Origin of the sequence: Psychrobacter sanguinis, from assembly GCF_020736705.1 — a bacterium.
Taxonomy (GTDB): Bacteria; Pseudomonadota; Gammaproteobacteria; order Pseudomonadales; family Moraxellaceae; genus Psychrobacter; species Psychrobacter sanguinis.
Genome location: NZ_CP085990.1, coordinates 2,191,515 through 2,306,857, shown reverse-complemented (window position 1 = coordinate 2,306,857; position 115,343 = coordinate 2,191,515). Strand labels below are relative to the sequence as shown.

87 protein-coding genes, 4 tRNA genes and 1 pseudogene (2 of these 92 cut by a window edge) are annotated in these 115,343 nt (G+C 41.4%); 54 read left to right on the top strand and 38 right to left on the bottom strand.

Going from position 1 to position 115,343, the window contains the following annotated elements:
• A protein-coding gene (locus LK453_RS09680) for a surface lipoprotein assembly modifier (RefSeq protein ID WP_007395117.1) crosses the window boundary here: on the bottom strand, positions 1-620 show its 5' end (the start). It extends 880 nt beyond the left edge of the window; 620 of the gene's 1,500 nt are visible here — the first part of the coding sequence; its start codon is at positions 618-620; its stop codon lies off the left edge, out of view.
• Between the two features lie 105 nt (positions 621-725).
• Positions 726-2,141 (bottom strand): transferrin-binding protein-like solute binding protein, encoded by a 1,416-nt coding sequence (locus tag LK453_RS09675; protein WP_201542177.1) that lies wholly within the window; start codon positions 2,139-2,141, stop codon positions 726-728.
• 759 nt (positions 2,142-2,900) lie between these two features.
• Between LK453_RS09675 and LK453_RS09670 the strand changes: the two genes are divergently transcribed.
• The 3 genes from LK453_RS09670 to LK453_RS09660 all read left to right on the top strand — a co-directional run bounded on the left by LK453_RS09670 (position 2,901) and on the right by LK453_RS09660 (position 8,465).
• Entirely contained in the window at positions 2,901-4,094 is a 1,194-nt protein-coding gene (locus LK453_RS09670) for a sugar transporter (RefSeq protein WP_007395119.1), read from the top strand.
• Positions 4,095-4,347: 253 nt separating this feature from the next.
• A complete protein-coding gene (locus tag LK453_RS09665; protein WP_081461514.1) occupies positions 4,348-6,618 on the top strand; it encodes a TonB-dependent receptor in 2,271 nt (756 codons plus the stop codon).
• A gap of 182 nt (positions 6,619-6,800) precedes the next feature.
• Positions 6,801-8,465: a multidrug ABC transporter permease/ATP-binding protein gene (locus LK453_RS09660; protein WP_044298331.1), complete on the top strand. Its 1,665-nt coding sequence runs from the start codon at positions 6,801-6,803 to the stop codon at positions 8,463-8,465.
• 157 nt (positions 8,466-8,622) lie between these two features.
• On the opposite strand, the gene LK453_RS09655 is transcribed toward LK453_RS09660, so the two are convergent.
• From LK453_RS09655 to LK453_RS09640, 4 genes are all read right to left on the bottom strand, one after another.
• The gene (locus tag LK453_RS09655) at positions 8,623-10,866 is read right to left on the bottom strand and encodes a TonB-dependent receptor (protein ID WP_007395122.1); all 2,244 of its coding nucleotides are present in this window, start codon (positions 10,864-10,866) and stop codon (positions 8,623-8,625) included.
• Between the two features lie 249 nt (positions 10,867-11,115).
• Positions 11,116-13,155: a Fe(3+)-hydroxamate ABC transporter permease FhuB gene (gene fhuB, locus LK453_RS09650; protein ID WP_007395124.1), complete on the bottom strand. Its 2,040-nt coding sequence runs from the start codon at positions 13,153-13,155 to the stop codon at positions 11,116-11,118.
• Complete coding sequence (locus tag LK453_RS09645) at positions 13,152-14,165, bottom strand: ABC transporter substrate-binding protein (protein WP_201538186.1); 1,014 nt, start codon at positions 14,163-14,165, stop codon at positions 13,152-13,154. Before LK453_RS09645 ends, fhuB begins: the two co-directional genes overlap by 4 nt.
• 40 nt (positions 14,166-14,205) lie before the next feature.
• Complete coding sequence (locus LK453_RS09640) at positions 14,206-14,970, bottom strand: ABC transporter ATP-binding protein (protein ID WP_201538184.1); 765 nt, start codon at positions 14,968-14,970, stop codon at positions 14,206-14,208.
• Positions 14,971-15,124: 154 nt separating this feature from the next.
• Here LK453_RS09640 and LK453_RS09635 point away from each other — a divergent pair, with 154 nt between their 5' ends.
• The gene (locus tag LK453_RS09635; RefSeq protein ID WP_201538182.1) at positions 15,125-16,366 is read left to right on the top strand and encodes an SIP domain-containing protein; all 1,242 of its coding nucleotides are present in this window, start codon (positions 15,125-15,127) and stop codon (positions 16,364-16,366) included.
• 210 nt (positions 16,367-16,576) lie between these two features.
• On the opposite strand, the gene LK453_RS09630 is transcribed toward LK453_RS09635, so the two are convergent.
• The 4 genes from LK453_RS09630 to LK453_RS09615 all read right to left on the bottom strand — a co-directional run bounded on the left by LK453_RS09630 (position 16,577) and on the right by LK453_RS09615 (position 20,434).
• Positions 16,577-17,908, bottom strand: coding sequence for a PepSY-associated TM helix domain-containing protein (locus LK453_RS09630; RefSeq protein ID WP_201538180.1), 1,332 nt, complete (start codon positions 17,906-17,908; stop codon positions 16,577-16,579).
• 200 nt (positions 17,909-18,108) lie between these two features.
• Positions 18,109-18,510, bottom strand: coding sequence for an ExbD/TolR family protein (locus LK453_RS09625; RefSeq protein ID WP_007395129.1), 402 nt, complete (start codon positions 18,508-18,510; stop codon positions 18,109-18,111).
• A 38-nt stretch (positions 18,511-18,548) separates the two neighbouring features.
• The gene (locus LK453_RS09620) at positions 18,549-19,202 is read right to left on the bottom strand and encodes a MotA/TolQ/ExbB proton channel family protein (RefSeq protein ID WP_201538179.1); all 654 of its coding nucleotides are present in this window, start codon (positions 19,200-19,202) and stop codon (positions 18,549-18,551) included.
• Between the two features lie 113 nt (positions 19,203-19,315).
• Complete coding sequence (locus tag LK453_RS09615; RefSeq protein WP_201542019.1) at positions 19,316-20,434, bottom strand: TonB family protein; 1,119 nt, start codon at positions 20,432-20,434, stop codon at positions 19,316-19,318.
• A 596-nt stretch (positions 20,435-21,030) separates the two neighbouring features.
• Here LK453_RS09615 and LK453_RS09610 point away from each other — a divergent pair.
• Positions 21,031-21,621 (top strand): YceI family protein, encoded by a 591-nt coding sequence (locus tag LK453_RS09610; RefSeq protein WP_007395132.1) that lies wholly within the window; start codon positions 21,031-21,033, stop codon positions 21,619-21,621.
• Between the two features lie 57 nt (positions 21,622-21,678).
• On the opposite strand, the pseudogene LK453_RS09605 reads toward LK453_RS09610, so the two are convergent.
• Positions 21,679-22,035: pseudogene (locus tag LK453_RS09605) on the bottom strand (DUF924 family protein); the annotation flags it as partial.
• A gap of 34 nt (positions 22,036-22,069) precedes the next feature.
• Between LK453_RS09605 and LK453_RS09600 the strand changes: the two are divergent.
• Together LK453_RS09600 and LK453_RS09595 are read left to right on the top strand one after the other, a co-directional pair.
• The gene (locus LK453_RS09600) at positions 22,070-22,381 is read left to right on the top strand and encodes an IS630 transposase-related protein (RefSeq protein WP_201538173.1); all 312 of its coding nucleotides are present in this window, start codon (positions 22,070-22,072) and stop codon (positions 22,379-22,381) included.
• A complete protein-coding gene (locus LK453_RS09595) occupies positions 22,344-22,907 on the top strand; it encodes an IS630 family transposase (protein ID WP_007396008.1) in 564 nt (187 codons plus the stop codon). Before LK453_RS09600 ends, LK453_RS09595 begins: the two co-directional genes overlap by 38 nt.
• Before the next feature lie 9 nt (positions 22,908-22,916).
• Here LK453_RS09595 and LK453_RS09590 read toward each other — a convergent pair whose 3' ends face one another.
• On the bottom strand, positions 22,917-23,105 hold the full coding sequence (locus tag LK453_RS09590) for a DUF924 family protein (protein WP_227674497.1): 189 nt from the start codon (positions 23,103-23,105) through the stop codon (positions 22,917-22,919).
• A 300-nt stretch (positions 23,106-23,405) separates the two neighbouring features.
• On the opposite strand from LK453_RS09590, the gene copM reads away from it, so the two are divergent.
• Positions 23,406-24,224 (top strand): CopM family metallochaperone, encoded by an 819-nt coding sequence (gene copM, locus LK453_RS09585; RefSeq protein WP_201538630.1) that lies wholly within the window; start codon positions 23,406-23,408, stop codon positions 24,222-24,224.
• Between the two features lie 309 nt (positions 24,225-24,533).
• On the opposite strand, the gene LK453_RS09580 is transcribed toward copM, so the two are convergent.
• Positions 24,534-25,061: an IS630 family transposase gene (locus LK453_RS09580; protein ID WP_227945203.1), complete on the bottom strand. Its 528-nt coding sequence runs from the start codon at positions 25,059-25,061 to the stop codon at positions 24,534-24,536.
• Positions 25,062-25,087: 26 nt separating this feature from the next.
• Positions 25,088-25,591 (bottom strand): winged helix-turn-helix domain-containing protein, encoded by a 504-nt coding sequence (locus LK453_RS09575; protein ID WP_201534378.1) that lies wholly within the window; start codon positions 25,589-25,591, stop codon positions 25,088-25,090.
• A gap of 125 nt (positions 25,592-25,716) precedes the next feature.
• Here LK453_RS09575 and LK453_RS09570 point away from each other — a divergent pair, with 125 nt between their 5' ends.
• On the top strand, positions 25,717-26,808 hold the full coding sequence (locus LK453_RS09570) for a YkvI family membrane protein (protein WP_201534381.1): 1,092 nt from the start codon (positions 25,717-25,719) through the stop codon (positions 26,806-26,808).
• A 95-nt stretch (positions 26,809-26,903) separates the two neighbouring features.
• Here LK453_RS09570 and LK453_RS09565 read toward each other — a convergent pair whose 3' ends face one another.
• A complete protein-coding gene (locus LK453_RS09565) occupies positions 26,904-28,937 on the bottom strand; it encodes a TonB-dependent receptor domain-containing protein (RefSeq protein WP_201534384.1) in 2,034 nt (677 codons plus the stop codon).
• Between the two features lie 523 nt (positions 28,938-29,460).
• Between LK453_RS09565 and LK453_RS09560 the strand changes: the two genes are divergently transcribed.
• The 6 genes from LK453_RS09560 (at position 29,461) to LK453_RS09535 (ending at position 38,262) form a co-directional block, all read left to right on the top strand.
• Positions 29,461-31,740: a nitric-oxide reductase large subunit gene (locus LK453_RS09560; protein WP_201534388.1), complete on the top strand. Its 2,280-nt coding sequence runs from the start codon at positions 29,461-29,463 to the stop codon at positions 31,738-31,740.
• A gap of 538 nt (positions 31,741-32,278) precedes the next feature.
• Positions 32,279-33,907: an ABC transporter substrate-binding protein gene (locus LK453_RS09555; RefSeq protein WP_201534391.1), complete on the top strand. Its 1,629-nt coding sequence runs from the start codon at positions 32,279-32,281 to the stop codon at positions 33,905-33,907.
• Positions 33,908-34,116: 209 nt separating this feature from the next.
• On the top strand, positions 34,117-35,133 hold the full coding sequence (locus LK453_RS09550; RefSeq protein WP_007395139.1) for an ABC transporter permease: 1,017 nt from the start codon (positions 34,117-34,119) through the stop codon (positions 35,131-35,133).
• A 92-nt stretch (positions 35,134-35,225) separates the two neighbouring features.
• Complete coding sequence (locus tag LK453_RS09545; protein ID WP_201534394.1) at positions 35,226-36,137, top strand: ABC transporter permease; 912 nt, start codon at positions 35,226-35,228, stop codon at positions 36,135-36,137.
• Entirely contained in the window at positions 36,137-37,237 is a 1,101-nt protein-coding gene (locus LK453_RS09540; protein WP_227674398.1) for an ABC transporter ATP-binding protein, read from the top strand. Before LK453_RS09545 ends, LK453_RS09540 begins: the two co-directional genes overlap by 1 nt.
• Entirely contained in the window at positions 37,234-38,262 is a 1,029-nt protein-coding gene (locus tag LK453_RS09535) for a peptide ABC transporter ATP-binding protein (protein ID WP_320157801.1), read from the top strand. Before LK453_RS09540 ends, LK453_RS09535 begins: the two co-directional genes overlap by 4 nt.
• A gap of 156 nt (positions 38,263-38,418) precedes the next feature.
• On the opposite strand, the gene LK453_RS09530 is transcribed toward LK453_RS09535, so the two are convergent.
• The 3 genes from LK453_RS09530 to serS all read right to left on the bottom strand — a co-directional run bounded on the left by LK453_RS09530 (position 38,419) and on the right by serS (position 43,502).
• Positions 38,419-39,609, bottom strand: coding sequence for an acyl-CoA dehydrogenase (locus LK453_RS09530; protein ID WP_201541758.1), 1,191 nt, complete (start codon positions 39,607-39,609; stop codon positions 38,419-38,421).
• 438 nt (positions 39,610-40,047) lie between these two features.
• On the bottom strand, positions 40,048-42,048 hold the full coding sequence (tkt, locus tag LK453_RS09525; protein WP_201534400.1) for a transketolase: 2,001 nt from the start codon (positions 42,046-42,048) through the stop codon (positions 40,048-40,050).
• Positions 42,049-42,203: 155 nt separating this feature from the next.
• A complete protein-coding gene (serS, locus tag LK453_RS09520) occupies positions 42,204-43,502 on the bottom strand; it encodes a serine--tRNA ligase (protein ID WP_201534404.1) in 1,299 nt (432 codons plus the stop codon).
• A 507-nt stretch (positions 43,503-44,009) separates the two neighbouring features.
• Between serS and LK453_RS09515 the strand changes: the two genes are divergently transcribed.
• Both LK453_RS09515 and LK453_RS09510 read left to right on the top strand, forming a co-directional pair.
• Positions 44,010-44,663: a YcxB family protein gene (locus LK453_RS09515; RefSeq protein WP_007395150.1), complete on the top strand. Its 654-nt coding sequence runs from the start codon at positions 44,010-44,012 to the stop codon at positions 44,661-44,663.
• 344 nt (positions 44,664-45,007) lie between these two features.
• Complete coding sequence (locus LK453_RS09510; RefSeq protein WP_007395151.1) at positions 45,008-45,478, top strand: Dps family protein; 471 nt, start codon at positions 45,008-45,010, stop codon at positions 45,476-45,478.
• 144 nt (positions 45,479-45,622) lie between these two features.
• Here LK453_RS09510 and LK453_RS09505 read toward each other — a convergent pair whose 3' ends face one another.
• A complete protein-coding gene (locus tag LK453_RS09505) occupies positions 45,623-47,080 on the bottom strand; it encodes an SLC13 family permease (RefSeq protein WP_201528463.1) in 1,458 nt (485 codons plus the stop codon).
• Positions 47,081-47,467: 387 nt separating this feature from the next.
• Between LK453_RS09505 and LK453_RS09500 the strand changes: the two genes are divergently transcribed.
• From LK453_RS09500 to LK453_RS09485, 4 genes are all read left to right on the top strand, one after another.
• On the top strand, positions 47,468-48,112 hold the full coding sequence (locus LK453_RS09500) for an AzlC family ABC transporter permease (protein WP_007395153.1): 645 nt from the start codon (positions 47,468-47,470) through the stop codon (positions 48,110-48,112).
• Complete coding sequence (locus tag LK453_RS09495; protein WP_007395154.1) at positions 48,102-48,461, top strand: AzlD domain-containing protein; 360 nt, start codon at positions 48,102-48,104, stop codon at positions 48,459-48,461. Before LK453_RS09500 ends, LK453_RS09495 begins: the two co-directional genes overlap by 11 nt.
• Before the next feature lie 282 nt (positions 48,462-48,743).
• Positions 48,744-50,162: an aspartate ammonia-lyase gene (locus LK453_RS09490; RefSeq protein ID WP_227674397.1), complete on the top strand. Its 1,419-nt coding sequence runs from the start codon at positions 48,744-48,746 to the stop codon at positions 50,160-50,162.
• 133 nt (positions 50,163-50,295) lie between these two features.
• A complete protein-coding gene (locus LK453_RS09485) occupies positions 50,296-50,682 on the top strand; it encodes a hypothetical protein (protein ID WP_007395156.1) in 387 nt (128 codons plus the stop codon).
• A gap of 260 nt (positions 50,683-50,942) precedes the next feature.
• Here the strand turns inward: LK453_RS09485 and cobA are convergent, their stop codons facing one another.
• From cobA to LK453_RS09460, 5 genes are all read right to left on the bottom strand, one after another.
• A complete protein-coding gene (cobA, locus tag LK453_RS09480; protein ID WP_201541756.1) occupies positions 50,943-51,863 on the bottom strand; it encodes a uroporphyrinogen-III C-methyltransferase in 921 nt (306 codons plus the stop codon).
• A 152-nt stretch (positions 51,864-52,015) separates the two neighbouring features.
• Complete coding sequence (locus tag LK453_RS09475; protein ID WP_007395159.1) at positions 52,016-55,258, bottom strand: molybdopterin-dependent oxidoreductase; 3,243 nt, start codon at positions 55,256-55,258, stop codon at positions 52,016-52,018.
• A 70-nt stretch (positions 55,259-55,328) separates the two neighbouring features.
• A complete protein-coding gene (locus LK453_RS09470) occupies positions 55,329-56,849 on the bottom strand; it encodes an NAD(P)/FAD-dependent oxidoreductase (RefSeq protein ID WP_007395160.1) in 1,521 nt (506 codons plus the stop codon).
• A 95-nt stretch (positions 56,850-56,944) separates the two neighbouring features.
• Positions 56,945-59,143 (bottom strand): bifunctional protein-serine/threonine kinase/phosphatase, encoded by a 2,199-nt coding sequence (locus tag LK453_RS09465; RefSeq protein ID WP_007395161.1) that lies wholly within the window; start codon positions 59,141-59,143, stop codon positions 56,945-56,947.
• 185 nt (positions 59,144-59,328) lie between these two features.
• Positions 59,329-60,831: a NarK family nitrate/nitrite MFS transporter gene (locus LK453_RS09460; RefSeq protein WP_201528451.1), complete on the bottom strand. Its 1,503-nt coding sequence runs from the start codon at positions 60,829-60,831 to the stop codon at positions 59,329-59,331.
• A 623-nt stretch (positions 60,832-61,454) separates the two neighbouring features.
• On the opposite strand from LK453_RS09460, the gene nirB reads away from it, so the two are divergent.
• From nirB to LK453_RS09445, 3 genes are all read left to right on the top strand, one after another.
• Positions 61,455-64,091: a nitrite reductase large subunit NirB gene (gene nirB / locus LK453_RS09455; protein ID WP_201534411.1), complete on the top strand. Its 2,637-nt coding sequence runs from the start codon at positions 61,455-61,457 to the stop codon at positions 64,089-64,091.
• Between the two features lie 46 nt (positions 64,092-64,137).
• A complete protein-coding gene (gene nirD / locus LK453_RS09450) occupies positions 64,138-64,515 on the top strand; it encodes a nitrite reductase small subunit NirD (protein ID WP_007395166.1) in 378 nt (125 codons plus the stop codon).
• A gap of 349 nt (positions 64,516-64,864) precedes the next feature.
• Entirely contained in the window at positions 64,865-65,281 is a 417-nt protein-coding gene (locus LK453_RS09445; protein WP_044298336.1) for a hypothetical protein, read from the top strand.
• Between the two features lie 282 nt (positions 65,282-65,563).
• Here the strand turns inward: LK453_RS09445 and uvrB are convergent, their stop codons facing one another.
• The 4 genes from uvrB to LK453_RS09425 form a co-directional block, all read right to left on the bottom strand.
• Positions 65,564-67,681 carry an excinuclease ABC subunit UvrB gene (gene uvrB / locus LK453_RS09440; RefSeq protein WP_007395168.1) on the bottom strand — a complete coding sequence of 706 codons (2,118 nt, stop codon included), beginning with the start codon at positions 67,679-67,681 and terminating at the stop codon, positions 65,564-65,566.
• Between the two features lie 198 nt (positions 67,682-67,879).
• Complete coding sequence (locus LK453_RS09435; protein ID WP_007395169.1) at positions 67,880-68,599, bottom strand: DUF2059 domain-containing protein; 720 nt, start codon at positions 68,597-68,599, stop codon at positions 67,880-67,882.
• A gap of 132 nt (positions 68,600-68,731) precedes the next feature.
• Complete coding sequence (locus LK453_RS09430) at positions 68,732-69,370, bottom strand: DUF2059 domain-containing protein (RefSeq protein WP_144295739.1); 639 nt, start codon at positions 69,368-69,370, stop codon at positions 68,732-68,734.
• A 178-nt stretch (positions 69,371-69,548) separates the two neighbouring features.
• A complete protein-coding gene (locus LK453_RS09425) occupies positions 69,549-70,115 on the bottom strand; it encodes an acyl-CoA thioesterase (protein ID WP_201528441.1) in 567 nt (188 codons plus the stop codon).
• 312 nt (positions 70,116-70,427) lie between these two features.
• On the opposite strand from LK453_RS09425, the gene LK453_RS09420 reads away from it, so the two are divergent.
• The 5 genes from LK453_RS09420 to LK453_RS09400 all read left to right on the top strand — a co-directional run bounded on the left by LK453_RS09420 (position 70,428) and on the right by LK453_RS09400 (position 72,255).
• A tRNA-Asn gene (locus tag LK453_RS09420) sits at positions 70,428-70,503 on the top strand.
• A gap of 477 nt (positions 70,504-70,980) precedes the next feature.
• A tRNA-Asn gene (locus LK453_RS09415) sits at positions 70,981-71,056 on the top strand.
• 226 nt (positions 71,057-71,282) lie between these two features.
• A complete protein-coding gene (locus LK453_RS09410) occupies positions 71,283-71,618 on the top strand; it encodes a hypothetical protein (RefSeq protein WP_044298436.1) in 336 nt (111 codons plus the stop codon).
• A gap of 302 nt (positions 71,619-71,920) precedes the next feature.
• Positions 71,921-72,011, top strand: a tRNA-Ser gene (locus LK453_RS09405).
• A 153-nt stretch (positions 72,012-72,164) separates the two neighbouring features.
• Positions 72,165-72,255, top strand: a tRNA-Ser gene (locus LK453_RS09400).
• A 128-nt stretch (positions 72,256-72,383) separates the two neighbouring features.
• On the opposite strand, the gene LK453_RS09395 is transcribed toward LK453_RS09400, so the two are convergent.
• The 3 genes from LK453_RS09395 to LK453_RS09385 all read right to left on the bottom strand — a co-directional run bounded on the left by LK453_RS09395 (position 72,384) and on the right by LK453_RS09385 (position 76,716).
• Positions 72,384-73,490: a type I glyceraldehyde-3-phosphate dehydrogenase gene (locus tag LK453_RS09395; protein ID WP_007395173.1), complete on the bottom strand. Its 1,107-nt coding sequence runs from the start codon at positions 73,488-73,490 to the stop codon at positions 72,384-72,386.
• Between the two features lie 115 nt (positions 73,491-73,605).
• Positions 73,606-75,621, bottom strand: coding sequence for an AAA family ATPase (locus LK453_RS09390; RefSeq protein ID WP_007395174.1), 2,016 nt, complete (start codon positions 75,619-75,621; stop codon positions 73,606-73,608).
• 429 nt (positions 75,622-76,050) lie between these two features.
• A complete protein-coding gene (locus LK453_RS09385) occupies positions 76,051-76,716 on the bottom strand; it encodes a hypothetical protein (RefSeq protein ID WP_007395176.1) in 666 nt (221 codons plus the stop codon).
• 231 nt (positions 76,717-76,947) lie between these two features.
• Between LK453_RS09385 and LK453_RS09380 the strand changes: the two genes are divergently transcribed.
• Both LK453_RS09380 and LK453_RS09375 read left to right on the top strand, forming a co-directional pair.
• On the top strand, positions 76,948-77,451 hold the full coding sequence (locus LK453_RS09380; protein WP_201534378.1) for a winged helix-turn-helix domain-containing protein: 504 nt from the start codon (positions 76,948-76,950) through the stop codon (positions 77,449-77,451).
• A complete protein-coding gene (locus LK453_RS09375; protein WP_201534484.1) occupies positions 77,448-78,005 on the top strand; it encodes an IS630 family transposase in 558 nt (185 codons plus the stop codon). Before LK453_RS09380 ends, LK453_RS09375 begins: the two co-directional genes overlap by 4 nt.
• A 158-nt stretch (positions 78,006-78,163) precedes the next feature.
• Here LK453_RS09375 and LK453_RS09370 read toward each other — a convergent pair whose 3' ends face one another.
• The 3 genes from LK453_RS09370 to LK453_RS09360 all read right to left on the bottom strand — a co-directional run bounded on the left by LK453_RS09370 (position 78,164) and on the right by LK453_RS09360 (position 83,912).
• On the bottom strand, positions 78,164-78,856 hold the full coding sequence (locus tag LK453_RS09370) for a hypothetical protein (RefSeq protein ID WP_007395177.1): 693 nt from the start codon (positions 78,854-78,856) through the stop codon (positions 78,164-78,166).
• Between the two features lie 67 nt (positions 78,857-78,923).
• On the bottom strand, positions 78,924-82,139 hold the full coding sequence (gene putA, locus LK453_RS09365; protein WP_007395178.1) for a bifunctional proline dehydrogenase/L-glutamate gamma-semialdehyde dehydrogenase PutA: 3,216 nt from the start codon (positions 82,137-82,139) through the stop codon (positions 78,924-78,926).
• Positions 82,140-82,616: 477 nt separating this feature from the next.
• On the bottom strand, positions 82,617-83,912 hold the full coding sequence (locus LK453_RS09360) for an NCS2 family permease (protein WP_007395179.1): 1,296 nt from the start codon (positions 83,910-83,912) through the stop codon (positions 82,617-82,619).
• Between the two features lie 675 nt (positions 83,913-84,587).
• Between LK453_RS09360 and tolQ the strand changes: the two genes are divergently transcribed.
• The 5 genes from tolQ (at position 84,588) to LK453_RS09335 (ending at position 89,062) form a co-directional block, all read left to right on the top strand.
• Positions 84,588-85,319 (top strand): protein TolQ, encoded by a 732-nt coding sequence (gene tolQ / locus LK453_RS09355; RefSeq protein WP_044298437.1) that lies wholly within the window; start codon positions 84,588-84,590, stop codon positions 85,317-85,319.
• Positions 85,320-85,331: 12 nt separating this feature from the next.
• Positions 85,332-85,784 (top strand): protein TolR, encoded by a 453-nt coding sequence (tolR, locus tag LK453_RS09350; protein ID WP_007395181.1) that lies wholly within the window; start codon positions 85,332-85,334, stop codon positions 85,782-85,784.
• 215 nt (positions 85,785-85,999) lie between these two features.
• Positions 86,000-86,902 (top strand): cell envelope integrity protein TolA, encoded by a 903-nt coding sequence (locus tag LK453_RS09345; RefSeq protein ID WP_007395182.1) that lies wholly within the window; start codon positions 86,000-86,002, stop codon positions 86,900-86,902.
• Between the two features lie 274 nt (positions 86,903-87,176).
• Complete coding sequence (locus LK453_RS09340; protein ID WP_007395183.1) at positions 87,177-88,508, top strand: PD40 domain-containing protein; 1,332 nt, start codon at positions 87,177-87,179, stop codon at positions 88,506-88,508.
• A 362-nt stretch (positions 88,509-88,870) separates the two neighbouring features.
• A complete protein-coding gene (locus LK453_RS09335) occupies positions 88,871-89,062 on the top strand; it encodes a hypothetical protein (protein ID WP_007395184.1) in 192 nt (63 codons plus the stop codon).
• Positions 89,063-89,166: 104 nt separating this feature from the next.
• On the opposite strand, the gene LK453_RS09330 is transcribed toward LK453_RS09335, so the two are convergent.
• From LK453_RS09330 to LK453_RS09320, 3 genes are all read right to left on the bottom strand, one after another.
• Entirely contained in the window at positions 89,167-89,784 is a 618-nt protein-coding gene (locus LK453_RS09330; RefSeq protein ID WP_007395185.1) for a flavodoxin family protein, read from the bottom strand.
• A 98-nt stretch (positions 89,785-89,882) separates the two neighbouring features.
• Positions 89,883-90,893, bottom strand: coding sequence for a polyphenol oxidase family protein (locus LK453_RS09325; RefSeq protein WP_007395186.1), 1,011 nt, complete (start codon positions 90,891-90,893; stop codon positions 89,883-89,885).
• Positions 90,894-91,019: 126 nt separating this feature from the next.
• A complete protein-coding gene (locus tag LK453_RS09320; RefSeq protein ID WP_379652731.1) occupies positions 91,020-92,189 on the bottom strand; it encodes an RluA family pseudouridine synthase in 1,170 nt (389 codons plus the stop codon).
• Between the two features lie 479 nt (positions 92,190-92,668).
• Between LK453_RS09320 and LK453_RS09315 the strand changes: the two genes are divergently transcribed.
• The 14 genes from LK453_RS09315 (at position 92,669) to tnpC (ending at position 110,433) form a co-directional block, all read left to right on the top strand.
• Entirely contained in the window at positions 92,669-93,832 is a 1,164-nt protein-coding gene (locus LK453_RS09315; protein WP_007395188.1) for an outer membrane protein assembly factor BamD, read from the top strand.
• Positions 93,833-94,170: 338 nt separating this feature from the next.
• Positions 94,171-96,429, top strand: coding sequence for a DNA primase (gene dnaG / locus LK453_RS09310; protein WP_201534425.1), 2,259 nt, complete (start codon positions 94,171-94,173; stop codon positions 96,427-96,429).
• Positions 96,430-96,796: 367 nt separating this feature from the next.
• Positions 96,797-98,671 carry an RNA polymerase sigma factor RpoD gene (rpoD, locus tag LK453_RS09305; protein WP_007395190.1) on the top strand — a complete coding sequence of 625 codons (1,875 nt, stop codon included), beginning with the start codon at positions 96,797-96,799 and terminating at the stop codon, positions 98,669-98,671.
• A gap of 143 nt (positions 98,672-98,814) precedes the next feature.
• The gene (locus LK453_RS09300) at positions 98,815-99,162 is read left to right on the top strand and encodes a YbeD family protein (protein ID WP_044298338.1); all 348 of its coding nucleotides are present in this window, start codon (positions 98,815-98,817) and stop codon (positions 99,160-99,162) included.
• 522 nt (positions 99,163-99,684) lie between these two features.
• Positions 99,685-101,961, top strand: coding sequence for a class 1a ribonucleoside-diphosphate reductase subunit alpha (nrdA, locus tag LK453_RS09295; protein ID WP_007395192.1), 2,277 nt, complete (start codon positions 99,685-99,687; stop codon positions 101,959-101,961).
• A 141-nt stretch (positions 101,962-102,102) separates the two neighbouring features.
• Positions 102,103-103,041: a nucleotidyltransferase domain-containing protein gene (locus LK453_RS09290; RefSeq protein WP_007395193.1), complete on the top strand. Its 939-nt coding sequence runs from the start codon at positions 102,103-102,105 to the stop codon at positions 103,039-103,041.
• Between the two features lie 2 nt (positions 103,042-103,043).
• Positions 103,044-104,705: a ThiF family adenylyltransferase gene (locus tag LK453_RS09285; RefSeq protein ID WP_007395194.1), complete on the top strand. Its 1,662-nt coding sequence runs from the start codon at positions 103,044-103,046 to the stop codon at positions 104,703-104,705.
• On the top strand, positions 104,702-105,166 hold the full coding sequence (locus tag LK453_RS09280) for a Mov34/MPN/PAD-1 family protein (protein ID WP_201534428.1): 465 nt from the start codon (positions 104,702-104,704) through the stop codon (positions 105,164-105,166). Before LK453_RS09285 ends, LK453_RS09280 begins: the two co-directional genes overlap by 4 nt.
• Entirely contained in the window at positions 105,159-105,962 is an 804-nt protein-coding gene (locus LK453_RS09275; protein ID WP_007395196.1) for a DUF6602 domain-containing protein, read from the top strand. Before LK453_RS09280 ends, LK453_RS09275 begins: the two co-directional genes overlap by 8 nt.
• 160 nt (positions 105,963-106,122) lie before the next feature.
• On the top strand, positions 106,123-107,256 hold the full coding sequence (nrdB, locus tag LK453_RS09270) for a class Ia ribonucleoside-diphosphate reductase subunit beta (RefSeq protein WP_007395197.1): 1,134 nt from the start codon (positions 106,123-106,125) through the stop codon (positions 107,254-107,256).
• 175 nt (positions 107,257-107,431) lie between these two features.
• Positions 107,432-107,689 carry a class I ribonucleotide reductase maintenance protein YfaE gene (gene yfaE, locus LK453_RS09265; protein WP_007395198.1) on the top strand — a complete coding sequence of 86 codons (258 nt, stop codon included), beginning with the start codon at positions 107,432-107,434 and terminating at the stop codon, positions 107,687-107,689.
• 207 nt (positions 107,690-107,896) lie between these two features.
• Positions 107,897-108,292: an IS66-like element accessory protein TnpA gene (gene tnpA / locus LK453_RS09260; protein WP_227945149.1), complete on the top strand. Its 396-nt coding sequence runs from the start codon at positions 107,897-107,899 to the stop codon at positions 108,290-108,292.
• Complete coding sequence (gene tnpB, locus LK453_RS09255) at positions 108,289-108,633, top strand: IS66 family insertion sequence element accessory protein TnpB (protein ID WP_193031469.1); 345 nt, start codon at positions 108,289-108,291, stop codon at positions 108,631-108,633. The genes tnpA and tnpB overlap by 4 nt, the downstream gene beginning before the upstream one ends.
• A gap of 42 nt (positions 108,634-108,675) precedes the next feature.
• Positions 108,676-110,433: an IS66 family transposase gene (gene tnpC, locus LK453_RS09250; protein WP_227953990.1), complete on the top strand. Its 1,758-nt coding sequence runs from the start codon at positions 108,676-108,678 to the stop codon at positions 110,431-110,433.
• A 27-nt stretch (positions 110,434-110,460) separates the two neighbouring features.
• Here the strand turns inward: tnpC and LK453_RS09245 are convergent, their stop codons facing one another.
• Positions 110,461-111,783: a S1C family serine protease gene (locus tag LK453_RS09245; RefSeq protein WP_007395200.1), complete on the bottom strand. Its 1,323-nt coding sequence runs from the start codon at positions 111,781-111,783 to the stop codon at positions 110,461-110,463.
• Between the two features lie 399 nt (positions 111,784-112,182).
• Between LK453_RS09245 and LK453_RS09240 the strand changes: the two genes are divergently transcribed.
• The 4 genes from LK453_RS09240 to LK453_RS09225 form a co-directional block, all read left to right on the top strand.
• On the top strand, positions 112,183-112,944 hold the full coding sequence (locus tag LK453_RS09240; protein WP_044298339.1) for a Nif3-like dinuclear metal center hexameric protein: 762 nt from the start codon (positions 112,183-112,185) through the stop codon (positions 112,942-112,944).
• A 1,221-nt stretch (positions 112,945-114,165) separates the two neighbouring features.
• Positions 114,166-114,450 (top strand): hypothetical protein, encoded by a 285-nt coding sequence (locus LK453_RS09235; RefSeq protein ID WP_227674492.1) that lies wholly within the window; start codon positions 114,166-114,168, stop codon positions 114,448-114,450.
• Positions 114,451-114,488: 38 nt separating this feature from the next.
• Positions 114,489-114,992 (top strand): winged helix-turn-helix domain-containing protein, encoded by a 504-nt coding sequence (locus LK453_RS09230; protein WP_201534378.1) that lies wholly within the window; start codon positions 114,489-114,491, stop codon positions 114,990-114,992.
• Positions 114,989-115,343: the 5' portion of an IS630 family transposase gene (locus LK453_RS09225; RefSeq protein WP_201534484.1), read on the top strand. Its footprint extends 203 nt past the window's final position; the window shows 355 of its 558 coding nt (coding positions 1-355); its start codon is at positions 114,989-114,991; its stop codon lies off the right edge, out of view. The genes LK453_RS09230 and LK453_RS09225 overlap by 4 nt, the downstream gene beginning before the upstream one ends.

Here is a 115,343-nt window from a genome sequence, read left to right as displayed (position 1 = left end):
TCCCAGCTGTCCTGATCATTAATAGCTTCTAAATATTTATTTATAACCGCTATGTCTTCTTCAGATTCTGTACCACTACGCAGCTTTTCAAATTCCAATTTAGCCGCTTCAAACTGTTGGTTATAAAATAGCGCCATTGCCATTTGAAATCTTAATATAGCAACATTTGGAAGTTGAGAATTAAGGGTTCGATATAGAGCAACTGCTTTATCAAAATCTCCATTTTGGGTAGCTATAATAGCGTTGCCCCAGTCAATTACAGACGGATCGTAATTAGGTACCTGCTGATATATAGGCAAAAGTTCTTTAAGAGTTTCTGCATTCCCTTGAACCAATAGTAAACTTAGAAGTTCTTCGAACTCTTCAGGGTTTTGCTTAAGATAATCTTTACTTTCTTCCTTAGACAATTTAGGGCTTTTACTTTCAGAAGGTAGATTAGTCGCTAATTTTATATTTTCGATTGGTTCAATTACTTTATCAATATTTTGATAAGATTCGAGTGAATGATCTTGTGGTGCAATAGAATCCGTAGGCACTTCATTTGCGAAGCTCACTGTTGATATTGAACTTAATATTAGCAGCATAAAACCATATATTTTTTTATATTGAGAATGAATCATTATCTCTCCAGTGTGAAATATGTTTACCAACTATACAAAAGGCCACCCTAGGGTGGCCAAATGTCAAATATAAAAAGGTCTTATTCTATAAGTAAATACTATATGTTATTCAACAGCATTGATTGGTGGAATGAACACAGGGCCAGTAGCAGGTTTATCAATTTGCTTAGCTCCGAAAACACCACCCCACTCCGCTTTACCATACTTATCACTAATTGAGTTGAATGAACCACCCATTTCTTTAGCGTTATGACCGTAGAAACTACCTTTAAATGATGCAGTATTAGCCTCATCATAAGTTAGATTGGCATTACCTTTAATAGTATTACCGATAACGTCACCGCCAAATGCAACTAAACTTACACTTTTAACTTCAGTTTTGTCAGTATCCATATTCCATACATTGTAAATCGAACCGTCTACAGTTTTGTTATCAGCATCATAAGTCGCATTTACAAAGTTACCTATTGCTTCAGCATTTGCGCCAAAAGCAACTGAGTTAGATTGACCATTGGCATCTTCACCGGTATAGCTATTATCGATACCGTACATTAAGGCATGTCCAGCGTACTCGAAGGTACCTGATTTAGGCATAGCAGCAATGGCAGTTTGACTTAAGCCACGGTAGAAGTAGATATCCGTTTGAGTGGTATTGCCATTAAAGTTCTTATTGGCGAAATCTGCTTGGATATAGCTGCGACCAGCGATGGTATCTGCTGTTACGCCTTCTAAATTACCCGTAACTCGACCATATTGAACATGATTAAGTTTAATAGGGGTAACTTTAAACTGACTATTAGTACCTAAATCTACAGTGTTTGTATCATTGTAAATATATCTTGAACTGTTGTTTAAGGTGTTGTTTTTATTAGAAAGTTTACCGTAAACTCTTGCATCATTATCAGTGTCTGTAGAAGCAACAAATGCCGTTCCAGTCTGAGTGAACTTAGAGTTTTTAGAATCTACTTTAGACTCTTGACCTGTTGATACAAATTTATCGTCTATATCTTTAGTAACCATTATAAATGGAGAAAGTGTTCCACTAGCATGACTTGCATCATTATTAGTTTGGATAGAGTCTAGAGCATTTACATCTGGGGTAGCTTTTGGTTTTTCACCCAAGATATATTTAACGTTGTTAGCATTGCCTTCAGCATCAGTAACAGAAACATCGTCATACTGAGCAACAACAATGTTGGTCATTTTTTTGTTTTGCAGTGTCTCAGCGCCTAATACTGTAGAGTTACCATTATCAGTGCCTTTTACATTTGTATCTGGTGATTTATCAAAATCAGAACTACTGCCACGGATATAATTTTGACCCACTACAGATGATTTTTTAGAAATATCAAATGCTTCAGCTGCATCACCTGCATTATCCGTAGGATCAGTAGGGTCTGTTTCATCTACAGGATCAGTTACAGGATCAGAATAATTACTATTATCGTCACCTCCACAAGCAGTTAGACCTGTAGTAGCCATTGCTGCAGCTAATGCTAATGTTAAATACTTAAATTTCATATCCATATTCCCTTGGTTCACGCAACGAGTAAGATTTTTCAAATTTACTTTATTTAGTTTTTATTTATAAACAAAAATATATTTTATTATTAATTATAATTTTTACTAACTAACATATAAATATAAGTTATGAGTATTAATAATAAAAGGCTAAATAAAGAGACAATTCCCTATTATTAATCACATAAAAAATTCAACAAGTAACAATTTGACAGTAAATTGAGTACATTCGTATAAAAGTAATACAAAACTAATGTTGAATATTTACATATTTAAACAATTAATTTCCTAGAAACTGAATGAAGTATAATTTAATTTAATAATATTTAAAAGTTATTTTTAATAAAAAGTTATCAATAGTATATTTAACTATTAAATTTATCTAAATAACGACATTTGTTTATTTTTATTATGAACAATCGTTCTAAAAATTAAGTAATGTTACAATTTGATTAAAATAAATTAAATATTTATGAAGATTTTTATCGTTTTTTATTACTATAGTTTGGTAATTACAGATTTACTTGGCATTTAATCCCTACCAAACACTTGTTAGTTACCTCTATTAGATACTCGTATCCTGTCTGTGTGAAAAGATATGAAAGAAAAAGTTTATACCCTCTGAAAAACAGTAGCAAAAAGCCTCTTTAACTTAGCGGCTGAACTTGTTATCTTGTCTGTTCTCTCACCCCCTCATAAATTTTCTATTTTTCTCATAGGCTGATTATCACTAATTAGCCCCTTTTTGTATTTGATTTTATGACACATATTCCTCAAGCAGAGACTCTCTCTCGCCGAACACAATATATTCAAGTTCTTCTAATGGGTATTAGTGCCTTTGTAATGAACACCACCGAATTTGTACCGGTGGCTTTATTAAGTGATATTGCCCAAGATTTCTCCATTACCACCGCTGAAACCGGTTGGATGCTTACCTTATATGCTTGGATTGTAGCTGCCATGTCATTGCCTCTAATGCTACTCATCAGTAAACTGGAGCGTAAAAAGCTATTGCTGGGCATATTTGCCGTCTTTATTGTTAGTCATATCTTGTCAGTTGTTGCCTGGAGTTTTAATGTTTTACTGATCAGCCGCGTGGGTATTGCTTTTTCTCATGCGATATTTTGGTCAATTACCGCTGCCATTGCTATTCGTGTAGCCCCTGAAGGCAAGAAAGCATTTGCCTTAAGTGTGGTAGCCACTGGCACCTCATTGGCCATGGTACTTGGCGTTCCTTTAGGCCGAATCATCGGTCAATGGTATGGTTGGCGCACTACCTTTGGCGGTATTGGCTTTATTGCGTTGGTGGTGTTTATATTGCAAGCAAGACTATTACCTACATTACCCAGTATGTTTAAAGGGTCTTTTAGAAAAGTCCCTGAACTACTGAAAAACCCAATGTTAGTCTGCTTGTATTTACTGATTTTCACGGTATTCACTGCACACTATACGGCCTATTCGTATATCGAGCCGTTCATGCGTGAAATCGGCTCTATCAGTGAAAACTTCGCCACGTTTATATTGTTACTATTTGGCGGAGCGGGCATCATAGGCAGTGTTATCTTTAGCCGCTGGGGTGACAGACACAGCACTCTACTAATGTTTGTCTCTATTATCATCATGCTGTTATCTATGCTGAGTTTACTATTGGCAGTTAATTCGGTTTGGGCACTTAGTCTAAATGCAACGCTATGGGGAACAGCTTTAATGCTGCTTATTATTTCGATGCAGGCTAAAGTACTAATGGTAGACCAACATGCTCAAGACATGCTGATGTCTATGTTCTCCGGCATTATTAACTTAGGCATAGGTACCGGTGCCCTATTCGGCGGTTATGCCGTGACTCACATTTCTTTGTCCAGTATTGGTTATGTGGGAGCGGTGATAAGTTTGGTAGCACTATTGCTTATCTTATTTATGATTAAACGATTCCCTGCTCTGCGGCGTTCTTAACCTGTCCCAGTGAGTCCTCACCTCTTTTACTTCAGTTGAATAATGAGTCTATGGTTGGGTTGGTTTTACCCTCATTATTCAACTGATTTGCCTATTGCTAAACTGTAAATCACACAATCTTAGATCGTCATCTCTCCCTCCCTAATAAAAAGGCGATATTCATAAAAGTTTTAGTCTGTCTGTGTTAAAATTTATTGTAATGAAAATCATTATCATTATAATAATCAATTTCATCAACAGACTGGAATTTGTCATGCAACTGTCTCCTTTATTTTCTGCACTCCTGCACATTCATCAGGCTCATAGAACGGGTTCATTAAAATATCTAGGCATTTTTTCAGCATCAGCAGTAATGCTCGGGAGTAGCCCATTAGTGTGGGCGGCATCTGATATGACTGCGGACTCAAAAGAAGTGCCCGTGGCTGTATTTGATACTATCGTGGTTAATAGTAGTGCAGATGCTTCAGCACAAGGTTTGCCTATAGCCTATGAAGGTGGACAAGTTGCCACTGGTAGCCGTGTTGGTTTGCTTGGCAACCAAGACATTATGGACACCCCTTTTTCAACCACTGCCTATACCAATGAATTTATCAAAAACCAACAAGCTCATAGCGTTGGCGACTTACTCAAGAAAGATCCGACGGTTCGTGTGGCGAGAGGCTTTGGTAATTTTCAAGAAGCTTATTTAATCCGAGGTCTTGTGACCAATTCTGATGACACAATGTTTAATGGACTGTATGGTATGTTACCGCGCCAATACATTGCCACAGAGTTATTTGAGCGTGTAGAGCTTCAACGCGGTGCTTCTGCCATGCTAAATGGCGCTGCCCCCAGTGGTGGAAATGCTGGCGGTACCATTAACTTACTACCAAAACGTGCCGGCAATGAGCCATTGCGCCAGTTAACTTTAGGCTACGGCGCAGGTAATCAAGGGCGAGTGGGCATTGATATCAGCGACCGCTTTGGGGAAGATGATGCTAGTGGAGTTCGCTTTAATGCTGCTTACCAAGACGGTGACAGTGCAGTTGATAATGAGTCTGCCAAATTAGGATTGGCCGCACTTGGTCTAGATTACCGAGGCGACAGATATCGTGTTTCTGCTGACTTAGGTTGGCAAGACAATAAGCTAAATGAGACACGCCCCAATGTTACTTTAAGTGGGGTAACTGCTGTTCCTGAAGCACCCAAAGGCGATACAAACTGGGCCCAGCCTTGGAGTTACTCTAACGAAAAAGATCTGTTTGGTACTATGCGCGCTGAATACGACTTTCAAGATAACTTAACGGGTTACGCCGCTTACGGCGCGCGAAAAGGTGAGGAAGAGAATTCTTTAGCCAATCTTACGGTAACCAATGCCGACGGCACAGGCAGTACTTATCGCTTTGACAACACCCGCGAAGATAAGGTTCAAAGCGCGCAGCTCGGCTTACGTGGCAAACTGCAACTCGGCAACACTCAGCATAACTGGACCTTAGCTGGGGATCTTTATGATCAAGAAGAAAAAGGTGCTTATACTTTTGACTCTGCCAATCAATTGGCCACCAACTTATATCGACCGACCGCTTATAAAAATAATAACTGGTCTAAGGGTGCCTTTTCCGGTGGCAATCTCAATGATCCAAAGCGTACTGCTGAGACTCAGCTAACCAGCGTGGCGCTAGCAGATACCGTCAGTTTAATGGATGATAAATTGAAGGCCACTTTGGGCGTGCGCCATCAGAATATTGAAACCCATAGCTATGATTACAACACCCAAGCCCAAACCTCTGAATATGACCAAAGTGAATGGACGCCGAGCATCGGTATAGTGTACCAACCCAACAAAGATTGGTCGTTATACGGCAACTATATTGAAAGCTTAGGTAAGGGTGAAACTGCCCCTGCTACCTCATTGGATAAAGCGGTCACCAATGCGGGTGAAACCTTAGCCCCTTACGTGACTAAGCAATCTGAAATCGGCCTAAAATACGACAACGGTACAGTAGGCAGTAGCCTAGCACTGTATCGCACTACTCAGCCTCGCGCTTATGTTAATGATGCCAATACCTTTGTGGAAGCCGGTGAAAATCGCCATCAAGGCGTTGAGCTAACTGTCTTTGGTAGCCCCGCTGAGAATATGCGACTTAATGCGGGGGTTAGCTACTTAGACGCCAAACAAACCGATACTGGTTTACAGGATTTAGATGGCAAGCGCGTGATTGGTATTCCTAAACTACAAAGTAATTTAAACGTAGAGTATGACGTTGCGGCTGTCTCTGGCTTAACCTTAACCGGTGATGTGATTCATACCGGCAGTCGCTACGCAGATGCAGCCAATACCTTAAAAGTTGATGGCTATACTACCTTAGATCTGGGTGCCCGCTATCGTACTCAATTAGGTAAGCAAGAGGTGACTTTAAAAGGCATGGTAACCAACGTCACAGGTGAAGACTACTGGCAATCAGTGGGTGGCTATCCTGGCCAAGGCTATCTTAATGCTGGTGAGCCAACTGCGCTAAAAGTATCAGCCACTTTTGACTTCTAGTACAAATAAGCGAATTGATACTGAATTAACGAATTTATTTGTCTATTTGCTTATTAATTAGTCAGTCAAGCAAATCATTAAATACCCAACAAAGGGATTAGGCGTGACCTACTCCCTTTTATTGATTAATGGCCTGTTTTTTAACCCCCACCGCTTACCCATAAGTTACTTATCGAGTTGCTATGTCGTCCATCTCTTCACCTTCCTTGTATGCCCTTATCTGGACCCAATATCGCTTAGGTTTCATTAAGGTCATTGCTTTAAATTTACTCAATGCGGCGGTGAGTGTCGGTATCATTGCCTATATCAATCACACGTTTTTGAGCAGTCAGGTTTTTGAGGCGTTATCTTGGCTAAGCTTCGCGCAATTTGCAGGTTTAGTATTGCTACTACTTGCTACTTCTTTTACCTCCCAATATGCACTGACCTATTTGGGTCATCAATTTGTTTATCAGCTTAGAACTCAGTTAGTTAAGCAAATTTTAGACACCCCAGTGGCTCAGGTAGATCATTTGGGAAGTGCGCCTCTAATGGCCAGTCTGTCAACGGACATTCAAGCTTTAACCACCGCCTTTGTCAGAATGCCGGAGTTGGTGCAAGGCATTATTTTATCGTTAGCAGTGTCCTTGTATCTAGGCAGTCTATCTTGGCCATTGCTACTGATTATTATGCTGTGGATTGTTACGACCATTTGGATAAGCACTTTATTGGTCAAACATGTCTATCAAAATCTAACCCATATCCGCGATATTAACGATGCGCTTTATCAAGATTATCAAGCTGTTATTGAAGGCCGTAAAGAGCTGGCGCTTAATCAGCATCGTGCTAAGAATTTATACATCCAAGACCTGATTCGCCATGCCACCGCTTACAAGAAAACCATTATTAAGGCGGATACTTATCATCTGTCTGCTGTGAATTGGTCAAATATTATGATGTTTGCTGCCATTGGGGTTATTTTTGCAGTGGCGAGTTATCTAGGGCTATCACTTGGTATTGCAACTACCTTTGCCTTAACCTTATTGTTTATGCAGTCGCCTATTTTGCATGCTGTGGGTGCGTATCCCACTTTACAAACTGCGCAAGTGGCGCTCGATAAAATCCAATCTTTACAGTTGGCAGATTATGAACCTCAGTTTGTAACAGCCAACACGGACAATAACTGGCAAAGTATTGAACTGCGTAACCTCGATTATCAGTACTCAAGCCAAGATATGATTTTAAAACAAGTGAATTTAACCTTGAACAAAGGCGATGTGATGTTTTTAATAGGCGCAAATGGCAGTGGCAAATCAACGCTAGCCAAAGTGCTTACTGGTATTTTTACCCCCACAAGGGGGCAACTGAGCATCGATGGACGTCCTATTACTGACACCAACCGAGCTGAGTATCGTCAGCTTTTCTCGGCTATTTTCAGTGATCAATATATTTTTAAACAGCTAATTGGTCCTGAAGGTAATCCCCCAGATATGAGTCTGGTTCACCATTGGCAACACCGCCTACAGCTACAAAACAAAGTCAGTATTGAAGGCAGTAAATTATCTACAGACAAGCTTTCGCAAGGTCAACGCAAGCGCTTAGCAATGCTGACCACAGTGGTAGAAGATAAGGATATTTTATTGTTAGATGAATGGGCAGCCGATCAAGACCCCGCCTTTCGCCGAACCTTTTATCAAAGTTTAATCCCTGAACTAAAGGCCTTAGGCAAAACCTTATTTATCATTAGTCATGATGACAGTTACTTTGAGCATGCTGACCGACTGCTACTTATGAAACAAGGCAAACTTATAGAGCTTAACCCTGAACAAAGAAAGCAAGCCAGCGCTGATGCCATATCGATGTTATAGAAATAGGTTATAAAAATGCGCCATAAAAACAAGTTATACCAATAGATCATAAAGAAAAATGTTAAAAAAGGTCAAAATGCCCATAGCAACAAGAGCACTTTAACCTTTTTAAGAGCATAACTATAACTGTCTAACTTTTATCGTTGAGTCAGGCAACTTAGTAATCAATAGTATAGCTGATACCGTAGTTAGTACCCGCTGCTGGCAAACGATTTCCGTCTGAATAGGTGGTCTGATGATAAACCGAAAGATAATCTTTATTCAATAAGTTGTAAACACCATAGTCTAGACGGCCTTTGCCCAATTGCACCTGACCCAATAAATCGACAGTCGCATAGCCAGTCACTGGTTGAGCATTAGACTTCGGATCAATGGCAGTTTGTTCTTTATAAGCTTTATCCGTCCCATCAATGGCCAAAGCTTGTAGACGCAGATTGCTACCCCCATCGAAGTTATACTGGACATAAGCGGTGCCTTTAAGCGGGGTAATGCGAGTGGCGTCGAGCTCTACCCAGTCACCCTCGTTCTTGAACTGACCTCTGGTATAAGAGGCTGTGCCCCCAATTTGCCAGTCTTTGCTTAGATTGTGAGATAGTGAAGCTTCGGCACCATAGACACGCTCATCAGTATCTGTTACCTCTACGGTGTAGTCTTTAGTGAATTGGATGGTCTTATCTGATTCATTATAAAATCCGGTAAGCTTAGCTTGGGTATCGCCGTAATTACCTTGCCAGCCTAATTCATAGTTATCAATAGTAATCGGCTGAACATTGTCTGCATTGACCACATAGCCCTTTTTGACATCACGCAATGCTCGTTGGACATCAGCTGTGGTAAATCCTTGCGAATAGTTAGCAAAGATAAGGTCTTTTGGGGTTATTTGATAACTGGTACCTAGGTTAAACAAAGTTTTATTATGATCTGCTTCGCCGGCAGCAACCACGCCTGCTTGATAGGTTGGTTCGTTTTCTGCTTTTACTTGCTCATACATAGGAATAAAAGCATCAGTTTCAGCTTCTAACTCTTGATAACGAACCCCTGCGCTACCATGCCATTTATCGCTTAGATCAACATCCGTATTTATAAAGACACCTAGCTTATCAGTGGTGGTCTTAGGGCCAGCGTTATAACCGATTCCGTTCGGTTTATAAACAAGGCCATTACTGGCATAAACTGTCATAAAATCTTGACCGTAATAAGTTTGTTCACTTTTTTCACGTTCAAAATCTACGCCATAACTAAACAAAGTATCTCGGCCACCAACCTCAGTGTCGGTTTGCATTACCGCTCGCACTCCAGAGACATCAATATCCGCTTCAGACTGTGCGACTAAATTGTAACCGGCGACTTGTTTGCCTGAAGGATAATAGCGCCCTTCTTCGTTTCTATAATAGCCGGTAATACTTAAGTTTGAACCCATTAAATCACTGTTATTATAATTTAGGTTCACTGTGGTCTTTTCGGTCCTAGGCTGGTCATCCAACTTAACCCCTTTAATGGCTTTAAGCGAAGGTTTTGCACCAAACAGAACCGATAATCCTGGACCATAGTCAAAGCCATAATCGGTATCTTGTTCATCTTCATAATACGTGGCTGCCAAATTAATGCTTTGGGTGTCAGTCAAGTAGGCACCCAAGTTGGCGTTAATACTTATAGAATCTGTGTCTTGCTGATCGGTCTGGAACACGTCTGGGCTAACTCGATTGCCATGACTGTCAAACTTACCGCCCTTAGATTCCCAGTCGACATCTAAACGACCATAGGCTTTCTCGCTACTATAGCCAATGCTCTGACCGACATGGTAACCAAAAGAATCGGATTCAAAATCACGATTACTATTTACCCCTAATCTAGTTTGGCCGGTTAACCCTTCCTCTGAGTAAGACTTAGTGACAATATTGATCAATCCCCCTGCCGCTCCAGCCCCATAAATACTGGTAGACCCTGACAAAACTTCAATCCGCTCTATCTGTGAAGGGTCAATACTATTTAACTCTCTTGATAAGCTACGCGAACCGCTTAATGGCACCCCATTAATCAAATACTGAACTGGGCGCCCACGCATAGTCGTCCCATAATTACTGGTAGAGCCACTGCCAGTACCCAAACTAGGGACAAGCTGTGCCAATATATCAGACGTCATACGACTACCAGTGACTTGCTGCTCAATATCCTGTTGATAAATAACTTGAGTCACAGCTGGCATTTCACTGATTTTTTGAGCTAAAGCGGTACCCGTCTTAGATTGACTGGGTACCGTAATCTTATCAAATACCGCTATGGGCGGTGTTTCTTTTACATATAAAGAAGCCGAAGCAGCGGTTGCTGTTTCGGCGGCATAGAGTTGTTGACCAATACATAAGGTTAATACAGATAGTGCAAGTTTGTTAGGGCTGCTCATAAGAGTTCGCTCAATAATTATAGATTTAGGTAAATTTTTATCAGAACGTCTAAAAGACAATTCAATCGGTACTGATACTGATACTGATACTGATACTGATACTGATACTGATACTGAAATTATTGTTCTTTGTATCGGCTCTTATTGTAAATGATAATCAATATCATTTAAATGTTTTTATTATTTTAATATTAGTTTTTTCTTTACTAACAATTTTTATGCTTATTATTACTCATCAAATAGTGACTATTAACGATGTGCGGCAGGAATACGTCGGATTAGCCATAAGAAATAGCCACCACCAATCAGCGCTGCCACTGTGCCAGCAGGTAACTCATAAGGAAATATCACATAACGGCCAATCCAATCTGCCACTACCATTACCCCAGCCCCCATAAGGGCCGCCATCGGTAATTGACGTTCAAGTTTGACTGCACCGATTGAAGTCGCCAAGTGAGGTACCATTAGTCCCACAAAGCTTAGAGGTCCGACCGCCAAAGTGCTTGCGGTACTCAAGGCCGCTACCAGTACCAATATGGCTAAAGTCACCCAATTAACTGCCACCCCCAAGTTACGCGCTACCGAAGGAGCTAAGCCCATAACCCGCAGTGGCTTAATCATCACTAAGCTTAATGTGTATAACAGTGCTGCGATAGCCATCAGATACCAAACGGTGGCAGGCTCGGTACTATACGTCGTACCTGATAACCAGCTCAGCATTGCTTGTAAACTTGGATCACCAGAGAGTTTCACTAAGTGCATCACCCCATCCATCATGGCCGCAATACCAATACCCACCAATAGCAGATAACCAGAACTGACCCGCCTTGCCAGCCAAATAATCAGTATTAATACTGCACTCGCACCCAATAGTCCGGTGAGCAGTAAGCTACCTGCCCCGGCTGCTATGCCCAAACTTGGCAAGAATAAAAATCCCAGTACTACTCCAAGGGCAGCGCCCGAACTCACCCCCAGAACTTCAGGACTGGCCATAGGGTTGCGAGTTAAAGTCTGTAATAATACCCCGGCAGTGGCGAGCATCACCCCTGTGGCCGCTGCACTTAAACTACGCGGTAATCGATATTGAGCGGTCAATGCCCATTCAGTACTTAATCCCCATCCGTCAATATCCTGTACCAATAAATTTGCCATAGCGGTAAGTAAGGCCAACCCTAGACCCCAATACCAAAAGTTAACTTGGCTTGGTGTTCTTACTATCATTGGCGTGACGACTTCAATACTTTGGCGTCGTCTTTGCAAAATCAGCCAAATAATCAAGGGGGCACCAAGAATACCTGTCATCGTCCCAGCCGGAATAATCATTCCTAATACCGGCTCAAGCAATAAAACAATATTGCTGGTCAACCACAATATAAGAGCACCAAAACCAAAAGCGGCAACCAATCTTTTACCAATATGATGAATGCCTAAGGCGTTGACCAAGCTGGCTGCTCCCAAACCAATAAAGCCGATAAGACCCACTTCACTGACCACCAAAGCAGTGACTACCGCAGCTATCAATACCACAATTGCTCGAATAACATTAATGGGCACACCCAATCTTTTGGCCTGAGCATCATCAAGGCTCATCAAGGTAAGAGGCTTTAGTAAAAACAAGCTAATGAGGCCCAAGATTGCGGTAGCCACCGCCAGCGTTATGGAGGCAGACCAACTACTTTGGGTCAAAAATCCAGCAGCCCATGACATCATGCCCACGCTACGCTCGGTAAAGAACAACACCAATACAGCAGCGACAGCAGACAATAAAATATTGACCACCAACCCAGCCAGTATCAAGATAAGCGGGTTAAATCGACTTGGCGTAGCCAGCAAAAATACCAAACTCATGCTCAGCAAAGCTCCGACAAACGCCACAAAAAACCCGCCATGAATGGCCAAACTGGGCACAAACAACGTCACTAACAATATGGCCAATTGTGCCCCAACCCCGACACCTAACGTGGTATCAGAGGCCAAAGGATTTTTGACCAATTGTTGCAATAGTATACTGACTACCCCGAGCAGACCGCCCGCCGTTAATGCCACACTGCTGGTGGCCAATAACTTTAATTGTATGGCCATATCAACAATGTCTAATTGCTGGCTGGGTGTCAGCAGCTTACGCCATGGTAATGACCACTGTTGCTCAATTAAGCTGTGACTGCTCCAGCCGCATAGCAATAAAAGCAACCCACTAACGACTAGCCAAGTTATTAAAGTGGACTTGTCTGCTTTTATTTGAGTAGTCAGACTTGATTCAGATGAATTAGAATAAGAGGTCGTTTTCATTGAGCTACTCCACCGCTTAAATTAACGTCAGCTAGGTTGTTGGCTAAGGTGACTAAAGAGGCCATGCCCCCATAAATCCAAACCGGAGGTAGCTCGCCATAACAGCGGGTGTTGCCATAATCCAAACGTTGCCAAATTAAACTTTTTTCAATCTCTGAACGGGTTATCGAGCTAAGCGGATTTATCACTAACAAACAAACGTCCTTATCAAGACGAGCCAAGTCTGCCATAGTAATCTGCACAAACCCCCATCCATTACCCTCTGCCTTGGAAACAAGTTTTTTACCCATTTGGCCAAGTGCGGGCTGAAATAGACTGTTACTGGCATACATTCGTAGATTATTGGCATCAATAAATTGTACTACGGCAAATTCCTTAGCCTGCGGATAGCGTTGGTTAAATTTCTTCCTAGCTTGAGCAATTTCAGCTTTACTGTTGTTGATATAGGCCTCAGCCATCTGTGGATGGTTTATGATTTTGCCCAATTGACGTGTGGGTTCACTGTAGTCCGACCAGTTGGCAATTTTATCTTTAGCAATAAATGATACCGATTCGGCCGGCACGTTATTTCCATAAATGCTACGCGCATGTTGATAGAAAGCGTTATCAACCACCATATCTACCGGTAACTGAGCAACCAATTCCGTATTGGGCTGATAGCGGATGCCAAGATCTACCACCGTATTGGGTAATTTAGGTTCGCCTACCCATTGATCCCAGACTCTAATATCACCGGTCGCTAATGGAGGATAGCCCATGGCGACAAGAGTGGCGGCATTACCCCAATCCGGTGATACCACCTTTAAGCTAGATTGTTTTGAGGCGTCTACTAATGATTGAGAGTCGATTTGCTCAAGTTTGGTTTGATCGGTATTGTTTTGTTGCACTTGGGATTGATCACAAGCGCTTAAACTTAATGTCATCAATAGCAACATTAAAATTACTAACTGATGATTGGCCATAGCGTTAGCGTTGAGAATAGACAGGTTATTCTTCGAATTAAGAGACATAAAAGCAGATCTTATAAGTGGTCAAAATAGGAGAGAACGATCAAACGATTGCCACCGGTAGCCCTGTATCTGGGTGTGCCAGCAGTTTCATATTGACATTGAAGATGTTGCTTAACACAGGAGGCTGCATGGTAGTCATGACATTACCACTGTGACAAATCTGCCCTTTTTTTAAGGCTATGATGTGGTCTGCATATTGAGCGGCTAGGTTAATATCGTGAATAATCATGACCACCCCTAAGCCCTGCTCATCGACCAAACGCCGAATTAACTGGATGATTTCCAGTTGATAATGCATGTCTAATGCTGCTAACGGCTCATCAAGCAGCAGATACTCTGTGTCTTGAGCTAAGCACATGGCTAGCCAAGCCCTTGCTCGCTCTCCCCCTGATAAGGTAGCAGTAATACGATCAGCGAAAGGCTCTACTTGGGTCAACTGCAAAGCTTGCTGAACTTTTTGTTTATCAAAATCTGTGGGCTTTTGTAGCCATTTTTGATGTGGATAACGCCCCAACATCACCAGCTCACGTACCGTAAAACCTGCTGCATCTGGCAGTTGCTGCGGCAAATAAGCCATTTTTTGTGCCAGCTGCTTGTGACCAAAAGTTCCGATATTTCGATTGTCTAAACTAATACTGCCCTCTGTAATTGTCATCTCACCTGCCAGTGATTTGATCAGCGTGGATTTTCCTGATCCATTGTGACCGACTAATGCTACTAACTGGTTGGGTGCTATCTCACAGCTCACTTTGTCTAGCAGAAGATTACCTTGACGTTCGATGCTAATTTGATTCGCACACAACATATCGTACTCACTTTTAATTAAATTTAGACAGTTAACTAGATTAGGACAGCACTGATTGTTTAAGCCATCGTAAATTTTATAGCAGCAGCTGAATTCTACTAGCAAATACTAATGAAAACAATTATCATTAACAATTATTTTCTGCAATTTATTAATGACTTGGGAACAAGGTATGACCAATCCTGTATTACAACAAGTTGAGCCTTACCGCTTTGATTCACAATTTACTGTTCTGAACAGTGAGCACAAGCACCGCATAATTGAGCATATGAATGAAGAGCATTTTGAAGATTTGATGGGGTTTATCAAAGCCTTTTCCCTGCTTAGTAACGTATGTAGCAAGCATCATGATATAAAATTATTAGATATTTATAGCGAAGGGATTAGCTTACAAGTTTCCGAACTAGCTCCGCCTACTACTCAAAGCGAATCGCAGAACGCCACTTACTTTATGAGGTTTCCTACCCCTTTATCGGATATCGAAGATCTGCAATATCAGTACATTTTATTAAAGCAGCAAGCCGACAAAAAACTTCATAAAAAGAGCATTAAACTGACAGAGCAATTGTTCCATGTTGAGCAAGGCTTTGCGGTCACTGAGAATATGTATCGCTTGGTACTGACGTTGCCTCAAGATAATGCAGTCTCTAGTCAGTCTCTTCCTGTTACAGAACCTGGTTATGCTTATTTATTTGATATAGAGCACAATTACCCTTTTAGCATCGACAATGGTAATGGCAATGTCAGCAGTAATAGTGATGACGGCGGTAATAGTCATGGCAATGACCAATCAGGTTCCACCACTATCAATTCCAAACGACTGCATCGTTACTACACATTGCGTAAAGCCATACTTGACCCGCAAACCGGACAGAACCAAGCTTGGATTGATGTTTTTTTGCACGGAGAAACCTTAGGAGCACAATGGTTGGCTGCTGCTAACTCGCAAAAGACAGTTAAGACTATGCGAGAAGTACCTGAAAAAGTAACGCATTTAAACCAAGGCCAAGCGTTATTGATAGCGGATGAAACTTCGATACCCACGGTTGTCAGACTACTTGAGCTTTGGCAAAACCCCGTACCGCCTTTGATTATTTATATTACCCAACAGGCGTCTGATCAAGAGTATTTACAACATAGAGAGGTCAATGAATTAATAGACGATAGGCTAGAAATATTGCCTTTAGTTATTGGCGATATGGATCAAGGTCAACCTCTAGCTCAGCTTATTGACAGTACAATAGAGGACTATCTGGCACAGCATCCAATTGTTATTGAAAAGGTTTGGGGCGCTATAGAGGTCAACACTAGCAAAGCTTTGAAGGCTTTACTGAAACAAAGATTGAAATTAGATCGTACCGATATGGTTATTAAAGGCTATTGGCGTAAGGAATAGTTTGTCACTCTTAACTTTCTATATATTATTCTTTATAGATAGGCTCATAAAAGTGAATAAAGCTACGGTTATATTGACATAACCGTAGCTTTTAAATTTTGGCAGCTTTTAATTGTCAGTGTTGATAGTTAATTAAAAAGGCAATTGAGGACATAGATTAAAACAGATAGTTAAAGCGGTTAATCAAAAGAATATCGAAACTTACGATACTCAAAGTGGACGCTTATTTGTGTCTTGAATACTTCTGAGTGCATTACGCTGACGTACTTTCCTGCCTCGCCACCATAGATAAACACCTGTGAAAGATAGCGTCGACACTGCCATACCAATTATCGACAGAAATACTTGATAAAGAGTATGTACTAAGCCTATACCTATATGCCCCATATGCAGACTCATCAGCCATTCATTTATCTTATTGCTGATGAGACTTTGATGACCGAAATGGGTTCTCTCCACTTTTCCGGTTATGGCATCTATCGTCACTGAAGAGGCCCCAACTTTGGTTCCTATATCTTTATTGGTCTTAAAGCGCATTTGCCATTGTTTATCTTCCTCTATCCAGCGTAAACCAAGTGCTTGTTCGACCTTTAACCCTTGGTCAGCACTTACTTTATCGGCCTGAGCCAAAAGATAATCGATACTCTGTGCTTTGGTTATTTTGATTGGCGTTGTTTCATTATTCGATTTCCTGGAACTATTTATAGTTGGCTGATTGTCTTGTCCAGGTTTCGATTGATTTTTATTGTCTTGTTCAAAAGGTTGCAGACCCACTACCGTCTGCATCACAGGTTGATAAACTGAGTTTAAGTTAAAGCCCACACTCGACCAAGCAATCACAAATAGTATCATCCAGAGCCAAAGCCCAAACGCTTGATGTACATCATAATTTAGCTTAAAAAAGTTAGTCTTTCGGCGTATCTTCCATGCCGGTAGCCAGCGTTTCAACAATGATGCTCTTTTCACGCTGCTTTTATTGCCGTTATTGCCTTTTTTAGTTTTAATAATACGTGGTAGGGTTAAATAAAACCCAATGAAACAATTCAAGGTCCATACCAAGGCGACAACGCCTAGTATTAGCTTGCCTGTTTGTCCTAGTAACAGCTCTCGGTGCAACCAAAATACTTTCCACATGGTATTGTTCCAAGCCCATGCTTCTTTATCACGGATGCCAATAATTTCTGCAGTATAAGGGTTAACATAAACTTCTTGAAAGAGCGCGATATTTTTATCATCTGGCTGCTGTTTTCTGACCCTATCCACCTCGAATACTACTGATTTATTGGGTTGTAATGTCACAGGCATACTAGAAAATTTATACTTTGGATAGGTTTTAATCACTTTATCATGCAAGGTGGAGATAGGTAGTTGCGGCCGATTTTCTATCTCTACATAGACTAACTTATGATTGAACCAATCATCTAATTCTTCATGAAACGCCAGTAAGGCTCCCGTAATACCGGCTATAAATAAGAATACAGCCATCGTTAACCCGCTATAGCGATGAATCCAAAAACAAACTTGACGTATTTTTACTGACATAAATTATTCAATCTTCAGTTAACTATAGTTATAGGCAGACAAACGAGGGACAAGGCAACCGTGTTTCAGTAATACTCTAGTAGTCTTAGCGAGAATATTGAGATATCGCCATAAAATAACCCTACTAAACTTTGATCTAGTAGGGTTAAATAATCGTCGCTCTATTTAAGGCGACTTTTTTTATTGATTAACGTCTCTATTCACTCACTAATGAAAGCAATCTTAGTCATCTCGGCCTGACTCGCCAATGCCAACACTTGAGCCACGGTTTCATAACGGGCATCCTTATCTGCGCGTAAATGAATAGAAGGCTCAGTCTGCTGTTTCGACTGCTCAGCCAATCGGCTTGATAATTGCTGCAGGGTTATTGGTTCATCGTCCCAATATATACCGGCATCTTTATCGATACTAATTTGAATCACTTTCGGTGGGGTTTGCTGCACTGTGGCACTGGTTTGCGGCAAATCTAGTGGTACTGAAGGATTCATAACGGTCGCCGTAACCAAAAATATAATCATCAATACCAACATGATATCAATTAAAGGAATGAGATTAATCTCATTCATGGCTTGCATATCATCATCGCCTAATTGAAAAGCCATGTCACACTCCTATCTGGGGATGTCTTTACCGACTGTCTTTAATGATTGGCGGTAGAAGGGTTTAAACTTTTGGTATAAGCGTTATCTTTTGAAATTTTAGCCTGTGTGATCGACGTTGACATTAAATCTGTTTCTTGAGATTTCGCTGTTGCAGCCAATAATCCATAGGCAGTATCGTTGGCAATGAATAAGGTTTTGCGATTGATACGCACTGCAATGTTATAGAAAATAACCGCAGGAATGGCCACCGCCAAACCCAATCCCGTCATGATTAACGCCTCTCCCACAGGACCTGCGACTTGACTCAACCCTGCCTGACCTGACTCTCCAATACTATGTAACGCATGAAAAATACCCCATACTGTCCCAAACAGACCTATAAAAGGGGCAATGGCGGCAGTAGTGCCTAATATCGCTAACCCTTTTTCACTTTCAAACCGATAGCGACCAATCTCTTTTAACAATACCTGTTCTACCACCGTCTTACGTTCAGCGCTTTGCAAAGATGCGATATTTTTTGACTCAGCGCCTACCGCTTGTTCTAAGCCAGAAGCAACTTTGTCCTTGAGCTGACTGCTTTGATAAAGACGCAGTAGCCCTGTAATCCAAGAGGCAATAGACAATGCCAAAAGGCTAAAAAACAAAAATTTGGTAACAACATCGGTATATTGCCAGTAGGCTGCAAAATCCATGTTAAATCCTTACTAATATTTGGGGGTTATCTCTCTTTAACGAATGACTCTAAATAAAATAGGCTCATCCCAATTTGCTAGGTTCTAATTTGCTACTTTCTAAAAACTTGTCTTTATTTTTTGACGTATTCAACAGGCAGAATAATCTTACCAACGACGGGCAGATTATCTTCTGTAAAAGGATGCAGCTTACTTCTTTTTACTTCTGTAACGGTGGCATTATCCACAATTTGATTGCCTGAAGATTTCGTCACTGTAACCTTAGTGACATTGCCTTGTTTATCCACTATCACTTCTAAAGTAAGACTAAATATCTCGCCTAACCGAGCTCTTCTGTCTACCTGCTGCGGCAATATAAGTTTTGGCTTTCGCTTCCAGCGGGCTTGACTCTCTGAGAAGCTCTTTGGTGTGTTATTGGCAGCCGCTTTTTCTTGTGCCGCTTTTTCTTGTGCCGCTTTTTCTTGTGCCGCTTTTTCTTGTGCCGCTTTTTCTTGTGCCGCTTTCTCTTGTGCTGCTTTCTCTTGTGCTGCTTTCTCTTGTGCTGCTTTCTCTTGTGCTGCTTTCTCTTGTGCTGCTTTCTCTTGAGCGGCTTTTTCTTGAGCGGCTTTTTCTTGAGCGGCTTTTTCTTGAGCGGCTTTTTCTCGGACCATCTGTTCAATCAAACGCTGATGTTCATTGCTATCGATAATTGGTGTCAAATCTTTTGTAGTAAGAGTTTCTGGCTCAACGACTGGCTCAACTTTTGATTCAGGAACAGGTTTTGTCTGAGACTCGATATCCTTGATGAGCTGCGGTTCTGGATCAGGTTTATTGGGCGGTTGAGGTTTATCCAATGGCTCAGGCTCAGCGTGTGACTCGGATTTAGTTTGAGGTTTAGGGTCTTCAGATTTTGGCTTAGGGGGTGGTTCAGGTTTGGGCTCATTTTGAGGTTTAGTTTGTGGCTTAGTCTCACTGTTTGTTGGTTGCTCAGAAGCTAGCACTGGCTGTGGTACCGGAGTAGGTTGTTCTACTTCTTTTGGCAGCTCAGCTTTTGGTATAGGTTCAGGCGTTTCTTCTAATGATAATAACTGTATTTCCACCGGCTTTATTTCTTCTGGTTTTTCTACTATTTGCTCTGGCATTTGCATATGAGTTAATGCCGCTGCAATACCTATATGCAAGGCCAATACGGCAATAACAGTAGCAGTATTCACTTTAATAAGGCTAGATTTGTCGCTGGTTCTTTTTGTCATATAAATAAAGCCAGGTTTATGGGAGGAACACAGTTATCTAATAGAGAGTGAATTAATAGGTCACTTAATAAACAATTACTTAATAGGTCAACTCACAAATAGCCCTTTAGCAGACTTACACCATTGTAAAGCTTGAATTTATCCGCTTCATTGGTACCTATTTTCAAGCGCAAATATTACAATAAAAGCCTCTTAATGTAAATAAGAATTATTATTATTTACATTCCTGATTGAGGTTTATCGTTTTCAGAGTCTTAGTAAGAATGATAAGTTGTTGCAATACAAAATATTTCAAACATCTGGGTACTGTATCTAATATACTAAGTCTATGAAAGAAACTAATGTTATAATATAACATAACTTTTATTATGTGTTGATTTTATTTTGTATTGCATTTTGCTTGCACTACCTTCCAACTGGCACTTTTCTTACATTTTGGCTACTTTTTATGTTGCCATACTATGCAAGAAGGAATTTACTTTATGCCGGGACTACAAGATAGACATGATAGAATAAGCACCTAGGAATCATTTAAGTATTTATTATTGTTTAATATTTTGAACTCAGTATGGTTACTGATTATTGGAATTTTCATCATGTTTACCCCCGCTACCACCCGTTTTATTAAGACCTTAAGTACCTCTGCCCTTTTGTGCCTACCCCTTATGGCTACCGCTGCTGCCCCTCCTCAGAAATGGCAGTTAAATCCGTCAAAGACTAAAGTCAACTTTGAGGTTTCTTACCTAAAAAATGCCATTATTAAGGGTAAGTTCAAGAAAATGGAGGGGGTTATCAATTATGATGAAACCAAACCTCAAAATACTGAGATACGCTTTACCGTCTATACTGATAGTATTGATACTGACCTTAAGCCCCGTGACTACTTTATTCGTAGAAAAGAGCTGTTAAATACCCGACAGTACCCTACCCTAAAATTTGTCTCTACCAAGGTTAAACTAATTAATCCACGAGAAGGCTTTGTTACCGGAAATTTCACCGCATTAGGGCAAACCAAACCCATGACTGTTAAAGTAACTTTAACCGATGCCAATGCTCAGAGTACTGCCTTAAATTTTAAAGCCACTGGAGTAATCAACCGCCATGACTATGGGGTAACAGCATTCCCTGGCATATTTGGTACTACCATCCCCATTACCATTTCAGGTGAGCTTATTCCGGCAAAATGACACTGTTGAAAGTCAAACTACTCTAAATCCGTACCAATCAGTCTGAATCAGTCAGAATTAAAACGAAGAGTTTGGCTGAGTTAAAAACTCTAACTCCTCAGCAGTAGACTGTCGACCTAAAATCTCATTACGATGAGGATAACGGCCGAAGCGATCAATAATAACTTTATGACGGATTTCGAAGCCATAAACTTCTTCGTTAGTATATTGCTTAAACAGTTGTTCTGCTTGCTCATGGATGAGCTTTGACTCGCTATGCATATAAGGCATTAATAACAATTGACGTGCCTCCACACTGTCTAGCTGTTGCAATACCCCTGCTGCTACTGCCTCTTGAGCCAATACCAAAGCCATTTTATCTTGCGCAAAAGCCTTCGCAGTATCGCGATAGATATTCCTCGAAAACTGGTCTATAGTCATAGCCCCATAAATAAGATACACTGATAAGATGGCATATTCAAAAGACTACAGACAAATGATATTAGACAAGCTTGACGAAGGTTACAGTTATCGAGAGCTTGCCGAAGAATATCAAATCAGTACAACGACAATTCAGCGTTGGAAAAAGAACATTGAGCGTAAAGCTTACGTCTATACTGTTTACAAGGTGGATAGCGATAGTCTTAAAGCAGATGTTGAGCTTTATCCAGATGCTTATCAAATAGAACGAGCAAGACGTCTTAACTGTAGCCAAAGAAGCATCAGTCGTGCACTGAAGCGACTTGGTATTACTCAAAAAAAAGACACTGCATCATCCTAAATCAGATGAAGAAAAACGTCAGTTATTCGCTGAGCAGTTAGCCTGGTATGAAAAAGATAACCGTCCTGTCGTTTACTTAGATGAAAGTGGCTTCAAGGCACATGATTACAGACCTTACGGCTATGCCAAAAAAGGTGAGAAGTGCTTTGGCGAGCATAACTGGCAACTAAAAAACCAAACCAATGCTATAGGTGCTATTTACAATAATCAGTTATTCGCAGTAGGTCTTTACGACTGTAGTGTTAATAGTGATGTATTCCATAGCTGGGCTCAGCAACTGTTATTACCACAACTTCCCCTTAATAGTGTGATCGTTATGGATAATGCAACTTTCCATAAGGGCCTTGATATTCAAAAAACCATTGAAGATTCAGGACACACTATTCTATGGTTACCGCCTTATAGTCCTGACTTAAACCCTATTGAGCAAACTTGGGCTTGGGTTAAGAAAAAGCGTCAAGATTGGGGAATAGATTGTATCGATACGTTATTCTTCTATTTTCTTTGGCTGTGTGACTGTTTTTAAGGGCTATGACTATAGTACAATAATCTCTGCCAGACGACCTTCGGGTTGCTGTCGCCAAGCAAACAACTCTGCTCTTGTAGCACGCTCTAAAGTAGTCTTAAAACGCTGTGTGAGTAACTCATCGAATGCTTTATCTTTTTCAAAAAATTTCTGAGTTCCTACTTCTTGAAAACAAAAATCTATAATCTGCTGATACATATTTCACCTTATGTCATTTATTATTTATCATTAGCTTAATGGCGACTATTAATAGCCGTGTTAGTAGTTAGTAGTTAATAGTTAATAGTCATATTAACAAGAAGCACTCATTGCTCGCAAAAACTCACTTACAGTCCGCTCCTGGTAGCTGTATAAAAAGGAAGATTTCCACCCAAATTCATTAGGTTATCTGTATTATAAGGTGTGATTATGATTGAATATTATTTGATGACCTTAACCGAATTAGCGTGCTTTAATCTACTTAATATAAAATAAATCATCTTTGAATTTGGAGATATCATGAACAACCCTAATTTAGATAACCGTACCGCCCTCGGCACAACCAAAACTATCGCCACTAAACTGTCAAAAACCAAACAACTTGGCCTAGTGGGTCTTTGCTCTTCCATACTGGCATTAGCGGCCTGCCAGCCCGCCTCTAACGAGAGTACTAAAGAATCTGATACTCAGGTTAATACCGAAACCCCAAAGGACGGCCATAACAATACAGATCATGATGATAGCCACAATGTTCATAATACTAATGATGAACACAATAATCATGACATGACTATGCCCGTTGCCAGTACAGACTTCGGTAAAGAATATATAGGCAGTATGGATGACATGCATGAAGATATGACCGAGGGCAGCCAAGCCAACGATGCAGATGTGGCATTTGCCAAGGGTATGATCCCTCATCATGAAGGAGCAGTAGATATGGCCGAAATCCAACTTAAGTATGGTAAAGATCAAACCATGCGCAAGCTGGCAGAAGATATCATTGCTGCCCAAGGATCTGAGATTAAACAAATGGAGAACTGGCTAGAGACCCATCCCGATACTGAGGAGCAAGATTATACCAAAGGCATGCATAAAGCTTATGCTGATAGTATGAAATCGATGCATGAGGACATGATGCAAGGCATCCTAAGTGAAGATGCCGACATGGCGTTTGCCAAAGGCATGTTACCTCACCACCAAGGTGCTGTGGCCATGGCTGAGGTGCAAATTAAGTACGGGAAAGACAAGCAAATGAGAAAACTAGCTCAGGACATCATTGATGCCCAAAAGTCTGAAATTGATATGATGCAGAAATGGATTCAGCAGCACTCTTAACTTATAACGATCTCAAATTATAAATGAGGGGCTACGTTTTGACTGCTTAGCTAAATAAACTGAGGTCTGATTAATATCAGGCCTCTTTTTTTATTTTCTTGAGTTCATAGATTCATATCCGGCCTAGCTATATGTCCTCCCCTTATAGCCCTCCTTACTTTATAACTGCCCTTTATATCTACTCTTTATACCCGCTCTAATTGCTACTGTTTAAGCTGACACCTTGTATTCTTATAACTTACTGTTAATATACCCCGCAAAATTAATTATCAGTTAACTAGAACAAAGCAACTAGTTTTAATACCAATTCTAAAAAATAACACTCAAGTCGCACCACTCCCGCTGAGTGATAGACCTAATTAAGTTAGTCTGATTACACAATGCATTCCAAGCGTCACATGCCGCATCGACAATCGCATCATAACTCTCAAAACAGCGATTAGATAACCAATGCTGTTTAAGGTACTGCCATACCTGTTCAGCAGGGTTAAGCTCAGGTGAGTAGGGAGGCAATTTAAGCATGGTCACATTGTCTTGATCCAAACTTGGTTGGTGCCATAGCGCCCCATCCATAACCACCACGGCATGCCGACCTTCGGGAACAGCTTTACTGATTTCCTCCATATGCAATGCCATAGCTTGCTTATTCACATAAGGTAGAACAAGTCCAACACTCTCACCTGTCGCCGGATTAAAGGCACCAAATAGATAAGTTGATTCAAACTGCTGCTGCCTGACTACTCGAGGTCTTTGTCCTTTATAGTGCCAAACCCTTGTGATAGAGCCTTGTTGGCCAATACGTGTTTCATCCTGAAACCATATATCAACTTGCTTGATATCAACACCATCAGGTAGAACTTGCTTTATCTGCTCAAGGAAGTTTTTTTATATGCCTCCATGACTTTAGGATCTGCCTTAGGATGCCGACTACGCGCAGATACCCAGCTCATACCAATACGTTTCATGAGAGGATAGATCGCTTTAGGGGTATAGTTGGCGTTAAATTGCTCCTTGGCGATTTGTGCGATGTCTTTTGCCGTGAGCCTACCACCACCTCTTTGCTGCTGAGCTTCTACTATCGCTTGTTTGAATGGTTCTATGTCTTTTTCTGCTAAAAGACTCTTTCTGCCTCTGCCAGCTGCGTCATAGACACTAGTGATACCATGCAACCAGTATTTCCTTCTTATGGTATAGACGCTTCTAGGGTTATAGCCAAAGTTCTCTGCTACGGTCGCTATAGGATGACCTTGACTCAGTTGATGCAGCATGAGTAGTCTGATTCGTGCTCTGGCATTGCCTTCTGTTTTAGATAATTGCAGAAAATCGTGGTCTGTGAGTTTATGATTTCTAGGGGTTTTTTTCGGCATGTGATTCTATTATGTTGTTGAGTTGGTTATATTGTACCTTATTTTTTGGAATTGGTATAAATTTCAATTCGAAAATTCAATTCAACTGCTGTACAGCAGATAGTTTTAATAGGGATGTAAAAAATATGAGTAGCTCGATTTTAAAGGCCATTAGTTATGCTGGTGTCTATGTAGGCGCTGTGATTGGTGCCGGCTATGCCAGTGGGCAGGAAGTGCTGCAGTTTTTTGCCGGCTATGGTCTGGTAGGTATTATTGGCGCTATCCTTACAACAATAATGTTTATTTGGTATGGCTCAGTATTTATGGAGCTTGGCAATAGACTTCAGACTTGCAGTCATCGGGATGTATTGAATTATTTGTGTGGTAATAAATTAGGCTTTGTAGGCGACTATGTTCTGCTGTTTTTCATGTTCGGCTGTGTCAGTATTATGTTTTCAGGCGGCGGTGCTGCGATTCATGAATACTGGGGGTTACCCGTCATCGTAGGTAAGCTAATCATTGCTGCTATGACACTGGCGACCGTTATTTTTGGATTCTCCTCTTCCGTACGGGCTTTAGGTATTGTCTCTCCTATTATCATTTTTAGTGTTATTGGCATCTCGGTCATCACACTGTCTTCTCATTTCGACCAATTGTCCACAGTCGACAATAGCCTTCAAAACCTAACCCCTACTTTAGCTACTCCGCTATGGTGGACTTCAGCCGTGGTTTATGTGTCTTATAACGTTAGTCTCGCCACCTCTACATTGACGGCGATGGGCGGCAAAGAATCTAGTTTAAAGACGCTCAGACAAGCGGGGATATTGGGTGGTTTCTCATTGGGACTATGCTTATTGTTTATCACGGTGGCCTTATTGTCTGATCTGAGCAATGTCATTGAGTATCAGATTCCTTTCTTGCAGATTGCCACCAATATCAGCCCAACGATTGGTATCCTATTTAGTGTCGTCTTAGTTATTGCTATATTTACTACTGCAGTGACCAACTTATACGGCTGTGTTATTCGTTTTTACGACTCACACAAACACCCGGCTAGGTTTCGTACTTTAACCATTAGCTTGGTGGCTTTATCTTTATTGGCCTCTTTATTCCCATTCAGTACGCTAATTAATGTATTGTATCCTGCCTTAGGATTACTGGGTATGGTCATCATGGTTTGTGCCTTGTATAAGACGCTAACAGGCCAAGTGTTTTTAAAAGACGGTGCCACGCTATAATAGATGATTAAAAACAGCCAGAGCTACAACATAAAAATCCCGCTATCTTAAAGATAGCGGGATTTTTATGTTGTAGCTAAGTGCTGATCCGTTAATTAGAACTGGTAGGTTAAAGAGGCCTTGATGTTACGACCTGGTTCAAAGTCAGTTGTCGCATCGCTTTCACTTAGGCGTGAAGCGTGATTGGCATAGGTCTCATCAAATATATTATAGACACCAAGTGTGGCTTTTATATCCTGAAACTGACGAGGCGCATAACTCATATAGACATCATGTACATCATAGCTTGGCTTACTAATACCGTTGTTATCTGTGATTGAAGCCACATAGGTACTGCGCCAACCTAGACCTAGCTCTTTAGTGGGATCATAATTTAAATTGAACATGTAACGGTCGCCTGAGTCTGCAGTGCCGCCACTGACAGAAGGAATGCTATTACCTGTTTTATCACCTTCACTACGAGCTCGAGAATAACTCAGCTCCATACCAAAATTATTGGCTGTATAGTTGGCTGCCAACTCTACCCCTTTGATTTCATAGTCTTCATCAGAATTGACAGAACCCTGACAATTGCCGCCTAGACTGCCTGTATCACAGTTTAGACCCACACGTCCATTGCCTGAACGCACAAACTGTAGATAGTTTTCGATATTGGTTTTAAAGTACTTGGCACTTAACTGCAGCGCATTATTGTCTAAAGTTAGGCCACGCAATATGGTGCTGATACCTACCTCTGAGTTGTCACCTTCTTCTGGCTTCAGACCTCTATTTACAAAAGTATTCTCGCCATCTGAGTTAAAGATGGTCTGGCTTAAATCTGGACCATTAAACAGTTGAGTGTAGCTGGCAAATACTTGTGTGTTTGGGGCGATTTCATAGCTGGCTGCTAATGCACCTACTACATTATTATAAGTCTTGCCATCTGATACAAATTTAGGTGACTCATAACGATCATAACGAACACCAGGCGTTAAGGTAAGTTTGTCCAAGCGCCATTGGTCTTCTAGATATACAGAAGTATTTTTGGCCTCATCACTGCTTGCCTTAGTAAAGTCTCGGCTCATTGCTGATTCTTTTTTATAATGCTCCACACCAGCGATTAAATTGTGGTTGCCAACACTGCTCTCAATCATACTAATATTTTCAATTTTAGCACCAGTCGTTTTTACTTCAGCATCAAACTCATAACCAGCTTTATCATCTGAATCACGTAAAATTCGGGTCTTAGTTTGATAAGCATTGGCAGAAACGTCAATGAGTGGATTGGCAGGATTAAAACCATAATCTACATTGTAAGTGTCGCGTTTAACTTGCTGCGGGATAGGGTCTTCAGGTCTTGAAGGAAAATCTGGGCGAAATGGAAAGATACCTTTCTTTTCAGTACGACTAAAGCTAGCACCAATATGATGATCATCAGCGACAGTAGCGCCCGCTTTTAATAAAATATTCTCTCCTTTACTGTCCTCAAATAGTTCACGGCCCTCACCATCTTCACCAGATTCCACATCCCGCTTACCATAGTAAGCCAATAAGTCAATATTGTCTGTCGGTGCAGCAAATATCGTCGCTGACGTTAATACTTCATCGTTATTACTGGCATAACCTGCATGCAGCTTGGCACCGATTTTTTGACCTGGTTTTAGTAAATCAGTGGCATCTACTGTTTTAAAGGCTACTGCACCGCCTAAGGCATCATTACCTAAGGTTACTGAGTTATTACCCACAGCCACCTCGGTTTGCTTTAACAGGTCTGGATCAATGGTTACATCACCCATGTGGTAAAACAAAGACCCTTCTTGACGCGCCCCATCAATGGATACTTTTAGATTGGTATCATCTAGGCCACGCACACGAATACGTTGGTTAACAGAAGAGGTACCGCCGACGCTTACACCAGGCACAACTTCTAAAAAGTCACTTAAATGGTTGGCTTGTTGAGCAGGCGTATATTCATCAGTATACACTTCGTCTTGTTGCACTCTTCCACGTACTGAGCCATCGGAGGTGACGGTTATCTTTTGCATCGTCATAGTAGGAACATCAGTTGCCGCATTAGCAATTTGAGTACAAAGTACCGTGGCTATAGCGATGGATAAAGGAGATAAAGGGTTGCAATGAGGTATACGCATAATGTCTACTCTTGTTTTGGACTAAATTTCACAAAAATATTTAAGGGATTTCATATTAACGATAAAGTTAATAATAATGATTATCATTTATAAATAACGATGCGAATGTTACTGCAAAATTACAGATATTACAATATCCTTTTTCTAATATTTTTCTCAGAAAGACAATCGATGCTTAACTACCATTTACTTACTATTCAGTAACTTTTCAGAAAAATAATAATTATATCTATTATTCTTTCTATCCCTTTGATAGCTTGATTTATCCTAGTTAATCATTTAAATCTAAAAAACAATTATTAACATTCATTTTAAATGGATGTTATAATCCGCTCAAATGCTTAATTTATGGTTCTGTGGCACTCTACTCTGTCTAATTGGAACAGGCGTAGTGATATAAAGTGAGACAAGCCAATTGATTAATTTCTAGAGAATACTAGGGTATTAAAAGCTTTTAATGCTTAATTTTAACTTTAAACATTCATTAAAAATGAATCTTATAATTTATTTCTAGGAGCATGATATGGGTGAATACAAGAAATACTGGTGGGGCTTAATCGCTATCCTTATTGTCACATTCTCGCTATTAGGTTGGGGCGGTGTCGAAATTTATCGGACAGCGCCACCCATCCCTGACCAATTTGTTGACGATAACGGTCAGGTTATTTTGACGAAAGAAGATATCTTAGCGGGGCAATCTGCTTGGCAGCGCACTGGCGGTCAGCAGTTAGGTTCTGTATTAGGTCATGGGGCTTATCAAGCACCAGATTGGACAGCAGATTGGCTACATAGAGAGCTGGTGGCTTGGCTCAATATTAAGTCTAATGAGCTCTATGGTGTAGATTATGAGGCAGCCAGCGAAGATCAAAAAGCGGTCTTAGAAGCGCAGGTCAAAAGAGAGTATCGCGGTAGTGCTGTTGATGAAAACAATACGGTAGTCTTATCACAGACTCGTATTGCGGCAATAAATAAGATTACACCCTATTATATGAGTGTCTATGGGGATGATCCAGAGTTTCAGAAGACTCGTGAAAACTTTGCGATGAAAAATAATACCATTACTAGCGAAGAATCGAGACAGCGTTTAACCAACTTCTTCTTCTGGACCACTTGGATAGCGTCAGCAGAACGCCCTGGTACAAATGCAACCTATACCAATAACTGGCCGCACGAACCTCTTATTGATAATAAGCCTACTACTGAAAATATTATGTGGTCCGTTGCCAGTGTGGTGTTTTTAATAGCCGGCGTGGGCCTGCTTATCTGGGGCTGGGCATTCCTACGCAGAGAAGATAATATGGATCCTAAACTGGTCACGCCAGAAGCGGATCCTCTTACTAAAATTGCGTTAACCCCTTCTCAAAAAGCGTTGGCAAAATATGGTTTTTTAGTTGTTGCGCTATTTATTTTCCAAGTCTTAATCGGTGGCTTCGTCGCGCACTATACAGTAGAGGGACAAAATTTCTATGGTATACCCGTCGCGGACTACCTCCCCTACTCTTTAGTACGCACTTGGCATATCCAATCTGCTCTCTTCTGGATCGCTACGGCCTTCTTAATGGCTGGATTATTCCTGACCCCAATCATCAATGGCGGTAAAGATCCTAAATTTCAAAAGCTCGGTGTTGATGTCCTTTGGGTCGCCTTGATCATAGTTTGTGTCGGTTCTTTTATCAGTCAATATCTTGCCATTGCTGAAATCCTGCCAGCCAAATACAACTTCTGGTTTGGTCATCAAGGTTATGAATTTATCGACTTAGGCCGTTTCTGGCAAATTCTAAAATGGGTAGGTATTTTAATCTGGCTAGTATTAATGTCACGAGGCGTTATGCCTGCCTTTAAAAAGGAAGGCGATAAAAATTTACTGGCCATATTCTTCGCCTCGGTAGTTTGCGTGGGTTTATTCTATGGCTCAGGTTTATTCTATGGTGAGCACACTCACTTAACTATTATGGAATACTGGCGCTGGTGGGTAGTTCACTTATGGGTTGAAGGCTTCTTTGAGGTGTTCGCCACGGTATCGCTTGCCTTTATATTTTATAACCTAGGTCTCGTCAGCAAAAAAATTGCTACTGCCACATCTATTGCTTCCGCAGCGTTATTCCTACTAGGTGGAGTCCCAGGAACTTTCCATCATTTATATTTCTCTGGCACCACCACGCCAGTGATGGCCATTGGGGCCTCCTTTAGCGCACTAGAAGTTGTGCCGCTAATCGTACTAGGCTATGAAGGTTATGAGCACTGGTCTATGCAGCACCAATCCCCTTGGATGCAAAAGCTTAAATGGCCAATTATGTGCTTCGTCGCTGTGTCTTTCTGGAATATGTTAGGTGCGGGTGTCTTCGGATTTATGATTAACCCACCGGTCTCATTATTCTACTTACAAGGTCTAAATACCACTGCAGTTCATTCACATGCCGCACTGTTTGGGGTATACGGTTTCTTGGCACTGGGGTTCGTATTACTGGTCATGCGTTATATCCGTCCCGACTATGTGTTCAGCGATAAGTTGATGAAAACAGGCTTCTGGATGCTGAACCTAGGCCTAGTATTAATGATTGCTACCAGTTTGCTACCTATCGGTATTTTCCAAGCTCACGCTTCAATCACTGAGGGTCTATGGTATGCGCGCAGTGAAGGCTTCTTACAACAAGACTTACTGGTGACCCTAAGATGGGTTCGTTTCCTCGGTGATATGGTATTTATTACCGGTGCCGTTTGTGTGGCTTGGCAAGTGGTTAAACTCACCTTTGCTAAAACGTCTCATTCTAACTACAGACCACACAGTTCGGTAAATAAATAGTTCGGTAAATAAATAGTTCATCAAATAAATAACTACCGTTCTAGTGGTCTAATTTCAACTATGTTAAAAAAAACTCTGCCCATTGGCAGAGTTTTTTTGTTGTCCTAAACCTTCTTAAAGATATTGTTGATATAACTATTCAATGTAAAACGACTTAAAAATTACAATTAAGTTAATATTTCATGAAATTTACTGACTTGATACCTTGCGTAACATCCTATTAACATAGTATATTCTTAAACATCGATGATAAATAGGTCGCCTTTACCCAATTATTAGTTATAGGTCGATTTAAGTACCCTATAAATGACCTTATTTAAATCGTTTTGAAATTTACGGATGTTAGGTAATAGAAAATTCAGTAGCCAGTTAGTGGTCTTAAGTACTGGGTTTTACTGATTTTTTTACTCATAATTTTACTATTTGCCTGAACTAGACGGATTTAATTGGCACAACAAACTCTACCTGTATAGCTAGTGTTGTTTGGCTTGATTTAATGTCCGAGAAATCAGGTCAACTAGCGACACAGGAAGTTTTTATGAAATACCCTATTTTTAAATTAAGTTTATTGGCAGCCGCTACTATTGGTATCTCCGCTTGTGGTGGTGGGGAAAAAGCCACTACAGCAGGTGGCGCTGAAGGTGCCAAAACTCTCATCTACTGTTCAGAAGGTAGCCCTGCAGGCTTTGACCCTGCACAATATACAGCGGGTACCGATTTTGACGCCAGCGCCTATCCTATCTATAACGGATTAGTCGAATTCAAACGTGGTGAAACAGAGATTCAGCCAGCTCTAGCTGAAAAATGGGACATCAGTGAAGATGGTAAAACTTATACCCTACATCTACGTAAAGGGGTCAAATTTGGTAAAACTGACTTCTTCACGCCTACCCGTGACTTCAATGCAGACGACGTGGTATTCACTCTAAAACGTCTGACTGATCCTAACTTCGAATTCAACAAGGCTTACCCTGCAGAATTTCCGTATTCAGTAGATATGGGTCTACCGGATAATATTGCCAATATTGAAAAAGTAGACGACTATACGGTTAAAGTTACTCTAAAAGAAGTCAATGCGCCTTTCTTACAAAACCTAGCAATGCCATTTGCTTACATCGACTCAGCAGAATATGCTCAGTCTTTACTAGATGCGGGCAAAGCGGCTGACCTTAATACCAAACCTGTTGGTACTGGTCCTTTCGTCTTTACTTCATATCAAAAAGACTCACAAATTCGTTATACCAAAAATCCAGATTACTGGAATAAAGACGATATTCATATTGATAACTTAGTATTCGTTATCACCAAAGACTCTGCGGTACGTGCCCAAAAAGTACAAGCTGGCGAATGTCATGTTTCAGCTTATGCTAACCCTTCGGAAGTAGAATCTGCCAAAGCTTCTGGCAAAGCCAACGTCCTAGAAGAGCCAGGCTTCAACGTGGGTTATATTGCATATAACACCGAGAGACCTGAACTAAAAGACGTCAAAGTCCGCGCTGCCTTAGATATGGCGATCAACAAAGACGCCTTAATTGATGCAGTGTATCAAGGCGCTGGGGTAAAAACGGCTAACCCAATGCCACCTACTCAGTGGGGCTTCAATGATCAGTTAAAAGACGCACCTTATGATGTTGAAAAAGCCAAAGCCTTAATGGCTGAAGCAGGTGTTAAAGGCTTTGACATTGATCTATGGTATATGCCTGTTCAACGTCCTTATAACCCTAACGCTAAGTTGATGGCTGAAATGCTACAAGCGGACTGGGCCAAGATTGGGGTTAAAGCCAATCTAAAAACCTTTGAATGGGGCGAGTATCTAAAACGCGCCAACAAAGGCGAGCATGACATCATTCTAGCCGGTTGGACAGGCGACAATGGTGACCCTGATAACTGGTTAGGCGTTTTATTGTCTTGTGATGCAGTCAATGGCAACAACTACGCCCGTTGGTGTAACAAAGACTTTGATAAGCTCATCATGGATGCCCGCTCAAACACCAATCAAGAGCAGCGCATTGCTAACTACAAACAAGCTCAGGTTATTTTCAAGCAAGAATTGCCTTGGACCACAGTGGCCAACTCAGTTGTGACCGTGTTGACCACACCTAATGTGAAAGATTACAAAATCAGCCCATTAGGCTCTATACGCTTTGATGGTGTGGATATCGAATAATCGGTTATTTTCATACCAGTAAAGAACCTAACTCTATAATTTAGGTAAGATGGCTGGTTCAGAAACCTTTCTGTTCCAGCCTTTTTGATTTTGATGATAGCCAACTCTGAAATCGTGTCTCAAATGCCCTATTTGATACCTCAGACTCAGCCATCTCCTTTCACCCTAGTGTTATAGCAAACTCTTTCTTTTAAAAATCGAGCGCGCCCATGCTATTGTATATTCTACGTCGAATTCTCATTCTCATTCCTGTTTATATTGGCTTGACCCTATCGACCTTTACCCTAATCCGACTCGTCCCTGGCGACGCGGTGGAGATCATGATGGGTGAACGTATGGTCGATCCTGCCATGCACGCGCAAGCTCTTGCTCGTCTTGGGCTAGACAAGCCGTTACCCATTCAGTACTGGGATTATATTACTGGCATCATGCAAGGGGACTTTGGCGCTTCTTTTAGAACCCGGACCCCTGTTCTGCAAGACTTTTTTGCCCACTTCGTACCTACCTTAGAATTGGCAGTATGTGCCATTACCATCGCCAGTATTATTGGTGTGAGTTTAGGCATTATAGCGGCCCTACGCCGTGGAAGCTGGGTGGACTATACCTTGATGTCAGGCGCTCTAGCAGGCTACTCAATGCCTATATACTTATTAGGTCCTATCTTAACTGGTATTTTTGCTCACTATTTAGGGCTGTTACCGGTGTCTGGTGTTATATCTGTGGCTCAGTTTTTGGACGTTAAGCCTTTGTATGGTTCTTGGCTGCTAGGCTCATTAACCTCAGGAGTGCCTGGGGCTTTTTGGAACGTGGTAAAACACTTTATTCTGCCCTCTATCGCTTTATCTACCATTCCTCTAGCGATGATTGCACGTATGACACGTTCCGCCATGCTTGAAGTGCTTGATGAAGATTATGTACGTACGGCTCGCGCCAAAGGATTGTCACCAAAGCGCGTAATTTTGATTCATGTGATGCGTAACGCATTAATTACTGTCGTGACGGTAGTGGGTCTGCAAATGGCAACTTTACTGGCCGGCGCCATTATTACCGAAACCATCTTTAGTTGGCCGGGTGTGGGTAACTGGCTTCTCGACGGATTTTTCACACGTGATTACCCTATTGTTCAAAATGGGATTTTATTGGTAGCGACTGCGCTGATATTGGTCAGTTTATTGGTCGATATCTTATACGGGTTAATTAACCCCCGTATCAGGCATACCTCTTAGGTGGGTTTAAATTTAACCCTATTCATAACTTGTGCCTATACGGCCATAAAATCCATTTAAAACGACAGTATTAGCAAAAATAGGAAAATTTGATGAAGCCTACCGTACTTCCCGAAGATATGGACCTTGCAGCAGCACCGCCTTCGTCATGGCGACTGTTTGTGTCTACGTTTTGCCGTAACCGAGGCGCTGTTCTTGGACTTTTAGTCTTGGTTCTAATGGTTATTATCGCTCTCTTAGCCCCTAGCATCGCACCGCATGATCCTTATGAGCTGTTTACCGGAAAAGAACAACTACCGCCTGCCTTTATAAGCGGCGGCGATTCGATGTTCTTATTGGGTACCGATGATGCAGGCCGTGATACTTTGTCCCGTGTCATGTATGGGGCACGCTACTCTTTATTTATTGGCCTAAGTGCCACTACTTTAGCAATGATTGCCGGTATTAGCTTAGGTCTTAGTGCTGCTTTTTGGCCCAAAGTTTGGGGCAAAGCGGTAATGTTGGTCAATGATATTCTGATGTCATATCCAAGCCTATTATTGGCGATTATTATTGCCGCTATCTTAGGCCCTAATATGACCAACACTATTATTACCATTGCCCTAGTCTGTACCCCGCCTTTCATTCGATTAACCCGAGCCACGGCTATGGTTGAGCTACAGCGTGAGTACTTTACTGCCTCAAAAGTGATGGGAGCCAGTGTACTACGCTTATTGTTTATCACTATCCTACCTAACTGTATGGCCCCGCTTATTGTGCAAGCAACCATGATTTTCTCATCGGCTATTTTAGAAGCAGGTGCCATTGGTTTCTTAGGCTTTGGTGTCCAGCCACCTGATGCAGAATGGGGTGCCATGCTAGGTACAGCTCGTCAGTACATTCAAAGTAATGTTTGGTTGGCAATTTGGCCGGGTCTGGCTATTTTCTTAGCCGCTTTATCTATCAACTTAACAGGTGATGGGCTACGTGATGCCCTTGATCCTAAATTAAAGCAGGTGAGCTAATGACAACTTTAAACCCTACCCCTGCCGCCACAAACTCTACAACTATTAGACCCCGTCAAGGTACTGAATTGAGCTCAAGTTCACCACTACTTTTGGACATTGAAAATCTATCAGTGACTTTTGGCAAGGGAGCCCGTGCGTTTCGAGCAGTCGATGATGTTTCCCTTCAGCTAAAACAAGGTGAGGTTTTAGCAGTCGTTGGCGAATCAGGTTCTGGCAAGTCGGTCACCATGATGGCACTAATGGGCTTATTACCTTCAAGCGCCACAGTCGGTGCCACTAGAATGCAATTTGATGGCAAAGACATGCTGACTTTATCAGAGCGTGAGCGTCGTAAAATCATTGGTAAAGATATCTCAATGATTTTTCAAAATGCCATGTCCTGCTTAAACCCAAGCTTTACGGTTGAATTCCAATTGGCAGAAGTTTTAAAGACCCATTTAGGGCTCAAAGGTGCGGCGGCTCGCCAGCGTATCTTAGAGCTACTGGAGCTGGTTGAGATTCCGGATGCCAAAAACAGACTGTCAGTCTATCCGCATCAATTATCAGGGGGCATGAGCCAGCGGGTGATGATAGCCATGGCATTGGCCTGTGAGCCAAAGCTATTAATCGCTGATGAGCCCACCACCGCTCTTGACGTGACGGTACAAGCCCAAATCATGGACTTGTTAAGCCGACTACAACGTGAAAAACAAATGGCTATGGTGTTGATTACCCATGATCTAGGTCTAGTCGCTCAAAATGCGCGTGATGTGGCAGTGATGTATGCCGGTCAAATGGTAGAGACCAATACCGTTCCTGAGATATTTGAACATCCGTCTCACCCTTATACTGAAGCCCTATTACAAGCGATTCCAGAGTTGGCTATCGGTCAAGAACGCTTGAACAGTTTACCTGGCGTAGTGCCCAGTCAATACGACCGTCCTAAAGGGTGTCTGCTATCACCCCGCTGCCCTTATAAACAACCTGAATGTGAAGTGCCGCCCCCCATATTACCGACCCCGAATGGTCGGGTGCGCTGTATACGGACAGACTTTCCTGCCCACACATCGACGACAATGCCACATTCTCACTCGGAACAAACGGGGAGCTCACTATGACCAACAGCCTAACTTCGATGCCTGACACTGAGACAACTCATGCTCAGACTGCACCCGCTTCTAAAGTGGTCTTAAAAGCAGATAACCTGCATAAGCATTACCCAGTCTCTCAAGGGCTAGGCAAACCAAAGGCTTATGTTAAAGCGCTAAATGGTATCTCTTTTGAATTACAAGCGGGCAAAACTTTAGCAGTAGTAGGTGAATCTGGCTGTGGTAAATCTACCTTAGCCCGACAACTGACCTTGATTGAACAGCCTACCAAAGGCGAGCTATATATCAACGGTGAAGGCACACCCCACTATAGCCGCCGTGCATTAAAAGAGTTGCGTACCGAAATTCAAATGGTTTTCCAAAACCCTTATGGTAGCTTAAACCCGCGTCATACCATTGGCTATCAGTTAACTGAGCCATTAGATATTCATACGAAACTGTCTACTGCGGAGAAGAAAGACCGTGTCCATGAAATGATGCGTTTGGTAGGTTTACGTCCTGAGCATTCAGGTCGCTATCCGCATATGTTTTCAGGGGGTCAGCGTCAACGTATTGCGCTGGCTCGGGCAATGATGTTGAATCCTAAAATCGTTGTGGCCGATGAGCCTACCTCAGCCTTAGATGTGTCGATTCAAGCTCAGGTGCTTAACTTGTTCATGGATCTACAAGATGAGTATCATACCGCTTATGTATTTATCTCGCATGATTTGTCCGTGGTACGCCATGTGGCAGATGACTTAATGGTGATGTACTTGGGTCAAGTGGTTGAGCATGGTCCTAAAGAGACCATCTATAATAACCCACAACATCCTTATACCATTGCTCTATTATCTGCCGCTCCTAGTATTGGTGAGCAGAAAAAAGAGCTTAAATTACATGGTGAGCTACCCAGTCCGCTAAACCCTCCTTCCGGTTGTGCCCTACATAAGCGCTGTCCTTATGCGACAGCCGAATGTAGTCAAGTAGAGCCAGAGCTTCGAGAATGGCAAGGTCGACTGGTCTCCTGCATCCGTTTGGAAGAGATTTACGCTTAATAATTTATGCTTAATATTGGTTTATTGGTATCAATCGAACATAAAAAACTCTGCCCATTGGCAGAGTTTTTAGTTATTTAACATGCGTAAATTACTTATGAGAAAAAAACTGGAGATAAATCTTGCCTCTTATCCCTATTTGAATGACGAACTAAATTATGAGAAGGCTTGAATGCCTGTAATAGCACGACCTAAGATAAGGGCATGCACATCATGCGTGCCTTCATAAGTATTTACTGCCTCAAGATTCATTACGTGGCGAATCACATGAAATTCATCACTAACTCCATTACCACCGTGCATATCACGTGCCACACGAGCGATGTTTAAGGCCTTACCACAGTTGTTACGCTTAATTATGGAAATCATTTCCGGCGCCGCATTGTGCTCATCCATCAAGCGGCCAACACGCAGCGCCGCTTGTAATCCTAAAGCAATCTCAGTTTGCATATCGGCAAGCTTTAGCTGTACTAGCTGAGTAGCTGCCAACGGACGGTTAAACTGTTTGCGATCTAAAGTATATTGACGAGCTGCTTTCCAACAAAACTCTGCTGCGCCCATAGAACCCCAAGCAATACCATAACGCGCTTTATTTAAGCAACCAAACGGACCTTTTAAGCCACGGATATCGGGAAAAGCGTTTTCTTCAGGGACAAACACATCGTCCATTACGATTTCACCGGTGATAGAAGCTCGCAGTGAGAACTTACCTTCAATCTTCGGTGCCGATAAGCCTTTCATGCCTTTTTCTAATACAAAGCCGCGAATTTCACCTTCATCGTCTTTGGCCCACACCACGAATACATCAGCGATTGGACTATTGGTAATCCACATTTTGCTACCTTTAAGCTGGTAGCCCCCGTCTACTTTTTTAGCACGAGTTTTCATTGAGCCAGGATCTGAGCCTGCGTCTGGGTCAGTTAAGCCAAAGCAGCCCACATATTCTCCTGAAGCTAACTTTGGCAGATATTTTTCTTTTTGTGCTTCTGTGCCGTAAGCCCAAATCGGATGCATGACCAAACTTGATTGCACGCTCATTGCCGAGCGATAACCTGAGTCTACCGATTCTATTTCTCTAGCAACTACGCCATAAGCCACATGGGACAAACCGGCACACCCGTAACCTTCAATAGTCATGCCTAAAAGACCTAACTCTCCCATTTTTCGCATAATATTTCGGTCGAATACTTCATGACGGTTGGCTTGTACAATACCAGGCATTAATTCTGTCTGACAAAAATCATGGGCTGATTTTTGTACTATTTGCTCCTCTTCAGTCAATTGATCACGTAGTAAAAAGGGATCTGACCAATCAAATGAAGGTTTATGAGTTCGGTTATTTGACATAACGTATTCCTTGTCTGTGTCTTAAAAATGAGTTAAATGTAGAACATTATCTATAAGAGCGAGAATAAAAAAGTCAGTTTATAACTATAAAAGACATTCTAAGCTAAACATACTGTAAGCATACTTGTTTGGCTAGATATTATCTAAAAGATATACAGTAATCAGATTTTGCTAATATTTATTTATTCAACTATTATATTCTATAATGCTGAACGGAAACGAACCATCTGTTTTAGACAGGGCCAATTTAGACAGTGCTAAGGTTGACTCTAGTAATCTGACTATCCCCTTTTACAAAGAAGGATTTAAAGAGATTCTATTAACTTTAAAAGTCTAAAATTAAAAAAAGAGCGGTCAGATAATTCTGACCGCTCTTTTTCAACTATTAAGAGTGATGGGTATCGTAAACTTCACCCAACCTACGGAATAGTCTAAGACCTATGAAACTAGGCTTTTCACCGCATCGACCACGGCTTCATCAGTAATACCAAACTCTTTAAATAGAACTTCAGCAGGCGCTGACTCACCATAAGTGGTCATACCAATGACTTTACCGTCTAGGCCGACGAACTTGTACCAGTAATCAACATGGGCTGCTTCTACAGCAACGCGAGCACGAATGCTTGATGGTAATACTGCCTCACGGTAATCGCTATCTTGAGCGGTAAATACTTCTGCACATGGCATAGAGACCACACGAACGCCCACACCTTGCTCGCTTAAGGTGTTATAAGCGTTCATCGCTAAGCTAACTTCTGAACCAGTTGCGATGATAATCGCTTGTAATTCAGACTGCTCTTTTGCCAACACATAACCCCCTTTAGCAATATTTGCCACTTGCTCGCTGTCACGCTGTTGATGAGGTAAGTTTTGACGGCTAAAGATTAGCGCTGAAGGATTATTTTTGGCTTTTAAAGCTTCTGCCCAAGCAGTGGCCGACTCTGTGGTGTCACAAGGACGCCAAGTATGTAAGTTTGGCGTGGTGCGTAAGCTGGTTAATTGCTCTACAGGTTGGTGAGTCGGACCATCTTCACCTAGGCCAATTGAGTCATGCGTATAAACATGAATAACGCGCTGTTTCATTAATGCGCCCATACGTACCGCATTACGGGCATATTCCATAAACATCAAGAAAGTAGCCACGTAAGGGATAAAGCCACCGTGTAACGCAATACCGTTAGCAATGGCCGTCATACCAAATTCACGAACACCGTAGTAAATATAGTTACCATCAGCGTCTTTCTCAATACCTTTGGCATCTTTAAACAGGGTTAAGTTTGATCCTGCTAAGTCTGCTGAGCCGCCCATAAGCTCTGGTAATAATGGCTGGAAAGTATTGATGGCATTGAAGCTGGCTTTACGGCTAGCTACGTTTTCACCCTGCTCTTGACACTGCTGGATATAAGCCTGCGCTTGCTCATCAAAGTCAGCAGGTAGTTCACCTTCTAGACGGCGTAATAGTTCTGCGGCAAGTTCTGGATAAGCTTTTTTGTAAGCTTCGAAATCTGCATTCCAGTTTTTCTCTAGCACATCACCCTTAGCTTTGGCATCCCAACCTTCGTAGATTTCATCATCTAAGTCAAATGGGGCATGGGTCCAAGCCAATTCACTACGGGTTAAAGTGATTTCGTCATCGCCTAATGGCGCACCATGGCTTGACGCTTTACCTTGTTTGTTAGGGCTACCCACACCAATGATAGTCTTACATATAATCAAGCTTGGTTTGCTGGTTTCTGCAATGGCTTCTTCGGTCGCTTTAGTGATGGCATCGGTATCATGGCCATCTACTTTAATCACTTGCCAACCATAGCTCTCAAAACGTTTTTGAGTATCGTCAGTGAACCAACCTTCTACTTCACCATCAATAGAAATACCGTTGTCATCATAGAAGAATACTAATTTACCTAGACCTAATGTACCGGCTAATGAGGCTACTTCATGGCTGATACCTTCCATCAAACAGCCATCGCCTAAGAAAGCATAAGTGTGGTGATCGATGATGTTATGGCCTTCACGGTTAAACTGAGCTGCCAAAGTTTTTTCAGCAATAGCAAAGCCCACAGCGTTAGCAATACCTTGACCCAAAGGACCAGTCGTTGTTTCAACCCCTGGGGTATAGCCTAATTCTGGGTGACCTGGCGTTTTTGAATGCAATTGACGGAAGTTCTTTAAGTCGTCAATGCTAACATCATAGCCTGTTAGGTGTAATAATGAATAGATTAGCATTGAGCCATGGCCGTTAGACAAGACAAAACGGTCACGGTTATGCCAGTTCGGATTTGCTGGGTTATGTTTTAAAAATTTACGCCACAATACTTCAGCAATATCAGCCATCCCCATTGGTGCGCCTGGGTGCCCTGAATTGGCCTTTTGTACCGCATCAAAAGAAAGCACACGAATGGCGTTAGCTAGTTTGCGTTCAGATATAGGTGTTGACATAAAAAATCCTAGGTTTTGGTGGTCTATTAAAACTAAATAATTTTTAGTAAACATTAGCAGGACAAGTCATCGATAATTCGAGATTTGTTCCGCTAAAATCAAGGGTGAACAAGGTAACTGTTAGTATTAAAAATAAGATTAAAAAAAGCTAATCCTTAAAATAAATTTGAAGCGGTAATGGTTTCAGCACCGCCCATAAATGGACGCAACACTTCAGGAATGGTGATACTGCCATCAGCATTTTGATGGTTTTCCATAATGGCCAATAAAGTACGGCCAACGGCTAAGCCAGAACCATTTAAGGTGTGCGCCAATTCTGTCTTTTTACCGTCTTTGACACGAGTACCCATACGGCGCGCTTGGAAGTCACCACAGTTTGAGCAGCTTGAAATCTCACGGTAGGTATCCTGACTTGGCAACCATACTTCAATATCGTAAGTACGTAGCGCACTAAAGCCCATATCGCCAGTACACAGTTTTACCACACGGTATGGCAGCTCTAACTGCTGTAAAATATACTCTGCTTGAGCAGTCATTTGTTCAAGTAACTCATCTGACTGCGCTGCTGTCGCAATGTTCACCATTTCAACTTTTTCAAATTGATGCTGGCGAATTAAGCCGCGCGTATCACGGCCGTGCGAGCCTGCCTCACTTCTAAAGCAAGGTGTGTGTGCGGTAAATTTAAGCGGTAATTTACTGGCTTCCAAACGCTCACCGCGTACCAAGTTGGTCATAGGCACTTCGGCAGTTGGGATTAAATAAAACCCCATACCATCGTTATTAGTGTGGTTGGTTAACTTGAACAAATCTTCTTCAAATTTAGGCAACTGACCCGTACCCTTTAAGCTATCAGAGTTCACAATATAAGGCACATAGCACTCGGTATAGCCATATTTAACGGTGTGAGTGTTTAACATGAATTGGATTAAAGCTCTGTGCAATTGAGCCAATTGACCCGTTAAAACATTAAAACGGCTGCCGGTTAACTTAGCAGCAGCAGCAAAGTCTAATTGACCTAAGCCTTCACCCACATCGGTATGGTCTTTGATTTCAAAATCGAATTGTTTTGGTGTGCCCCATTTACGGACTTCAACGTTGTCTTCTTCTGACTCGCCTTCTGGCACATCATCGGCTGGGATATTTGGGATTTGCAATGCTGCTTCATTGATTTTATCTTGTAGCGCTTTTAAGTCTTCTTCCGCTTTTTTGATATCACCACTGACTGCTTGCATCTCAGCAAGTAACTCACTGGCATCTTCGCCATTTTTCTTAAGCACACCCACTTGCTTCGCGCCAGCATTACGTTTGGCTTGTAAATCTTCAGTGATGACCTGTAGCGATTTGCGCTGTGATTCCATTTGCTGCCAAAAATCCATATCTAGCTCATAACCACGTTTGGCAAGCTTAGCTTTTAATTCCGTTAAATCTTGGCGTAATAACTTAGGATCAATCATGCGACACCTTTTATTGGGAGTGTAAGAACTTTTTTTAGAAAACTAATTTTTAAAACCTGGACAGAAACTTGAACATAACCACAATGGGGTAATAGCTTTAAGCACTACTTATGTTTGTTTTTAATCATCAAGCTAGGCAATGACAATCGTTAAAATAGCACTCGAAGTAAACCCTAAAATAATGTTGCCTATGATACCAAGACCGAGCATTTTTGACCACGGCAAAACGTCGATATGACCTGAAATTCGTTATAAAAGTATACAATTTTATAATTAGTCATAGCCAAACCGCTGTTTTCTACTCATAGATGCTGCCCTGCTGACTAAGGTCACTTTTTATTTTTATCGGACACGAAGCACATTTAAGCGTTTACTTCGGGGTTTAAAGTTCCAATTGCCCCCAGTTTTCGGTAAGATAGCACTGTCTCAATGACATCGTGCTATTACCCCCAACATGTCATTCTCATTTTATTTTTTGCCCAATTAACATCTTATCCGAGTAATTATATGGCTCTTTACCCTTACACCCTCCAACCTGTTGATATTAATTTGACTGAAGAAGAGTTTCATCAAGCACAATTTGAGTTATTTGAACAAACTAACCCCTCTTTCGGCTTAAAGAATATTAAAGTCAAAGAATGGATTATTATGGCCATTGTCGTAGCAGTTTCTATTGCTGGTCTTGTCTATGTCACAGGATACTCGACTTTTATATTTTACTTGATGCTTGTTTTGGTAGTGGTGTATTTATTGGTACGTACCATAGGCATGAAATGGTATGTCAAAAGAGAGTTTGAAAAACAAATGGCTGAGCAAGAAATGCCAGAGGAAATGAAGCAGTTAAAGCTTGGTGTACAGAAACACGGCTTAATCATGGCGATGCCCTCACCAAATGCTGGACTACAGGCCAATAAAGCCATGCGTGGCATGCAAATGCGTGGTGCAGCGACTCAGCAAGCAGTGATTCCTTGGACAGCGGTTAAAAGCTGGGAAGAAACCGATGACTACATCTTTATGCTGTTTGAGATGCAAGGTCAACAAGGCAGTCAAATTATCCCTAAACGTTTGAAAGCGCAAAAATTCCCTATTGATACGGTACGTACTCACTTACAAGAAGTTGTGCCTATTAGAGGTCTTCAACCTCAAGCCATTGGTCAATAAAAAGATAGCTGCTATTTAAGCAAAGCCTAGATGACACTTTATACAAAACGACCCATTACTTATACAAAATGACCCACTTCGGGTCATTTTTTTGTCACTGATTATCTGTAGAATGCAGTTTCTAACTTAAAATTATTGTTAAATTTAATGGTTTTAGTCCTGACGTTAAGTTTGATAATGAATCCAGTTAATAAACCTTATCATTTGTAAAACCTATTATAACTATTGAAACGTTATATTTAACTTATTATAAAAGCTTTGTTATTATAATAATCGTCAAGGGCAAAGGGGATAAGCCCAATTCATACCCCATATTAAAATACTAAATAAAAAGGATAATTATTATGAGTACCAATCAAATTGGTTTAGAAAAAAAAGACATGACCGCTGTAATCGAAAAATTAAATGGTCTACTTTCAAGCTATCACATTTTTTATATTAACGTGCGTGGCTATCATTGGAACGTGAAAGGTGAACATTTCTTCTCGCTACACCCTAAATTTGAAGAGTTGTACACCAGCCTACAACTTCAAATCGATGAAATTGCAGAACGTGTACTAACCCTGGGTGGCACACCACTTCATGCTTATAGCGACTTTGCTCAACATAGTTCTATTAAAGAAGACAAAGGCGTATTCAATGGTAACGAGTGTGTACGCGGTGTGGTTGCAGGCTTGCAAGAGCTTATCGAAGAGCAGCGTAATGTTTCTGCTACCGCAGCAGAAGCGGAAGACCAAGGCACTGCAGACCTAGTAGATGGCTATGTTCAAGAACAAGAAAAACTGGTTTGGATGTACAACGCTTTCTTAGGCTAATTATTTAGACACCTTGTTTAGATAACTTATTAGACAACTTGTATATAGAATCATCCATTTAACTTAGCCATAAAAAATCCCCCGTATATTACGGGGGATTTTTTTGTGTAACTCTTTCGCTTAGAACTTATAAAGTTATGAAGTTTACAGTAGGAAGAAATAAGCCCAACAAGCGACCACTAGTGACGATACGATATTTAATACCATACCCACTCGGACCATTTCAGACTGTTTGATCAGACCCGTACCAAATACGATGGCATTTGGTGGTGTGGCCACAGGCAACATGAAGGCACAAGAGGCGCCGATACCAATAATCATCACCAATACTTCAGTAGGTAGACCCATTTGCTCTGCAATCGCCACAAAAACAGGCACTAGTAACGCTGCTGAAGCAGTGTTTGACGCAAACTCTGTCAAGAAAATAATGAAAGCAGCAACCGCTAACATGACTAAGAATAAAGGCGTTGTCATCAGTGCGTTGGCCACAGTTTCGCCCATCACTAAAGAAGCACCAGAAGACTTCAATATGTTAGACAAAGCGATACCACCACCGAATAACATGAGCACGCCCCAGTCAGTGTTGTCTGAAACTTGTTTCCAAGATACCAAGCCAAAACTCACCACAGCCACTGCAGCACATAGCGCGATAATAGAATCAATATCAGCAATGTCTAGCATCTCACCCAGTTTATTACCAAATATCCAGCACAATGCCGTTGTTATAAATACGACGATGGTAATAATTCTTGGTGTGGTCCAAGGAATTTCAGGTTGATTCACGCTGCTGATACGCACATTTAAATTAGGTTTTAATACCAGATACATCGCACCTAATAATAAAGGCGTTAGTACAAATGTCAGGGGCAAACCAAACTTCATCCAATCCACAAATGAGATGTCTAATGCTTTGGCAGCAATAGCATTTGGCGGAGAACCAACAATGGTTCCTAGCCCGCCCAAACTTGCAGAATAGGCGATACCCAGCAGTACAAACACAAAGGTGCCACGGTCTTTTTGACGATCTACCTGTGACAACATACCAATCGCTAAGGGCAACATCATGGCCGCTGTTGCGGTATTCGATATCCACATAGAGAGCATTGCTGTGGCAAAGAATATCAGCACCACGGCGTTGCCTAATTTTCCACCAGACAAAGAGATTAATTTTAAAGCAATCTTTTCATCTAGCTTCTGCACATGTAAAGCAGCTGCTAACGCAAATCCCCCAAAGAACAGGTAGATAGTTGGGTTTGCAAAACTCGATAAGGCCGACTTGGTATCAAATTCTGGAATACCGATTGCCACGCCGACAATGACCACCAGAATGGCAGTAATGGTGACATGCAATGCTTCAGTTAACCATAGCATCCCGATGAACACCAACATCGCCAAGCCCTTATTGACATCGGTTTCAAAAGGTAGAACATTAAAAAGTATCAAACTAATGACAGCCGCAATAGCGGTAATAATCAGACCTTTTCCTGTTCCTTTAGGAAAAGTATCGGTAAATAGGTACTCATTACCATCATGGGGTAGATGGCTGTCTAAATTGTCATTAGCACCCGGTGGCGGGGTCGGTTTCATATTAGACTGTGACATACAATGTCCTTATAAAAATTACTCATAACACGTGTGAGAAATACTATTAGATAACCTCTAAAAAATAAGAGGTTATTAGCTTTTGTGTCAAATAGACCGTAAATATTTACTATAATAATTAATTATTGTAATTTTGATAGATTAAAAAGTCACTAAACATTTCTAAAAAGTTACTATTATGAGTTATGGTATGTGACTCAAACCATAGGTGATATCAAAATCGACTAAAACTTAAGCGTGGCTCGATAATAAAATTTAAGATTAATGCCAAGCATAAAACGATAAATATAAGGAGGTCCTTTGACTACGGATTCAAGACACCAGGCGCTGCATAAGCAGAATAGCCATCACTGGGCCGAAGGGTTCAAAAGAAGCCTCCCAGTCGCCATGGGATATTTACCTGCTGGCATTGCTTTCGGTGTGCTTGCTCAAGTAGCCGGTATTCCGGTGTGGGCGACAATTATGCTGAGTGTCGTGCTTTATGCTGGCGCTGCTCAATATGCGTGTCTGCCGATGCTCAGCGCAGGCTTACCTATTGGCAATATTGCCACCAATATTGCCGCGATTAATCTACGTCATGTGTTTTATGCCATGCCTTTGTTGCAGTCTTTGCCTCACAACAAGTTGGCCAAAACCTATTGTCTATTTGCTCTTACCGATGAAACTTTTTCAGTAATGACCAGCTTGCCACAGCAATCGCGACAAGCATTGATGCTGCCCATAAGCTTGTTTAATCAAATGTGGTGGGTAGTAGCGGGTGCTATTGGGGTGCTAATCGGCAGTACACTAAGTGATTTGATCCCGCATTTAGACTTTGCACTGGTCTGTCTATTTGCCATATTAGCGTATGAGCAATTTCAAAGTATCAAACGTTATTTTCCAATCGTTATTGCCATCGTATCACTGGCTATCGCCTCATTATTTACCGATAACTGGCTATTATTAATGGCGATTACCATTTGTATGATTTTGATTTTAGGTCGTGGATTTTGGATAGAACGCACTGTGACAGGAGTCAATAATGACCAGTAGTTATCTTATTTTGGCAACTTTGGCGATGGCTGGTGTCACTTTCATTACTCGTGCCCTTCCCGCTTTAATCCCTAGAAAGCTGCTCGACACCCCTTGGCTACATAGACTGAATGAAAGTCTGCCTCTATCCGTCATGGTATTACTAATTTTAACCAGTCTCTCCTATAAGGACGTGTCAGCCTCGACCGGCTTTAATAGTCCTGAGTTGCATTTATTACTGGCTCAAATTGGGGCGCTGATTTCGGTGTTGCTTATTTACCATCTCAGTCGCCAGTTATTAATCAGTATGATTGTGGGTATTGCCGCCCTTAATGCGCTACTTTGGCTATTTAATGGAACATTGGGCTAATCATTTTATTTATTAGGTTCATAAACTCAAAGACTCTGAAGGTTAGTGGCTTGGAAAATTAGTGGCTTGGAAAGTCAGTGACTTAGAAAATCTGTGGCTTAGAAACACAATTGAACCTATCAAACTAAAATTTTAGTTTGTAAAACCCCTTAAATTATTAGTCATCCATAACCTTTGTTTCTATAAACGCTCAAAAGTATTTTATCGACTCAATTTTTAGAATATCTATGCTATGGTATGAGTCTTATTACCAGTTACCTTGATAATAGGAAAAAAATAAGCATGAACTCCTCTACTAGAAATGAACATGATTTACTTGGTGAACGTGATATTCCTTCAGATGCCTACTATGGTATTCAGACTTTACGTGCCTATGAAAACTTTAATATTAGTAAAGTACGCTTGCATCAATTCTCTCCCTTCATTAGAGCATTTGCTACAGTTAAAAAAGCAGCAGCCATTACCAACCATAAAGTTGGCGTTCTAGATGAAGCCAAAAAAGAGGCGATTGTCGCCGCTTGTGATGACTTAATCGCAGATAAGCTACATGACCAATTTATTATTGATATGTTCCAAGGCGGTGCAGGCACGTCGACCAACATGAACGTCAATGAGGTTATTGCCAACCGTGCTTTGGAAATTATGGGGCATGAAAAAGGCGAATATCACTACCTACACCCTAACAACCATGTGAACTTGTCTCAGTCTACCAATGACTCTTATCCTACGGCACTGAAACTTGCCTTAGACTTCTATTGTGAGCGTCTATTGAGCAAAATGGACCTGTTGATTGAAAGTTTCTTAAATAAAAAAGAAGAGTTGGGCCATAGATTAAAAATGGGACGCACCCATTTGCAAGATGCGGTACCTATGACTGCAGGCCAAGAGTTCAATGCTTTTGCCACCATGATTAAGGCGGAGAAGAAACGTATTGAACAGGTACGTGAGCTGCTTTATGAAATTAATATGGGTGCCACCGCTATTGGTACGGGTATTAATGCGCCGACTAACTACCCTCAAACTTGTGCTGAAGTATTAAGAGAGCTCACCGGTAAGCCTTACTATACCTCTGACGATTTGGTTCAAGCCACCCAAGACACTAGTGCCTATGTTGCGTTATCGGGTAATTTGCGTCTGTTAGCCACTCGATTATCAAAAATCGCCAACGATATCCGTTTGCAGTCTTCAGGCCCTCGTGCTGGTCTGGGTCAATACCGCATTCCTCAAATGCAGCCTGGTAGCTCGATTATGCCAGGTAAAGTGAACCCCGTTATCCCAGAAGTGGTGAACCAAGCTTGTTTCCATATTATGGGCATTGACCATACGATCGCTACGGCTTCTGAAGCCGGTCAGCTGCAGCTCAACGTATTTGAACCAGTAATGGCTTTCAACTTATTCACCGGCCTTGTGATGTTAAGTAATATTTGTGAGACGTTTGCCACTCGCTGTATTGATGGTATTGAAATGAATGAAGACTATTGTCGTCAGCAGGTGTTAAGTAATATTGGTCTGGTAACCGCACTAAACCCTCACTTGGGCTATGAAGTATCTACCCGTATTGCCAAAAAAGCACAAGAAACCGGCGGTAGTATTTACAATATCGTTTTAGAAGAGAAGCTGTTGGATCAGGAGACTTTAGATCAGATCATTTCTCCTGAAAACATGGTATATCCATTGCTAAAACAAAATGCTGAAGGTTAGTTATTTGCTGTTAATAATTCAATACTAACTATAAGGTGGGAGAGTTAAAATTAGAGGGTAGACAAACTTCATATTGATAATTTTTCATTTTTTAAGTAGCCTACTTTTTTTAACTCCCCTCAAGGAACGATTCATGAAAAAATTATTAGCAGTTTCAGCCATGATGGCATCTATAGCATTAACCGGCTGTGCCGCTACTGGCACTACTGCTGATGCAAGCAATACTGTGGGTACTGCCACCAACGTAGGTATGAATATCTTCAGAACAGCGGTAGATGCACAGTGCCGTAGTGAGCTTGAAAAGCAAAATGCGTGGCGTATTGCACGAGTGGCCATGAACTCTGAGCAAGAAGAAGTGGCAAAAACTAAGATTTGCGGCTGTGTCAGTGAGCAAGCACCTCAGCAAATCACTGTGGTAGATATGACCAATGCTGCATTAGACCCTCAATACCGTGCACAGTTGGTTACTAAGGTTGTGGCAAAATCTCTGCAGACTTGCTACGCTAGTTTTACCAAATAGAGTCCAAACTTGTTAGCGTTAATAGCGTATGACTGCATAGCGTAAAAGCCAGTGGCGTACGGATTAGTTAGTCGCTCATCAATTAGGTCTACTTCGTTTATATGAATTAGCCTTAGATTTAGACCAATAAAAAAGAGGGGGAATACTCCCCCTCTTTTTTTATGCGCATAACCTTTTAAGTTATCACTAAATAGTTCATTAGACAACTCATTCAATAGGCCACCAAATAGCTTGTTAAACAAGCAATCACTAAGCCGCCCTTAAGCAATCAGCTCTGCCTCTTTTTGCTGTTGCGTAAATCTATGCTGAACCTCTATATTCGCTAAATTATAATCAGAGAGCTGCTGATGCAAATTAACCACATCACCCATAATTAATAAAGCGGGTGTCGGTAACTTTGCCAGTAATTGCTTAGCTGCAATGTCATCAAGTGTGCCAATCAAAACCTGTTGTGTCGGCAGACTGGCATGGCTTACCACCGCAAAAGGAGTATCTCCCGATCGACCTGCTCGTATTAACCCATCAGTTAACCCCGCTAAGCGATTCAATCCCATATACAACACTACTGTTTGCGTCGGGTCCAACATTTCACTGAAGTCTTCATTGGGACAATTGGTCTTTTTGAAGGCAGTTACGAACTTGACCGATTGAGCACAGTGACGATGTGTTAATGGAATTGAGCTACTACTGGCCGCGGTAATACCTGGAATAGACTCAAAATATACACCGTTTTCTACGACAGTTTGTAATTCTTCCCCGCCTCTACCAAAAATAAAAGGATCTCCGCCTTTTAGACGCACCACGCATTTCCCGGCTTGAGCATGGGTCACCAACAGTTGATTAATCTGCTCTTGTGGTAGCGCATGATTATCACAGCGTTTGCCGACAAAAATTTTGGTTGCTTGTTGAGAGCACATATCTAAGATATCTTCGGAAACCAAGCTGTCATAAAGTACGACATCCGCCTGTTGCATTATCCGATAAGCTTTTAGGGTAAGCAGCTCAGGATCACCAGACCCGGCGCCCACCAGATACACCACCCCTTTTTTGGCTTGTTTTACCTTATCTTCCGCTTTAATTATGGGTAATTCATTGCCATAGTCATAAGGTGTTAAAGGTAGCTTTGAGCGACCCTTTATTACCTGTGCAGAATTTAGGGTCGAAATATCAAAATGGGTCATGCTTGGTGTGCTCCTGGCATCATGTATTTTAGCAACCGGCTAATTTAACTGTTGTTTCACTCAGTTCTAAACCGTGCTGATAACCAAGACGTTGCAAATGACATGCCAGCGTTACTCTTTATCTTCAAATCAAACTAGGATAATCCTACCATTTAAGCCAGCTCTACTGTTTTATCGGAACGACATTGTTTAATAAGCTCATTGATTTGACCCACACAAGAGCCACAATTAGTGCCTGCCTGACATAATTTACCAACGCTAATGGCATCATCACATTCCTCAGAGGTAATGGCATTAATAATGGTATTTTCACCCACACCCATACAAGCACAAACTAACGGGCCTGGGTCAACATAGCCACTAGCGGGTTTACCGGCCAGTAGCCATTTCACAGAAGGTACGTCACTTAAATCAGCAAAGCAGCTATTCAGCCAATGTATACTAGGCAACTGTTCCGATTGCGGTGCAATGTACACTGCCAGCATTAGCTGTTCTTCTAGTTGAGCAGAAGACGACGCCAATTCTATGGCAGCAGGTTGACGAACGACATAGCGTAATTGCTGAGCGGCTTCATAAATCATAATGCTAGTGTCAAGCTCAGCCCACTCATCATCTAATCTATCAGGGCTATGAGACTTATCTAGCTTATCTAGGTTATCCAATTTATCTGAGCTATATAAGTTTTCTGAATTAGAACGCTGATGTGTGCTCACAACCGACGCGACAAACTGCTGCCAAAATTCGGCGGTCAACCAAGCGTCGCTCATCTGCTCAGTACCAGTGGCTAAATTAATTAAGATACTGTCTTGCTGACGACTGATACTCCATATTAAATTAGGCACCGATACTGCTGCCTGTGATTGATCAGACGTCAATTCAGTAAGTTGACGCAACTGCACCAAGGCAGGAGCTAGCCATTCAGGATGCACCAAAATACGGCCAACTGATTTTATAGGCAATGGCTGAACTACTATGACCGAATTTTTTAATTCAGGTTGTGCCGATAGGGGATCAACTTTAGTGGGAATAAGCGTCCCCACTCGTGCCAAGCTGGCAAAGGCATCACTCCAATGCATCGGCATAAAGCTATCGCCTAGACGCATGTCTTCGCTAACCTCTACTTGAGCCACTACCGTTGAGCACTCTGTTACTTGCGTGGTGTCCGCTTTAATCGAAACAAAATCATTATTATCAACCCCCAAAGCCTCTGCATCTTGAGGATGTAAAGTCAAAGTCGGTACAGTCTGTTGTTGATTCAACTTTGGTGCTAAAGCAGTCCGCGTCATGGTATGCCATTGGTCACGCAGTCTACCGGTAATTAAGCGTAGCTTTAAACCGTCATCAACATTCTGGGTTAAACCCAGGCCTAGGGTGTTTTTTTTAGTTTGTTTTTCAGCCTTAGACTTTGTTTTATTATTATCGTTGATAGGGGAAAATCTATTAACAGCACTAGCCTGTTGTGGCGGGGTAATGGCAACTAGCTTAGGCTTGGCATGCTTAAAATCAGGGTCAATGATATTAATATGCTGCCCACCCCATTGCAGAGGACTCATAGAGTCGTAAGGTTGATTGTGTTTTTCTAGTTCAGCCATTAAATCTAACTGTCTTGGATATTTGATGTTTTCATGACTGGTTAATGCGGCATGCTCTAAGAAAATTTCACTAGGTTCAGTATAATCAAACCCTTTAAATCCCATACGTTTTGCCACTTGTGAGAAAATCCACCAATCTGGCTTTGAGTCGCCTACGCCTGATACAAGACAACGCTGACGAGATATTCGACGTTCAGAATTGGTTACTGTGCCTGATTTCTCACTCCAAGATTGCGCCGGCAAGACAATATCAGCACAGCGTAAGGTATCACTGTCTTTAGAGCATTCAGAGACGATTACCAAATCACAGGCCGCTAAGGCTTGGCGAAACTTATTTGCCTCAGGTAGGCTCACTACAGGATTGGTAGCCACAATCCAAATCGCTTTTACTTTTCCATCAAGGATGGCATCCGCTACATCGCAAGCCTTAACCCCTACCTTAGGCGCTATGGGTTGGGGTGATTGCCAAAACTTACCCACTGACTGACGATGCTCTTTAATATCTAACTGTAAATGGCCAGCCAGTAGATTTGCCAATGCCCCTACTTCACGCCCGCCCATAGCATTCGGTTGACCCGTCAATGAAAAAGGACCTGCACCTTTTTTACCAACGCGGCCTGTCAGCAGATGGCTATTGATAATAGCATTCACTTTATCAGTGCCACTACTAGACTGATTCACTCCCATGCTAAACGCTGTTACTGTTTTGTCATTGGCGGCGACCAACTTGTAAAACTGCTCAATCTTTTCAGCATCTAGCTGGGTGGCTTTAGCAACCGACTCTATGTCCCATAAATTAGCAGCAGTCACTGCCTGCTCTACGCCATCACACTGTGAGGCATATTCAGAATCGGTGCAGCCATTTTCTTCTAAGTATTTAAGCAAACCATTATATAAGTGAGTATCAGTACCAGGCGCAATGGGCAAATGCAAATCGGCAAATTCGCAAGAATCAGTCCGTCTCGGATCAATAACGATTAATTTTTTATTAGGGTTTTCTTGTTTGGCTTGCAAAAATCGACCAAACAAAATGGGATGGCACCACGCCATATTAGAGCCGACTAGCACCAATAAGTCACAGGCTTCAAAATCGGTATAACTACCCGGTACTAAATCGGCACCAAAAGCTCTTTTATGACCGGCAACCGCCGACGACATACACAGGCGAGAATTTGAATCAATATTATTACTGCCGATAAAGCCTTTCATCAGCTTATTGGCCACATAGTAATCTTCAGTCAGTAGCTGACCAGACACATAGAACATCACACTTTCTGGCCCATGTTTTGCGATAGTATCACTTAAGCGACTGGCCACATCGTCCAAAACAGTATCCCAATCTGAGCTTTGCTGATTAAGACTATTAGCCGATGACTTAGGCTCGATTGATCGAGCCGCTTGAGTTGACTGCACCAACTGCATGCTAGCTTTTTTGTTTTGATAATAAGGTTGAGTTAACCGGCGCTCAGTCCCTAAAGTCTCGGCCAGATTACTGCCCTTAGAACACAGCTTACCAAAATTGGCAGGATGCTCTGGATCACCTTTTACACTCACCTGTCCTGTCATGTTATCTATAGTTGCCAATACGCCACAGCCCACACCGCAATAAGGACAAGTGGTGCGTACCGTCCGTTTCGACTCAAACTCTGAGTGAGAGTCGGAAGTATCGCTAGGCAAAGTTAAAGTAGCTATACTGTCTGGGATATTCGGGCTATTAAAACTTGCTTTGGCTTTAGGCTGGCTGGTTTGGCTATTTTTGATAATATTCTCGCTATTTTGTAGTGATATCTGCTGGTAGAACACTTATAAAACTGAAACTTAGGTACGCTATACATTGTATTTATTGCCTGCATTAAAAGGCATCTTGTTCTGGTTAAGCCACTTCATCATCACTTGGTTGATTGTCGGCTTTAATCACCGACTTAGGCTTCTCATTAAGCGCTGTCGCAGAATTGGTCACTGGATCAACGGCTATACTTTCCTTATCTTCAGCTTGTTGATCCAATAATGATTGGCAATAAGCAGCCCCAAAGATCAAAGCGTCTTTAAATTCAGAAACATCAATTTGTTCATTAATCAGCTGACTATAGAAGTTACCATCACTGGTCTCTCCATACAGTACAGCCCCTATCAACCGATTATCTTTTAGGTAAAGACAATGGTATTGATCGCTATTCACCTGACGATAAATAATTTGTTCAATAGACGCTAATTCTGACTCATCAAACTCAATTTTTCCTGATGAAAAGACGGCAATGCCAGATACTTTAAGTTTTAATGATAAAGGGGTGCTAACAAAAGGTGGCCACTTTGATTTTGATGCTTGCTGAGTCAATACGGCGACGAGAGTACCAACATGCTGATTGACTGAGGACACCATGCCGAAAAGTTCCTCATTAATTTCTATACACTCGCCTATGGCATAGACATTTTGACAATTGCTGTGCATATATTCGTCTACCACAATACCTCGATTAACTTCTATACCACTATCTTCAGCTAGTTGGGTGTTGGGTATAATGCCCACAGCCATAACGATAAAATCAGCAGGTAACGTTCTGCCATCTTTAAGGCTTAGTCCTGTCACTTCATTGCTAGCATTCACTTCAATACCCGTGGTCATCGCCGAAACTTCCAAACCCACTTCTCTACGAGCAAGCTCTTGTTGCAGCATTAATGCCGCAGGCAAGTCCAACTGGCGATTGAGTACAAAATTATCAACATGTATCACGGTCATGTTCGCCCCTTGTGATGACAACGCACAAGCCGCTTCTAAACCCAGTACACCGCCCCCAATTACCAATCCCGTTTTACCCTGCTTAGCATAGTCAGTAAGTACAGTCACATCGGCGACATCTCGAAAAACGTGTACTCCTTTGGCCTCATGATTTGTAAAAGGAATGACTCGGGCAGTTGACCCTGTTGCGATAACCAGCTTGCCATAGTCGATCCTCTGCCCATTATCTAAGGTCAGCGTTTGATTATCAGTATCTATACGCTCGACTTCTACACCTGCTAATACAGTTATACCCAAGCGTTCATAGTCACTCTTGTCATATAAATAAGTCTCCTCAAACGAGGTCTCGCCTGCTAAGACCGGTGATAACATAATTCGGTTATAGCCCACTTCAGACTCTTTACTAATCAAAGTAATCTTAGGACTTTCGGCAGTAGTCTGTTGTTGCCACGTAGTGGCTAACTGAATCGCCAAACGACTGCCTGCCATCCCTGCCCCCACAATGACTACCTCATTTGACAAGTCGCTTAAGTTTGATAAGTCGCTTAGTGATTGACTTAATGAATCGCTTAACGAACTGTCTAATGATAGGCCATTAAATTGATCTGCTAGAGATTGCGACTGCGCGATGGTGCGGGCGTTGACTGGAGCTGGCATGAGAGACCTTAGCCACTGAGGCGGCGATTGAAATAGTCATCACCAATTATTTTTCTCAACCTACTTAGTTATCGGGCTCAAACGCGCTCCATAAACTAGCTGGTGGGTAGAAACTTAATCAGTAATAAAACAATAATTACACTCTGTACCAAGCAAATGCCGTGCCATACCAATAAAGGATTTCTTTTGATCAGCGGTTCTGGGTCGGATAAAGAAGCACTATGATCTGGATTAAAATCTTGTAAAAATTCTCCAATCGCTTGATGACGAACGTTGGTATTACGATGAAGAGCACGCAGTAAGGCTTGCTGACTGGTGGCTGGGACTTGTTTTTGATTCAGTAAACGCGAGGGTACGACCAAAGCATCAGAGGCAGACATGAGCATTTGTGAGGTAAATGGCCGGCTACCTGTGAGTAACTCAAAGCCTATGACTGCAATCGAAAATAAATCAGAGTGCACTCCTTTAGGTGCATCTGTGTAGTATTCTGGTGCAGCGTAATGCAGATCGCCAACTGGTGGCCGAGTATTGTCTTTTAGGATAGAGGATGCCACTGACCCAAAATCAATCAGCTTTACTGCCCCTGATTTGGTTAATAATAAGTTCTCTGGCTTAATATCCTGATGCAATAGATAATTGCGGTGCATTACCCGCACTGCCATCCCAATTTTGGTCAATAAATCATGGGTTTGCCACACATCGCAAGGACCATTTCGATCCATAAAGGCGCGCAGACTCTCGCCTTCTATATATTCGGTAAGGTGGTACAAATAGGTTGAGCTGGCAGGTACGGGGTAATAGCGTAATAAACCTGACTCACCCAATGCAGAGCCCCCCATTGACTCAGTAGGGTCGATTTGATTATAAGCGGGCTCACCTGCCCGCCTGTGTCTTGATAGACTTAATCCAATTTTGCGTTCTTTCAAAAAGCTACGCAGATACTCTCCATCCTCGACCGTTCTTAGGCTGGGAGACTTTAGGACATACTCTTGTCCTGCACTGTCTTCTACCAAATATACTTCACTACGGGCCGTCCGAGCAATAATAGCTTTTACTTCAAAGCCATCAATACTGTCATTGACCTGTAGCCCTGTGGGCAGCTTATATTGTACTGGTACATTACTGTCATTATCGTCCTCGGAGAACAGGCTGCTGTCCTGACTTGGCTCATCAACACTCATTGAGCTATCTATGTTCTTTAAGCTGGATGTGCCTTTATCTTTATCTTTATCTTTTCGAGTATTCTTTAGCTTAATGCTTGAGGAAAGACCCATACCGAGCATAATAATAGTTAGATTATCATTACTGCCCTCTTGATAGGCATGGCGACAGAATTGCTCACTCAAATCCCATTTTTTAAGAAGGTTCCAATTGGGAGTATTTTCTAATTGGGTAGCAGCTGCACTAAACTCAAACTGCATGTCAACAGGATTAAGATGTTCATAAACGCCATCGGTCATTAGGGCTAAATATTCGTTTTGGTGCAGGGTAAACACTGTTTGCTGTAAATCAACGCTGGTATCTGCCCCTAGAGCTGCCGATAATGCCCCTTTATCTTGCCCATGATGGATACGATGGTCTTCACTGAGCACCGTAGTTCTATCTACGCTCAAACGGTAGATGCGCGAATCACCAGTATGAAACAGATAAACCCTATCACCAATGCACAGCACACCAGATAGCGTTGACAATAAAGGGGCAACCCGCTCATAAGACTGCGAAAAGTACATTGCGTCATTCGCTTTAATGACTGCTGACTTGATAATGCCTGCCACACTTTCATCATCAAAAATGACTTTAAAACTTTGCTCATTAAATTGTCGTGTTTCTACCACAGCTTGATGTTGTAAACGAATCAAGCCCTTAATAACATGCTCGGCCACAGTCTCAACCGCCAATTTACTCGCCTGTTTGGGAAACTGGCAGGCACTGACCCCATCTGCCAAAACAGCAAGTACCGGCAACTGCTCTGGTCTAAGCTTAATTTTGGGGCTATGGGCTTGATTGTCCTGTTGAATATGGTCTAATTTGTCCTGTTCAATCTGTTCTAAATAGCTTAATAAACAGGTGGTAATCAATAAACTGTCTTGATTTTCAGACTTACGTCCTGCCATGGTATAAAAATCAAACCACCAACCTGTTGATTGTTGGTGTTTTTGATTTGGTTTAATAGACTTAATGGGCTCATTAGTTTTGCGTTCGGGGTTATTAACAGTCGTTTTAGAGACAGGTAAAGCGGTACTAGTAGCAGTTTTTTTATTCGGTTCATTCGATAAGAGCTCTATAGTGGGCACTTTTATTCCTTATTAAAATTTGGCAATATCGCTCCGTCATCCATAACTTTTTTATTGCTTAAAAATTTCAGCTAAAAAGCAGTTAAGGTATAAAGCTTACTGTAAACTTTATACCTTAAAATGTAGCGCTCAATAAGCTTGGATAAGTGATCTATCCAGACTTAGCCAGCTGAATAGTCTTTAAATTAAGTCACACTAATTTCAGCAAAGCTACCATCTGGCATCTCTTCTACGATGACACCTGAAGGTTCTTTTAATAAAAATAAAGCTAAGAAACCAATCACTGCAGTAGCGGCAATAACCATAAAGAACACTTGATAAGACACTAAGCTTAAAACCGTTAAATAGACCACAGAGCCTACGTTGCCATAAGCACCGGTCATGCCAGCGAACTGACCTGTCATACTGCGTTTAATCAAAGGAATAACCGCAAATACTGCGCCCTCACCTGCTTGCACGAAGAATGAACAAAACATAGTAATAAGCAACGCCAAAGCGATCGGCCAAGTCGAGTCAACCATTCCCATTAAGAAGTAACCAATGGCCAGACCGGCTGTCAAAATAAGTAGCGTGCTTTTACGACCAAAACGATCACTTAACCAACCGCCACCTGGACGAGACATTAAATTCATAAAGGCATACGAAGATGCTAATAGACCCGCAGCAACCACGGATACTTCAAAAGTTTCTAGATAAAAAAGCGGTAACATTGACACCACGGCCAACTCAGAACCAAAGGTAGCAAAATATAAAATGTTTAACACGCCGACTTGTTTGAAATCATAACGCTGTGCTTCTGGTACTTCTGTGGTGAATACTTCTTTGTTAAATCGATAGCTACTCACAAACTCATAAACATACAGTAGCGCTAAGCCAATGTAGATAAAGTTTACCGCTGTCTGACTCAATAAACTAACACCAGTGGGTGACAGCTTCCAAGCCAGTAGCGCCAAGGCTAAATACATAGGAAGTTTGAACACCATCATTAACCAGAAATCACCTTTAGAGGTTACCCCCATCGCACCAGACTTCTTAGGTTTAAAATAAGTTGAGCCCTTAGGTGTGTCGCGTACGAATTTGTAAAATAAAATACTGTATAGACCCATAACGACGCCTGAAGTGGCACAAGCATAGCGCCAGCCTTCATCCCCACCAAACCAAGCCGCAAAGCCAATCGCCAGTGTCGGTAATAGCATTGCTGCTGCTGCTGAACCGAAGTTACCCCAACCGCCATAGATGCCTTCTGCAGCACCTAATTCGCTGGCAGGAAACCAGTCACTGATTAAACGAATACCTACCACGAAGCCTGCCCCAACGAAGCCTAAAATGAAACGTGATAAGGCAAGGGTTGTATAGTCTTGGGCAAACGCGAACGTAAAACAGGGAATTACTCCGAGCGCTAAAATACAGGTATAGACGATCCGTGGTCCAAACTTATCGGTTAGCATCCCGATAATAACGCGAGCAGGAATGGTTAAAGCCACGTTTAAGATAAGTAAGGTTTTAACTTGTTGCTTGGTTAAATCCAGAGTTTCTCCAATAGCGGAAAGAAAAGGGGCATGGTTAAACCAAACGAAAAAGGTAAGGAAAAAGGCCATCCACCCTAAATGTAGGATTTTATTTTTACCAGCAAAAGATAAGACATTGAGCTTATCTTTTGTGGGTGGTACGGGGGTTGCAGACGACATACTTGCTTCCTTTTATGAAATAAATTGTCTGTGTCTCCAAATAAAAACAGACTTATTTACATTAAATTAGACCTTAAAATATAAGAAAAATAAAATATAACTTAATGTTTACTTAATAAGGTTGTTGCAAGCTACGTGCCATGTATTTGTTATTTAGATAAATTTTATAGTTAGCTATTTATTTTATCGTTAACTCTTTAAAGAAGATTTAATGCTTTGCTCTGAAATAGCCCTTATATGACAATTTAATTTTATTAAGCACCAAATTAACGCCTTTCATAAAAAAACATCCAACTCCCTATCAAGCTATTGCTTCCTTTTATAAGAGAACATTTAGGGTGTTTAATGATGTCCAATACAAAAAATATGAACATTTACCACGAATGCTTATTAGCTATATAAGCTCATTGGCTGCCTTTCCCCATAGGGTTGGGTTAATTATTTCTGTGTTGTTGTTCGATCAAACCTATCCTTTTTACTTATTGTTTTAAAAAGAATCCTTTAAAAACAATATGTGATGCTTGGCATGATTATTGAATGTATTACGGTAGGCACTAAGTAGTCGGCTTTTTTAAAGGGTCCTTCCCTAGCCTGCTACCTGACACCCATCTAAAGGAATAATCATGAGTAAGGCAGATATGAATAAAACAAACAGCAAAGATAAAGCCAATTTAATAGTGGTTGGTAATGGCATGGTTGGTCATCATTTTGTAGAGAAAGCAATTGAACTTGGCTTAAATAAAAAATATGACATTCATGTCTTTGCTGAAGAAGACCGCCCCGCTTATGACCGTGTTTATTTATCGAGCTACTTTGAGCACAAAGATGCTAGCAAACTAAACTTGGTGGACATGGCTCACTATGATGCCACAGGCATTAAGCTTCATCTTAATAAACGAATCGTTGACATTAACAGTGACACACACAGCATCACTGTGGAAGGCGGAGAAAGTATTTCCTACGAGAAACTAGTATTGGCCACTGGCTCTTATCCTTTCGTCCCACCTATTGAAGGTGGCAATCACTCACATTGTCACGTGTACCGCACTATCGCCGACTTAGATGACATTCTTACCACGGCAAACAAACCCAACGTTAAAAAGGGCGTGGTTGTCGGCGGTGGTCTATTGGGGTTAGAAGCCGCCAAAGCTTTGGTTACTTTAGGTCTTGAAACTTATGTGGTCGAATTTGCACCTCAGCTTATGGGAGTCCAACTAGACCCAGCTGGCGGTGAGATTCTAAAGAAAAAAATCGAAGCGTTGGGCGTAACCGTACTGACTGGTAAAAACACTCAAGAAATTATTCATAATCGTAGCGTTTCCTTAAACCATGACATCCATCAAAAAGATGTCCAAGATGAGGTACATCTCGATAAAGGCACCTTCTTAACTATGAAGTTCACTGATGATACGGAGCTTAATACAGACCTTATTTTGTTTAGTGCCGGCATCCGTCCGCAAGATGCCATAATGAAAAACAACCCTGAGTGCGGTGTTACCTTGGGCGGCCGCGGTGGTATTTTAATCAATGATTTTTGCCAGACCAATAATGAAGATATTTACGCCATCGGTGAGTGTGCGGTTTGGGACAATAAAATCTTTGGCCTAGTAGCGCCTGGATACACCATGGCCAGTATCTGTGCCGCTCAAATAGCGGGTGATACTGAGCAAACTTTTACCGGTGCTGATATGAGCACCAAGCTTAAACTTATGGATGTCGATGTCGGTAGTATCGGTGATGCTCACGGCAAAACTGAAGGTAGTTTAAGTTATGTCTATCAGAATCCTAACGAAGGAATTTATAAAAAGCTGGTCACCAATAGCGATAATAAAAAGCTATTGGGCGCTGTCATGGTCGGTGATACCGAAGACTACAATAATTTATTGCAGTTGTTTTTAAATGATATTGACTTGCCTGCTCATCCCGAAAGCCTAATATTACCTAATGTTGAAAAGCCCTCTATGAGCGTTGATAACCTTCCCGATACAGCCACCATCTGTTCTTGCTTTAATGTTACCAAAGGCGCTATTTGTGGCGCGGTCAATGAGGGTGCTTACTCAATTGCTGATGTTAAAAGCGGTACTAAGGCCGGTACCGGCTGTGGGGGCTGTGCCCCAATGGTAAAAGATGTCTTGGCGCATCAGCTTACCGAGCTAGGTTTTGAGGTCAATAATGATCTGTGTGAGCATTTTGCTTATTCTCGTCAAGAGCTTTATAGCTTAGTAAGAGTACAAGGTATTAAAACCTTTGATGAACTATTAACTGAGCACGGTAGCGGCCGTGGCTGTGAGATATGCAAGCCTGCTGTGGCCTCTATCTTATCGTCATGTTGGAACGATTATGTCCTAAAGACAGAGCTTGCTCCACTGCAAGAGACCAACGATTATTACTTAGGCAATATCCAGAAAGATGGTACCTACTCAGTTGTGCCCCGTGTGGCTGGTGGTGAGATTACCGCTGATAAACTTATTGTATTGGGTCAGGTCGCCAAAGATTTTAATCTTTATACCAAAATAACTGGTGGACAGCGTGTGGACTTATTTGGGGCACGATTAGAACAGTTGCCCGATATTTGGGAGCGTTTAGTCGAGGCAGGTTTCGAAACCGGTCATGCGTATGGTAAATCTCTACGCACCGTAAAATCTTGTGTGGGTAATAACTGGTGCCGCTATGGCGTAGAAGACAGCATGGGGCTTGCCATCAGGCTTGAGGACCGTTATAAGGGCGTGCGTTCACCGCATAAGATTAAGATGGGGGTTTCAGGTTGTACTCGTGAATGTGCTGAAGCTCAATCCAAAGATTTCGGTATTATAGCCACTGAAAATGGTTGGAACCTTTATGTGGCTGGCAACGGCGGCATGGTGCCTCGTCATGGCGAGCTTTTTGCCACAGATCTCGATACCGATACCTTAATTCAGTACATTGACCGTATTACCATGTTCTATATCAAGACTGCCGATAAATTACAGCGCACCTCAAAGTGGCGTGAAAGCTTAGAGGGTGGCTTAGATTATCTAAAACAGGTCATTATCGACGACAGCTTAGGTATTGTCGAAGAATTAGAAGAGCAAATGCAGTTATTGGTTGATAATTATGTTTGCGAGTGGAAAGCCACCATTACTGACAAAGAGAAGCTAAAACGTTTCCGTCATTTTGTTAACAGTGAATTGGCTGATGACAACGTAGTATTTGTGACTGAGCGTGAGCAAATTCGTCCTGCTACTGAAACCGAAAAACAGGTGTTAGAAACGATAGTTTAGCGTTACCTAACTCCTATTTCATAATCACTGACACAAGGAAAGTCTTATGACCACTCAATTAATTTGTAAACTTAATGATATCATCCCAGAAGGGGGCGTTTGTGCCCTGATAGAGGGCAAACAAGTGGCTGTTTTTCGTACCAAAGATGACCAACTCTTCGCCATTGATAACTTTGATCCTTTTAGTAACGCCAATGTATTATCGCGTGGTCTAATTGGGGGCACCCATATCAAGACTGAATTGCAAGATGGTAGCGTTAAGGAGCAAGAAGTTATCTATATTGCCTCCCCTATTTACAAGCAGCGATTTGACCTAGCCACGGGGCAATGCTTAGATGATGACACGGTTAAACTGGATTGCTATGACGTGAGCTTAGAAGGCGATAAAGTTATAGTCAGCCTGAAAGATGCAATAGCAGCTTAAGCCATTTATTAAAGTAATTAAAATAGAAAGGATAAGGGTCTTAGACTCTTATTCTTTTTTTAGTAGCGAACTTCCTCTTGAAAAAACTTCAATATATTACATTGAGTATTATTCTTAGCTAGGTCTTAAGTAACATAGAACGAGCAGATTAACGACTTTGCCAGTTAACAATTTGATTAATCAGCAATTTAAAGGATTAATCTAAGTCATGGTCATGGCCAAAACCTTAACATATTAAAATATTAATTTAAATTTATTTAATATACTGTTAAAAAATTACTATCTCTTAATATAAAGGACTGTAATATGAGCATGCCTTCCCTTAATACTCCTCTTTTATTTAGTACAGTTGCCTTTATTAACTGCCATAACCGCTCTGTTTTTTGTGGCAAGCGGCTGCTCTACTAACTCTAACAACAAATCTGATAAACCGATTACCCCAAACTCGGCACAATCTAGTGATCTATCTGTGACGACAGATAGCACAATCGCTACTCGGCCTGTCGGTGATGTTCCTGAAGATTGGACCGACACACCTGCCAATCAAATCCCACCTGATTTAAGTTCCGAACCTTCGATAGGCGATACATATTGCGCTCAAGACAATGAGTATATTTACGGCAATGCTACCGGCTGTCTTTTTTCAGTAGAATCTTTTAATAACGGTAAAACTCAGATGCTTAAATGCGAAAACTATAAGACTTATTTAAACGGTAAAGTGATTATTGGGCTAAAAATGGGAAATTTAGAGCTGAAATGTCGATAAAAGTATAGGTGTATATTGATGCTAAGAATATAAGCTTGTATTTCTGCTTAGGCTATTTTAGGTAATATTACGGGTTGGATTATTATGTCTGATTTGAGCTCTTCATCTCTCAACATCTGATTCGTAAACAGTTAATTCAAATGCTTATAATTCAAATTATAGATAGACTGAATACAGGTTTCATATCATATTAGATTAGACACAAAGAAAGTAGACATAAAAAAAGGCGAGTCAATTAATGACTCACCTTTATCATTACTATAAAAACCTACTGAAACTGAATTACTGCACAATATAAGCGCGAAGCTCAAGCACTTTATCACGTACTTTGGCCGCATCTTCAAATTTAAGCTCACGTGAGAATTGCTTCATCTGCTTCTCAAGACGATTAATTTCTTTCGCCAATAAATCAGGACTGCGTAAAATCTCAATATCCACATCGGGTAATCCACTACTGCTTGGAATCGCCTGATTGTCATTTAAATCTTCTTCTACCTCACCGGTATCAATCTTATCAGTGATACTACGGGTAGCCGATTTAGGCATAATACCATGCTCAAGGTTAAAGGCAATTTGCTTCTCACGACGACGGTCAGTTTCTTCAATCGCTTTTTCCATACTAGGCGTAATTTTATCGGCATATAAAATAGCCTTACCATTTAAGTTACGCGCAGCACGACCAATGGTCTGAATCAGTGAACGCTCAGAGCGCAAGAAGCCTTCTTTATCAGCATCAAATATAGCTACTAAAGACACTTCGGGCATATCTAAACCCTCACGTAGCAAGTTAATACCGACTAACACATCGTGCACACCCGTACGCAGCTCATGAATAATCTGCATTCGCTCTACGGTATCAATGTCTGAATGCAGATAAGCCACTTTGACATCATATTCTTTCAGATAGTCGGTCAAATCTTCAGACATACGCTTGGTTAAGGTGGTAATCAATACCCGCTCATTAACTTCACGACGCTTAGTAATCTCCGATAACACATCATCAACCTGAGTTAATACCGGACGAATTTCAATCTCAGGGTCAATCAAACCGGTTGGACGTACTACCTGCTCGACGATTTGCTCACTGTGCTCTAGCTCATACTGTGCTGGTGTTGCAGAGACGAAAATCGTAGTAGGTTTGATTTTCTCCCACTCTTCAAACTTCATAGGACGGTTGTCCATCGCACTTGGTAGACGAAAACCATAGTTGACTAAGTTCTCTTTACGCGAGCGGTCGCCTTTGTACATTGCCCCAATTTGAGGCACAGTCACATGAGACTCATCAATAAACAGCAAAGCGTCAGGGGGAATATAATCAAATAAAGTAGGCGGCGCTTCTCCTGCAGGACGACCTGATAAATGCTGCGAGTAGTTCTCGATACCATTACAGTAACCAAGCTGTTGAATCATCTCTAGGTCATATTGGGTACGTTCTTTAATACGCTGAGCTTCGATTAACTTATCATTTGCACGGAAGTATTCCAGTCTTTCATCCAACTCTGCACGAATGGTCTTACTAGCCGCTTCAAGTTTCTCACGCGGTGTTACATAGTGCGATTTAGGATAGATAGTAATGCGCGGAACGCTACGTACCGTCTTACCAGTTAGTGGGTCAAACCAGCTGATCTTTTCAACTTCATCATCAAACATACTGATACGCACGGCCAATTGTTCTGATTCGGCAGGATATATGTCCAATAGCTCGCCACGCAGACGATATGTACCACGCTCAAAATCCAGCTCATTGCGAGTATATTGTAAGGCCACCAATCGCTTAATTAAGGCATTACGATCCACGACATCACCGACCACAATGTGCAATAGCATCTTCAGGTAACTTTCTGGGTCACCTAAGCCATAGATTGACGATACCGAGGAGATAATAATCGCGTCACGGCGCTCAAGTAAAGCACGGGTGGCTGACAGACGCATTTGGTCAATGTGATCGTTAATGGCACTGTCTTTTTCAATGAAGGTATCACTGGCAGCGACATACGCTTCAGGCTGATAGTAATCATAATAACTGACGAAATACTCAACCGCGTTATTAGGAAAGAAAGATTTAAATTCCCCGTACAGCTGAGCCGCTAATGTCTTGTTGTGCGCCATAATTATCGTTGGACGCTGGGTCTCACTGATGACTTTGGCCATGGTATAAGTCTTACCAGAACCTGTTACCCCAAGTAACAACTGGGCATCCATACCTGCTTCAATCCCTTTCACCAACTTCTCGATGGCTTGAGGTTGATCGCCTGCAGGCTCAAAGTCTGTGACCATTTCAAACGCACGGCTAGATATTTGAGTACCAGAGGCATTAACGCCTGTGATTTCAGCTTCATCTTGCAATTGAGTGGCTAATTGATTTAATTGACGGGAAGATCTTGGTTCAGGCATTCGCATAATAGGTATCTTTTCTTATGGTTGTTTATAGCTCTTATAATGGGGCTAAACCCCAGAATTTAAAGGGCGATTTACCACTGTAAATCAATAATTTACTGCTGCAACCCGTTAAAAAGAGAGGCAACCTTTCGGCTCCTCTCCTTGCGGTAGACTTAAGTTTTCAAAACTAAAATATTTATAATTTAACTGCTTTAAAACCTAAAAAACACCTTTTATCAGCTGTTTAATTTGTGGCATTAACCCTTCAAGCTGCTCAGTAGTCTGTTTCATTTCTGCTTCATCAGGCAAGGAAGCTTTTAGGAATTCAGAAGTAACTTTAGGATTTTTCTCAAGAATACTTTGACCTATCTGCGTGTCATAAAAACCAATCAGCGCGTTAACTTCTTGCTGATTATAATGCGCTTTGGCCGCTGCCAAATAAGCTTGAGTCAACTCTTCTTTATTGGCTGTACCCTGCACGCCCCCAGCTAGGATTTTTGTATATTGCGCCAACACGCTTTGCATATTTTTTGCCAATTCACGCTGACGCTTATTTAACTTAGCCTCATTTACTCTAGATTTATTCCCTTGCTCCTCTAGAATATCACTCACGGCTTGCTGGCCATTTATAATGGCATCTATTTGCTCATCCACATGCATCACTTGCATAAGCTTAAGTACTGATGCATCCGTAGGTATTTGTTGGTTAACCACTATACCGTTTTGAGTAGTGCCGTTTTGAGTAGTACTGTTTTGAGTAGAGATAGAATTTTGAGCCGCTGTAGTCGTGGCTATAGCAGAACCGTTACTGCCTGCACCACTACTGATAATAAGCTCTGCCTGTGCAGGCATTACCCATGCAGCAGATATAGACGTTATCGCGACGATCGTCAATAATGGTTTAAATGCAGATTTTAAAAGCGGGTGAGAGATTGACATAAATATTGACCTAAATGATTTTTATTGCAAGATTTTAGCCGCATTTTATGGGGACACTGCTCATTTTACTACTGACGGAGAGTTACAATATCTTGCTACTCAAATATTAAAGCTGTTGCAAACTATTAGAGCCTATTTAAAAATAGCCTTTAAGTCTTTTTCCAACTGCGGGGTTAGCTTCTCACGGCTAGCATTGGCTATCTCCATAATCTCAGGCGTCAGAACTTTCATATATTCTTGCATCAGTTTAGGCTGCTTATCGAGTATGCTTTGACCCACCTCTGTACTATAGAAAGCTATTTGAGCATCCACTTCCGCTTGAGTGTAGTGATTTTTTGCCACAGTAATAAAATGCTTTTGTGCCACCTCTACTATTGCTTTATTGGTCTCTAAAAGCATCTGCTGAGAATAACGGGTCAGTACTCGCGTCATCTCTTGTCTTTGCTTTGCAGTCATCTGCTCTACGTCTTTTTGCTTAAGCGTAGACTCGATAATAGACGCCATCATATCGCTTTGTGTACCGGATACGGATTGCATCATATCGGACATACGAGTGATTTCAAGCAGCTTAATTAATGAGGCATCTGAAGGTGCTTGCTGCTTATTTACAATGCTTTTAGCACTGACAGAGTCGACAGGACGGATAGTGATAGTAGAGCTACTATTTTTGACCTCTGCATGGGCAGGTAATTGCCAAGCGATCAAACTGATAGCCGACACCGCCAACAGTTTTTGGCAGGTAGCAACTATATTTCTTGTGCTGCTTTTCATAAAACCTCTTTTAAACTTGTAAAATTTGGCTATTTGGCCTTTCAATAAGACATAAGTTAATAAGGCATAAGTTTGCCTGTCTATAATTCAAATCTACAGCCTATACCGTAACCTGCTACTTAATTCTCATATATCCGACGTTTAAACGCTCTTAATATTTAAACGCTGTTAGATACGCTTAAATGTTGACATCATCACTGGGTTTAAAACCCCCTTTCATGTTACCGGGTAGTTTTTTATCTAAACTACAACTCGGACGATTCGCATTTTGTTTACGTAATCTTTTACGTTCTACAGCCGCATCATAACGACATTGTTGTAATTCACTTTTAATTTCAAGCTCAGGTACGGGTGTTGGCTTACCAGCCTCATCGACTGCTACCATTGTAAAAAAGCAGCTGTTGGTATGTCTGACGGTTCGCTCTTGAATATTTTCGGCTTCAACACGGATACCCACCTCCATTGAAGTTCTACCGACATAGTTAATAGTAGCGGCGAATGTCACCAACTCACCCACATAAATAGGCTCTAAAAACATTACTTGATCAACAGATAAGGTCACTACATAACCACCGCTATAACGACTGGCACACGCATAAGCAACTTGGTCAAGCATCTTTAGCAAATCGCCCCCATGAACATTCCCAATAAAATTGGCCATATCAGGAGTCATTAGTACTGACATATATAGTTCATGTCTAACAGGTGCCTTAACCGCTGTGGACGACGTATTAATTTGTGACATAGTTTTCCTCAATAAACAGAATAATTAATAATTTTGCAGATTAATCTTTGTTAGAATTAATATTTTTGTGATTAGTAATAAAGATAAATCAACGATAGATATAATATTAGAAATATAAGCACTCAAATAAACATTGAGGCAATATCTATCCACCATTCTATAGGCAAAAACCACACCAAACTGTAGAAAAACATAAAAATTCGTAAAATTTTGATTTTTTTTCAAAAAAGGCTTGACGTCACAGAATTATTTGATAGAATACGCCCCACTTAACGCAAACAGCTTAAGCAATAAGCGCGTTAACCCAGCTATTCCCTAATAGCTCAGTTGGTAGAGCATCGGACTGTTAATCCGTGTGTCCCTGGTTCGAGCCCAGGTTAGGGAGCCAAATTCTAGCATGAACATCTGATTGATTGTCACATGCTAACATTGCTATTAAGCAATACTTTTATGGCATATGCCAAAGTCCTTATCTTAAATGATAGGGACTTTTTTTTGTTTATTAATTACTGCTAGACTTTATTTAATTCTAAGTTTTGATTATTTTTAGGTTCCACTTACCTTTCGATTTTATACTTCGACTTGGTTTTATTAATTAAATAAAAATTGATCTTATAGAATTCATCTAAGGTTTTAGATTTATCTATTGGTCTTTTGATCTTGCATAAATGGCTATTAAATTTAAAACTTACTCCTAAAATTAGCCAAAAAGTGTCTATATAACCCCAAAAAGCTTAAAAAAACCAAAATTTTGAAAGTTTTAAACTTTTTTATGATTTTAGGGTTGACACCTACCCTTAGCTTGGCTAGAATACGCATCACTTAGTTAGGACCCCTTCTTAAACAAAGGCGTCAAACAAGTTATTCCCTAATAGCTCAGTTGGTAGAGCATCGGACTGTTAATCCGTGTGTCCCTGGTTCGAGCCCAGGTTAGGGAGCCAAATTCTAAAAGGTTTTAAGTCTTATAGTTCAACCATTAAAACCTTATAAAAAGTCCTAGTCATTGATTAGGACTTTTTTTTATGCCCTCATTCTCAAAGACTTATTATTTAGTCCTGAGAACTCAATACTGACAACCCAGTGACCCGCTCTAGTTAAGCCCCACATTTTGTGTTAGTTTATAATTTCCTTATATTCATTCCAACTTATAAAAGAAATGACATGGCTATGATTCCTCCTCACATTCGTAATAAATTTTCTGATCATCCTCAAAAAATCACCCGTCCTATTAGTATTAGACTATCAGAAGAAGTGATTGGTTTGTTAAAAGAGACTGCCGAAGAGCATGGCTTTAAACGCATTCAGGGTTTAATCCGCTTATATATTCGTCAGGGTTTAGACCGCGATCATGATGGCTATACATTAGCTGACGATGAATTGTTTATTGAGAAACTGCGTGCCAATGGTGTCAGCCCTGCCATCATTGAAAAGGCCATTATTGATACTCATAGTAGTTTCGCAACTAAAGGCTTATTAGAAGAACAGCTTGAGCCTAAGAAATAGTTAAACTTTGTCTTATTAATCTGGGTATAACCCTTGCTTCAATCTCATAACTGTTTTGAGCTTGTCTACTCTACCCATACTTGTTTGATCCTAGTTGTTTAATCATACTTGTTTGATTATCGCTGCCTGTTTCGTCAATCAAGAGAATGGCTCTTGCTATGGTTATAGTTGATCTCAAATTTATCGACATAAGTCAGCAATCCTATAATCTGTTATGACATTGAATCAAAACCTATTTTTTTGAAAAAAATTAAAAATAATACTTGCAATAACATTGAAACCCTCTATAATACTGCACCTACGGAGTCGTGGCAGAGCGGTTGAATGCACCGGTCTTGAAAACCGGCAAGGGTTCATAGCCCTTCGAGAGTTCGAATCTCTCCGACTCCGCCAGATACTAGAAAGCCAACTTAGCAATAAGTTGGCTTTTTTTATGCCTTAAGATTAAAGCGAGAATCCTAAAATCTATTAGAATAAAATTTTATTAAAATTGTAGCCTGCATCCCTTGCATTCAATCGAAAAATGCTTATAATAGTCAACCTATTGGAGTCGTGGCAGAGCGGTTGAATGCACCGGTCTTGAAAACCGGCAAGGGTTCATAGCCCTTCGAGAGTTCGAATCTCTCCGACTCCGCCAAATACCAAAAAAGGCTAACTTAGTAATAAGTTGGCCTTTTTTATTGTCATAAAATACCTATTGGTTCATACCCTGCTTTGAGCGTCAAAACATCAGATGACGGATAACGTCTTACGCCAAGTCACGATTTATTTAGCAAGGTGTAAATACAAGCACATATCCAGCAGTCGATTGGCGTAACCCCACTCATTGTCATACCACGCAAACACTTTCACTTGTGAACCCACCTGCATGAGCTGCTGACCATCGATGATTAATGACTCAGGCTGATGTATAAAGTCGCTAGAGACCAAAGGTAAGTCGGTATAAGCCATAATGCCATATAGAGAGCTTCCTGGCTCACACGCCGCTTTCAGCACTGTTCTTACTTGTTCTAAGTCAACTTCTTGTTTGAACACAAAATTGACATCAATGGCGGCCACATCAATAGTAGGCACCCTAATGGAATGACCATTAATCTTGCCCAGCATATTGGGCAGAGTACGCTCGGTAGCAGCAATACTACTTGAGGTCGTGGGAATGATATTGTGCCCTGAAGCACGTGCTCTACGCTTGTCTCGGTGAGGTTGGTCCAATACGTTTTGGTCAGCAGTGACGGCATGGATTTCGGTCATCATCACTGACTCGGTTCCAAAAGCCTTATCAAGTACGTAAATCAGAGGTACTAGAGCCTGAGTGGTACATGACACACTAGAGATGATGGGCAGGTCACGAGTTAGCAACTGATCATTTACGCCCATCACAATACTGGCATCAACCTTATCAAATGGCGCAGCGCCCACGATAACCTGCTTCGCACCTGCCGTGAGATGGCGACTGGCATCTTCATAAGAACGAAAGTGTCCGGTACACTCAAGAACCACGTCTACATTCAAAGACTGCCAAGGCAGCTGCTCTGGCGACTCTACTGTCAATAAATCTATGCAGTACGTCTCTCCCTGCTTGGTCAGGCATAGCTGATTGTGCTCTAGTCCTACTGATTTGATACTTGCCTCTACCCCAAGGCTACTAAGTCGACCATGGGTACTGTCAAATCTCAACAAATGCAATAAGGTATCCGCATCTGCCACATCGTTTATGGCCACAATATGTACCAGTTTACCCAGTACTTCGAAGCGTTCAATCAAAGCACGTAGCACGTTACGCCCTATTCGCCCAAACCCATTAATAGAAACACGCAATGGGGCTTTAGAGTGGCTAGATAGACTGACGGCGGATACAGCAGAAAATGACATAAATACAACTTAGAATCGAGTTATAAAAAAGAATAAAAGGACATCAATTGTCCAAAAAACGCGTTAGGCAAACATGCTATTAAAAAGGATGCTATGGAAAAATATCGCTCAATAACTAGTCGATAAAAATAAGTGCCAAACGAATGGTATTATAGTCTACTTCCTCTTTTAAATATTCATAGATAGGACGTAACTTGATGGTGTCTTTACTAAATGACTCGCCCGCCTGAGTACTGCTTGCTGTGCCTAGCGTTTGTTCTGCTTGAAAGTCATTAGGATCTGCAGCGGCCACAATCGCCTCTACCGCCTCACTGACTTTGTCCAATATCAATACATTAGGGCGTAAGTGCTCACAGTTTAAGTTAGGGTCTTGGCGTTTCAAGCGTGCCACATGACCCATAATAGTAGACTGTGCCAAACCTCTGCTTTCTGCAATTTCTGCAATAGTCAGACTTTCATCTAACAAAATCTTAGTCGCCATTAAAGTAGTGTCTGAATTATCGTTTAACTGATTGCTAAGCTTGTCCTTTTGCGCCAGCATTTGAGCCTGTTTCTTTTTGCGACTTTTTAAGCTTTTCTCAAAGCCTTCTATCTGAGCTTTGCTCAAGGTACCGCCTGAGGTCAATACAAATCGATCATGCTTCTCTTTCAATACTTCAGCTTCAATCGCTTCGAAAGCTTGTTGCGCTTCTAGTGACAGGACTTGAAATCTAGAGTCTGCTCCGCGAGCTAGAGGATCTAAACGTAGACTTAAGTCATTCATGCCCAATAGCTTTAGCCCTTCTAGCGATTTCAGACGCGACAGTGCAACATAGCCTTGACCAAGCTCAAAGGTCTTAGACAAATCAATTTCAGCCGCGTCTAAGGTCATGCCTTGTGACTTATGGATGGTAATCGCCCAGGCAAGGGTCAATGGGATCTGAGTATAACTGGCTAAAACTTCACCACTTTCATCTTCTACTACCCACTCTTCTCCCTCAGCAATAACTTTTCTGCCATCATTGAGTTTGATAATAGGATAACGATCAGTGGAAACTAACGGTTTATTGTTATCTTCCGCCTCAGTCTCTAGGTCATTATCTGTGTTTTCAACCGTTGCTACTGACTCATTATCATCAACATTTGCATCTGTTTGCTCTTCTTCACTGTCATCATAGTCAGTGTCTTCTACACTAGCACTGCGATCACTGCTAGATTTCAACGGCTTTATGGTAGTAAACCCTATTAGCTCTCCCATGGTACCGTTAGAGACGCCAAGCTCATTATTGTTTTTGATAAACATGACTTTAGCACCTACTTTTAAAGTCAGTTCATCACTGGTACGTACTGACTTTTTCAAATTTTCTACCAGTTTGTTGTCGCCATGGGCAATGGCGTTATAAGTAACCGTTTCCCCATCTAATAGCGCCAGCTCGTGCTCATTTATCTTATTAACGTTGACGTTATGGGTAAACAGTCGGGTCCTGTTAATATCCACATTTTGATAGAAGGTGTCCTGTAACGCCTGAATCGCTTCTGCACTTACTCCCTCTTCACCTCGTATTTGGTTTAAGATGGTATCGAGATTAATAGACTGCTGCTCATCCTTAGTATTTTGGCGATGCTGCTCAGTTAAATAACAGATTTTAAAACCAGCCTCTAGCCAAGCTTGAGACATAAAGGCGAATTTTTCACGATTGGTTTCACCGCGATTACCGACTGGAGGTAACTGAAAAAAGTCTCCCGCCACTACCACTTGAATGCCGCCAAATGGCTCATCGCTTTGGCGCATGTGTTTTAATACTTGATTGACTGCATTTAATTGTTTGGCGTGCAACATTGAAATCTCATCAATAATAAGCACGGCGGTCTCTCTTAGCCTATCTTTAAGAATCTTCTTGCGAGATAAGTTGGCCAAGTCTCGCTCACTAAGATCATCTTTGATACCAATACCTGACCAGCTATGAATGGTTATGCCATTCATGTGCGTCGCAGCTATCCCGGTACTGGCAGTGGTTGCCACTGGCACGCGCCGTGCCCGTAAATAATGGATATACTCATTAAGTGTATAAGTCTTACCTGAGCCTGCAGAGCCTGTTAAAAATACATTATTACCGGTTTTTAAAATGTCCAGTGCGGTGGCTTGTTTCATGAGTACGGTCTTATTTTTTATTAAATGTTAGAAGGCGTAAGGAGATTTTTAAGGCAATTGGCCTTAGTTATATATTAGGTTACTGATGTATTAATTGACTGATATATTAGACGCTACTGACTCGCTATCAACAATTTTTGATATAAGAAAGCCACAGCAAATATTGTGTGGCTTTTTATCAGGTCACCTATTTTTCACTAATATCGTGACTAATATTTCCCAGTTTCGCAATAGGGATTATCGCATATTTAACCCGTTAATTTTTGTACCATTCATCAGTAACTAGACAACAGACAATTTAATGGCTTTATTATAGGTCAAATATGTCGATCTAATAGTAATCTAGCCTTTGTCACTTAGTATCTAGCATTTATGACTTAAGCTATAGAAGTTAATGGCTTCAAGTACTAATACAGCTAAGTGAAAAGCTTACGGTAACAATTGTTTGAACGTTAAAAAGCAATTTTGCGCTTCATTATCGATACACCAACGCATCTTATTCTTCTCAGGTTGGTAATCAACGTACGCCATCATGGCCTCACCCTTTTGGTTAATTTGCATCCCAGAGCAGTCAGGTTCGTTATTATCATAGACGGTACTAATGGCAATAATGGGCAACCCTTCTTCTTGGTGATGGTACACATATTTACCATACGTCCATTCATCACCACTGGTGGTTAGCACTACGTTGTCTGCGCCAAAATTATAGCGCTCACGGCATTGATTAGAGGCTTGGGCAGAAAGATTAGACTCATTGGCCGTAGTAGAAGCAGTATCTTCAACAGAGGCAGTCATCATTTTATCTGCCTCATCTGCAGCGGTCTCTGCCTCAAAAGCCAAACGGCGAGACTCTTCAATTGCCAGAATCAAATTTTCTAAATCTTCATCTTTCGCATTGCCTTTATTGTTCCCAGTTTTCATCTTTGAGCTTGATAAAGCGAAATCAGGCTTTGCCTGCAAATCCAATTCCCACAGTCCTGCAATCTCAGGACTCACATGAGTACTAATAACGGCCTCTTCAATATTGGCATTGTCTGCAGAAAACGATGCCAAAACAGAGGCTAACGTCATAGGTATAAATGAGAGTGATTCCATAATTTAGCGGTATCCTTTGTTTATATTTAATCTTTTATCATTCATATATGGTTATCAGGTTAAGCAATTTTCAACGACTAAACAAGATAACAATCGTTAACATTGGTTTACTTGCGTCAAATGATGTCGCTTAATTTAATGTCAGAGTTAAATTCAGTATGAAATCTAACCTTATACCAATTCCAAAAAATAAGGTACAATATAACCAACTCAACAACATAATAGAATCACATGCCGAAAAAAACCCCTAGAAATCATAAACTCACAGACCACGATTTTCTGCAATTATCTAAAACAGAAGGCAATGCCAGAGCACGAATCAGACTACTCATGCTGCATCAACTGAGTCAAGGTCATCCTATAGCGACCGTAGCAGAGAACTTTGGCTATAACCCTAGAAGCGTCTATACCATAAGAAGGAAATACTGGTTGCATGGTATCACTAGTGTCTATGACGCAGCTGGCAGAGGCAGAAAGAGTCTTTTAGCAGAAAAAGACATAGAACCATTCAAACAAGCGATAGTAGAAGCTCAGCAGCAAAGAGGTGGTGGTAGGCTCACGGCAAAAGACATCGCACAAATCGCCAAGGAGCAATTTAACGCCAACTATACCCCTAAAGCGATCTATCCTCTCATGAAACGTATTGGTATGAGCTGGGTATCTGCGCGTAGTCGGCATCCTAAGGCAGATCCTAAAGTCATGGAGGCATATAAAAAAACTTCCTTGAGCAGATAAAGCAAGTTCTACCTGATGGTGTTGATATCAAGCAAGTTGATATATGGTTTCAGGATGAAACACGTATTGGCCAACAAGGCTCTATCACAAGGGTTTGGCACTATAAAGGACAAAGACCTCGAGTAGTCAGGCAGCAGCAGTTTGAATCAACTTATCTATTTGGTGCCTTTAATCCGGCGACAGGTGAGAGTGTTGGACTTGTTCTACCTTATGTGAATAAGCAAGCTATGGCATTGCATATGGAGGAAATCAGTAAAGCTGTTCCCGAAGGTCGGCATGCCGTGGTGGTTATGGATGGGGCGCTATGGCACCAACCAAGTTTGGATCAAGACAATGTGACCATGCTTAAATTGCCTCCCTACTCACCTGAGCTTAACCCTGCTGAACAGGTATGGCAGTACCTTAAACAGCATTGGTTATCTAATCGCTGTTTTGAGAGTTATGATGCGATTGTCGATGCGGCATGTGACGCTTGGAATGCATTGTGTAATCAGACTAACTTAATTAGGTCTATCACTCAGCGGGAGTGGTGCGACTTGAGTGTTATTTTTTAGAATTGGTATTAGTATTGACGTAAAAAATTGACGTAAAAATCCAGTAAAAGTAAAAAAGCAGCCCACTGTATAGGCTGCTTTCTTGCTTAGGCTATTTATTTATAAAACAGCAAAAATGTGTCGACTGGTATTTTTATTATTTAACCCATACCTACCCTTTAACCCATACCCAGTTCAATTAAGCTGGCATTACCACCGATGGCTGTGGTATTAACCGTCTTAACGCGTTCGGTACAAAACCGTTCCAGATAATCTGGCTGAAACATCTCGCTACAGCCTTCTAAATCGGTTACAGGGACCAATTGGGTCAAAATTCCGTCGGTTTCAGACAAATCTTTGCCAATTTGTAGTAACTCTTCTTTCTTGCCCACAGCGCCTAACACCGCGAGGCGACTAATATTAAGCAAGGTGGTCAATTGCGAATCGTTGGCAATACTCATTACGCCAGGATAAACCCCTGATTGGTTGAGAATGGCCATGGCTTCTTCGCAAAGCTGCTGCTGACTTGGAAAGCGTAAAAACACCTCATTACCTGTCAATAATGCAGCAATAAGCTGACCCAAGAAAGCAATAGGATTGGCCGCTTCAGTGCCTAATATCATCGCCTTACCACGAGCTGCTAAATACAAGTCATTCGACTCACCTGTTGCCCCCGTTAATCGAGTGACCTCATCTAGTGTCGGTGCTTGTGACAATAAATGATTGAACAAATGCTGTGATTGTTCACTATTGGGAGTAATATCAGCCAATTTTCTACTGGCTTCAGTCAAAATAACACTGCGATTCACCGCGCCTAGCTGGGCCCAAGCTTCACATTGTTTGGCTTGGTCTTGTTTAAAAACTTTATTCATGAGTTTTCCTTAATATCATTGCCTATTCGTATAATGTGTCTATTAGTTAAAGTGAGCGAGTCGTGTTTTACACCGTCTGCCACTTAGTCAATCTAGCCACATAACGAGGTCCTCCAGCTTTCGGACCTGTCCCTGATAAACCACAGCCGCCAAACGGCTGTTCCCCGACCACTGCACCAATTTGATTGCGGTTAATATAGGTGTTACCTACTTTGGTACGGCGCTCAATATGATTGGCGACCGTTTCAATACGACTATGAATACCTAGGGTAAGACCATAACCTGTGGCATTAATCTCATCAATCAACTCATCAAGCTTGCCAGCTTTATAGCGTAGAACATGTAAAATAGGACCAAAGTGCTCGCCACCGATGACGTCAATACTGTCTACCTCGATAGCAGTAGGTAGCACAAAGGTACTGTGACTCAAATGATTGGCCGACTCTGACCCAATCGGAGTTTGAGCAATAATACGGGCGCGACCGTCTTTGCGCATGGCTTCAATATGAGCGCGCAGTCCTTTTTGAGCGTCTTTGTCAATCACAGGACCCACATCAGTTGAGACCACTGAAGGGTTGCCCACTACCAGTTCTGCCATATTGCCTTTAAGTAGTTCAATTACCGAATCTGCAATGTCTTCTTGCAAACATAGGACTCGGCAAGCAGAGCAGCGCTGACCTGCTGAGCCAAATGCTGATAAGACAGCATCTTTCACCACTTGTTCTGGCAAAGCAGTTGAGTCGACAATCATCGCATTTTGACCGCCAGTCTCTGCTATCAAGATAGGCAGTTCCTGAGCAGTGTTTTGCTCAGAGCGGGCCATTGATAGTCTCTCATCAGAATATAGAGATTTATTAATCATCTGAGCGGTCTGCGTTGAGCCGGTAAATACTACCCCATCAATAACCGGCGATGACGTCAATGCAGCGCCGACCTCACCTGCTCCTATCAATAACTGTAAGACAGACTCAGGCACACCCGCTTGATACATTAACTGTGCCGCAAAATAGGCAATCAAGCTGGTCTGTTCTGCAGGTTTTGCCACTACTGTATTACCGGCCGCTAATGCGCCCACAATCTGTCCGGTGTAGATCGCCAATGGGAAGTTCCAAGGACTGATGCATACAAATGTACCGCGTGCGAGGCGTTTTTGAGTGATTTTATTGCCTGCCAAATCTAGAAAAGTATTAGTTTGCTGACTTAATCGCTTGGCCTCTTCGGCATAGTAACGACAGAAATCTACTGCTTCACGAACTTCATCGATGCTGTCCTGCAAAGTCTTGCCTGCCTCTTTATGGCACATGGCCACCAGCTGTGCAAAGTTCTGTTCATACAAGTCGGCGATACGCTTTAAGATAGCAGCACGCTCAGTGACGGCCACTTGTTGCCACTGACTTTGACCAGCCAATGCCGTTTCAATAGCACGCTTCGCAATATCTGCATCGGCGTAGACCACTTCTCCTACGCTAACGTCATGATTCCAAGGTGCCACTACTTTATGAGTAGCCAAACCTGGTGAGGTCTCTTTACTGATCTGCTCGCCATTGACAATTGAATTGGCAGACCAGGTGTCTTTTAGATGCGTTTCTATCTGGGCTTTGAACGGCTGCCACTGCGACTCAACAAAGATATTTGGGCCAAAGCTTGCCTGCCTATCTTCGTAAATTTCCAAAGGCATAGGAATACGCGAATTATGCAGGGTATCATGCTCGGTCAGCTTGTCATAAGGATGCACCGTCAACTTCTCTACGGGGTGACTCTTGTCGAGGAGCTGATGCACAAATGAGCTGTTGGCACCATTTTCTAGCAAACGACGTACTAAGTAAGGCAGTAAGTCTTTATGGGCGCCAACTGGCGCGTAAATACGAACGGGAATATTATATGCCTGCAAGATATGATCATAAAGCGCATCACCCATGCCATGCAGTCGCTGGAATTCAAAGTCTCTGTGCGGACTCATGGTCATCACAGAGGACAAAGTGTGGGCATTATGAGTGGCAAACTGTGGCCAAAGCACACCACGGATTTGCTCCGTTAACAAAAATCTAGCACAGGCTAAATAAGCAACATCAGTACCTTCTTTACGGGTCCATACCGGATAGCCAGTAATGCCTTTTTGCTGTGCCAATTTGATTTCATAGTCCCAATAAGCACCTTTTACCAAGCGTACAGGAATGCGATCACCCACTTCTTTTGCCAGACTGGCGAGCCAAGCTAATACTGCCAACGCTCGTTTTGAATAGCCTTGCACCACTATGCCTAGGCCATCCCAGTCTTGAGTCATGATGTCACGATATAAGGATTCAAATAATTTCAAAGACACTTCTAATCGATCGGCTTCTTCAGCATCAATACTGATATCAACATCAACCTCACGCGCCGCTTCAATCAATAAGATACAACGCTGACGTAATAACCCCAATACTTGATCTATTTGTGTGGCTTCATAACGCGGATGTAAAGCAGACAGCTTAATAGATACAGATGGTTTGGGCATGCCCTCTTTTACTTTGACATGGGCCGCAGAACGAATGGCATGTAGATAGTCACTAAAGTACTTTTCCGCATCCTTATGAGTTACGGCCGCCTCTCCCAACATATCAAAGGAATATGTATAACCCTTATTGCGATAGGGCTGACTATTACGGTTGGCTTCTTCAATGGTTTCGCCTAATACAAACTGATGACCCATGATTTTCATCGCTCGCTGCATGGCACTACGAATCACAGGCTCGCCCATTTTTTTGGTCATGCGGTCCAAAAACCCTGCGGCAGTCATTGAGCTGTCCACACTGACTACACGGCCGGTCATCATAAGGCCCCAAGTTGAGGCATTAACGATAAATCCATTGTCATCTTTTAAGTGTTTTTTCCAATCCGCCACACTCATTTTGTCGCGAATCAGAGCATCTGCCGTGGCATTATCAGGTACACGAATGAGTGCCTCAGCCAAGCTCATCAATAAGATACCCTCTTGGGTATCCAAGCTATACTCTAATAATAAAGAGTCCACCATTTTGACCGCTTTATCATTATTACGCACATGCTCAACCAAGCTTTTGGTCTGCTCGCTAATGGCCTCGCGCTCACTAACGCCCTCATTGACCTGTGGTTCAGCCAATGGCAGTAAGTTACCCAACCACTGGTCCTCATCCGCACTATATAGAGGGGATATTAATTTAAATAACTCACTGGCAGGACGTTCAATAAACGCCGGATTTAACACCTCTTGGGCAGAAAACTGAATCGGATTTTTTGGATAAAAAGGATTAGGCGAACTCATATCAACTCCATTGATGCTTAAATTATTGACAGTAAATAAATTGCGGATATAAAAGGCAAAGCGCCATACTAATTTTTGTGGCCAACCATACCGCTGTTAACTATAAAAAGCCCATAACAAAAACGCCGTCTCAGCGCACACGATAATATGCGGTAAGACGGCCTGTTTCAGTTCGAACTAAATAAGACTAAAAGTAATGATTAAAGAATTTTAAGACTTAGTGAACATAAGCTGTCTTACTTTTTAACCCTGAACAGTTATTACATTCATAACTAATCAAATAAAGGGTCTAGGTAATAACAAACTCACTAATGCCTTCTTCTTTTTTGAGACAAGTTCAATTATTGGCAGAAAAGCAATAATTACACTTGAAAAGAAAAACCTCTACGGCGTTGCTTGAGGTTATGAGCTTGATAACTAAATGTTATCATAGATATTATCACAGTTATCAAGCTCAATGCCATAGATTGCAAGAGTTTACAAAAATACGATTTTGGCCAATAGAATAATTGTTAGCGCCCAAACCGCCACACTGACTTGATTGAATTTGCCGGTCAATACTTTTACCACAGTATAAGTGATAAAGCCTAACGAGATACCATCCGCAATCGAGTAAGTCAGAGGTGTCATTAGTAGCACTACCGCCACTGGTGCTGCTTCTGTTAAATCTTCCCAGTCGATATCTTTTAGAGTATAAAGCATTAATACCGAGACGTAAAAAATAGCGCCTGCTGTGGCATAAGCAGGGATCATACCCGCTAGAGGAGCAAAGAAAATACTAAGTAAAAATAATACCCCCACCGTCACAGCCATAAGCCCTGTACGGCCTCCAGCAGCAACCCCTGCTGTACTCTCTACAAAACTTGTAGTCGATGACGTACCCAATAATGAACCGGCTACTGTGGCAGTAGAATCTGCCAATAAGGCTTTGTCTAAATTAGGAATATCGCCATTCTTATCTACCAAGCCCGCCTTATTGGTCACCCCAATTAGCGTCCCTGAAGTGTCAAACAAATCAACGAATAAGAAGGCAAAAATAACGCTAATCATGCCAACGTCAAAAGCACCAGCAATGTCTAACTGCAAGAAAGTAGGCGCAATGGCAGGCGGCATAGACATCACCCCTTCAAAGGCCACGTTACCCGTAATCACTGCAATGACAGATACTGCTAGAATACCAATGGTTACCGCACCTGGAATATTACGATAGACCAAGCCAATGATTAAAAAGAAGCCCAAAGCGGCCATCATTGGCGAGAATTGCTGTAAATCACCTAAGCTAACAAAAGTGGCTTCGTTGGCAACAATAATGCCTGAACTTTTTAGCGCAATAAAGGCTAGGAAAGCGCCAATACCGGCAACAATACCTTGTTTTAAGCTATTTGGAATCGCAGTAATAACCCATTCACGAATCTTAAATAAGCTTAGGAAAACGAAGATACACCCTGATAAAAACACTGCTCCTAAAGCGGTTTGCCAGGTATAACCCATACCTAAAACAACCCCATAGGTAAAGAAGGCGTTTAGACCCATGCCAGGTGCCAAAGCCACAGGTAGGCGGGCGTAAATACCCATGATAAAACAGCCTACCGCCGCAGCCAAACAAGTGGCCACAAACACCGCACCCCTATCCATTCCTGCATCTGCAAGAATATTAGGGTTAACAAAAATAATGTATGCCATCGTTAAAAACGTGGTGATCCCCGCTAAGATTTCAGTTCTTATCGTGGTGTTTTGACCGTTAATGCCAAAATAGCGCTCAATTGCATTCATAGGTATTAGCCTGAATATATTTGCGTTGAAAAACCAAAGGATGGTGCTGCTTAAGGATAGCAAAGCAACCCAATTTTTTGCTTAACCAAAAACAGACAATGAGAAATAATGGGTTAATATAATAAAAAAGGGTAAATTATATAGGATTAGCATTGAAACTAGTACACCTTTGGCCAATAATTCTTCAGTAATTGACCCTACTCACACAGTTTCAAGCGTTTGCCATGCCTTTTTTGACTCACCCATTAAGCGTATTGTAAAGTGAGCAAACTATGGCTTCAAAATCAAGCTATGCTTGCTATACTTTAATTTTTTAACCACATTTGAATATAGTAGAATTAAGGGTTATTAAGGTATAATGTAGCCCTGCTATATTAAATCTCTTACTTATACCTTCTTTAAGCTTATCTATTTATTTGGTTGGCTTTCTTGTTTAACTTAAGATCATTAAAGTTATGGGGCAACTCAACTGTATTACCCATAAGCTTTTTATTAAACATGAGCTTTGTATTAAAGTAGCAACGTCAGCCATATTTTGTCCGTGCTCCAAATTTGTACACCGGATATAGCGGATACATGAGGCGTTAACTTTTAATACTTTGATTTAACCATTACTTTCTTAAGTCCTATTTTATTTAGTGTTTTATAACTTCGAGTGAGTCATTCATGTCAGAATTGCCAAATTCTATCAACCTTATTAGTCTCGTTACCAACGCCAGTTTGCTGGTTCAAGTGGTTATGGGTATTTTGCTACTCGCCTCTGTTCTCTGCTGGGTGCTTATCTTCCGTTTGAGTGCCCGATTGGGTACAGCCAAACGTCAAGACCAACATTTTGAGAATTGGTTTTGGTCCGGTGAAGACTTAGCCAAAATGTATCAAGGCATTCAAAATTCACCAGATCGTCATGGATTGGCCAATATATTCTATGTGGGCTTTTCAGAATTTTTACGCATGAACAAAAAACGTCAGCCTAAAGACCATATTATCGATGGCGTAGAACGTAAGCTTCGTGTGGGTCTAGGTCGTCAGCAGCAGTCATTAGAATCAGGCTTGGCTGTATTGGCCAGTATCGGTTCTGTATCTCCCTATATTGGTTTGTTTGGGACAGTTTGGGGGATTATGAATGCCTTTATCGGTCTATCTGAAGCGTCACAAGTTAGTTTATCTGCTGTCGCTCCAGGTATTGCTGAGGCCTTAATCGCTACAGCCATGGGTCTATTTGCTGCTATCCCAGCGGTCTTGGCGTATAACCATTTTACTGCCAAAGCGGCCGGCATTTACGACAGCCGTGCATTATTTTGTGATGAGATGACAGGTATGCTACAGCGTGAGACTCACGAAACAGCGACGTCTACTCAAGATAATCCTGCGGTTGCTGCTCAAAATATTCAGTCCCCTCTGGTATAAAAGGAGCACGTTATGAAAGCCAGCCCCTTTTCTAGACATAAAAAAGAGCTTAATGCCTCTATGAACGTTGTGCCTTACATCGATGTGATGTTGGTACTCCTGGTCATATTTATGGTGACTACCCCTATGCTAACCACGGGAGTAGATGTAGATTTGCCTAAAGCCAGTACTGAGAATATATCCACAGGGGCTCAAATGCCGGTGATCATCTCATTAAAAAGTAATGGTGAGATTTTTATGAGTTATGAGAATAATATTGATGTCCCAGTGCTGGAAGAGGCGTTGATTGAAAATCTAATCGCTCTACAGAACAGTGAGGGTGGCAATGAGGTTCAGGTTATGATTAATGCAGACCAGAATAACCAGTATGGTATGGTCATGCAGCTGATGGCCAACCTACAGAAAGCTGGGGTCAAAAAAGTAGGCTTACTAACCGGTCAACCACTACCGTCTAACATAAACTAACGGATAATTTGATCGAATACTGTGATAGTGTTTTAACGGCTCATTAATTTGATATGTTTTAACCTTACTTTAATAGTTATTAAATTGATCACAGTTGCTTTAAGAGTCATTACATTAATAACAGTGATTTAAAAAGCAGTTTGGTTGCCTTATTCTTTGGTCACCCTAGCCTATAGTCAAAACCGTCATTTAATTTACAATTTGAGATTATAACTTTGCTAAATCGAGCGCCCAACGTTTATGTTCCTGTAGAGCCTGAAGACAATGGCATTGTTTTGCCTGCTGCCTTAAGCCTTATTGTACACGGATCAATACTGGCCTTTATTATTTTCTCTCATCAAGTGCCTAAACTTGATGATAGCCAATCTATTGAGACCACTATTATTACGCCGGAAGAGTTAGCGAGTTTGCAAGCGGACATTAAGGCCAATCGCGAGACTCTAGCCGCTGGGGGTGTTCCCAATACACCTGAGATGAATAGTACTTCTGTCCCTGCCACTAGCAATGACAACTCATTTATAGGTGGTGATTCCGCCTTTTCTAGAGGAATTTCCTCTATCTTTAATAAAGTGGCAGAGCCTACTCAAGATCCAGTAAGTGCCAGTAGTAGCGACCCCGTCTTTACTGAAATGACAGAGCTTGACGAGATGCCTAGTACAGAGCAAACCTCTGATGCGACTGAAAGTACTGCGTCTGCTGATGAATCTAAGCCTGTTAATAGTGCACCTAAAGTCAAAGCCAATACCGAAGGACAAGGTCAGGTAGCAGCGACTTTCCCCTCTGGCACAGAAGGCAATAAAAATAAATCTTCTTCAGGCGGCGGCACGGCAGCTCAATCTACTGGCAATGGCAACAGTAAATCTAGTGGTGGCGATATTACTGGCGCCTTGGTAAATTTAATTGAACCGCAATGGACACCTCCAGTGGGCAGAGTCGGCTCAACGGTATCGGTGTCTGTCACGGTCGATGAAAATGGCAATGTGCTAAGTGTCAATGCCAATACCTCTGATGCTGAGCTCAAGCAATCTCTAGAATCTGCGGTCAATCGAGCCAGTCCGCTTACCCCCGTTATCGGTACCAACAAACGTAGACTTAAGCTTACTTTCGTTGTTAGGTAGGGTAGATAAATTAGATAGGTCAAATGAGTTAGAAGATGACCGGCCATTTAGGTTTATCATTAATGGCTTCATCTTTGATGCGACTGTCTTTAATTAGCCTATCTTATTAGGTTACCTGTTTAAAGCTGTCCGTATGAGTAGCTTATGATATATCAATATCATTAGCATTGATTGACTCAGGTGGCTGTTGTAAATTACTGTTTTTCCCTTTACTTCTTGCGCTGTCCTTTATATGCTCCTCTTATCCGAATTCTAAGACAGGCTTTATAACTCCATGAAAAAAATTAAAATGACAAATACTGAGCACCTAACTCCTCATTCCCAAAAGCGCTTAACCACTGGTTTGTCTTGTGCCCTATTGGCATCAGCAGGTCTCTTAGTGGGCATTAGTGCGCATGCAGAAGAAGATTACGATCTAGAGTTAACCATCTCCAAAAAGGGAGAGGTGAATCAAAATCAAGTGGCTTTTGTACCTTTTGCGGGAGACAGTGGTATTTCTTCTATTATCCAAAAAGATTTAGAAGCCATGCCTTTAAGAGTGACCAGTCAAGGCTTAATTGGCCAACCACACAGCCGCGATGATTTAGCCGCTACCCTACCAGCATGGCAGCAGCTGGGCATTCCTTATATGGTTATTGGCAGCAGTCAAAATGTGGGCGGTAACGCCAGTATCACTTTTGAAGTGATTGAAGTGGCCAAAGGTAGAATTATTAAAGGCACACAGACTGTTACAGCGGCAGATAGTAAAACTGCCGCTCGTAAAGCGTCAAGCCGTATTTATGAACTAATCACAGGTAAAAAACTAGACCTTAATGCCCGTCTTATTTATGTAGAAGAAAAAGGCAGTGGTAAATCAAAAACCTCCTCTTTGGTATTGATAGATGCGGATGGCAGCAATAAGCGTCTACTTTCTCAAGTCATTGATGCCACTATCTATAGTCCTGCCGTATCTCCAGACGGCCGTTATGTGGCTTACTCTGTTCAGTTAAAAGACAACAGCGCTAACTTATGGAAATATGATCTCAAAACCAGCCAATTAACTCGTCTAGTCGACATGAAAGGCAGTAGTTTAAGACCTAGCTTCTCATACGATGGTTCCAAAATCCTATTCTCAAGCACCGTAAATGGCGATGCAGACATTTATCGTGTCAATAGCACTGGCGGTAAACCAGAATTGGTCATGGCCGGTCCTTATGATCAAGTAACCCCAAGCTATGCGCCGAACGGCAGCTTTGTCTACGCTTCAGACCATGCCAGCCCTAATCGTCCAAACATTTATCGTTATAATTTCTCAGGTTCGCCCGTACAGATTTCACGTGGCGGCTATGCCACCAACCCTAGCTATAGTCCTGATGGCACCAAAATTGGTTTCCTAAGTGGGCGCAGTGCGGCTATCATGAGTAATAATGGCTCTATTATTGCTAACTTTGGGGCGACTGGCTTAGATGAAGCGCCTAGGTTCTCACCAACTGGCGAGCGCGTGGTTTACTCTCAAGGTGCCAAAAAGGGTAATTTAGTCATCCGTTATTTGGATGGAGGTAAAGTGATTACTCTGCCTACTGATGGTATTGCGAAGTCTCCAACTTGGGTGCCGAGTGGCCAGTAATAGGCCTTAAAGCCAAATTACTGGCTAAACTGGCTAAGTCTAATATAAATAACCATACTTATTACACAAAAAAACCTCAGTTATGACTGAGGTTTTTTTATTAATAGCCCTAGTTTATAGAGCCATTGTGTTCCAGACGGGATAATGCTTATTATTTACTATAGGCAAAACACTCTAAAATCCTAACAAGATACACCATTACAAATAACGTAGAAAGTAGCCTTTAGAAAAATAACCATGTGACGATTTAGCATTTCGCCTCGTATATATTGATATACTATGACCTCTGCTATGCGCTCCTTTTATAGGCTCTTTTCAGCGCCGTCAGACTCTTCTATTGATTTATTATAAAGTGACTGTGTATGTTTTTAACTATTAAGAAAACCACGTTAATTTTTGGGTTAGCCTCTATGGCGATAAACTTAAGTGGCTGCCAAAATATTCAAATGGCGGAAAGCCCCATTCCGGTTACCGCTGACTTTAAGCCTATGTTAGCCAGCCACTTAATGACTCCCAGTAGTGCTCAACCAGTCATAGTTAAGAATAACAAGTAGTGGCTGCTATCAATAGTAGCTACTATCAATAGTAATATTCACAACAGCTCTAAAGAGGCTTTAAAACAAAGTCAGTAAGCCAACCTTGACATAGAGTCAGCAGACTAATCTTTATGGTGATGCAGTTTTGGTGGTTGATTCAATAGCGTTTGCGCCAAGTGCTCACCAAATAGTTTGGCCGTATTAATGTCACCTTCCCCTGGGGTAATCTCAGGAGAGGCATCTGTCGATTGAGTCATTAATCCCAAAAAGCTTGATAAGCGGTTGATGTCGGTTTCGCTATGACCCGTAGGCATTACCGGAAAACCGGCCCAGTTCATGCCATGTTGCATACTAAATAAGCAGATTTGCTGCAATGCCGCCAGCTTATCGCCACTTAGACCGCCTGAATTGGCAAAGCCTGCCGCCCACTTACCATGCCATTTACGGTGAAACCAGCGTTTAGAGGTGCTGTCCATAAAGGTCTTAAACTCAGCCGTGATACTGCCCATATAAACGGCACTACCAAACACCATCATTTGCGCAGCATCGGCAAATTCCCAATCCATCTCATCGATATCCAAGGCTCGAACTTCTACCTTATCTTGGGCATAAGCTTGGGCACCCTCTTCGATAGCATGAGCCACTTTGCGGGTATGCCCGTAGTTACTGTGATAGATGATGGCTATTTTAAGGGCCTCATCTACTGTATTTAAATTAACAGAACTAGAGTTATCAGTCATGAGTGGGAAACATCCTAATATTAAATAAAGGGCCTATTTAACCTAACCTAGACCAAATTTGCAAATTTAGACAACATTATATAACCGAGCATACTGACTTAATTCAGTTTGACAATTAATAAAGCCATACGTCCAGTATTCTTCTCAGCCAAATGCGTTTTTCTGCGATAAGAATAATAGCTATTATCGCCATAGCTACACGCTAAGGCGAGACTTCCCTTAGTTTCAGACAACGCGTCTAACGGGCTGCTTTCTGCCTGAGGAGCGACCACTTCTATGCCCAATTGATTTAACTGTAATTGAGCCAATTTGGGTAAATCCAACCAAGCTTTATTAGAATCTTCATGCTTGCCAACAATCTGTTGTTCAATATCTTGGCGATTCATACCTGCATTTTCACAACCCAACAACAGCTTATTGACCACGTCATTAGACACTTCATAACAAGACTGGCTAATGCAAGCCCCTATCCAAGCTTGCAAAGGCTTATCGCCAGTTACAGTGCCTTTAATCTTATTAAGCTCATGATAAGTCTCGAAAATGACCCCGTTGGCTAAACCCTGCCAGCCAGCATGAATGGCAGCTACTTGCTGAGAATTGGGGTCATAAATAACAATAGGTACACAGTCAGCGGTCATCACTGCTAATGCTTGATGAGGTGCTACAGTGACCAAAGCATCGGCAGAAGGAGGCGTCAAAGACAGCTTATGGGGTGCTTTCTGATCGGTCGCATCAACGCGTATCACCTGATTGCTGTGAATTTGGTTTAACCAGTAAATGGCTTCAACAGCCGCTACTTTGCCATTTTCATGTTGATGTTCAGGTTCAGATTCAGAATCATGCGCTATCAGATACTCATTCAACAGCTGTAACAGCACTGCTCTGTTATGCAGCACTTGGGTAGGGTCATCGTTGACATGCAGACCCAAGTTAAATTGGCCAAAGCTGTTTGACTGATTCGGCTCTTCACCAGTTGTGTTAACAGCCGTTTTATCAAACGTGCTATCAGCGGGCGTTGTTAACAGCGTACCGGCATTGGTTTGAACTATCAAAACGTTATCAATATGAGCCAGTACTTGATAAGGTTGAGCCTTGGGCAAATTTGACATGTTAATACCCGTATATTCATTGACAGAAATGGACAGAAGCTAAGCCTGATAGCTCATTTAAGCGTTAAACTTATTTGAACATTAAACCTATATTAGCCTTTGGCCCAAAGCGACACTTTTACTCATTTATTCACTTAGAATTTCAGCCAGTTTTATAATGTCATCAGGAAGCGGCGCGGTGACTTCAATATCCTCGCCTGTCTCAGGATGAACAAACCCTAATTGATAGGCATGCAGTGCCTGGCGCGGGAATTTTTGGATAGCTTCACGCTGCTCTGGGGTTAGTCCGGCTCTTAACTGCTGACGATTACCATAGACATCATCTCCAATGATAGGATGACCGATATGACTTAAATGGACACGAATTTGGTGAGTACGGCCGGTTTCTAACTGTACATCGAGCAGACTATAGTTGTCGTTTAAAGCAGTAATGTTCATGATATGAGTGACCGCAGGCTTGCCCACACTGCTCACGGTCATCTTAGTACGCTGGGTACGATGACGGCCTATCGGAGCATCAATGGTACGCTGACGTTTCAGACTTGCCACATCACCGGCAACAATACATTGATAATGACGATACACAGTTTTGTCTCTTAGTTGGTCTTGCAGCTCCATTTGAGCCGCTTTAGTCTTGCCAATGACCAACAGTCCTGAAGTATTTTTATCAATACGGTGTACCAGACCAGCTCTTGGCAAATGGGCTTGATTGGGATAGTGATATAACAAACCATTAACCAAGGTTCCTGTCCAATTACCAGCGCCAGGATGTACCACCATGCCCACAGGCTTGTTAATTACCAGCACACTGTCATCTTCATACATGATATCTAAAGCGATGTCTTCAGGTTCATCCGTTCCATGCTGCTCAAGCTTGGCTTGTAACAACAACTTATCGCCCACCCTAACTCTGTATTTTGGTTTTTCTACTTCGCCATTGACCGTTAAGTTACCTGACTTTAGCCATTCTTGTAGCTGCGAGCGAGAATGATCGGCAAACAGCTCTGCCGCCAGTTTATCAATGCGCTGTCCTGCTTTGTCATCGGTCACTGTGTACTCAGCTTCAACCTCTAAAACTGGATTTAAAGACGCCTCATTTTCTAATGTTAACTCATCAGACTCTAGATCTTCTAAGTCCTCCAAATCTTCTAGGTCTTCTAAATCTTCACCCTCAAAGTCTTCGTCATCAAAGTCTGCTTCGCCCAAGCTGTCCTCATAATCCGCAGTGGACTCAGGGTCAGATGGCTTCACTGTCTGTGCCTGTGGGTCTAATGGTGTATCTGCCGAATGCGACATAGAAGGGTTCTCATTATCTGTTAAAGTAGACTCAGAATCTAACTGAGCCGATTTAGCCGTTGATCCTGCTTGATTGGTTGTTAAGTTTGGGCTATTTTTCAACGGGGATAAGTTCTCTGAGGTAGCTGCTGTCTTTTCTGACGTTGAGGAGGACACTTTCGTTGACTTTGTTTCTTTTGCTGACGTTTCTTTTGCTGACATAGTGATTTGGACCAAATTGAGTTTCTTATAAATATGCTAAGTGTAGCATGATTTGGCTTATTCTCATTGAATTACCTAGATAGCCGATGCGGTTATATAAGTTATTTTGATACTATAAAGTAATTAAATTATTTTTAGATAATACTGTATCAGACCATAAACAAAGGCGCCAAATAGATTAAGGTAGCAATCACTCAACAATCCTATACCAAAATATTATGGTAGCGTGCTACACTAGAGCCACTAAAATTTGACTAAAATATTCTGCGGAGATTTCCATGCAGCGTGCTTCAACTTCGTTATTTACTGCATTAACCCCTAATTCCCCTAACGCTTCTCGTAAGACCAAGCTTACTGTCGCCTTATTAACAGCCGGTATGCTTAGCCTAACAGGCTGTCAGACGCTAAAAAACATTACTGGTAAAGACAGTGATGCGGTAGCCACTGCAGAAAAAACAGACGCTCAGTACTATAAAGAAGCGGTTGATGCTATGGACAAAGGGCGTTACATTTACGCTGCAGAGCAATTGTCAGAGCTTCGTACGTTCTATCCGACAGGTGCGTACGCAGAACAAGCGCTATTAGACTTGATGTATAGCCAATTCCAATCAAACGAATATGCCTTAGCGGTTACCAGTGCTGAGCAGTTTATTAAGCTATATCCTCGCAATAACCAAGTCGATTATGCTTACTATGTGCGCGGCGTGGCAAACATGCAAGCTGGTACCAGCAGTTTGCTGAATATCACCAAGCTGCAACAGGCGCATCGTGATACCTCATACTACCGTTTGGCTTTTGGTAACTTCCAAGAGTTATTGGCTAAATTCCCAAATAGTAGCTATGCACCAGACGCCGCTCAGCGTATGACGTATATCTATAACCAGTTTGCTGAAAGTGAGTTATCAGCTGCGCGTTGGTATATCAAGCGTGAAGCCTACGTTGCTGCAGCAAACCGTGCAAAATGGGTATTCCAATATTTCCCACAAAGCCAGCAAGTTCCTGAAGCTATCGCTATCTTAGCGTATACCAATGAGCAATTAGGCTTAAATGACTTAGCTCAGCAATACAAAACCTTATTACAGATCAACTATCCTGAATGGCTAACCCGTGATGGTAAAGTTCGTATCAGTAATAATCGTGCTGGTAGCCTATTGAGTAGAATGACCTATGGTAAGCTTGGTCGTTCTGACAAACGTGCTGACTCTGATGCTGAAACATCTACGTACACGGGTCCTACTAAGCAGCAAGTTATTCAACAAGCAGCTCAGTTACAGCTACCAACAGATAATGCCGCAGCTTCTGGACAAAACTTACCTCCTATTGAAAGTGGTCGCCGCGGTGTAAACTTAGGTCTCGGTTTACCAGAGGAAGCCAATACTCAGCCTCAAAACCGTATTGCCAGTCCAAAACAGATGTATCCTGATAACAGCGTTGACCAATAAGTCCACTAGATACTTGTCTAGTGCCCATTAAGTAACTGTTTAGTTTAGCGAGTTACCTAATGCTGTTGATCCTGTTGAATTATTCAATGGGTTACCTAGTGAACTATCTAGTAAGTATTCACTAAGCATTAATAAGCATGAGCTAAGATGAATCTAAGCGGTATGTCGGCTTTTATAGTCTGAGTTTACCTACCTTTCATGCACTCAAAGTTATATCATTAAGCCACTTTACAAGCTAACCCTTTAAAGTGGCTTATCTGTCTAAAAAAAACAGATTTTATTCTGTCGCGCAAAACTTCCCTAAAATCGTTCTATATTTGGTAAGGCCAAACGCAATTATGAGCATCCCTAACCATATTCTTGATCAATTAAATAGCCAAGCCGATTTGGTAGGGATTATTGGCAAACACACCACTTTAAAACGTGCCGGCAAAGAATTTAAAGGCAACTGTCCTTTTCATGGCGAAAAAACGCCCTCTTTTTATGTCAATCCACAAAAGAACGTTTATAACTGCTTTGGTTGCGGTGTCGGTGGTAATGCCATCAGCTTTTTGCGCGATTATGAAAATCAAACCTTTATGGAAGCGGTAACAGAGTTGTCTCGTCAGACCGGTATTGAGATACCCAAAGAGGACAATAAAGATTTACGTTATAAAAAAGGGGTAAAAAAGCAGCCTCAGTCGCAACCCAAAAACTTTAACGCCCCCTCGTCTCAGCCCAATACACAAACTCGATCATCTTCTGCTGGTAAATCGCAGTCTACTGGTCCAGCTTCTACCCAGCAACCAACAGAGTCAGGTAATACTGAGTTGCCACCAACGGTTGACGTCATTCCTGTAGAGGATACAAACAGCGTTAATGACACCGGCTACTTTGATGAAGGCAGTTACTATAACTCTGCCCCACCTTCAGATTGGGATATGGGCTACTATTCCGATGACCTCGCCAGCTTTGACCCTGCCTCAGGCTCTGTGCCGATGCAAGACAATGCCCAAAATGCTCAAGATGGCAATCTATATGAGCTTTTGGTGAGTATCAGTGAGTTTTATCAGCATAATTTACGCCATAACTCACGGGCCATGAGCTACTTCAAAGAGCGTGGCTTGAGCGACAATATTATTGAAGAGTTTAAACTTGGTTATGCGCCCACCGGTTGGCAACATTTAGAGCAGGCTTTTCCGCAAGATATAGAAGGTCTAAAAGCATTAGGCTTGGTGCGACAGTCTGAGAAAGGACGCGATTACGACTTGCTTCGTGACCGAGTTATCTTCCCCATTCGTGACAATCAAGGCCGAGTCATTGGCTTTGCAGGGCGTGCTTTAGACAATGAGGTAAAGCCCAAATATATTAACTCAAGTGACTCGCCTGTGTTCCATAAGCAGCATGTGCTCTATGGCTACTATGAATCTCGACAACACAAAGCCAATGATTGGCTTGTGGTCGAAGGCTATATGGATGTCATCGCCTTGTATCAAGCGGGCATTTATGGTGCGGTCGCCTCAATGGGTACTGCCATAAACGAAAGTCAAATTTCACGCTTATTACAATTAAACCCTACCTTAACATTGTGTTTTGATGGTGATAGTGCCGGTCAAAAAGCCGCTTGGCGTACTTTGGAGGTGGCATTGCCCGTACTTAGTGATGACAAAGAGCTGCGCTTTTTGACGTTACCTGGTGGTCATGACCCTGACACCTACATTGCCCTGCAAGGGGTGGATGCGATGCGTGAGCAAATTAAAAAAGCCATGCCTTTGTCACAATATATCTTCGCTTATCTCAGTGAGCGTTATGATTTGAGTATGGCAGAAGGCAAAGCCAAGCTGATGTCTCAAGTCAGGCAGTTGACCAATAATTTGCCCAAAGGCTCAAGCTTCAAGTATTTGCTTAATAATGACATCTATCAGAAGCTAGGTGGCCGAAAAGGTCAAAAGAACTCGGCTCACGATGTGTTATTAGACTTTGATAGTGACATGACCGTCAGCCGAATGCTTGAGCTGTGTTTGTTGTTTTCACCAAACTTAATGGAAGAAGACCCTATTCAGCGTATATGGCAAGAGTCTGGTGTGGCAGCCATTGAGCTGTGTGAAGAGCGCTCACCACAAAAAACTGACCAAAATGGCGATAAGGCTTCTGTTGATGCCCCTGTCAAGACTGCTACTGCTGCTAATGCGTCGTTCAAGCCTAATATCAAATCTAATACGACAGCCTCTGTTAAAGCGCCACCACTGCCCAGTTGGCAAGATTTTGACAGTCCAAGTTTGGTACAGCTTACTGAGACCATTAACACTTTAGCGCCTCATTTGCCCAAGGATACCAATGCTGCCGCCCACTTTATCCTAGCCAATCTTCCGGCGACCATGCAGCAGACATTGGCCAAACGTTGGTACTCTTTTTGGTCCAATTTAAATCAGCGCGGTATTATCGATGTCGATGAGCTGGTTGATGATTTATTGGTGCAACTGATGCTAAATGCGTTATCAAAACAAATGTCACAATCTAAAAATATTATTATTATCAGGCACCTAAATCGCCAACGACAGACCTTAATGAATTGGTCAAAGCAGCAGCAGGCTACACAGACCAGTAAGATGACTTAAGAGGGTTAATCTAGCTTTTTAAAAACTTTATTAACCTATTGTTTATGCAGACAATAATCCTGATGGCTTTAAAAAATAGGTAATGCCCCCATATCATTAATATCACCGGGTAGTACCTAAGCAAATATCAGGCAAATATCTGCATTAGTTTTTACGACGGATAGCCGTATTTGCGGTGCTGTTTTGGATATTATGTTATAATATCGGACTAAAATTTTTATTCTTTGGCTACAGATTTGGTTGCTCAACTTAGAGTAAATAGCTTTATTGCAAAAACTAAAATAATAAGACAACAATCTGGCCATCTGAAAAGCAATTGCACCCCACTCTACCTTTAACCCACATCTTCTATTGCAAGCGAGATATTATGACCGATAAGGCAGCCTCTCAATCTACCTCTCAATTAGCCACCCTTATTCAAATGGGTAAAGAGCAAGGCTATTTGACTTATGCTGAGGTGAATGACCAACTTCCCGCCTCAATTACCGAAAGCGACCAAATTGAAGACATCGTTCAAATGCTTACGGATGTTGGTATTAAAATTTTTGAATCGGCACCAGATGCTGATGATATCTTGATGAACGATGGGGCCAATGACGATGAGATGGCCACTGACGAAGCTGCTGCGGTACTAGCAGCAGTAGAAACTGAGCCAGGCCGTACCACTGACCCTGTGCGTATGTATATGCGTGAAATGGGTACGGTAGACCTATTGACCCGTGAAGGCGAGATTGTTATCGCCAAGCGTATCGAAGAAGGTATCCGTGATGTTCAGCATGCTATGGCTTACTGGCCAGGCACAGTACAGTTCATTCTTGATGAATATGACTTAGTTGAAGCCGGCGAGAAAAAACTTTCAGACGTTATTACTGGTTTCTTAGATCCTGAAGAGATTGAACCTCCTGTGGTTGAAGACGATGAGGAACAATTACCAGTCATCACTACTAAATCTAAAGTTAAAGAGCTTGATGATGAGGACGAAGAAGAAGAAGAGACCGATGAAGAGGAAGATGCCGAAGAAGCAGGCGGCTTAGATCCTGAATTGGTTCGTCAGCGCGTCGAAGAAATTCGTGAGCTATTCGCTACTGCCAAACAAGCGTTAGAAGAGTATGGCCGTGGTAGCCCACAAGCGGAAGAAGCGTATGCGCAGTTGGCTGATCGCTTCATGCTATTAAAGCTTAACAACCGTATGTCAGATAACGTAATGGCTATCATGCATGACGTCTATGACGATGTCCGTAAGCAAGAGCGTCAAATCATGCGTTTGGTTATTCGCCGCGGTAAGATGCCACGTGCTGAATTCCGTAAGACTTTCCCAAGCAATGAGACTAACGTTGACTGGCTAACCGATCGTCTAAAAGGCAATCCTAAATTTGCAGATAGCCTAGCCAAAGTCGTTGATGATGTCGTTGTATTACAGCGCCGTATCCGTGACCATGAAGACAAGCTCGACATGGAAATTGGCGAGATGAAGGAAGTGGCGCGTCGTATGGCGATTGGCGAAGCCAAAGCCCGCCGTGCTAAGAAAGAAATGGTAGAAGCCAACTTACGTCTGGTAATATCTATCGCCAAAAAATACACCAACCGCGGTTTACAGTTCTTGGATCTTATTCAAGAAGGTAATATTGGTTTGATGAAGGCAGTAGATAAGTTTGAATACCGCCGTGGTTATAAGTTCTCAACCTATGCTACTTGGTGGATTCGTCAGGCCATTACCCGTTCAATTGCTGACCAAGCCCGTACCATTCGTATTCCGGTACACATGATTGAGACTATCAACAAAATAAACCGTGTGTCACGTCAGTTATTACAAGAGATGGGCCGTGAGCCAACGCCTGAGGAATTAGGCGAACGTTTAGAAATGGACGAAGTTAAGGTCCGTAAGGTCTTGAAAATTGCCAAAGAACCCATATCTATGGAGACACCAATCGGTGATGATGAAGATTCACACCTAGGCGATTTCATTGAAGACCAAACCATCTCTAGTCCAGTTGAAGATGCCACCTCAGCGGGCCTACAAGAAGCGACTCGAGACGTATTAAGTAACTTAACAGAACGTGAAGCGAAAGTACTACGTATGCGTTTTGGTATCGATATGCCAACGGATCACACTTTGGAAGAAGTCGGTAAACAGTTTGATGTTACCCGTGAGCGTATCCGTCAGATTGAAGCCAAAGCGTTACGTAAATTGCGTCACCCTTCTCGCTCTGAACATTTACGTTCATTCCTTGAGAATGACTAAACGTTAATTAATATGACTGCATTTTTATAAAAAAAGCTGAGTCATCTCAGCTTTTTTTGTGATTAAAAATAGCCTATATCGATACTTACTGGTCTTTAGTGCTAAATCCAAAACAACTCTGGATACCTAACGGAGACATGATTATGTCAAACAACAATCCAAAAATTAATATTAACCAGTGTTTAACGCTACAATCAAATCCTGATGCTAAGAAGACCGATATTCAAAATCATCATCTTTGGGAATTCCCAATGGACTATCCGATGAGCATTATTGGTCATGAAGGCGAACATGACACGCTTCTAAATGAAGTGAAGCTTATTTTAGGCACTCAGTTCCCAGAATTTGACATGGAAAGCTTAGTGGTTAAGAAATCAAGCACTGGCCGCTTTACCTCAGTCCGTGCCAAATTGTACTTCACAGATGCGCAGCAAGTTAATGAGTTATATGCCTCATTAGACAAAGCCAATACTGTTCGTACAGTGGTATAGGCGTTATGCTTGCCTAAACAGCAGGCATTAGATATTTATAGACAGATATTCATATAGTAGTAGACTAGACCGTCCTAAAATCTCATTTAAAAAGAGCAGTTAACCACTGCTCTTTTTATTTGTGTGTTTTTTAATAGTGAATTATTTTCCAGATTAGCGAGATTGCCTGAATACATTCCCAGACCAAAACCTTCGTTTACAATTTATTGAAAAAAGTTTTTTTGCCCCATTTTTATTGATAATTTTACTTGACACAAGCTGTAGGCAACACTGTCTCAGCAGTTGCAAATTTGCAAGTATTTTTGGTGGCTAATTATTCATTTCAATTATTTGAGTTGAACTAGTAAGCCTCGATTTGTCAAGATAGTAAATTTTGTTTTTTTCCTTTATATTGTGCCTACATTACTAAAAGCACCCTATATCTTGTGTTTCAATTTAAAGACAGGCACTATAGGAACAAGTGAAATTTTTCAGTAATACTTCCATTAATCCCACATTTAGCGATAACAAGCGGAGACAGCAATGACACATATGGATAACCTTAAAGTAATGAAACGAGACGGCCGTTTAGAGCCAATCGATTTAGATAAAATCCATAAGGTCATAACGTGGGCCGCGGAAGGATTAGATAATGTTTCCGTTTCTCAAGTAGAATTAAAATCTCACATTCAGTTTTATGATGGTATTAAGACTCGTGATATTCATGAGACTATTATCAAAGCTGCTGCCGATCTAATTTCAGAAGATACACCAGACTATCAGTATCTTGCCGCACGTTTGGCCATCTTCCATTTACGCAAAATTGCCTACAATCAATTTGAGCCACCTCATTTATTTGATCATGTCACCAAGCTGACTGCAGCTGGTAAATACGATGAGCATATTTTGCAAGATTACTCACGTGAAGAGTTTGATGAATTAAATGAGTACATCGACCACTGGCGTGACATGACTCTAGCCTATGCCGCTGCTGAGCAGATGGCCGGTAAATACTTGGTACAAGACCGAGTGACTAAGACCGTTTATGAGAGCCCTCAGTTCTTATACATGTTAGTAGGTATGTGTCTATTCGCCTCTTACGACAAATCTGAGCGTCTACACTATGTGAAGCGCTTCTATGATGCCAGCTCACAGTTCAAAATCTCATTACCGACCCCTATCATGGCAGGTGTGCGCACCCCATCGCGTCAGTTTAGCTCGTGCGTATTGATTGAGTGTGGTGATAGCTTAGACTCTATCAACGCTACTACTAGCGCCATCGTTCGCTACGTCTCACAGCGTGCCGGTATCGGCATCAATGCCGGTAACATCCGTGCCCTTGGTAGCCCTATCCGTGGCGGTGAAGCGCAACATACCGGTTGTATCCCATTCTATAAGCTATTCCAAACGGCCGTTAAATGTTGTTCACAAGGCGGCGTCCGTGGTGGTGCAGCGACTTTATTCTATCCCTTATGGCATTTAGAAGTAGAGTCATTGTTGGTGCTAAAAAACAACCGCGGTGTAGAAGACAACCGTGTGCGTCATATGGACTACGGGGTTCAAATCAACCGTACCCTATACACGCGCTTAATTAAAGGTCAAGACATCGCCCTATTCTCACCTTCTGACGTGCCAGGTCTATACGAAGCCTTCTTCGCTGACCAAGACAAGTTCGAAGAGCTATACACCGAGTATGAGCAAGATGAGAATATCCGCAAACGTCACGTACCTGCGGCTGACCTATTCAGCTTATTGATGCAAGAGCGTGCCAGCACCGGTCGTATCTATATCCAAAACGTTGACCATTGCAACACGCACAGCCCATTTGATCCTGCTGTGGCCCCTATCCGTCAGTCAAACTTATGTATGGAAATTGCGTTACCGACTAAGCCACTAGACAACATCAATGACGAAAAAGGCGAAATCGCTTTATGTACATTGTCAGCGGTAAACTTAGGTGAAGTACAGAGCTTAGACGATATCGAAGAGCCTGCTGAGCTAATCGTTCGTGCGTTAGACGCCCTACTTGATTATCAAGACTATCCGGTTAAAGCCGCTGAAAATGGCAGCATGAATCGTCGCACGCTAGGTGTTGGTGTTATTAACTACGCTTACTACTTGGCTAAAAACGGTGTGAAATACTCAGATGGTTCAGCACTGGGCTTAACCCATCAAACGTTTGAAGCGCTACAGTATTATTTACTAAAAGCGTCTAACAAGTTGGCGAAAGAAAAAGGCGCTTGTCCAGCGTTTAATGAGACCACTTACTCACAAGGTATCTTACCAATCGATACTTATAAAGCGGACTTAGACAAGATTTGCAATGAGCCATTGCAGTTGGATTGGGAAGCACTACGTAGCGAGATTAAAGAGCATGGTCTACGTAACTCTACTTTGTCAGCGTTAATGCCTTCTGAGACTTCAAGTCAGATTGCCAACGCGACCAATGGTATTGAGCCACCTCGTGGTCTGGTGTCTGTTAAAGCGTCTAAAGACGGTATCTTAAAGCAAGTGGTACCTGATATCTTAAACTTAAAAGACAACTATGAGTTGTTATGGCAAATGCCTAACAATGATGGCTATTTAAAACTGGTAGCGGTTATGCAGAAGTTTATTGATCAGAGTATCTCTGCCAATACTAACTATGACCCAACTCGTTTTGAAGGCAACCGTGTGCCAATGAAGGTTCTGCTAAAAGACTTATTAACCGCTTATAAATTGGGTGTTAAGACTCTGTATTATCACAACACTCGTGACGGTGCTAACGATGCTCAAGCCGATATCGATGATGGCTGTGCCAGCGGTGCTTGTAAGCTTTAAGCGAACAAGATGAGCCTCAAAATCGGAGCTTTTTAAACGGGGAGAAATATGCGAGGCATGGGCAGTCTATTGTTAATGGCTATGTCCGTGCCTCGTCCCTCGGCGTAAGGACAAAGTTTTTTAAATTATGGAGAATACTAAGTGGCTGATTACAAAAGTGAATACCTACAAGAAGTATTAGAATCACATAGGATGAGTCATATAAATGATTTGTTTAATAAATACAGAGATAGAAGAAACGAGATAAAAGAGTTTTTGAAATCCGAATATAAAAATAATACTTATAGTCCTTTTGATTCAGGTTCTTACAGTAAACATACTGCCATCAATACTAAATTCGACTTAGACTCAGTAGTACCTTTTAAGCATGATAGCTTTAGTACCCTGGAAGCTATGTTCAATGATGTCTATGAAAAATTGGATGCTAAGTTCGGTGAAAAAACTACTGTTCGTAAACAAACTGTCTCTATTGGACTAAAGTTTGAAGAAGATAACATTGAAATTGATATTGTTCCTGCGCGCGAAACTAAAACTGATACATATCTAGATACAGGAAATTTAAACTTACATATATCTGACTCAAATTCTGAGTCCGGTTACTTAAAAACTAATATTCAAAGTCAGATAGATCATATAAAAGGTAAAGAAACAGAAAGGAAGATAATTAGATTATTAAAGATATGGAAGTTTCAAAATTCTAAAAAATATAAGTCTTTCTTTTTCGAGCTTTTAGTTATCAAAGCTTACGATAAGACCTCACCAACAGGAAGTTTATGGACACAACTTGAAACTATACTTCAATATGTTGTTGATAACATAGAAGATTCAACATTTAAACTACCTGACCCAGGTAACTCTAATAACGATTTAATGAGTACATTGGATTCTTCTCAACGTAAAAAATTAGCTTATGACTTTAATAAATTACTTACTAATGTAAATAACAACGAAATTAATATCGAATTATATTTTAAGAAGAATGAAGAGTTTGCTGAAAGCTCTGATAAAGATGACTTAAGTTACGGGGTAGCTAGTGTTACTCCTGTATCTATCCCTTCTTCTACTGAGCGTTTTGGTTAGATATGAGATTCTCTAAAGAAGATTTGAAAAAAGCGATTGATAGTATTGAATATGTTTCGGAATTAAACGACCTTAAATTTGAAGATGATGCGGTAGATTTCAATATCTGTTTTAATGTTGAAGGTATTGAGAAAGGAATAACTTTTAAAGTTTCCATATGTTCTCATTATCCACTTAAAGTAAGTGGATCTGAAACAATATACTTTAGAAATATAGAGCTTATTGAATACAGTCATGTTATGAGCGATGGTTCAGTATGTTTTCATAATCATCATTGTATAGACTTTAATAAAAAGTTAAGGCAAGACTTTGATGCTATCAAAAACTGGATTACCAAATATATTGTTAACCAAGAATCAGATAGTCATTATGAGCACTTAATATATACACCAGAAAATTTTAATGGCGAATTCTACTCCTATCAGTTCACAGAAGTTGAACACGATTTTTCCAAAGATGAATACGGAACAGTTCACCTTAATTATTTAAATAAAAGGCCGTATGATAAATCAACTATAAATAACTTTTTAGTACAGAGTTTTTTTTATAGTAAGTCTACTGTTACTAAATATTGTAATTGGAGTTCTCATTATTCTAATAAAGAAGTTGAAACTACCGAAGGGGTATATTTATTTATCGAAAATTCTCCAGCAATTAATAAACGCTTTTCTTTTGATAACTGGCAAGAGTTTTCTAAATCAATTAATCAAGAATTTTTAAGCTATCTTTCACAACATATTATAGCTATAAGATCAAGTCATCCTAGTCATAAACCATTGCCATTATTTATCGGATTTAATATAAGAAACAGCACTATACATTGGCAAGTAGCCTTATTAAATATCGATGAGCCAATCTTTCATATTAAAAGAGATGCTAGTGGTAAACCTACTTATTCCTTACAAGATAAAAAAATTAATTGGGCTTTAACGAATAACTCTTCTTACCCTTATTTTTTTGGAAGAGGGGCATTTAACGAGACTTTAACTAATTCAAAAATTTTAATAATTGGAGTAGGTGCAATTGGTAGCAATGTAGCTAAAACTTTAGTACGTTGTGGATGTAAAAATATTTTGCTAGTTGATTACGACATTAAAAAACCAGAGAATGTTTGTCGTTCAGAATATGAATTTCAATTCGCTTACACTAATAAGGTAGAAGAGTTAGCTCAAATACTTACGAGCATTTCACCTTTTGTTGAAATCAAAATAAGCAAAACTCTTTTCACTGAAAGTTTGAAGTCGGAAACTTATAGCAAACAATTTAAAGACACTATTGAAAAAGAGTTATCAGCTTATGACTATATTTTTGACTGCTCTACAGATGACGATTTAATGTACGTTCTAGACGGTCTTGCGATAACAGCTAGTACTATTAATTTATCAATAACTAATCGCGCAAAGTCATTAGTTTGTGGTGTATCACCAAATACATATAATTTTGTAAGACATCAATTTGAAAAAATATTAGTTAATGATGTTGATGACTTATATAACCCTCTAGGCTGTTGGAATCCTACATTTAAAGCGTCATACAATGATGTATCTACCCTTGTACAATTTGCATTAAAACATATCAATATTATGGTTGCTGAAAAACAGCTAGATAGTTTTGTAATAGATTATATTGATAATGATGAAACTCTACAGGTTAGGAAATTTTGAATATAATCAAACGTTATAAGAACTTAAAACTAATTATAGAAGATAGTTTATTAGAATCCATTTATCAATCAAGCGTCCCCTACTATCCTAAAGAATTTGGTGGTTTTTTACTGGGTAGATATACAACAGACTTAAAAACGCTTTACATTAAAAAGTCGATACTCGCAACGTCTTTTACTAGTAGTAGAGTAGAATTTACAAGAGAAAATAATTATTCAGAAAAATATTTTCAAAAGCTATTTATTGATGAAGGAATTTATTATATTGGCGAATGGCATACTCATCCAGACAATGAACCATGGTTTAGCACAGCAGATTTGAACGCGATGCTAAATATCCAAAAAAATCAAAGTATACAAATTGAAAATCCTATTTTACTTATTCTTAGCGTTACAAAGAATAAATTACAGGACTATAAATTTTTCGTTCTCCACAATGATAGATTAGAAGTTTATGAATAATATTCCATTAGAAGAGCTTTTCAACGGTATGCAAGAACAAATGAAAGCTCAATTAAATACTAACAGAAGCTTTATAGAACATCCTGGTTCAAAAGGTGACGCCTTAGAAAATGCTTGGATTGAATGGTTAACACACTATTTACCCAATCGGTATAGTGTCGATAAAGCAATCATTATAGATCACAAAGGTAATACTAGTGACCAAATCGATATTGTCATCTATGATAATTATTTTACTCCCTTTATTTTCTCACAGAACGGCTTTCACTATATACCAGCTGAAGGTGTATATGCTGTATTCGAAGTTAAACCTGACATATATGGGCACATAGAATATGCTGGAAATAAGATAGCTAGTGTTAGATCCTTAGAAAGAACGTCTACATCTATGATTAGTTCTGGACACCCACTACCAGCTAGACCTCTTACTAAAATAGTTGGTGGCATATTAGCAACAAGTAATACATATAAGAAGGTAAAAACAATTGAAGACAATTTATCAAAATTAAAAGGCCTACAAACACTTGATTTAGGTTGTGCTGTTGAGTCTGGTAGTTTTTCTATAGATTATATTGGACAAGAAGATATTAATCAGAAAAACTTTAATAAGCGTATAAATGATTATTATGAGACAAGAAGGTTTAACAAACTGACCTTGAGTCGTCCTGAAAACTCTTTAATAACTTTTTTTATGCAATTAACTCGCTATCTTCAACAAGCTATTGGTACAATCCCAGCTATCGATTTACAGGCTTATCTGAACGTTTTAAATGAAAAAATTGATCCAGATATTTAGTTCATAATTAGTCGTAAATTACATTGGTAAGACCTTTGCACTGCCTATGCTTTTAGATATACCGCACTAATGGTAAGTAGGACTCAAAACATACACCAACAATAAGAAGCTTTAATTTAAACATAACTGTAATTAAATGAAATAATGAAAAGGTAATACCATGACGTACTCAATCTTTTGCCAAACTAAAAATGATGCGCTAAAAGAGCCGATGTTCTTTGGTCAACCTGTTAACGTGGCGCGCTATGACCAACAGAAGCATCCTATTTTTGAACAGCTTATCGAAAAGCAGTTATCATTTTTCTGGCGTCCAGAAGAGGTTGATGTGTCAAAAGACCGTATTGACTACGGTAATTTGTCGACGCATGAACAGCATATCTTTATCAGTAACCTAAAGTACCAGACCCTACTCGACTCTATCCAAGGCCGCAGTCCAAACGTCGTGTTGCTACCTTTGGTATCTATCCCTGAGCTTGAAACATGGATTGAGACATGGTCATTCTCTGAGACCATTCACTCGCGCAGTTATACTCATATTATCCGTAACATTGTGAACGACCCAGCCGTAGTTTTCGATGATATTATGGACAATGAGCACATCTTACAGCGTGCGTCAGACATCGCTCATTATTATGATGAACTGTATCAGAATTCGCAATTATACAGCTTGTTTGGTCCTGGCACCCATATGGTCAATGGCGAACAAAAGCACGTTGATTTAAGAAAGCTCAAAAAGCAATTGTATCTATGCCTAGTGGCGGTTAACGTCTTAGAAGCCATTCGTTTCTACGTGTCATTTGCTTGTTCATTTGCTTTCGCTGAACGTAAGCTTATGGAAGGTAACGCCAAAATTATTAAACTGATTGCCCGCGATGAAGCCTTACATTTGACCAGCACCCAGCACATGATTAATATCTTGGCATCAGGTAAAGATGACCCAGAGATGGCGGAGATTGCTGAAGATTGCCGCGAAGAAAGTATCGAAATCTTCCGTAAAGCGGCAGAGCAAGAAAAAGAATGGGCTGGCTATTTGTTCAAAGATGGCTCTATGATCGGTCTGAACAAAGACATCTTGTGTCAGTATGTTGAGTACATTACCAACTTACGTATGGAAGCGGTGGGCCTACCTAGTATCTTCCCAGACTCTAAGAGCAACCCTATTCCTTGGATTAATACTTGGTTATCTTCTGACAACGTTCAAGTTGCACCGCAAGAGACCGAAATTAGCTCTTATTTAGTAGGTCAGATTGATTCTGATTTATCAGACAGTGACTTTGACGATTTCGAACTGTAATCTGTGACACAAGTGATAAGCATGCTAGGGCTTTTGAGACAGCATGCTTTATGACTTATTTAAAATTAGCGTGCTGTTGTTGTAAAAATGACTGCACGCTTTTTTGTCTTATTTACTTTGTCTAAGCTTCTAAACATTGCTCCATAAATAAACCATTACTAAGTGACTCACCACTATGACTTGGGTATTTACCTCGAAGACTCGCTTTTATCTTCATGACGATGAAACCTTGTTAGATGGTCTATTAAGGACCGGACATGACATTAACTATCAATGCCGCGAAGGGTATTGTGGCAGTTGTCGTCTAAAGTTAACGGCTTCCTCTTTTCCGATTACTTATGCCGAGCCTCCTTTAGCAATGATTGAGAAAGGCGAGATTCTCGCCTGCTGCTGTCAGGTTAAAGGCATGATTCATCTAAAGGAAGTTAAGTAAAGTACCGTTTTTGGTTAAATGTTTTGTCTAAGTATTTTGCCTAACTATTCTTTTATCCAACTACATAACCAAAAAAAGTCCGCACTATGGCGGACTTTTTCATATCATCATGGGCATTTGAAGAGTGTAAGCATCCGACCATCCCATCTTTTTTTCTATTAAAAAATGCGAGATAGTGTCCATGAACAAATAATCGTGGACACTAACATGACAACACAACCCCCTAATAAACCCAAACGAAGAACTTACAGCGCTGAGTTTAAAGCGCTTTTAGTAAAAGAAGCGACAGACTCAGGTCGATCAATTGCCAGCATTGCCCGAGAGCATGGCATTAACCAAAACCTTCTACATAACTGGAAACGCCAGTATCAGCGGGCACATGCTCAAGCTGACACATTACCTGGTGCTATAAACAGGTCTCATGATCCAAACCCGCACTTTATCCCAATCCATCTTGAGCCTGAAGGTGCGCATCTACGCTCAGCATCCGTCATAAAGAACATCAAACTGCAAATCACAGCTCGAGCATCTGGGACGATAAACCTCAACATTAGCCAAATAGACACTCAAAGCTTGATTGACCTACTACGAGGACTGCAATGATACCCATCACTCACATCTGGCTATCCACCGCACCTATGGACATGCGATGTGGTAGTGGCAAACTACTGGCCCACATCATCACCGAACACCAAAGCATTCGCCCTCACTGTGCCTACCTGTTTTACAACAAAGCAGGCACACGCCTAAAAGTATTCATTCATGATGGGCTTGGCGTATGGCTTTGTAGCCGTCAGCTCGATGACAATAAATTTCATGGCTTAACCAAACAGCTTACCACCACTCAAACTGGCATCAGCATCAACCGTGAACAATTTAATGCCTTAATCAGTGGACTGCCTTGGCGTAACATGGGCAAAGATAAATTAACCCCCATCCTATAAATAGCAGATGACAGGCAAATAAAACTCTGGCAACATATCGCCATGACTGTTGCTAACTTATCCGACTTATCAAAAGACCCCATTTACGCCGAGCTTCTGGTGAAAATCCACCTGCTTGAACAGCGTAATGAGCACCTGCAGCAACAGCTTGTTCAAACGAACACAAGTCACGATCAACTACAGCAGCTTTTTAACCAAGTGGTTGAGGAAAACCACAAGCTATATGAACAAGTGCTTGAACTCATCGAAAAACAAAAGCAGCTTATTCACCGGCTCTATGGACAAAAAAGCGAAGGCATCACTGCCAGACAAACCCACTTAAACTATGAGGCCGCGCAAGAGGACTTAGCGCAGCTTGAACAAATCCGAGATGACTACCTTAGCGGCTTAAGCCAAGATGAGCTTGCCAAGCTGCCTGCGATTGATCGTACTGAGGCAGAAACCCTCATTAATGAGGGTGAGCTTAAAGCCGGCAAAGAGAACACAGATGAGCTGCCAGCTTCAGCTACTGATCAGCCTAAAAAAACAAAGCGTGCTAAATACACAGTGATTCCTGACAACCTTGAGGTGAAAACCCAGGTTCATGAACCACTTACCACCGTCTGTGACTGCGGCTGTCAAATGAAGCGAATTGGGGAGGATAAACAAGACAAACTTGGCATTATCCCTAAGCAGTTTTATATTGAGCGTCACATCTACCCTAAATGGGTATGCCGTGAGTGTGACATCATTCATCAAGCGGCTACCCCCAAGCAGATTATTAACAAAAGCATCGCCACCCCAGAGCTGCTTGCACACATCCTTATTAGCAAATATGCAGACCATCAGCCGTTATATCGGCAGAATATTATCTATCAGCGAAGTGGGGTAAATATCCCCGATGCTACTATGGCAGACTGGGTAGGACGCTGCGGCGTTGCCCTTGAGCCTTTAGTCAGTCGCTTGCATGAACTATTACTGTCTGAGCCTATCTTACATGCCGATGAAACCCCGGTATCTATCATGAAGAACCATGTAAAGGTAGGTGGTAAATCATTAAAAAAAGGCTATGTCTGGGCGTATCTTACGCCACAGCACAGCTCCTTAAAAGCGGTGGTCTATGACTTTGCTGAAAGCCGTCGTAATGAGCATCCTAAAGCCTTTTTAGATAAGTGGCGCGGTAAGCTGGTTTGCGATGATTACAGCGGGTATAAGTTCTTATTTCATCAAGGTGTGACAGAAATCGGTTGTCTGGCCCATGCACGGCGTAAGTTTCATGAACTGCATATCACTGGCCAAAGTATCGTGAGCATTGAGGCATTAACGTTATTTAGGCAGTTGTATGCTGTTGAACGTGAGATTGACGAGCGATTTGAAAAAAATACACCCCCAATGCCAAGAGATCCCCAAATAGTTCGGCAAATCAGGCAAGAAAAAGCCAAACCGATTGCCGATAAGCTGCACCAATGGTTACAAGAAAAAAGGCAGTTAACCACTAAAAATGCCAGTATTAGTAAGGCGATGGATTATTGCCTGAAACGTTGGCAGGCGCTGACTCAGTATCTAGATGATGGCAGGCTGCCGATTGATAATAATTGGGCGGAGAATCAGATGCGTCCGTGGGCACTTGGGCGTAAAAACTGGTTGTTTGCCGGTTCGCTGCGAAGTGGGCAGCGGGCTGCGAATATTATGTCAATCATTCAGTCAGCTCGCTTAAATGGTTTGGATGTGTCTGCTTATTTGACAGACGTGCTAAGACGCCTGCCTACTCAAGAGGGTCTGGATGAGTTGTTACCTCATCGCTGGGTGCCACCGCAATAGGGGGTTGGTCGGATGCTTACTGAAGAGTTATTGTGGTATGGGGTCTACTTTTGGTCGAGCGCCATTTTCAAACAATTGAATTAACTCTTCTCTAAGCTGAGCACGTTGCTCATCGGTCAATGGTGGGCCATTTGGATCAGGCTCTAATAGCAGCTCTGGATCTGCTGGTATTTCCATAGGTACGGCAACCTCTGTTTGAGTAGGACGCTCAGCCAAGGTAATATCAATATTCATATTCTTTGAGCCACGTACTACTTGTACCGCCAACACACTATTAGGCATTTTGCGAGCCACATGCTGAATCAGTGTATTAGAATCGGTCATCTCTACCCCGTCGATAGACAGAATCACATCGCCTACCTTCAATCCACTCTTCGCAGCAGGGCTACCAGGGATAATGTTACGTACCACAACGCCCGTAGTGCTATCTATCTGTGAAGGGTCACGCAGCTGCGACAGGACTTCGATACCTAGCCAGCCACGGCTCACTTTACCATCTTTAATAATGGCATTCATCACTTGTTCAACTAATGCAGTCGGAATGGCAAAGCCAATTCCCATTGAGCCACCTGAACGTGAGAAAATTAAGGTGTTAATACCCACCAATTCGCCTCGAGCATCTACCAATGCGCCACCAGAGTTACCTGGGTTAATCGCAGCATCGGTTTGGATAAAGTCTTCAAAGGTATTCACCCCTAACCCCGTACGACCGGTGGCAGAGATAATACCTTGAGTCACCGTCTGACCCACACCGAAGGGGTTACCAATGGCTAAGGCCACATCACCCACTTCAATAGGCTTCTCTCTAAACGCCAACGGCTCTAAGCCTTGCATGTCTACTTTAATCACCGCCAAATCACTGTCAGGGTCAGTACCCACTACTTTAGCAACAGCCTTACGACCATCATTAAGTGCCACAACGATTTCATCCGCTTTGGCAATTACGTGAGCATTGGTTACAATGTAGCCATCCGCTGAGACAATCACCCCTGACCCTAAGTTGGTTTCTTGACTGGCTTGAGGGTTTTGACCATGAAATTCATAAAAACGGCGCAATATCGGGTCATCCATGTAAGGATTCTGTGGGATATTCTGAGTGGTATAAATATTAACCACTGAGCGCGATGCCTTGGCAACCGCATCATGATACGACAAAACAGGCTCTGGTTTATCAGAGAGCTTATCCCTATCTAATGAGATAGAATTGGCCTCATTACGCGGGGGCTCCCAAGCAGATTGTTGACTGGTTTTCTGTCCAATATAAACCCAGATAAAAGCTACTAAAACCGCAGCCAATAATAACCAGGGTAAAATCTTCCAGACGACACTGGTTTTTGACGATTCAGACATGTGACTCCTCGATGCGCTAAACTTACTAATGGCTCAACCACCCACTCCTAAATAACTGATGGGTTAACCAAACTAGGTTACCTAAACCCTGTCACCATATGTCCATGGTTTAGTGGATTTTAGGAAGATGGAGAATGTTTTAGTAGTTTAATTAATTATCAATAAATTAAAATATCATTAGTTTAACATTTGTTAGTCATTTATTGGCGAACCTCTCTCAAATTTTGCAGGGTATATTGTTCTATTCATGTTACCCCCATACACCTTAGCACGTTAAAACCGTTATGTTATAAAACCCGTTCAATCTCAGTTATTCAATATTTAGCAAGTTATAAAGTGATTTTTCTACCCATTAACCACCAAACTATTAATCAACAAACAGGCAACAAGGAATCAATAATGACAGAAATAAACCCCTTAGATCTCGAGCAGTGGTGCAACGACTACTTAAAAGTCAGTGAATTTAAAGACTATTGCCCTAATGGCCTACAGGTAGATGCCGACACCCCTATCAAAAAGATTGTCACTGGGGTGACAGCGACCCAAAATCTAATTGAAGCGGCCATCAAACAAGAGGCAGATGCCATCTTAGTGCACCATGGTTATTTTTGGAAAGGAGAGCCGGAGCCACTCACTGGCATGAAAGGTAAACGTATCCGCAGTCTATTTCAAAATAATATCTCATTATTGGCTTATCATCTGCCTTTAGATGCTCATCCTGTGATTGGCAATAATACGGCACTTGCCAACTTGCTAGATTTGAAAATCACTGGGGCTTTGTATCCTAATGAAAAGAACCCCGTAGGCAATATCGCCCAATGTGAGCCTATCGCTATCGAGGCTTTCATTGAAAAAGTCAGCCAAAGATTACAGCGCATCCCAACTCATATCAGTGGCAATCAATCGATTATTTCTAAAGTTGGTATTTGTACTGGCGGTGCCCAAGACATGATTGAGCAAGCAGCCAATATGGGATGTCAGCTATACATTTCTGGTGAAATCTCTGAGCGCACCACTCATTCGGCGCGTGAGCTCGGTATTGATTATTTAGCTTGCGGACATCATGCAACAGAGATGGGAGGTATTCAGACTTTAGGTGAGGTGATAGAAAGTACGTTAGGGCTAGAGGTGACATTCATTGATGATCCCAATCCCGCTTAATCCAGCTAGGTCTAATCGCAATAGGCTACTGTCTATTACGCTGCTGTAAATAGCTGATTAAAATTATCATACAATCCTGAAACTTGATTATTGATATAATTAGCGAGCAAAATGCTGTGGCTATCGATTAATTCATCGCTACAGCTTTCAGCATTTTATGACTTTAAGCGTGAGTTTTAAGCATTTTTTAACTTTAAATCTCCTATATTTTTAAATAAAAAGTATAGCGACCTCATAAAATTGCGGTAAATATCAATAGGCTTATCGCACGGTTACCAATCAGTGTGAATATCCCATTGAATTTTCGTAATACTGACACAATATAATGTTAGAAGCGAACCAGTATCAATTGCTGGTTTTGATTTGCCGTGAACTGCCAAATTTAACAAACTATCGCAGGTGCGGATTTCGGCTTGTTTGACTTAATCTTTTATGTCTATGACCAATTCAAATTTTATTGGTTTGTTGGCCTATGGATAGCGTTAAACAAGTTGATGATAGGAGCTCGAATAGATAACTAACTAAGATATTTATAATCTGGTTTAACTTATCTTTTTGTGCCCCCTGTTAAAAATAACACTTAGACAAGTGACGGTTCATAGAAAGCCAAAGTGCTAATAATTGGCCATTCTATGCTTGATTTTGATAGCTCTATTTTTAATCGTTGTGCTTTTAGTGCACTGTTAGATGGTTATTTTAGAGACTCTCAAAATGTCGTCATAAACTTCTTGGACAAACAACTTTGTGATATGGGTTGTCGTATCTGAGTGGTTTTATCCTAAACTGTCATCGGCTTTACATAAGCTGTCCTCAGTTTTGATATTTATCTAAGCGCTGTTTTAATTCGTCTTGCTAGTAACATATTTGATTTCACCCAATTTAATACCGTGCTTTAATGAAATGGCCTTAATCAGGTTTTGCCTTAGCGGGGCTGAAGTGATTAAGGTATAAGTGCGTTGTGAATGGAAAAATCAAACGTTATACCTCCAAGACAAGTGGCTATTTGTGTTTTTGCCCACTTTGACTGGCTTCAATAATTATTAATAATGGGTCTGTTAATGACTGACCATACAATCTGCTATGCCACATTGCATAGAGTATAGATTAATATATTGAATGCGTATAACGCCTATGTTGCTCATAACTGTGGCTTAAAGAGTCCTTAATACAATGGTGTATTAAGCTCTACACAGTATGGATGGTTGGACAAAGGAGACATCCATGCAACGACTATCTCATTGGATCAATCGCAAAGACAATCAATACTTTACTTATAATTTATCGACCAATTCCTCTAATAATACCAAAAATATTCCTCATTTTTTAACACCCCTACACTACCCTGAGCTTACTGCAAAACGCCCTACTGTAAACAAGAAGTTTACTAAGATTAAGATGCTAGCCACTCTCTCTGGCATTGCGGTATTATCTTTGCCCGCAAAAAGCTTGACCACGGCATTGTTCAGTACAGAAGCAGAGGCTTATGATACCAATTCCAAAAAATAAGGTACAATATAACCAACTCAACAACATAATAGAATCACATGCCGAAAAAAACCCCTAGAAATCATAAACTCACAGACCACGATTTTCTGCAATTATCTAAAACAGAAGGCAATGCCAGAGCACGAATCAGACTACTCATGCTGCATCAACTGAGTCAAGGTCATCCTATAGCGACCGTAGCAGAGAACTTTGGCTATAACCCTAGAAGCGTCTATACCATAAGAAGGAAATACTGGTTGCATGGTATCACTAGTGTCTATGACGCAGCTGGCAGAGGCAGAAAGAGTCTTTTAGCAGAAAAAGACATAGAACCATTCAAACAAGCGATAGTAGAAGCTCAGCAGCAAAGAGGTGGTGGTAGGCTCACGGCAAAAGACATCGCACAAATCGCCAAGGAGCAATTTAACGCCAACTATACCCCTAAAGCGATCTATCCTCTCATGAAACGTATTGGTATGAGCTGGGTATCTGCGCGTAGTCGGCATCCTAAGGCAGATCCTAAAGTCATGGAGGCATATAAAAAAACTTCCTTGAGCAGATAAAGCAAGTTCTACCTGATGGTGTTGATATCAAGCAAGTTGATATATGGTTTCAGGATGAAACACGTATTGGCCAACAAGGCTCTATCACAAGGGTTTGGCACTATAAAGGACAAAGACCTCGAGTAGTCAGGCAGCAGCAGTTTGAATCAACTTATCTATTTGGTGCCTTTAATCCGGCGACAGGTGAGAGTGTTGGACTTGTTCTACCTTATGTGAATAAGCAAGCTATGGCATTGCATATGGAGGAAATCAGTAAAGCTGTTCCCGAAGGTCGGCATGCCGTGGTGGTTATGGATGGGGCGCTATGGCACCAACCAAGTTTGGATCAAGACAATGTGACCATGCTTAAAT

What these genes read in the sequence shown, in the direction of transcription:
- LK453_RS09555 (WP_201534391.1), top strand. Translation starts at nt 32,279, where the DNA reads ATGAAATACCCTATTTTTAAATTAAGTTTATTGGCAGCCGCTACTATT.
- tnpC (WP_227953990.1), top strand. Translation starts at nt 108,676, where the DNA reads ATGACTGTTGCTAACTTATCCGACTTATCAAAAGACCCCATTTACGCC.
- fhuB (WP_007395124.1), bottom strand. Translation starts at nt 13,155, where the DNA reads ATGAAAACGACCTCTTATTCTAATTCATCTGAATCAAGTCTGACTACT.
- LK453_RS09640 (WP_201538184.1), bottom strand. Translation starts at nt 14,970, where the DNA reads ATGTTGTGTGCGAATCAAATTAGCATCGAACGTCAAGGTAATCTTCTG.
- LK453_RS09460 (WP_201528451.1), bottom strand. Translation starts at nt 60,831, where the DNA reads ATGTCGTCTGCAACCCCCGTACCACCCACAAAAGATAAGCTCAATGTC.
- LK453_RS09550 (WP_007395139.1), top strand. Translation starts at nt 34,117, where the DNA reads ATGCTATTGTATATTCTACGTCGAATTCTCATTCTCATTCCTGTTTAT.
- LK453_RS09500 (WP_007395153.1), top strand. Translation starts at nt 47,468, where the DNA reads ATGGGATATTTACCTGCTGGCATTGCTTTCGGTGTGCTTGCTCAAGTA.
- LK453_RS09625 (WP_007395129.1), bottom strand. Translation starts at nt 18,510, where the DNA reads ATGGCTTTTCAATTAGGCGATGATGATATGCAAGCCATGAATGAGATT.
- LK453_RS09425 (WP_201528441.1), bottom strand. Translation starts at nt 70,115, where the DNA reads ATGTCACAAATTAATACGTCGTCCACAGCGGTTAAGGCACCTGTTAGA.
- LK453_RS09530 (WP_201541758.1), bottom strand. Translation starts at nt 39,609, where the DNA reads ATGTCAAATAACCGAACTCATAAACCTTCATTTGATTGGTCAGATCCC.
- LK453_RS09285 (WP_007395194.1), top strand. Translation starts at nt 103,044, where the DNA reads ATGAGATTCTCTAAAGAAGATTTGAAAAAAGCGATTGATAGTATTGAA.
- nrdA (WP_007395192.1), top strand. Translation starts at nt 99,685, where the DNA reads ATGACACATATGGATAACCTTAAAGTAATGAAACGAGACGGCCGTTTA.
- LK453_RS09240 (WP_044298339.1), top strand. Translation starts at nt 112,183, where the DNA reads ATGACAGAAATAAACCCCTTAGATCTCGAGCAGTGGTGCAACGACTAC.
- LK453_RS09410 (WP_044298436.1), top strand. Translation starts at nt 71,283, where the DNA reads ATGATTCCTCCTCACATTCGTAATAAATTTTCTGATCATCCTCAAAAA.
- tolR (WP_007395181.1), top strand. Translation starts at nt 85,332, where the DNA reads ATGAAAGCCAGCCCCTTTTCTAGACATAAAAAAGAGCTTAATGCCTCT.
- LK453_RS09510 (WP_007395151.1), top strand. Translation starts at nt 45,008, where the DNA reads ATGAGTACCAATCAAATTGGTTTAGAAAAAAAAGACATGACCGCTGTA.
- LK453_RS09370 (WP_007395177.1), bottom strand. Translation starts at nt 78,856, where the DNA reads ATGAATAAAGTTTTTAAACAAGACCAAGCCAAACAATGTGAAGCTTGG.
- LK453_RS09620 (WP_201538179.1), bottom strand. Translation starts at nt 19,202, where the DNA reads ATGGATTTTGCAGCCTACTGGCAATATACCGATGTTGTTACCAAATTT.
- LK453_RS09360 (WP_007395179.1), bottom strand. Translation starts at nt 83,912, where the DNA reads ATGAATGCAATTGAGCGCTATTTTGGCATTAACGGTCAAAACACCACG.
- LK453_RS09430 (WP_144295739.1), bottom strand. Translation starts at nt 69,370, where the DNA reads ATGAAAAGCAGCACAAGAAATATAGTTGCTACCTGCCAAAAACTGTTG.
- uvrB (WP_007395168.1), bottom strand. Translation starts at nt 67,681, where the DNA reads ATGCGAATGCCTGAACCAAGATCTTCCCGTCAATTAAATCAATTAGCC.
- LK453_RS09435 (WP_007395169.1), bottom strand. Translation starts at nt 68,599, where the DNA reads ATGTCAATCTCTCACCCGCTTTTAAAATCTGCATTTAAACCATTATTG.
- tkt (WP_201534400.1), bottom strand. Translation starts at nt 42,048, where the DNA reads ATGTCAACACCTATATCTGAACGCAAACTAGCTAACGCCATTCGTGTG.
- LK453_RS09535 (WP_320157801.1), top strand. Translation starts at nt 37,234, where the DNA reads ATGACCAACAGCCTAACTTCGATGCCTGACACTGAGACAACTCATGCT.
- nirD (WP_007395166.1), top strand. Translation starts at nt 64,138, where the DNA reads ATGACCACTCAATTAATTTGTAAACTTAATGATATCATCCCAGAAGGG.
- LK453_RS09665 (WP_081461514.1), top strand. Translation starts at nt 4,348, where the DNA reads ATGCAACTGTCTCCTTTATTTTCTGCACTCCTGCACATTCATCAGGCT.
- LK453_RS09670 (WP_007395119.1), top strand. Translation starts at nt 2,901, where the DNA reads ATGACACATATTCCTCAAGCAGAGACTCTCTCTCGCCGAACACAATAT.
- LK453_RS09300 (WP_044298338.1), top strand. Translation starts at nt 98,815, where the DNA reads ATGTCAAACAACAATCCAAAAATTAATATTAACCAGTGTTTAACGCTA.
- LK453_RS09395 (WP_007395173.1), bottom strand. Translation starts at nt 73,490, where the DNA reads ATGTCATTTTCTGCTGTATCCGCCGTCAGTCTATCTAGCCACTCTAAA.
- LK453_RS09570 (WP_201534381.1), top strand. Translation starts at nt 25,717, where the DNA reads ATGAGTAGCTCGATTTTAAAGGCCATTAGTTATGCTGGTGTCTATGTA.
- nirB (WP_201534411.1), top strand. Translation starts at nt 61,455, where the DNA reads ATGAGTAAGGCAGATATGAATAAAACAAACAGCAAAGATAAAGCCAAT.
- copM (WP_201538630.1), top strand. Translation starts at nt 23,406, where the DNA reads ATGAACAACCCTAATTTAGATAACCGTACCGCCCTCGGCACAACCAAA.
- LK453_RS09380 (WP_201534378.1), top strand. Translation starts at nt 76,948, where the DNA reads ATGCCGAAAAAAACCCCTAGAAATCATAAACTCACAGACCACGATTTT.
- LK453_RS09505 (WP_201528463.1), bottom strand. Translation starts at nt 47,080, where the DNA reads ATGTCACAGTCTAATATGAAACCGACCCCGCCACCGGGTGCTAATGAC.
- LK453_RS09565 (WP_201534384.1), bottom strand. Translation starts at nt 28,937, where the DNA reads ATGCGTATACCTCATTGCAACCCTTTATCTCCTTTATCCATCGCTATA.
- LK453_RS09330 (WP_007395185.1), bottom strand. Translation starts at nt 89,784, where the DNA reads ATGACTGATAACTCTAGTTCTGTTAATTTAAATACAGTAGATGAGGCC.
- LK453_RS09230 (WP_201534378.1), top strand. Translation starts at nt 114,489, where the DNA reads ATGCCGAAAAAAACCCCTAGAAATCATAAACTCACAGACCACGATTTT.
- LK453_RS09235 (WP_227674492.1), top strand. Translation starts at nt 114,166, where the DNA reads ATGCAACGACTATCTCATTGGATCAATCGCAAAGACAATCAATACTTT.
- LK453_RS09325 (WP_007395186.1), bottom strand. Translation starts at nt 90,893, where the DNA reads ATGTCAAATTTGCCCAAGGCTCAACCTTATCAAGTACTGGCTCATATT.
- rpoD (WP_007395190.1), top strand. Translation starts at nt 96,797, where the DNA reads ATGACCGATAAGGCAGCCTCTCAATCTACCTCTCAATTAGCCACCCTT.
- yfaE (WP_007395198.1), top strand. Translation starts at nt 107,432, where the DNA reads ATGACTTGGGTATTTACCTCGAAGACTCGCTTTTATCTTCATGACGAT.
- nrdB (WP_007395197.1), top strand. Translation starts at nt 106,123, where the DNA reads ATGACGTACTCAATCTTTTGCCAAACTAAAAATGATGCGCTAAAAGAG.
- LK453_RS09660 (WP_044298331.1), top strand. Translation starts at nt 6,801, where the DNA reads ATGTCGTCCATCTCTTCACCTTCCTTGTATGCCCTTATCTGGACCCAA.
- cobA (WP_201541756.1), bottom strand. Translation starts at nt 51,863, where the DNA reads ATGACCCATTTTGATATTTCGACCCTAAATTCTGCACAGGTAATAAAG.
- LK453_RS09385 (WP_007395176.1), bottom strand. Translation starts at nt 76,716, where the DNA reads ATGGAATCACTCTCATTTATACCTATGACGTTAGCCTCTGTTTTGGCA.
- tnpA (WP_227945149.1), top strand. Translation starts at nt 107,897, where the DNA reads ATGACAACACAACCCCCTAATAAACCCAAACGAAGAACTTACAGCGCT.
- dnaG (WP_201534425.1), top strand. Translation starts at nt 94,171, where the DNA reads ATGAGCATCCCTAACCATATTCTTGATCAATTAAATAGCCAAGCCGAT.
- LK453_RS09655 (WP_007395122.1), bottom strand. Translation starts at nt 10,866, where the DNA reads ATGAGCAGCCCTAACAAACTTGCACTATCTGTATTAACCTTATGTATT.
- LK453_RS09590 (WP_227674497.1), bottom strand. Translation starts at nt 23,105, where the DNA reads ATGTATCAGCAGATTATAGATTTTTGTTTTCAAGAAGTAGGAACTCAG.
- serS (WP_201534404.1), bottom strand. Translation starts at nt 43,502, where the DNA reads ATGATTGATCCTAAGTTATTACGCCAAGATTTAACGGAATTAAAAGCT.
- LK453_RS09635 (WP_201538182.1), top strand. Translation starts at nt 15,125, where the DNA reads ATGACTTGGGAACAAGGTATGACCAATCCTGTATTACAACAAGTTGAG.
- LK453_RS09335 (WP_007395184.1), top strand. Translation starts at nt 88,871, where the DNA reads ATGTTTTTAACTATTAAGAAAACCACGTTAATTTTTGGGTTAGCCTCT.
- LK453_RS09675 (WP_201542177.1), bottom strand. Translation starts at nt 2,141, where the DNA reads ATGAAATTTAAGTATTTAACATTAGCATTAGCTGCAGCAATGGCTACT.
- LK453_RS09545 (WP_201534394.1), top strand. Translation starts at nt 35,226, where the DNA reads ATGAAGCCTACCGTACTTCCCGAAGATATGGACCTTGCAGCAGCACCG.
- LK453_RS09490 (WP_227674397.1), top strand. Translation starts at nt 48,744, where the DNA reads ATGAACTCCTCTACTAGAAATGAACATGATTTACTTGGTGAACGTGAT.
- LK453_RS09575 (WP_201534378.1), bottom strand. Translation starts at nt 25,591, where the DNA reads ATGCCGAAAAAAACCCCTAGAAATCATAAACTCACAGACCACGATTTT.
- LK453_RS09275 (WP_007395196.1), top strand. Translation starts at nt 105,159, where the DNA reads ATGAATAATATTCCATTAGAAGAGCTTTTCAACGGTATGCAAGAACAA.
- LK453_RS09495 (WP_007395154.1), top strand. Translation starts at nt 48,102, where the DNA reads ATGACCAGTAGTTATCTTATTTTGGCAACTTTGGCGATGGCTGGTGTC.
- LK453_RS09315 (WP_007395188.1), top strand. Translation starts at nt 92,669, where the DNA reads ATGCAGCGTGCTTCAACTTCGTTATTTACTGCATTAACCCCTAATTCC.
- LK453_RS09630 (WP_201538180.1), bottom strand. Translation starts at nt 17,908, where the DNA reads ATGTCAGTAAAAATACGTCAAGTTTGTTTTTGGATTCATCGCTATAGC.
- LK453_RS09540 (WP_227674398.1), top strand. Translation starts at nt 36,137, where the DNA reads ATGACAACTTTAAACCCTACCCCTGCCGCCACAAACTCTACAACTATT.
- LK453_RS09610 (WP_007395132.1), top strand. Translation starts at nt 21,031, where the DNA reads ATGTTTACCCCCGCTACCACCCGTTTTATTAAGACCTTAAGTACCTCT.
- LK453_RS09645 (WP_201538186.1), bottom strand. Translation starts at nt 14,165, where the DNA reads ATGTCTCTTAATTCGAAGAATAACCTGTCTATTCTCAACGCTAACGCT.
- LK453_RS09560 (WP_201534388.1), top strand. Translation starts at nt 29,461, where the DNA reads ATGGGTGAATACAAGAAATACTGGTGGGGCTTAATCGCTATCCTTATT.
- LK453_RS09600 (WP_201538173.1), top strand. Translation starts at nt 22,070, where the DNA reads ATGGCATATTCAAAAGACTACAGACAAATGATATTAGACAAGCTTGAC.
- LK453_RS09340 (WP_007395183.1), top strand. Translation starts at nt 87,177, where the DNA reads ATGAAAAAAATTAAAATGACAAATACTGAGCACCTAACTCCTCATTCC.
- putA (WP_007395178.1), bottom strand. Translation starts at nt 82,139, where the DNA reads ATGAGTTCGCCTAATCCTTTTTATCCAAAAAATCCGATTCAGTTTTCT.
- LK453_RS09485 (WP_007395156.1), top strand. Translation starts at nt 50,296, where the DNA reads ATGAAAAAATTATTAGCAGTTTCAGCCATGATGGCATCTATAGCATTA.
- LK453_RS09245 (WP_007395200.1), bottom strand. Translation starts at nt 111,783, where the DNA reads ATGTCTGAATCGTCAAAAACCAGTGTCGTCTGGAAGATTTTACCCTGG.
- LK453_RS09515 (WP_007395150.1), top strand. Translation starts at nt 44,010, where the DNA reads ATGGCTCTTTACCCTTACACCCTCCAACCTGTTGATATTAATTTGACT.
- tnpB (WP_193031469.1), top strand. Translation starts at nt 108,289, where the DNA reads ATGATACCCATCACTCACATCTGGCTATCCACCGCACCTATGGACATG.
- LK453_RS09390 (WP_007395174.1), bottom strand. Translation starts at nt 75,621, where the DNA reads ATGAAACAAGCCACCGCACTGGACATTTTAAAAACCGGTAATAATGTA.
- LK453_RS09470 (WP_007395160.1), bottom strand. Translation starts at nt 56,849, where the DNA reads ATGCCAGCTCCAGTCAACGCCCGCACCATCGCGCAGTCGCAATCTCTA.
- LK453_RS09615 (WP_201542019.1), bottom strand. Translation starts at nt 20,434, where the DNA reads ATGACAAAAAGAACCAGCGACAAATCTAGCCTTATTAAAGTGAATACT.
- LK453_RS09320 (WP_379652731.1), bottom strand. Translation starts at nt 92,189, where the DNA reads ATGTCGCATTCGGCAGATACACCATTAGACCCACAGGCACAGACAGTG.